Origin of the sequence: Paenarthrobacter sp. NCHU4564, from assembly GCF_052156435.1 — a bacterium.
Classification (GTDB): Bacteria; Actinomycetota; Actinomycetes; order Actinomycetales; family Micrococcaceae; genus Arthrobacter.
Window position 1 is genome coordinate 57,672 of the sequence record NZ_JBQLIS010000002.1, and the last position, 112,118, is coordinate 169,789.

Genomic DNA, 112,118 nt, shown 5'->3' on the forward strand with positions numbered 1-112,118 from the left:
ACCATGATCGAGAAGCAGATCGGCGGCGACCAGGTAGCCGCGATCATCATCGAACCCATCCAGGGTGAAGGTGGCTTCATTGTCCCGGCCGAAGGCTTCCTTCCGGCACTGTCCGCATGGGCCAAGGAAAAGGGCATCGTGTTCATCGCCGACGAGGTCCAGTCCGGCTTCTGCCGCACCGGTGAGTGGTTCGCCGTGGACCACGAAGGTGTTGTCCCGGACATCATCACCATGGCCAAGGGCATCGCCGGCGGTATGCCGCTCTCCGCGATCACCGGCCGCGCCGACCTGCTCGACGCCGTCCACCCGGGTGGCCTCGGCGGCACCTACGGTGGAAACCCGGTGGCCTGTGCAGCAGCGCTTGCCGCGATCGACACCATGGAGCAGCACGACCTCAACGGCCGCGCACGCCACATCGAGGAACTGGCCCTGGGCAAGCTCCGCGAACTGGCAGCTGAAGTTTCGGTTGTTGGCGACGTCCGTGGCCGTGGCGCCATGCTCGCCATCGAACTGGTCCAGGCCGGTTCCAAGGAGCCGAACGCAGAGCTCACCAAGGCCGTTGCTGCCGCTTGCCTCCAGGAAGGCGTCATCATCCTGACCTGCGGTACCTACGGCAACGTCATCCGCCTGCTCCCGCCGCTGGTGATCAGCGACGAACTGCTGCTGGATGGCCTCGAGGTTCTCGCGAAGGCCATCAAGGCGAACGCGTAAGCTTTCAGCGCACGAGGCGGGACGGGGGTTCAATTCCCCCGGCCCGCCTCTTTTGCGTTAGTCGCCGAGTTCGCGGGAACCCGGCCATTTCGTGGGAGCTTTGCCTGCGATCTCGCACCCCTCCCGCGAACTCGGCCTCGGGCGGGGGCTTCGGTTCCAGTGAACGCCCGACGCCGGCGCTTGCCTAGGTGCCCAGCGTCAGGTTCTTTTGGTGGCCGTGTCCGTCGAGCTGGACCTCAATCGTGCTGGGACCACTGAGGATTGTCCCCTCATCCGCGCTGACCAGTTTGCTCCAACTGCCGGGCACGGTGACCCGGACACTGGCCTGCGTACGGGACGGATCCGCGACGGAAACGGTCAGCGTTCCGTTTACACGGTGCGCCGCAAGCGTGCAGGGTCCCGAAACCGTGTAGCCCTCCGCGCTGCCCGCTGCGTAGAAGTTGGCCATGACCAGCCCTTCCTTGTCCAGCCCGATCATCTGGATGTCCGCCGAGTTGGCGAGGACCTTCACGTCCGGATGGGCGGATTGGTAGAACGTGGCCTCGTGGGACGCGGCAGGCAACGCCATGTAGGCATAGCCCGATCCGGCGGGATCCTTTCCGTGCCGGTGGGTGAACGTGACGTAGTCCCGCGTGACGGCATCCTTGCTTCCGCCGGTGTCCGCCCCGGAGTTGATGTCGTACCAGCTACCCGTCCTGCGGATGACGGCCAGTTCGGCAGTGCCGGTCACGCCCGGAGCGTCCAGGAGCACGTACCCGCCGTGTCCCTCAATGTGGAGCGAGCGGGTGATCCGGACGGCCGGATCACCCGGGAGGAGGGTGCGGTTCCGTGCATCGGTTCGCAGCACCGGAACGTTTCCGGCCTCGAAAGACCGGTTCTCCAGCGTCGTCCGGACCGACGCCCCGCCTGTTCCCGTAATTCCTGCACCGAGGCACACCAGGGCGTCGTCAAGGAAGAACCACGACTTCCGGCCGGACAGCGACTTGTTGTGGTTGAGATGGTCCATGCCCACCACGCCCCACCGGCCGTTGACTGTCAGCCCACCGGCGAAGGCCTGGTAGGCGCGCGGGATTCCGGTACCGGCACTTCCGGCGCCACTGGTGCGCTGCTGGTCGTTGACCGTGGTTCCGGGGAGTGCATAAGGATCCACTGTCGGCCAGAATCCGGCGCTGAACTGGGCAGGGTCCTGCCGGGTGTAGATGAAGGTCATGCCGTCGCCCTGGTACCAGCCCAGGTTGTTCTCGCTGTTGCCCCACTCATACCGGCCGATGCGGTTGGAAGACAGGTTGACCGTGCAGCCCCATTGCGGTCGATGATGCACCAACCGGTCCTGGTCGGCAAACATGCGGCTGTAGACCGGGGCAGGGGTTGCCGTGACGGCAGCATCGGACAGCACCGCGAGGGACAACAGGGACTTCGCCAGGCTTTGCGTCGGGTGGCCCACCAGTTTCTGGTCGGCGCACCGTTCCAGCCAACCCTTGGCCAGGGAAAGGAACCGGGACCTGTAGGGCTCTTCGCACCCTGGTGCCAGGAGAAGGACTGCGGAGATCAAACCGAAGCCGCTGACGTAGTCCGGTTCCCTTTGCCTCGAAACAGCCCGGCCGCGGATGGTGTCCATGATTCGTCCGTCCCAAACGAAGGGGGCGAAAGTGTTTTCCACGGCATCAAGGAGCACGGTTTGCTTGGGGTCGTTCACAGCCCAGGTGCTGCCGCCCAGCATGGCGATGATCTCCGCGATGCCGGCCAACGCCACCACCCCGTACGTTCCGGCATAGGGAAGGTAGCTGTGCTGGACGAAGGAGCCGTCCGTGTAAAAGCCGTCCCCCTTGCTGACGTACGTGAAGACGCTGTTCTTCCCTCCGCGCATCGTGTCACTCAGGGCATCCCGGCCCAGGGCGATTTCCTCGGGCTTGTTGTCCAGGATGCCCCGCATGCAGCAAGCCAGGGACTTGTCCACCCGGTTGGCTCCGGTCTCGGCCAGCGTTGTGGCGCGCCCCCGCCAATTGGGATCGGGGGCAAACCAGCGGACGGCGGCCAGCAGGGATGTCCTCAGGTTTTCAGGGACCTCTGCATGAAGGAGGGTCAGGATGTCCACCGTTTTGCGCGGCACTCCGATTTCCCAGAACCACCAGTTGCCTGCGGCCCGGATCGTGGAGTTGTACGCGGTGTCGCTGAGCAATTGCAGTCCGGTCACGATGTCTGCCGCCAGCTCGGAGTTGCCCGCGTAGGGGCTCCCCGGAACCGCGTATCCCAAAGCCATGTCATAGAGCCGGTTGAAGTGGAGGCCCAGATTGCCCGTAGCAGTGGCGGATTGGCCGATTCCGGTCAGGGGAATGTCATTCCAGAGGGACGTCCGGACTGGCGCCTTGTCCATGGAGCTCCACCATTTTTCAGCGGTTTGCCCCATGCCCGCCAGTTGTCCGGCCAGCTCCGGGACGCCCTCTGCGCTTCGGCTGCCCGTGAGGACCAAACGGCGGCGATCGACGAGTTCGGTGAGCCCGGCGGGCGCGGCCGGGGCGGGGCCTGCCTGGGAAAGCAAGGCTCCGGCGAGTGCTGCTGCGCCCACGGTACGGAAGAGGGTCCTGCGGCTCATGGGGTGTCCTGTTGAGTTCACAACTGCTCCGTTTCGAGAGGGTCGGCGTAACTGACTGGCAGAAGCGGTTGTTCCCGGCCCTGGGAACAACCACTACTGCGAGCTACGTGGGAAAAGTTTCCGCAACCCTATGCCCGCTCCACGTGCACCTCAACAGATGTGAACAAAAGTGCTCAGGACAACTTCCTCCGTAACGAGCAGGCAGCGCCGAAGGATCGTCCACGGGATCGCTGGAAAGTTGCGCCTACGTGGGGAAACTTCCCGCGAGGGCGCATGCCTCCAGCGAACTCGGCGAGCCAGCCGACTCAGGCCGCGGCCAGCCGGGCTTTCTTCTTCAAAACGGAGTTCTTGCGCGCGGTCCGGAGCATGTCAATGGTCAACAAAAGCAGGGCCAGCCACACCACGAAGAAGCCGATCCAGCGGGCCGTGGTCATGGTCTCGTTGAAGATGGTCAGCGCCACGACGAACTGGAGCACGGGTGCAAAGTACTGCAGCAGGCCGATGGTGGTCATGGGCAAACGCCTCGCGGAAGCACCGAAGAAGAGAAGTGGCACGGCGGTTATGACGCCGGAGGCCAGGATCATCCAGAAGTGCGCCGGGCCCTGGGTTGTCAGGGTGGCTGCGCCGGTAGTGCCCAGCACCACCATGGTCACGGCGGCGAACGGAGCCAGGACCACGGTCTCTACGGACAAGCTGGTGATGGCGTCCACCTTGGGCCCTACACGCTTCTTCACGAAGCCGTAGAGGCCAAAACTGAAAGCCAGCATCAAGGCGATCCACGGCAACTGCCCGTAGGAGTAGGTAAGGACACCCACGGCAACAAAACCGATGCCAACCGCCGTCCACTGGAGCGGCCGCAGCTTTTCCTTGAGGACGAAAACGCCCAGCAGCACGGAAACCAGAGGGTTGATGAAGTAGCCAAGGGATGTTTCCACGGCATGGCCCGTGGTGACGCCAAAAGTGTAGGTCAGCCAGTTAATGGCGATCAGGACTGCCGCCAGGGCGAGCGGACCCATGATGGTCCGGTCCCTCATGGCCCGCCCGAGGACCTTCCACGTCCGTGTGACGGTGATCAGCAATGCACAGAAGAGCAGCGACCACACCACACGGTTGGCAACGATCTCGACGGCCCCGGCAGGCTGCAGCACGAAGAAGTAGATGGGGAGCAGGCCCCACAATCCGTAGGCTCCGATGCCGAAAAGGATTCCGGTGGTTTCGCTGCGCACGGGCTTGCCGCCCGAGGTACTCCCGACGCCCGTTCCCTTGCCGCCGCCCCCGTCTGCCCCCGTCGTGGGTTGTGCTGCGGATGATGCGGGAAGGATCTGCTCAGGTGTCGACACAAAGGCGCCAACACCGCGACCCGGCGCAATATTCCGCAATGTTCGGCTTGTTTTTAGGATTCTTTGTGACTCGTGCCATATGGGCGGTGGGCCCGGGGGTGCGTGTCTAGAATTGGAATCTGCGCGCCCCGACCACGGGCGTGGCTCACTGCTTCGGAAGGGCTTTCGGTGTCCAACTCAGCCACCTCTCCCCAACGTCCGCTTCGCGTTGCCATTGTGGGCGCGGGTCCCGCAGGTGTGTACGCGGCGGACATCCTCACCAAGTCCAACGAAGTCAAGGGCGGCGACGTTGAGGTCAGCATCGACCTCTTCGAGGCCTACCCGGCACCCTACGGCCTGATCCGGTACGGCGTGGCCCCGGACCATCCGCGCATCAAGGGAATCGTCAACGCGCTCCACAAGGTCCTGGACCGTGGCGATATCCGGTTCCTGGGCAACGTCACGTATGGGCGCGACCTGACCCTCCACGACTTCCGTTCCTTCTACGACGCCGTGATTTTCTCCACCGGTGCCATCAAGGACGCTGACCTGAACATCCCCGGGATCGAGCTGCAGGGTTCGTTTGGCGGTGCCGATTTCGTGTCCTGGTACGACGGCCATCCGGACGTTCCGCGTGACTGGCCGTTGGAAGCCAGGGAGATCGCGGTCATTGGCAATGGAAACGTGGCGCTGGATGTTGCCCGCATGTTGGCCAAGCATCCCGAGGAACTGTTGGTTACCGAGATTCCGGACAACGTGTACCAGGGCCTGAAGAAGTCGCCCGTCACGGATGTCCACGTCTTTGGCCGCCGTGGCCCCGCCCAGGTTAAGTTCACGCCGCTGGAACTGCGGGAACTTTCGCACTGCAAGGACGTGGATATTGTCCTGTACCCCGAAGACTTCGAGTTCGACGACGCTTCGGATGAGGCCATCCGCACCAACAACCAGACCAAGACCATGGTCAACACCTTGACCAACTGGCTGGTGGAAGAACACGCCGAGTCGGAACAGCCGTCCTCGCGCCGCCTGCACCTCCACTTCCTGCACAGTCCGGTGGAGATCCTCGATTCCCCCGAAACTCCCGGCAAAGTGTCCGCGATCAAGTTCGAGCGGATGGAGCTCGATGGCACGGGCAACGCGAAAGGGACGGGGGAGTTCCTGGAGTACCCGGTGCAGGCCGTGTACCGCGCCATCGGGTATCACGGTTCGCCGCTGGATGAGCTGCCGTATGACGCCCGCCGCGGCGTCATTCCGAACGACGGCGGCCGCGTCCTGGACGCCGATGGCCAACCGGTCCCGGGCATCTACGCCACGGGCTGGATCAAGCGCGGCCCCGTCGGCTTGATCGGTCACACCAAGGGCGATGCACTGGAGACCATTGGCTGCCTGCTGGAGGATCGGCTCAACCTGCCACCGGCCACCAACCCGGATCCGCAGGCCATCATCGATCTCCTGGAGGAACGCGGCATCGAATACACCACGTGGGAGGGCTGGAACCGGCTGGACGCCCACGAACTCGCACTTGGTTCGGCCTGGTCAGACGCTCCTGAAGCCGACGGCGTGGTGCGCGAACGCATCAAGGTGGTTCCCCGCGAGGAGATGATCCGGATTTCCCGCGGCTGAAACACAGCTGGCGGACGGCCCACGCCCACCCGGTCCGGTAAGCCGGCAGCGGTACACAAAGTGTGCGGCCGGAATTAGACTGACCCGTACCGTCTGCCGTCAGCACACCCTTTTGCCGCCAGGGAGTTCGATGAAGAGCCCGATCCACCCGCCTGTTCCGGGCAATGATGCCCCGGAGCTGTTGCAGCGGCGTGCCCTGTCCGGCCATGAGCAGCTCGGAACCCTGTCCGCAGGTGAGGTCATTCCCGGCCTCCGCAGCCTGGTCCGTGAGTCCTGGCAGCGTTCTGCCGGTTTCAAGGCCAACCCGGATGTCGCAGAGGCTCCGCTGGCCATGGACCGTGACGAGCTGGAGGATTACCGCCGTCAGCACCCGCTGGCCACGATCATGCCCGTCATCCGGAAGTTGCTGGTCCAGCCCAGCCACGACAGTGGCCTGTTGGTGGCGGTCGGCGACGACGTCGGACGCTTGCTGTGGGTGGATGGGGATCCCGTCATGCAGCGCCGTGCGGAGAGCATGATGTTCGTCGCCGGCGCTGATTGGTCCGAGGCGTCCGTGGGGACCAGCGCCCCGGGCACGGCCTTGGCGGTGAACCGGAGCATCCAGATCGCCGGTGCGGAGCATTTCAAGCGTTCGGTCCATCCGTGGAGTTGCACGGCGGTTCCTTTCCATGACCCGGACAGCGGTGCAGTGCTGGGCGTCGTGGACATCACCGGAACGGAGACCGCCGTCGCCCCGCACACTGTTTCCCTGGTGGAGGCTACCGTTGCCGCGGCCCAGGCGCAGTTGCGGATCGAGCGGCTTCAGCTCGCCGCTTCGGCACGCGAGAAACCACGACGCCGGCACTCGCCGTCCGCGCGCGGGGGCGATGAGCGCCGGAACACGCTCTACCGCAACAGCCTGCAGTTGCTGGGGCGGGACCAGGCCCTGCTGAGCATCGGCGGACGTACTGTAGCGTTGTCGGCCCGCCACAGCGAGATCCTGGCGATTTTGGGCAGCCACCCTGCCGGGCTTAGCGCGGAGGAGTTGTGCGCCCGGTTGTACCCCGGCGACGGATCAGCCGTTACGCTCCGGGCCGAGATGGTGCGGCTCCGCAAAGTCATCCAAGAGCTCAGCCCCGAGGCTGTTCCTGAGTCGCGCCCGTACCGGCTGCCGGTGGAGTTGCTGCCGGACGCCGGACAGGTGCTGACCTGCCTGCAACGTGGCGCCCACCGTATCGCCTTGGAAATCTACAAAGGTGCGGTTTTGCCGCGTTCGGAGGCGCCCGGCGTCGTGCAGTTGCGTGAGCGCGTGTCGCACCTGCTGCGCGAAGCGCTGCTGAGCGATGGCAGTGTGGACTCGCTGCTGAAGTACGCGCAGTTGCCTGAGGCGAAGTACGACGCCGACCTCCGCCTTGCCGTCCTTAAGCTCCTTCCGCCGCGGTCGCCCAAGCGCGCCGCCGTGGTGGCCGACCTTGAACGGCTCGAAAGCGAAATGACTGCATAGTGATCTGATTCACACGGTTGCAACGTTGCTGCAACCTTCCCGCTCCTAGGCTCACATCAACGGCGACAGCCACCGTTATTTGCAGCAAAGGAGCCAGCAATGACTGTTTACGCACAGCCCGGTGCGGAGGGATCAAAGGTCACGTTCAAGGACCGGTACGAGAACTGGATCGGTGGGGAATGGGTTGCCCCGGTCAAGGGCGGCTACTTCGAGAACATCACGCCGGTGACGGGCAAGGCCTTCTGTGAGGTTGCCCGCGGAACGGCAGAGGACATTGAACTTGCGCTCGACGCAGCCCACAAAGCGGCACCTTCCTGGGGAAAGACCTCCGCGGCCGAGCGTGCGGCCATCCTGAACAAGATCGCGGACCGCATCGACGAGAACGTTGAACTTCTGGCCGTCGCAGAGACGTGGGACAACGGAAAGCCGGTCCGCGAGACCCTCAACGCCGACATCCCCCTGGCAGCCGACCACTTCCGCTACTTCGCCTCGGCCGTCCGCGCCCAGGAAGGCGGACTCTCCCAATTGGATGAGGACACCACGGCTTACCACTTCAAGGAGCCGCTGGGCGTTGTCGGCCAGATCATCCCCTGGAACTTCCCCATCCTCATGGCCGTCTGGAAGCTGGCGCCGGCACTCGCGGCCGGAAACGCGGTTGTCCTCAAACCTGCCGAGCAGACGCCGACCTCCATCCTGGTCCTCATGGAACTGATCAGTGATCTCCTGCCGGCCGGCGTCGTCAACGTGGTCAACGGCTTCGGCGTCGAGGCAGGCAAGCCGCTGGCTTCCAGCCCGCGCATCCGCAAGATCGCCTTCACCGGTGAGACCACCACTGGCCGGTTGATCAGCCAGTACGCCTCCAACAACCTCATCCCCGTCACCTTGGAGCTTGGCGGCAAGAGCCCGAACATCTTCTTCGACGACGTCGCCGCCCAGAACGACGCCTTCTACGACAAGGCACAGGAGGGCTTCACGCTCTTCGCGTTCAACCAAGGCGAAGTCTGCACGTGCCCGTCCCGCGCCCTGGTCCAGGAAGGCATCTACGACTCCTTCATGGCCGACGTCGTGGCCCGGACCAACAAGATCATCCAGGGCAACCCGCTGGATACGGACACGCAGATCGGCGCCCAGGCCTCCAACGACCAACTGGAGAAAATCCTTTCCTACATCGACATTGGAAAGCAGGAGGGTGCCAAGGTCCTGACCGGTGGTGCCCGGGCCGAGCTCTCCGGTGATCTGGCCGGCGGCTACTACGTCCAACCCACCATCTTCGAGGGACACAACAGGATGCGGATCTTCCAGGAGGAGATCTTCGGCCCGGTAGTGTCCGTCACCAGATTCAGCGACTACAACGACGCCATCGGCATCGCCAATGACACCCTCTACGGACTTGGTGCCGGCGTCTGGTCGCGCAACGGAAATGTCGCCTACCGCGCAGGCCGCGAAATCCAGGCCGGCCGGGTCTGGGTCAACAACTACCACGCGTATCCGGCAGGGGCTGCCTTCGGCGGATACAAGTCATCAGGCATCGGCCGTGAGAACCACGCCATGATGCTGGACCACTACCAGCAGACCAAGAACCTGCTGGTCAGCTACAACGAGAACAAACTCGGCTTCTTCTAAAAGCTTGTGCACGGCAGCCGCCCTCCGCTGGTCCCTGTGGGCGGCTGCCGTGCACAACTGTCCTGTTGTCCAAATGAAAAAGGGAGATCGTCAATGTCGACGACCATGCAAGCAGCAGTAGTTACCGAATTTGGAACCGACCTGAAGGTCATGGAGGTTGAACGTCCGACGCCGGGTCCCGGCCAGGCGCTGGTTCGCCTCCTGACGTCCGGGGTTTGTCATACCGACCTGCACGCCGCCGAGGGCGACTGGCCCATCAAACCGACACCTCCGTTCGTCCCGGGACACGAGGGCGTCGGCGAAGTGGTGGAGGTCGGTGATGGCGTCACGGACGTTGCTGTCGGTGACCTGGTGGGCAACGCGTGGCTGTGGTCCGCGTGCGGTGACTGCCAGTATTGCCGCACCGGATGGGAAACCTTGTGCGAGGCCCAGAAAAACGGAGGCTACAGCGTCAACGGATCTTTCGGTCAATACATGCTGGTGGACACACGCTTCGCTGCCCGCATCCCCGCCGGCTCCGATCCTGTGGAAGTTGCCCCCGTCCTGTGTGCGGGCGTCACTGTCTACAAGGGCCTGAAGATGACCGAGGCAAAGCCGGGTCAATGGGTGACGGTCTCCGGAATCGGCGGCCTGGGGCACATCGCAGTCCAGTACGCCGTGGCCATGGGGTTCCGCGTTGCGGCGGTGGACATCGCTGATGACAAGCTGGCGCTGGCGCGCCAACACGGTGCAGAGGTGACCGTCAATGCCTTGCATGAAGACCCGGCCGAGGTGATCCAGCGGGAAACCGGCGGCTCCCACGGCGTGCTGGTGACGGCGGTGCATCCCTCAGCTTTCGGCCAGGCGATCGGCATGGCCCGGCGGGGTGGAACGATCGTCTTCAACGGCTTGCCTCCCGGAGACTTCCCGGCACCGATCTTCGACATTGTCCTCAAAGGTCTCACGGTCCGCGGGTCGATCGTGGGTACCCGCCAGGATCTTGAGGAAGCTCTGGACTTCTATGCCCAGGGCAAGATCAAGCCAACCGTCTCCACCCGTGAACTTTCCGAGGTCAACGCGGTCCTGGACGAGATGAAGCATGCCAAGATCGACGGCCGCGTGGTGCTGACGTTCTGATGGACAGGATCCAGCCGCAGGAGGACATCAGTGCGCAGCCTGTTCTTGAAGCCTCGGTGACGCTGCCCGGCGAGGACTTTTCCCGGGTAGCCCTCACCGGTGACGCTGTGGACCTCCTGCGCAAGCTCTGGGACCAGCATGGACCCTTGATGTTCCACCAGTCCGGCGGTTGCTGTGATGGTTCGGCGCCGATGTGCTACCCGGCCGGTGATTTCCTGACCGGGGATTCGGATGTCCTGCTGGGCAGGTTCGACATCGGCACGGCAGGAGATGCCAAGCCACTGGGGTTCTGGATGGCCAGGGAGCAATTTGCGTACTGGTCGCACACCCACCTCACGGTGGACGTAGTGGCCGGCCGGGGGAGTGGATTCTCCGTGGAGTCTCCGGAAGGAAAGAGGTTCCTGATCCGTTCCACGCTGATGGACTGGGACGTTCCTGATGTCAGACAGGACTGATCGTCATTTCTGATAACGCGGCGGCGCGAAAGGGCCCCGGTTTGCCGATCTACCGGCAATCCGGGGCCTTTATGCGGGCTGGGACCAAACAATCTGGGAGTCACATCTGCACCACCAGCCACAGGAGAACGTGGTTCGTCTCACTATTCGGGACAAATATGGTCGTCCATCGGCTGGACACTATCCTTGATGAGTCCTATATCATCCCCATCCAGAATGTGGCATCTTTATGAACATTTTCAGGACCAAGTCGATCGAGCAGTCGATCGCTGACGCCGACGAACCCGGCCGTACCCTCAAGCGCAGCCTCAGCACCTGGGATCTCATGATCATGGGTGTCGCCGTTGCCGTGGGAGCCGGTATCTTCTCCGTGGGCGCCAAGGCTGCTGCGAATTTCGCCGGCCCTGCGGTGACCATCTCCTTTGCCATTGCTGCCGTCACCTGCGCCCTGGCCATCATGTGCTACGCGGAATTCGCCACCGCAATCCCCGTGGCGGGCTCGGCTTACGTCTTCACCTATGCCACCATGGGCGAGGTCCTGGCCTGGATCATCGGCTGGAACCTCATTCTTGAACTCTTCACTGCCGCGGCTGTGATCGCCAAGTACTGGGGCATCTACCTCAGTACGGTCTTTGGCCTGATGGGTGTAGACCTGCCGCCGTCCATCAGCCTGGGCGGTGTGGACCTCTACTGGGGCGCGTTCCTCATCGTGGCTATCTTCACCGTGCTGCTGGTGCTGGGGACGAAGCTGTCCGCCCGCGTCGGCAACATCTTCACGCTGATCAAGATCGGCGTGGTGCTCTTCGTGATCGTGGTCGGCTTCAGCTACGTGAAGTTCTCCAACTACAGCCCGTTCGTTCCGGACTCCGTGCCCACCGAAAGCACTGGCGTGGCGGACGTCATGAAGCAGTCCTTCTTCGGTTTCCTTACCGGCGCGGCACCGGCCCAGTACGGCACCCTCGGCATCTTCGCGGGTGCGGCCCTGGTGTTCTTCGCGTTCATTGGCTTCGATGTGGTGGCCACGTCCGCCGAAGAAGTGAAGAATCCGCAAAAGACCCTGCCCCGCGGTATCTTCGGCGGCCTGGCGTTGGTGACCCTGCTGTACATTCTTGTGTCTCTTGCCCTGACCGGCATGGTGTCCTACACCCAGCTGGCGGAAGTGAAGAACCCGACGCTGACCACGGCATTCGAGGCCGTTGGAAACACCGATGCCGCCAAGGTCATTGCCTTCGGGTCCCTCATCGGCCTGACCACCGTGATCATGGTCCTCCTGATGGGCCTGGCCCGTGTTGTCCTGGCCATGAGCCGCGACGGCCTGCTCCCGCGGGCACTGTCCCGGACCAGTGACAAGCACGCCACTCCTGCCCGCCTGCAGATCATCTGCGGTGCTGCGGTGGCCCTGGTGGCCGGCCTGACCAACGTGGATCTCCTGGAGGAAATGATCAACATCGGAACGCTCTCCGCGTTCGTGATGGTCAGCCTGGGCATCCTGGTGCTGCGCAAGAAGCGCCCGGACCTGAAGCCCGCCTTCCGGGTGCCTTTCGGCAAGGTTCTCCCCGTGGTCTCAGCACTCCTGTGCCTGTACCTGATGACCAACCTCGCGGTGGAAACCTGGATCTTCTTCTCAATCTGGCTGGTCATCGGCATGGCGATCTACTTCGCCTACGGACAGCGCCACTCCCGCCTCAACGAGAAGTTCGCTGCGGCCAAGGCGTCCGTGGATTCCAAGCCTGGTGACGAAGACACCTTTACCAAGGTCTGATCCACGCCGCACATAAAGCCGTAACGCCCGGGAACTGCTGTTCCCGGGCGTCTTCGCGTCGGCCCCCGGGGGACAAGCTTGGGGGTCTGCCTTTTGGATCAGAGGCCTTCGGGCTGGTTTGATCAGCGACTAGGGCGCCGCGTGCAGGCTGATCCAGTCAACCAAAGGCCTCAGGGTCTCCCAGCGGGAAGCAACCTCGGCTTGTGCTGCCGGGGTTGAAACCCAGGAGGGTTGCCCCACCTCCATGCCGGCGGACAGGTACCGGTGCTTGAGCAGCCGACCACGGGCGTGCTCCGGATCGAAGCCCCGGGGAACGGTCTTCAGTTGCTCACCCTCGATAAAGAACCCGGCCGCTGACAAGGAATCGACGATCTCCTGAAGTTGCCCTCCGGAGTCCGGGGCATCCACTGCACCCCGGTAGCGGGCCAGTTGGGCCGGGGTGTGGGAATGGTAGCCACCGCCGATCAGGAGGCCGTCGGCATTGACCTGCACGTAGAATCCCACGCCCTCCAGGCGCGAGGCGAAAGCGCCCTGGGCCGTCTTGTACGGTGACTTGTCCTGGGAGAACCTGATGTCCCGGTTGGGCCTGAAGATCTTGGCCGGCCCGAACTCCGGTTCGAGGTCCGCAAGGAGGGCGGACAGCGGCGCCCTGACATCGGCGTCGTACCTGTTTTTGTTCTCCAGCCACCACTCGCGGTTGTTGTTCTCTTCAAGCTCCGCGTAGAAGCGGAATGCTGCAGCGGGGATGCCTTCAAATGTGCTCATGCAAGGATCCTAGGTAGCGCCGCGCGGGCGCAGCCATAGCTGGATTCAGCTATGTGGAAAACGAAGAACACCCCGCTGCGGAATGGATCCGCAGCGGGGTGTTCCCGTAGCAAAAACGCTTAGAGCTTGTTGGCAGCTTCTGCGTCGGAGGAGCCTTCGCCGGCGCCGAGGTTGGCGCGCAGCTTGGCACCGAGTTCGGCGTCAACGTTGGTCCAGTACTGGATGGCGCGTTCCTTGATGTCGGCGCTCTTCACGCCGCCAACGGCACCGGTGATGGTCTCGAGGAAGCGTGCCTTGGCAGCCTCGTCGTAGACCTCGCGGTACAGGGTGCCGGCCTGGCCGAAGTCGTCGTCCTCGGCGTGCAGGGAGTGGGCGGAGAGGGTGAGCTCGCCGTCGTTCTCCCAGCCGCCTGCCGGGGAGGCAGGCTCAACAGCAGCCGGGCCACCAACGGTGTTCGGTGCGTAGACCGGGGTGCTCGGGGAGTTGAACAGGTAGCGTCCCTGTCCATCCTGGCTGTAGTTGTGGACCGGGCTCTTGGGCTGGTTCACGGGGATCTGGGCGTGGTTGGTGCCAACGCGGTACCGGTGTGCGTCAGCGTAGGAGAAGATGCGGGCCTGCAGCATCTTGTCCGGGGAAGCAGCAATGCCCGGCACGAAGTTCGACGGCGCGAAGGTGGCCTGCTCGATCTGCGCGAAGTAGTTCTCCGGGTTCTTGTTCAGCTCCATGGTGCCCACGTGGATCAGCGGGTAGTCAGCGTGCGGCCACACCTTGGTGAGGTCGAACGGGTTGAAGCGGTAGGTCTTGGCGTCCTCGTAAGGCATGACCTGGACGTGCAGTTCCCAGGAGGGGAAGTTGCCGGCTTCGATGTTCTCGTGGAGGTCGCGGATGTAGAAGTCCGCATCTGAACCGGCCAGCGCCTCGGCCTCTTCGCTGGTGATGGAGTTGACGCCCTGGTTGGACTTGAAGTGGTACTTGACCCAGAAGCGCTCGCCGGCGGCGTTGATCCACTGGTAGGTGTGCGAGCCGTAGCCCTGCATCTCGCGCCAGTTGGCCGGGAGGCCGCGGTCACCCATGAGCCAGGTGACCTGGTGGGCGGACTCGGGGGAGAGGGTCCAGAAGTCCCACTGCATGTCAGCGTCACGCAGGTGGGTGCCCGGGAGGCGCTTCTGCGAGTGGATGAAGTCCGGGAACTTGATGCCGTCGCGGATGAAGAACACCGGGGTGTTGTTGCCCACGAGGTCGTAGTTGCCCTCGGAGGTGTAGAACTTCACGGCGAAACCGCGGGGGTCGCGCCAGGTGTCCGGGGAGCCGTTCTCGCCTGCAACCGAGGAGAAACGGATGAGCATGTCGGTCTCGACGCCGGGCTGCAGGAATGCTGCCTTGGTGTACTTGGAAACGTCGGACGTGGTCTTGAACGTACCGAAAGCGCCGCCGCCCTTGGCGTGCACAACGCGCTCCGGGACCCGCTCGCGGTTGAACTGGGCGAGCTTTTCCACCAGGTAGTGGTCGGTCAGGATGATGGCTCCATCGGCGCCGACGGACTTGGAGTGCGCGTCAGACGTAACGGGGGCACCAGACTGAGTTGTGGAAATGGCAGTCATCGTTCTCCTATTTCTTGGTAACTGGTAGTACGGGAAGCTGTTGTTTGGCCTGGCAGTCCTGGCAGATGCCCTGGTAGAGGACGTCTGCAATCTGGATGGTCATTGGCTTGGAGTTTTCGTCCCAGTGCGGCGTAAGGCATGGTGCGTGCCCCACGGCGCAGTCAACGTCCTCCACCTTGCCGCAGCTGATGCAGACGGCGTGGTGGTGGTTGTCGCCCACCCTGGTCTCATAGAGTGCCGGGGAGTGCGGTGGTTCGAAGCGCCGCAGCATCTGCAAATCCGTGAGGTCGCTGAGCACCACATAAACAGACTGCGCCGTCAGTTCAGGTAGTTCCTCCCGGGCGGCAGCGAGAATGCCCTCTGCCGGGGAATGCGGATGATGCTGGACCGCGGCCAATACTGCCAGCCGCTGTTTGGTCACGCGCCGTCCGTGGGACCGCAGGGCAGCGGCCCATGCGTCCTGGTCGGCTGTGTGATCGATCATGCATCCATTGAAGCACTTATTTTGATAAGTTCACAATAAGGCGAGGCTAACTTCCGGCAAACGGAAGACATCAAGCATTGGGCTTGCCTCCTCGGCCGCGGAGCGGCCCACAGCATGCACCCGCAACGACCCGCCGGGATCCGGCGCTTCGACGGCCACGCAGCTGTACCCACTGCTCCGGGAAGACAGGGGAAGGGACCCCAGCGCCGCACCCAAGGCAACAAGCTCACCGGGAAGGACATCCGCGATGCCCGGCGCGCCGCTTGCAGGTTCAAATACCAAATGGTTGCGGCCCGCATCGACGGTCGCCACGAGCGGCGCGTGCTGCGCGTCAGGTACGACGCCGGCACCCGGCTCCGCGCCGCCGCCCGGTCCCGGCAGGGGAGCCTGAAGGCCGGAAGCCGCAGCGCGGACGGACTCCCGGAGCCGGTGGTCTACGAGGTCCAGGTCCTCCTCCGGCTCGGCCACCCGGCGGTAGGCCGGAAGCGCAAGCTGGCGGCCCGGCGTCGTGGTTTCTCCGTGCCAGCGCGCAAACAAATGGAACGTCGGAGTAGACGACTCGGCCACGGGTTCCCCCACCGCGTCCCCCAGCGGGTGCCACAGGTGGGCGAACATCACGGAGCAGCGCGAAGCGCCCAGGACTTCACGCAGGGCGGTGCGTGCCAGGCCATGGCAGTACAACCAGTCGGCGGCGGAAGATTCCGTGAACTCCACGGACGGGTCGGACAGCCGGAGCACAACGTGGCCGGCGGTCAGCGGATGACGCGGACGGGCAAGCTCCCAGAACGCGGAGCGGAACAGCAAGCGTCGTGACAAGACCATTGCACCTCCCTCCCCGGGGTGAGCCTACCAACCAAGCCGTGACAGCGGGAGAAGGGCGAGTCACGGGGCGTATCGCCGGCTCGCTAGGGTAGCAAGGTGGCAAAACTACTGGCTGACATCACCCCCCTGAAAGAGAGCCCGGCTTTTCGACGGCTGTGGATCGGCGGGTCGGTGGCAGCAATAGGCACCCAACTCACCCTCGTGGCTGTCAGTCTGGAGGTTTACCGCCTGACCCGGGAAAGCTTTTACGTGGGCCTCCTTGGCATCTTCGCGTTGGTTCCCTTGGTGGTGGCCGGGCTCTATGGCGGGTCCGTTTCCGACGCGTACGACCGGCGCAAAGTGGCGATCGTAGCCTCGATAGTGCTGTGGGCCACCACAGTGTGCCTTGCGCTGCAGGCGTGGCTGGAGGTGGGGAATGTGTGGCTGCTCTACGTGCTGGTGGCCATCCAGAGCGGGGCCCAGGGCATCAACGGGCCAGCGCGCAGTGCCATCATTCCGCTGCTGGTCCGCAAGGACCTCCTGCCCGCAGCGAACGCCCTGAACATGCTCACGTTCGGCCTTTCCATGACCGCCGGCCCGCTGCTGGCCGGCGTCCTCGTGGCTACCATCGGTTTTGGCTGGACCTACACGATCGACGTCGTTAGTTTCACCTTCGCCCTATGGGGACTGTTCACCCTGCCCCCGTTGCCTCCGTCCGACGATGCGGTCCGGCCGGGCCTGCGCTCCGTGGTGGAAGGCTTCAGGTTCCTGGGAACCCGGCCCAACGTCCGCATGACCTTCATCATCGACCTCATCGCCATGATCTGCGCCCAGCCCCGCGCCCTCATGCCGGCCATCGGGGCCGTCATGATCGGGGGCGGCGAAACCACCGTGGGTGTGCTGCTCGCCTCCACGGCCGTGGGCGCTTTCCTGGCGGGGCTGTTCTCCGGACCGCTGGGCCGTGTCCGGCGGCAAGGCAGTGCCGTGGTGTGGGCAGTGGTTGGCTGGGGTGCGTCCATCGGCGGCTTCGGCTTGGTGGTGCTGCTCGCCGGAGACGCCGGGCGCGGGGGAGTCACCCCATGGCTGATACCGGCCGCAGCGTGCTGCGCGCTCGCAGGCATTTCAGACTCCGTCAGCGCCGTCTTCCGCACCACGATCCTTCAGTCCGCCACGCCGGACCATCTGCGCGGCCGGCTGCAGGGCGTGTTCATCGTGGTGGTTGCCGGCGGTCCGCGGGTAGGGGACATGCTGGCCGGGGGAGTCACGCAGTTCCTCAGCGAAGGGGGAGTGCTGCTGCTGGGCGGCATCCTTTGCATCGTCCTGGCCTGGCTGGCCTCCCGGCTGCAACCCGGTTTTGTGGCGTACGATGCCAAGCACCCCACGCCCTGAGCCGAAGCCATTCACCGCCCCGGGGGCCGGGCCCGCGGAACATGCCGCCCGCCGTCGGCGTTAATCCGGACAAAACAACCGACGAAAGCGATTGGACCACCGTGCACAGACACAACAATGGACTCAAGACCGCAGCGCTCTTTGGCGTGCTGTGGGCGGTGCTGTTGGGTTTGGGCGCCCTCATCGGCGCCGGTACGCGAAGCTCTGCCCCTATCTGGATCATGGCGCTGATCGGCGTGGCAACCACGGCCTACGGGTACTGGAACAGCGACAAGATCGCCATCCGTTCCATGTCTGCCTACCCTGTCTCCGAGGCCCAGGCTCCCCAGCTGTACCAGATTGTCCGGGAGTTGTCCGTACGGGCCAACAAGCCGATGCCCCGGATCTACCTCTCGCCCACCATGACGCCCAACGCCTTCGCCACCGGCCGCAACCCCAAGAACGCCGCAGTGTGCTGCACCGAAGGGATCCTGCACCTGCTCGATGCCCGTGAACTCCGGGGGGTGCTGGGCCACGAACTGATGCACGTGTACAACCGGGACATCCTGACGTCGTCAGTGGCCGCCGCCGTGGCTGGCGTCATCACGTCCGTGGGGCAGATGTTGCTGTTCTTCGGCGGCGGGGACCGGCGGAATGCCAACCCGATCGCCATGATCGCCATGGCCCTGCTGGCGCCGTTCGCGGCCTCGCTAATACAGATGGCCATATCCCGCACGCGGGAATACGACGCCGACGAGGACGGTGCCCAACTTACCGGGGACCCGCTGGCGCTGGCTTCGGCGCTGCGGAAGATCGAGTCCGGAGTTTCCCAGCTTCCGCTGCCGCAGGACCAGCGACTGGTCAACGCCTCGCATCTGATGATCGCCAACCCGTTCCGGGGCGGTGGAATGCGCCGGTTGTTCTCCACGCACCCTCCCATGGGAGACCGCATTGCCCGGTTGGAGCGGATGGCAGGGCGGCCGTTGTCCTAGCCGCGCGGGGTTCGTTGAGGTCGCCGGGCGGCCACTGAGTCAAGTGCGAACCCCCGGAAAGGCAAAAAGCCGGGGTGCGGCACACCCCGGCTTTTCCTGGTGCAGAACCTAGCTGCGGAAGTTCACGAACTGCAGGTCGGCTTCCTCGAAGTTCTTGAGGATGGCCATGGTGGCCTGCAGGTCGTCGCGGGACTTGGACGTGACGCGGAGTTCGTCGCCTTGGATCTGGGACTTGACGGACTTGGGGGCTTCGTCGCGGATGATCTTGTTGATCTTCTTGGCGATGTCCTGGGCGATGCCTTCCTTGATGGTGCACTCCAGGCGGAATTCCTTGCCCGAGGGGTAAGGCTCGCCCTGGTCCAGGGACTTCAGCGAGATGCCGCGCTTGATGAGCTTGGACTGGAAGACGTCCAGGACAGCCATGACGCGGTCCTCGGAGTTGGCCTTCATGAGGATTTTCTCGCCGCTGAAGTCGATCTCGGCGCCGACTCCCTTGAAGTCGTACCGCTGAGCGATTTCCTTCTGTGACTGGTTGAGCGCGTTGGCGACCTCTTGCTTGTCCACCTTGCTGACGACGTCGAACGTTGATTCGCCTGCCATGACTCTCCTTGGGTTCGGGGCCCGGTAAGGGCGGTTTGTCTGGCATCAAGCCTAGTACGGAAGGGCAGCATTGGGTCCGTGGATCCCTTTCACAGTTCGCTCACAGCACACGCAGGGTTGGAACGAAGGCTGTGGACCGAGAGTTGTACCTGTTGGAAGAGCACACCGCCGGAGGTAAGCATGAGCAGCAAGGCCGTCCAGTATGTCAGCAAGTCCGCGTCCGTGGCGGCCGGAACCTTGGGCACGGCGGCGGTTGCCGCAGCCGGCGCGGTGGCAGCGGCAGCGGTGGCGGCCTCTATTGTCCTCAGCCCGGTACCCGATGCGGCTGCACGCATGGACGGTGTCCACGCAGACCTGCAGCGGGCCGTGGAGCTCAACCAGATCACCGCCGAACAGGCCGCGAAGTTCGAGGCGAAACTGGCCGGACGGATCCTCGGAGAGGCCTGATTCCCGGGCGATTCCGGGCCGTGCGCTCCCGATTAGATTCTTGGACGGAAGTTCTGTAAGGTTGTCTCTGCCTTCGGTTACCGGATCGAAAAGAAACGGTCTTCCGGAAGTGATCTTCTTTTGAAGTTCGGCAGATTACCCGAGCGGCCAAAGGGGGCTGACTGTAAATCAGCTGGCACTGCCTACGGGGGTTCGAATCCCTCATCTGCCACCAACGGGAAATCCCCGGAACCATCTGGTTCCGGGGATTTTTTTGTTCGTCCCGGTTGCATCCCGGGTTGCCTACCGGCCACATGGCAGCGGCCGGGCGGTCTTACGCTTCGCTGCGCCGGGCGGTGTGCTCCCGGAGTTCTGCAATCTCTTTGCGCAACGCGGCGATTTCGGCCACGAGTCCGGCCATCTCGGCACGGACAGGTGCCTCTGCCGCCGTCGTTTTCTCTTCCATGGCGGAGGCGACGTCCTCAGCGTTCTCCTCGATCCGCTGCACCAGCCAGGAGGCGATGGACGCGGTGACGATACCCAGCACGGCAATGCCGCTCATCATGAGCGCGGCGGCCACAAGCCTGCCGATGGGCGTGACGGGGTAAAGGTCGCCGTAGCCCACCGTGGTGATGGTGGTGATGGCCCACCAGGCAGCGTCGCCGAAGCTCACGATCTTGGCGTCGGGGGCATTCTGTTCCACATCGAGGACGGCCAGCGCCCCGACCAGGATCAGCATGGCTGCCGAACCGGCGACGTAGGTGGCGATCCGCCCCCGCAGGGTTTCGCCCACGGTCCGGTGCAGGACCGACAGCAGTGTGACGAGGCGAAGGAGGCGCAGTGGCCGGAAGAAAGGGAGTACCACGATGAGGAGCTCGTGGAGGTTCCAGAGAAACCATCGTCCGCGCTCTTCGGCCAGCCACAGGTTGATGAAATAGTCCAGGGCGAAGATGCCCCAGGTGATCCACAGGACGATTTCGAAGGGCAGGGCGGCAGGACCTTCCACGCGCCCGATGACCTGCCAGGCGTACGCGGTGAGGAAGATCAGGGCCGTGGCCATCAGGGGCCACTCCACAAGGTCCCGGTAGCGCGCTTGAGTCATACGGGAATACTAGCCACAGCCAACGCCCGAATCCGGCCGAAAGCAGCTAGGCGGCGGGAGTTTCCAACCAGTAGCCGTCCATGTGGTGGACCAGCTGCCGGCCCAGGCCGCCCTTGAGCTGGACCCAAAGCGTGCTGCGGTCATCCGTCATGCCGTCGATGGTGCCTTCGATGCGGTTGCCGCGGGCGTCCTGGAGGACGACTTCCTGGTGCCGGTCCAGGGTGGGCCATACGTCACCGGGGATTGGGGTGGTCAGCAGTTCGCTCACAGGGTTCTCCTTAAATCTTCACGACGTTTCGGGGTTCCAGATATTGTGCACGGGATTCATGAACCGGCGGTAAACGTTTGTGCAAACGTTGGACATAAGTTGGACATAAATCAGGGGCTGCACCAGGCAATTCCTTGGTGACGCAAAATGTTACCCGCGGGTAACATGGTGGAATGCACCTCCTACTGCGAACCCTGTTGCTGCTGTTCACCTCGTCCAGGCGTCCCCCTCTGAAAGCCTGGGACACGTCATCCTTGCCGCTGCGGGTCCTGCCCACCGACATCGACATCGCCCTGCACGTCAACAACGGCATGTACTTTTCCCTGATGGACCTGGGCCGGTTCGACCTCATGGTGCGCAGCGGGATCTGGCGGAAGATGCGCAAACGTGGTTGGAGCCCGGTCGCTTCCGGTGAGACCATCGCGTTCCGGAAATCGCTCCAGCTGTGGCAGCAATACACGATCGAAACCCGGATCATCGGGCTGGACACCAAGGCCATCTACTTTGAGCAGCGCATGGTGGTGGACGGCGAAATCTACGCCCGTGCACACATCGCCACGCGCCTTGTAGCCAAGGGCAGGCCGGTGACCCAGGAGGAGATCATCGCAGAGTTCGGCGCTCCGCCTGCGGACATGGAATTGCCCGGATGGATCCACGAGTGGCGGGAAAACAACGCCCTCCCCGGGGCGCGCCGTCCGGCTCCCCACATGTGGAGCTAAGAGCCGACGTCCCGCCGCTGCAGCCCCACCGCAGCGGCCACCACGAGAATCGCCGAGATACCCCACAGGGCGGCCGCGGCACCCGCATTGGCCCCGTTGGTGACCGGCGAATTGCCGTAGGCCCAGTGGTAGGGCGAGAAATCCAAGAGCCACTCGAGGTCGGGTGCCTGCCGCCCCACGGCATTGAAAACGTAGCCGAGCACCGCCACGCCCGCCCCGGCGGCCAGCCCATGGACCTTTCGCCCCGTCAGCGCCCCGGCGCACAGCGCCACGGTTCCGCTCAGCAGCGCCAGTCCGGCGAAGTGGACCATGGCTCCCGCAAGATGCCCGACGTCGATGCCCAGTTGAGCGGGCCCGTTGAGTCCCAGCACCAGCACGAAGACCAGAAGCGACAGGGCAGCTACGCGGACGAGGAGTGCCAGCGCGCGTTCCAGGACCACCTGCACACGGGTCACGCTGTGCGCCAGCGTCAACTCCAACAGCCCGGACTCTTCATCACCCCCGATTGCCGCAGCGCCCCATCCCACGGAAGCCAGTGACATCAGCAGGAAACCGATGAGGCCAAACAACGTGGCCTGGGTGTAGCCGGTGCCGGTGGCGATTTGGTCGTAGTTCAGCGCCTTGGTCATCTCCCGGGGGAGGGCATCGATCATTTGCTGCATCTGCGCGCTGCCCCCGATGGAGGGGTACAAAGGCAAATACAGCATGATGGCAGCAGTCAGTCCCAAACCCCACGCGACCGTGGAACGCCATGAGTCGGCCAGGCTCTTCCGTGCCAACGGCAGAACACCGGGCAGGAGGCCCCGTCCTGCGATGCGCGTGGTCTCAGCCACCCCGCACCTCCGGCATACGGTTCCTGCCAGGGTCCGGCTGCCCGGCGGAATAGAGCTTCAGCACCTGGTCCTCGAGATCCGGTTCCTCCAGGACCAGATCCAGCACATCCAACCGGGCCAGTTCCCGCACCAGGGGCTGCACGTGGCCGGACAGGGCCGCGGTTGCTTCTACGGCACCGGCTCCATCGCTGGACAGCCCGCGTACCTCCGCATCGGCGATGCCGGGCAGCCGGGCCAGCAGCGCACCGACGTCGTGCGCTGTGGTTCCGGTGACCGTGAACCTGAGCCGGCGCACGGCGGAAGCCCGCAAAGCTTCCACGGTTGAGATGGTGACGATTCCACCGTCGCGGAGGATGGCCACGGCATCGGCCGCCTGCTGTACCTCCGACAGGACATGGGAACTAAGGAACACGGTGGCGCCGTCCCGGACGGCTTCCCGGATCATCGCGTGGAATTCCTGCTGCACCAACGGGTCGAGTCCGCTGGTCGGTTCGTCGAGGACCAGCAGTTCGGGCCGGTGCATGAAGGCCTGCAGCAGGCCAAGTTTCTGCTTGTTGCCCTTGGATAACTGGCGGGTTTGGCGATCAAGGTCCAGCCCGAGCCGTGCCGCCAGCTCTTCCACGTACTGCTCCTGGACGGTTCCGCTGATGGCCGCGAAATGCTCCAGCATCCGCCGGCCCGTAGTCCGGTTCTCCAGGTGCAGTTCGCCGGGCAGGTAACCGATCCTGCGACGAAGCGAAGTTCCCGCCCGCCGGGGGTCTTCTCCCAGGACGGAGACCACGCCCGCGCTGGGGCGGATGATGTCCAGGAGGCACCGCATCGTGGTGGTCTTTCCCGCCCCGTTCGGACCAATGACGCCAAAGACCGAGCCGCGTTCCACCCCAAAGTCGAGCCCGTGCAGCACTTCCCGCTGCCCGAAGGTCTTCCGTAACCCCGCAACCCGCATTGCGGGGCCAGGCACAATTCCCGGCATGCCCATACGCTAGGCCCGTGCCCGCCTCCCCACAAGGTGCCCGCATCATAACGATGTGGCACCAAAGGCCGCGTCGGGAGGCAACCATATGCCGGAGTCGAACATACTTGCTTCACTGTTTCCGGTGCGGAAGCAGCGGCAGGGCTTCCGCCCGGGTTTTCATGGGGTAGCAGTATGAGGTTCGCAGCGTCAGCGACCACGCGGTCAGTCCGCAGGATCCACAGAACAGCCACGGCGCTTGTGCTGGCAGGGGTCGTGCTTGCATGCACGGCGGCGGCCGCGCCCACGGCCACCGCACAGCCTGCTGCTTCGGCGCCCGCCAGGGTGGTGACCGAGACGGCCACGCCGCCCGTGACGGGCGCCATCGGACACCTCTACACCACCAGCACGTGGGCGCGCAGCGTGCTGCTCAAACCGACTGCCGCAGAAGAGTGTTCGGCTTCGGGCTGCGTGCAGCGGTTCGTCGGAGGCGACATCGCCTGGTCCCCGCGCACCGGCGCCCGCGTGGTGGTCAACGGCCCGGTGCGCACTTCCTGGTGGGACGCAGACGGTCCGGCCGGCTTCCACGGCTATCCCGTGACTGATACCACCAGCGGCCTTCGCAACGGCGGAACAAAGCAGGTGTTCGAACGCGGCGCCATTACCCACTCGCCGGCCACGGGTGCGCAGCGGACCGGCGGTTCAATCCACCTCGCGTGGGGACGTTCGGGTTTCGAAAGCGGCTACCTCGGGTACCCGGCCAGCGGTGAGCGGACAGGACTGCGCGACGGCGGTGTGTACCAGGTCTTTGAACGGGGCTTTGTGGTGTGGTCGCCGGCGTCGGGGGCGCATCCCTCCATGGGGGCGATCCGTGAGCGGTGGCGGCTGTCCGGCATGGAGAACGGCGAGCTTGGCTACCCCACCACGGATGAGTACCGTGGCCTGCGCAGCGGTGGATCAGCGCAGCACTATCAGCGGGGCACCATTGTCTGGTCTCCCGGTACGGGAGCAAAGGCACTGGCCGGGGCCATCCGCGGCTACTGGAATGCAACGGGCGGGCAGAACGGTGCCCTGGGCTATCCGGTCAGTGAGGAGTACCGCCAGGCCTCTTTCGCCTACCAGCAGTTCCAAGGCGGCACGGTCTACTGGTCTGCCGCCACGGGCGCCCACTCCACCACCCACGGCGACATCCACAACCGCTACGTGTCCCTGGGCGGAGCCGCCGGGCAGTTGGGGCTGCCGCTGACGGACAAACTCCCCAGGGCCGGCGGGTTGGTCCAGCAGTTCGTCAACGGCTGGCTCGTCTGGGGACCCTCCACGGGAACACGGATCGTCGGCCACCCTACCTACAAGGTATGGTCCATCAACCCGGGGGAGTTCGGGTGGCCGCTGAAGGACTCCTGGACTGACGCACGCGGGGCCCATGTGGCCTTCCAGAAGCTGGAAACAATCTGGAACGAGACCACGCAGGAACTCTACTCAGCCGAACCGGTGGACGCTGCCACGGTGGTGTTCCTTGGGGACTCGCAACTCGACCTGGATTCCTGGGGCGAACAGGGCGCCCGGGCAGCGGGCTATCCGCGTCAGGTGGTCCGCAGCATCGGCGGACTCGGCTACGTGTCCGGCAGTCCCGCCGTCGGAGGTGGTTCGGCCACCGATGCCATGCTGGCGGACCGGATCCTGCTGCCCCAGGGCAACCCGGGGCTGGTAGTGGTGAACCTGGGCGGCAATGACGCAAGGATCGGTGCCACGGATGCTGCCATCCTGTCCCAGGCGAACCGGCTCTGGGACGAACTGCGCCGGAAATATCCGCGGAGCACCATCCTGGTCAATGGCGTGCTGTCACGCTACGACGCCGGGCATGCGCAGCGCCGCTGGGTGGACGGGCTCGTGACCCGGGAAGCGGCCGTGAGGGGCTGGCCACGGATTTCGATGGCGGGCACCGCCACGATCGCGGGGGCAAACGGCAACTATCTCGACGACGTCCACCTCACCCAAGCGGGCCACAACAAGGTCGCGCCGTTGTATGCCTCGGCACTGCGCTACGTCCTCGGTAAATAGCCACATCCGGCGCGCCGCCATTTATTCCCGGTGACGCGGGAAGCGAACAGCGGGGCCATCCACGGGACTTGACGGGCGGGGTCGCGTACCGTGGAAGCATGGCTACAGTTGACATCACTGGAGAACAGTTCGCATCGACCGTTGAGGACAACGACATCGTCCTGGTGGATTTCTGGGCTGCCTGGTGCGGCCCGTGCCGCCAGTTCGCGCCCACTTACGAGGCTGCCTCCGACAAGCACTCGGATGTCGTCTTTGCAAAGGTGGACACCGAGGCCGAGCAGCAGCTTGCAGCCGAAGCCGGAATCTCTTCCATTCCCACGCTGATGGCTTTCCGCGAGAAAGTCCTGGTCTTCTCGCAGCCGGGTGCGCTCAACGGCCCTCAGCTTGAGCAGGTCATCGAGGCCGTGAAGGGCCTGGACATGGACGAGGTGCACGCCCACGTTGCCAAGCAGCGTGCCGAAGCCCAGGAAAACTAGACCAACCCGCGTCCAGCGCGGAAAAAACACGAGGTCGCCGGAAACTTCCGGCGACCTCGTCCTGTTTCCGGCAGTTTCTGCCGGGACAGCTGGTCTTAGAGGCGTTCCAGCTTGACCGGTTCGGCAAGCAGGGCGCTCAACGACTCGTTCAGGTCCTGCACGGCAACTCCCTTGGAGTGCTTGTCCAGGAGTTCCTCGGATTCCCAGCGCTCAGTGAGCACCAGCTTTTCCTCGGTGGCTTCCGTCAGTTCGTAACGGATGCAGCCGGGCTCGTTGACCACCTCATCGATCGCAATTTCCAGGGCAAGCTTCACGCGGTAGAACTCGCCTTCGTTGGGGATGAACGTGGCCTTCAGGTCAATGGGTTCACTCATGGCCCCAACACTACCGGCAGGACAGGGCGGGTTTTGCTGTGGTTACGGCTCTGTTGCGCCAGGCAACGGTGTGGCAGAAGCCAGGCGGACACTACTTGGTGCTGCGGGCAATCGTGCGGATCCCCACCACCAGCCCGACGGCGGCAGTCACCACGGCGGCCACGAGTCCCCAAAGCGTGTGGTTGCCGACCGTTCCGGCGAAGAGCTCACGCTCTGCATTGACGAGGTACGTCAGCGGGTTGAACAAGCTGGCCACTTTCATCCAGTCCGGTCCCACCTCGATCGGCAGCATGATGCCGGACAAAATCATCAGCGGGAACAGCAGGGTTTGCTGCACGCCCCAGAAAATCCACTCCTTGTTCCGGGACACCAGCGCCAACGCGTAGGACAAAGCGCCCAGCCCGATGCCGAAGATACCCAGGATCACCAGGCCCAGCAGGACGTGCAGCGGATGGAACACGAAGCCGAACGGGATGCAGACCACGGAGATCAGCAGGCCCTGGACCACCAGCGGAGCCCACTCCTTCAGCGCCCTGCCGACCATCAAAGAGGAACGGGACAGGGGAGTGGCAAGAATCCTTTCGTAGGAGCCCGTCATGAGCTCGTACTGCAGGTTGGAGCCGGTCATGGACGTGCCGAAGAGGGCGATCATGACCACCACGCCCGGCAGGAACCACTGCAGCGTGGACTGTCCGCCAAAGACCGGAGCACCCACCGACGCACTGAGCAGTGGACCAAACAACCCCAAAAACACCAAGGGCTGGATCAGGGAGAAGATCAGCGAGAACGGGTCCCGCAGCGGCAGGAGCATCTCCCGCCAAAACACGAACCAGGTGTCGGACACAACGCGGGAAACCCCAGGCCTGTGCAGGCCGGTCCCCACCTTCACCGCGGCTTCTGCGGCCATCAAACCTCAGCTCCTTCCCGCAAACTGCGGCCCGTGAGTTCCAGGAAAACGTCGTCGAGCGTGGGTGGTTTCAGCTCCATTGACTGGGCGGGAGCACCGGCGTCGTGCATGTCCTTCAGGAGGCCGGGCGCAAGGTGCGCTCCCTCCGCCAGCCGCAACCGGAAGCGGACCACGCCGTCGTAGGCGGCCTCTTCAAGCTGGCCTTCTGCGGCGGCCCGGCCCAGCAGGCCCCGGACCTCGGGAGCGGCCCCCGCCGCAACCTCCACCGCCAGGAGATCGCCGGCGAGGTTCGCTTTCAACCTGGCGGCGGTGTCGTCGGCGATGATCGAGCCGTGGTCGATCACGATCACGCGCTCGGACATGGAGTCCGCCTCGTCCATGTAGTGCGTGGTGAGCACGATCGTAGTGCCGAGTTCAGCACGCATCCGCATGATGTGTTCCCACAGGTTGGCCCGGTTCTGCGGATCCATTCCGGTGGAGGGCTCGTCGAGGAACAGCAGTTGCGGGGAGTGCATGAGTCCCAGGGCTACGTCCATGCGGCGGCGCTGGCCGCCGGACAACTTGATGACGGTGCGCTTGGCGAGGTCGCCCAGGTCCAGGGATGCCATGAGCGTCTCGGCCCGCGCCTTGGCGTCCGCGGTGTTCATGCCGTAGAAGCGGCCCTGCATGATGAGTTCGTCAATGACGCGGTAGCTATGCCCGCCGCCGTTGCCCTGGCCGATGTAGCCGATGCGTGCCCGGACACCGGCCGGGTCCTCCCCGACATCCACCCCCGCCACCGTGGCGGTGCCGGAGGTAGGTTTCAGCAGCGTGGTGAGCATGCGCAGGGTGGTGGATTTGCCGGCACCGTTGGGCCCCAGGAAGGCCACCAACTCACCCGGTGCGACGTCGATGTCCACCCCCTTGACGGCCTCCACCGTTTCTTTTTTCGCAGTAAACGTTTTGGTGAGCTTGTTCGTGTGGATCACGGGCACTCCAGGGCGGGTAGCTGCAGGGCTGGGATTAGCTGACTCCAGGCGCCACGCTATACCCGGCAGCGGGCACGGTAAATACTTCCGCGGACACCTTCCGTCCGCATGGGGAGGGTCAGTGTGCGCGGTGGTCCTGGACCGTCATCCGCGGTCCGAAGGTGGGCTTGCGGAACCCGCTCAGGTACAGCATCCGCACCAGCCGCTGGCGTTGCCCCCGCCAGGGTTCGAGGAGTTCGATCATGCCGGGGTCGTCCGTCTTCCGGCCCGTCAGCGCATACCCGACGTACGACGCAAGGTGGTAGTCGCCCACGGAAATCGAGTCGGGGCAGCCGTGGGTCCGTTGCACCACCTCCGCCGCCGTCCACACGCCAATGCCGGGAATGGACTGCAGTTTTGCTCCGGCCTCGGCCGCGCTTACCGCGCCCAGGCGTTCAAGTGCGACGGCGGACTGCAGCGCGCGCATGACCGTGGCCGAACGCTGCGGCCCAACTCCTGCCTTGTGCCATTCCCACGACGGAACGGAAAGCCACTGCCGGGCAGTGGGTGGCACGAGCAGTCCTCGTGGAGCCGCCGGGCCGGGAGCTGCGGTTCCGTAGCGGTACATCAGGTACCGGTAACCACGCCGGGCCTCCAGTGTGGTGACCTTCTGCTCCAGGATGGTGGGCACCAGGGAGTCAACCACCCGGCCGGTGGAAGGCAGCCGCACAGCCAGGTTCCGGCGTCGTGCTTCCCGCACCAGCCGCGGGAGGGTGTGGTGGAAAGCGGGCTCGTCAAAGGCGGACCAATCGTCAGCCGCGCCCAAAAGCCGGGGCACCCCTGCCACGGCGTCCCCTGCGCCGGGACCCCAGGCCTGGGCATCCACGAAGGAAACGTTGCCGGCACCACCACCGGAGAGCCGCAAGGTGGCGGGCCCCGCGGGCGTGGTGAACGCCAGCCAAAAGCCGTTTGGGTGGGCAGCGAACGACGGATCGCCGTTGCCGCGCATCAAGGGAAAGAGGGTCTGGTCCAGCCGGAACGCTGCGCCGGGATGCCACCGCACAGAAGCATCTGCCGCGGCCGCAACAAGGGGCGGGGCTTCTGCGATGGTCATGTACTTAATGGTCCCACGCACCACCGACAATCCGAGCCACGCTAAGCCTTACGGAATAAATTGCGCGGGTCTAGACTCCCAGATGTGGCGCGGGTGGGCCGCGCCCCAAACCAAAACCAGGAGCGCGGAACCATGGCTGGAATTGTGCACTTTGAAATCCCCACCGAGGACACCGACCGGGCCAACAGCTTCTACAAGAGCGTCTTCGACTGGAACCTCAGCCCGATGCAGGGCATGGACTATACGATCGCCATCACCACCGATTCCGATGAACAAACAGGCGCACCCAAACAGCCAGGAGCCATCAACGGCGCGTTGTTCCCCCGCACGGACAACCTGAAAACGCCGATCCTCACGCTGGACGTGGAGGACGTCGACGCTGCCCTGGCCCAGGTTGAATCGGCCGGTGGATCGGTAGTGCAGGGCAAGGATGCCGTACCGGGCATGGGCTGGTACGCGTACTTCAAGGACACCGAAGGCAACATCCTGGGCGTGCGGCAGACAGACTCTTCCGCGGGAAGCTGAGGTTGACTCCCGGTGACCGCCGGTCCGGGGGAGCAGCAGGCAGGCGGTAACTTTGTACCTATGAAGTACGCCCAGTCCGTGTTGGACCTCATAGGCAATACGCCGCTCATCAAGCTCAACCACGTTACTGCAGGCATCAAGGCCACCGTCCTGGTCAAGCTCGAATACGTGAACCCCGGCGGCTCCATCAAGGACCGCATCGCCGTGAAAATGATCGAAGCGGCCGAGAAGGACGGGCGGCTCAAGCCCGGCGGAACCATCGTGGAACCTACCTCCGGCAACACGGGTGTTGGCCTGGCGCTCGTGGCGCAGCAGAAGGGCTACAAGTGCGTATTCGTGGTGCCGGACAAGGTGGGCGAAGACAAGCGCGCCGTCCTGGAAGCCTACGGAGCGGAAGTCGTGGTGACCCCCACCGCCGTGGCACCGGACAGCCCGCACAGCTACTACGGCGTGTCCGACCGCCTGGTCAAGGAGATTCCGGGCGCCTTCAAACCGGACCAGTTCTCCAACCCGGCCGCACCGGGCAGCCACTTTGAGTCAACCGGGCCGGAGATCTGGCGCGACACGGACGGTAAGGTAACCCATGTGGTGATCGGCGCCGGAACCGGCGGCACCATCACCGGCACGGGCCGCTTCCTGAAGCAGGTCTCGGCGGAGCGTCCCGAGTCCGACGGCGGACGGGTCAAGGTCATTGGCGCCGACCCGGAAGGTTCGGTCTACTCCGGCGGCACCGGGCGGCCCTACTTTGTGGAGGGCGTCGGCGAGGACATGTGGCCCGCCAACTACGATCCCACGGTGGCAGACCACGTCATTGCCGTTTCGGACGCCGACTCCTTCGCCATGACACGCCGCCTTGCCCGCGAGGAAGGCCTCCTGGTGGGTGGTTCGTCCGGCATGGCAGTGGTCGCTGCGCTGAAGGCCGCGCAGGAGCTGGATGAGTCAGCCGTCGTGGTGGTGATCCTGCCCGATTCCGGCCGGGGCTACCTGGCCAAGATCTTCAACGACCAATGGATGCGCTCCTACGGCTTCCTCTCAGGAGGGGAAGAAGTGTCCGTGGGCGAGGTCCTCAAGTCCAAGACCGGTGAGCTTCCAGACCTGGTCCACATCCACCCGAACGAGTCCGTGCGCGATGTCATCAACATCATGAACGAGTTCGGCGTCTCCCACATCCCCGTCCTGTCCCAGGAACCGCCGGTGGTGATGGGTGAGGTCCTTGGTGCAGTGGACGAGCGCAGCCTGACCAGCAAGCTGTTCCGGGGCGAAGCCAAGCTCACGGACAAGATCGCCGAGCACATGGGGGACAAGCTCCCCGTGATCGGATCGCTGGAGACCATATCGGCTGCCCGCGAGCTGTTGTCCGACGTCGATACCGTCATGGTCACGTTCGTTGGTGCCCCCGTGGGCATCCTGACGCGGCATGACCTTCTTGCCTACCTGAGCAACTGACAAAGGAGCTTCCATGTCTGCACCCAACAACGCCGGTTTCAACACCCGGGCCGTCCATGCCGGCCAGGCCTTCGAGCCACGGACCGGCGCGGTCGTTCCGCCCCTGCACTTCAGCACCACCTACGCCCAGGACGGCATCGGCGGCCTCCGCTCCGGCTACGAGTACGGCCGCGGCGGCAACCCCACCCGCGATTCGCTGCAGGAACAGCTTGCCGCGCTGGAAGGTGGCACCGCCGCGTTCTCCTTTGGCTCCGGCCTCGCCGCCGAGGACTCCCTGATCCGTGCGGTGGCCCGCCCGGGAGACCACATCGTCCTCGGCAACGATGCCTACGGCGGAACATACCGCCTGATCAACCGTGTCCTGGGTGACTGGGGCGTAGGAAACACGCCGGTGGACATGGCCGACCTTGACGCCGTGGCACGTGCTGTCGCCGCCAACAACACGCGCATCGTGTGGGTAGAGACGCCCTCCAACCCGCTGATGAAGATCACCGACATCGCGGCGCTCGCCCAGGTAGCCCACGACGCCGGTGCCCTCCTGGTGGTCGACAACACCTTTGCGTCCCCCTACCTGCAGACCCCGCTCACCCTGGGTGCCGATGTGGTGGTCCACTCGACCACCAAGTACATCGGTGGACACTCCGACGTGGTGGGGGGAGCGATCGTGGTCAAGGATGCTGAACTGGCCGAAAAGATCGGCTTTATCCAGTTCGCCGTTGGCGCTGTGTCCGGGCCCATGGACGCCTTCCTGACCACCCGTGGCCTCAAGACCCTGGGCGTACGCATGGACCGTCACAGCGAGAACGGCCAGGCGGTTGCCGAGTGGCTGCTGCAGCGCCCGGAAGTGGAAGCTGTCCTGTACCCGGGACTTCCCGACCACCCGGGCCATGACCTGGCTGCCCGGCAGATGAAGAAGTTCGGCGGCATGGTGTCTGTACAGTTCAAGGGCGGTGAGGCAGCGGCACGCACGGTTGCCGAGTCGACCTCCGTCTTTACGCTGGCAGAGTCCCTGGGCGGGATCGAATCCCTCATGAACTACCCGTCCGAGATGACCCATGCCTCCGTGAAGGGCACGGAGCTGGCGGTTCCGGAGAACCTGCTGCGGCTGTCCTGCGGCATCGAGGATGCCGAGGACCTGATTGCCGACCTCGAACAGGCCTTCGCCAAGATCAGCAACGGCTGACACCGTGTCTTCTCCTGTACAAACGGCAGCGTCCACCGCCAAGCGCGGCTGGACGCTGACCCTTGCTGCCCTGTTCACCCTCGCCGTCGCGGTCTGGTTCCTCTACACGGATTACCAGCCGGCCCTGTATGACTACGAGGTCTACCACTACGGTGGGACCAAAATCCTGGAAGGCGGCGACCTTTACGCGGTCCGCGACGGCTTGCCGTTCACGTATCCGCCGTTCGCAGCCCTGCTTTTCTCAGGCCTCGCCGCGATGGGCTTCTTCGCGGGCAGCCTGGTCTTCATCATCGCTGCCCTGGTGGGAGCTGCCGTGGTCGCTGCCTGGCTGGCCAGGCACTACTTCGGCCATGTGGAATGGCGGGCGGCGTTTGCCGACTACCGTTTCAGGACCACTGCGTTACTGGGCACCGGTGCCATCCTGTTGCTGGGCCCATGGCGTGACACCTTCGTCTTTGGACAGATCAACATCATCCTGATGGGCGTGATCCTGGCCGACTTCGCGCTCTACGGCAAAGTGCGGGCAGGACAGATCCGCTGGCCCGCCGGACTCCTGATCGGCCTGGCTGCAGGCATCAAGCTCACGCCCCTGGCCTTCGGGCTCTATTTCCTGGTGCGCAAGGACTTCAAAGCGCTCGCATGGATGGCAGCAGGGTTCTTCGGCTCCATTGCCGCGGCCTGGGCAGCGCTGCCCCAAACGTCGCTCATGTTCTGGACCCGGATCCTTCCGGACACTGGACGGATCGGTGGGCCGGCCTACGTTGACAACCTCTCGCTGAAGGGTTTGCTGCTGCACTTCGGAATGCCCGATTCGACGATCACCAACCTCGTCTGGCTCGCAGGCTCAGTGGGACTGGCCGTCCTGACCGCCCTGATCATCAAGTGGGCGGTCGATGCCGAGGAGAACTTCGTTGCCGTGTCCGCAACGGCGATCCTCATGCTGCTGATCAGCCCGGTTTCGTGGTCGCACCACTGGGTGTGGGTGGCTGTTGCCCTGCCGAGCATGGCCTTCGCCATGCACCGCGTTCCCACCCGCAGCGGACGCATGCGTCTGGCTGGCTGGATCATTGTGGTGGCCTCCACCATTGCGTTCTACATGACCCCCAAGAACCTGGCCGTCTGGGCGGGAGCTGCCGAATGGGGCAAGGATCCGCAGACCCAGTGGCAGCTGATGGTGTCCAGCCTTGGCGTGGTGTGCGCGTTGGCCATGCTGGCTTACTGGGCGCTTGCCTATCGGCCGTCACGGGCCGTGCTGAGGCAGGGTGCGGCGGCCCGGTCCAGCGACCCCGGGGAGGGCCGGACCAGCCCCGGAGCCGCACCTGGCGCAGACGCCGCACCCCGCACTACGGCCTAGCCTGAAATACCCTCCCGGCCATCTTCTTCACGGCCGGTCAGGCGCCGCCGGAAGGATGCGTCGTCAGGGCTCGTGACCTCCACGTCGTACCAGCCCTGGATGGTCTCCCAGCCGATCTTCCTGACTTGGCCCGGCTTGAGCCGCACGGATTCGGAACGGTCCCCGTACTGCAGCGCTTCCAGACGCACGGTGACGGTTGCCGTGCCGGTGTTGCGGACTTCCAGCTCCACGGCCTTGCCGCCGCGGAAGCCGTTAAGGCGAACGTCGACGCCGGACGCGGCACCCGCCGTCGAGCCCTTCAGCTCGTACTGGTAGCGGTTGGGGCCTGTGACCACCACGTCAAAGCCGCCGCCGGGAGCGGGCAGGTCCACGCTGTGGGTGCCGAGGACATCCACGTGGCGGGGTTCGGTGACTTCGCCCGCGTAGCCGTAGACAGTGAAGTGCGCGGAGCGCCGGCCGTCATTGGCCAACGCCAACGTGATCCCCGCAGGCCGGACCGCGGCGGACACCCTGGGACGGTAGGGAAGAGGCCGCGCCGGCCGGCTCCCCGCCTCCTGGATCGGAGCCACCTGGACGGCTGGTGGATTGGGTCGCCAGCGGCTGATCTTCGCCGGTACCGGGCCGGGCTGGTCAAGCACGGGAGGAGTGCCGGGGGACTGGAAGTTGAAGACCCCCGTCAAATCCCCGCAGACCTCGCGGCGCCACGGCGAGATGTTGGGTTCCTCCACTCCGGTCCAGCGCTCCAAAAAGCGCAGCACGGACGTGTGGTCGAACACCTCGGAGCTCACGTAGCCACCGATCGTCCACGGTGAAACCACGGTCATGGGCACTCGGGGCCCCAGGCCGATGGGCTGGCCCGTGGTCCACTCGGTGTCCTCACCGGAGGCGGGCCGCGGCTGGACAGGTGGGGGAACGTGGTCGAAGTAGCCGTCGTTCTCATCGAAGTTCAGGAAGATCGCGGTGCTGTCCCACGTCTCCTGGTTGCTCGCCACGGTGTCCAGCAGCCGGTAGACGAAGTTGGCGCTGCCCACTGGTGTGGAGGCGCCGGGGTGTTCCGAGTCGGCCGCGGAGGGAACCAGCCAGCTGACGCGGGGAAGAGTGCCGCCGGCGATGTCGGCACTGAGGCGTTCCAACAAGGTGTCAGGGCGCCCGCGCCACATCGCTTTGTCGAAGAGTGCCTTCTCTGCTTCGCTCAGCGTCGCCCGGCCTTCTTGCAGTTGGGCCAGCAGGCGGTCCTGCTCTGCGGCGGTCCTGCCGGCGAGCTTGTCGTAGAACTCTTCGGTGGTCCGCAGGTTTCCTTCCACGGACGCCAGGATCTTGCGGCCGATCGCCTTGAATGTCTGGAAGTATTCCACGGCGTTGTCCGTGAAGTTGTCCCAGTCCTGGTAGATCCTCCAGGGAATGCCGGCTTGTTCAAGGCGTTCGGGGTAGGTGGTCCAGTCATAGCCGCCGTGGGTGTAACCGTAGGCCGCGTTGGTGACGGCACGTTTGGTGCTGCCCGGTTCGGTTCCGGTGGTGCCGCTCCAGAGGTAATTCCGGTTGGGGTTGGTGGAACCGTTGACCGAGCAGTGGTACGCGTCGCAGATGGTGAAGGTGTCGGCGAGTTCGTACTGCAGGGGGATGTCGGCCCGCTCGTAGAACGTCATGGTGGACGCGCTCTTGGTCGGAATCCACCGGTCGCACCATCCGTTGTTCCAGGCTGCCGTTGTTCCGGAGAACGAATGGTCGAGGTCACCCAGGTATTGAATGTCCGAGCCGGGACGGCCGGCCAGTTCGGCTGCCTTCCGCAGCGAGAAAGGCAGCACCGTGCCGCCCGTGGCCCGGGGCTGCTCGAACATGGAGGTCCCACCCGGCAGCCGGGTTACAGCTTTGTCCCCGTAGCCCCGGACGCCGCGCAGGGAGCCGAAATAGTGGTCGAAGGACCGGTTTTCCTGCATGAGGATGATCACGTGCTTGATGGACTGGAGGTCTCCCGGCGGTACCGGCTTGGCCATCGCTGCCTGGACCGAAGGAGGCAGCAGGGAGCCGGTGGCCGCCAGGGCGGTGGCCGCGGCGGCGGTGCCGAGGAAGCCGCGCCGGGAAAGCGAGCCGTCGGTTGAACGATTAACCAGATCAGGGAACTTCAAGGACATTAACTAACGCCTTTCGTGGTCAGAGTTGACCAAGCCAGCGTAGGAGAGCCTGGTGAACCACGAGTGAAACCGGGGCAAACCAAGGGGGTGTGTCGCGCCCGCGGGGGCGCTCTGGCTTTCTTCAAAGAAGTCAGGTACGTTCACATCATGCCTTTGCGTTCGGACTGGTCTGCCAGGACCTGCAGCCTTGCCCGTGGACTTGATGTCCTTGGTGATCCCTGGGGCAGCCTGGTCCTCCGGGAAATCTTCTTCGGGAATGGCCGCTATGACACCATCAAGAAGCGGCTCGATGTGGCCGACAACGTCTTAAGCAAGCGGCTCGGCTGGCTCGTGGAGGCTGGGCTGCTGGCCAAGCGTCCCTACCAGGATGGCGGCAGGACCCGGCACGAATACGTACTGACCCGCAAGGGTGAAGACGCGCTCCCCGTGCTCAATGCCATCATCATCTGGGCCGAGAAGCACCTGGATGCACCCAACGACGTTTCCCATATGCGCGTCATCCACACCGACTGCGGACAGCCAACGTCATCCGCCGATACCTGCACGCACTGCGGGACACCCCTTACGGCAGCCAATACCAGCTGGCACAGCCTCAGGAGCGGGCACCCCATCCAACTGGCGGTCGCACCACCAGGCGGACCGGCCACCACATCACAGCAAACGGAGATGCCCGCATGACCGCGTCAAAGACAACCCGCACCTCCGACGCCGGGGCCACTCCGGACGGGAAGAAGCCCGCACGCCGCCTCCACCCCGCATGGATCGTAGCCGCCGTCGCATTCCTGGCCCTGGTGGGAGCAGCGGGATTCCGTGCCGCTCCGGGGGTGCTTATGGTCCCGCTGCGCGAGGAATTCGGATGGTCAACCACCGTCCTGTCACTGGCGGTCAGCATCAACCTGGTGCTCTTCGGCCTGACGGCTCCCTTCGCGGCGGCCCTCATGGAGCGGTTCGGGATCCGGAAGGTCACGGCACTGGCGCTGTGCCTGATCGGGCTGGGCTCCGCACTCACCGTCTTCGTGAACCAGTCCTGGCAGATCCTGTTCACCTGGGGTCTGCTCATTGGACTGGGAACGGGATCCATGGCCCTGGTGTTCGCCGCTACCATCGCCAACACCTGGTTCGCCAAGAGCCGCGGCCTGGTGATCGGCATCCTCACCGCCGGAAGCGCAGCAGGGCAGCTCGTCTTCCTGCCCTTCATCGCGGCGCTCGCCGAAAACCCCGGTTGGCGGGGTGCATCACTCCTCATCGCCGCCGGCGCGCTTGCCGTTGTTCCGCTGGTGCTGCGCTGGCTGCGCAACTCACCTGCCGACGTCGGGGTCCTTCCATACGGTGCCGAAGCGCCAACGGAGGTGGCCGCCCCGGAGGAAAGCACGACGCCGGGCGGCAAGCCAGTCAACGCTGCGGTGCGGGCACTCCAGGTCCTGAAAAGGGCCAGCAGGGTACGGACGTTCTGGGGGCTCGCCGCCGGTTTCGCAATCTGCGGTGCCACCACCAACGGACTGATCGGAACGCACTTCATACCGTCGGCGCACGATCATGGCATGCCGGAAACTACTGCTGCCGGGCTGCTGGCCGTGGTGGGGATCTTCGATATCGTGGGCACCATCGCCTCCGGTTGGCTGACGGACCGGTTCAACCCGAAGGTGCTGCTGGCCATCTACTACCAATTCCGTGGCATCGGGCTGCTGGTGCTGCCCTTGCTGCTGGGCTCCACGGTGGAGCCAAGCATGATCATCTTCGTGGTGGTCTATGGCCTGGACTGGGTTGCCACCGTCCCGCCCACGGCGGCCATCTGCCGCTCCGTCTTCGGTGCAGATGGTTCCGTGGTGTTTGGTTGGGTGTTCGCGGCCCACCAGCTCGGAGCAGCCGTGGCGGCTCTCCTGGCCGGATTCATCCGCGACGCCACGGGGCACTACAACTACGCCTGGCTTGGTGCGGCAGCCATGTGCACCGTGGCCGCCGTCATCAGTGCCACCATCCGCAAGGACGCCGCACGCAAGGAGCCGGTGGCTGTTCCCTGACCGTGTTGTGGGGCCCGTTCCGCGCGCTATTCCGGCCTGGAAACGCGTAGAGCGGGCCCCACAACGGGTGTACTAGCCCACGTCCGTGATCTTGAACGTCAGATTCCTGGCCTCGGGCCGCAACGCAAAGTCAGGCCAGACATCCGGCCCGCAGGCCCTCGAACCCAGTCCATGCTGAGCGGCGTCGAGGTACAGGTAGCTGCCTTGGCTTGGCGGCAGTTCGTGGGGGTGATCCGCGCCGGCCATTTCCTGGGCTGTGTGCCCTGCCAGGGTAAATCCCGGCAGGCGGCCGCGGGAATCAGGGACAGCGTCGAACCGCAACCAAGGATGGCCGGAATTTTGCAGGTCCAGTGACCGTACATCGCTCCGGTGTCCGGTTTCCTGGGGTTTGGAGTAAGGAACGGACAACTCCTCAATTCCTGCCGAGTACCGGCCTACCAGGGCGGAACGGCGGCTGTCCGGGTAGGACTCGCGCGGTCCCGTACCAAACCACGAGACCCCGTCAACCGAACCGGGCAAGTCCAAACGGATGCCCACCCTGGGCCAGACCATGTCCCAGCGGGATCCGGGGATGACGTCAACGCGCAGCCAGAGCTCGCCGCCGGATACTTGCCACTCTTCGGTCACGGAGACCCAGTGTGAGCTGTTCGCGGCGGCATAGCGCGTACGGACACGCAGGCCGTCACCGCTGGAAACGACGTCCTCTACACGCGCAGTCAAGCGGTCGAGTCCAGCTTGGCGCCATTGCTCTGCCAGGGCCGGGGCAGGCACCCCGTTCCCGTTGTTCAGCCATGGATCGGCGGTGTCGTAGCTGCCCCTCCCTGCACCGGCGTCGTTGTCGGTCGGTGCCCGCCACAGTTCGAGGCGCGGCCCGGTCACCGGCAAGCCGGCCAGCGAGACCAGACGGCCGTCCTGGAAAGCAGCGGGTCCCAAGGTCAACGTCGTCGGCGCCCCGCCATCAGGCCGCGAAGGCAGAACAAGAGGGCGGGGTATTGCCTGGCGCGGACCTGTCTCGGTCAGTTCCAATTGCGCGGCGCTGATAACGTGCCCGGCTTCTGCCCACGCTGTGTCCTTTCGAAGGACGGCCTCCACCGTCAGCCAGTATTCGGCAGAGGCCACGGGCGCGAACGCCGGCATCGCGATCCGCGCCGCATCGCCGGCAGCCAGCGGCGTTCCCGCTTCCGTGAGCACGTCCAGTTCGCCGGAAGCGTTTACCACCCCGTCCACCTCGGTACGCCAGCGCAGCACAATATCCGATGCATCCGCCGTGTGCCGCAGGTTGGCGACGGACACGAACCGGCCTGTGCCGCCGTCGGGCGTTTCCGGTCCAAAACCCAAACGGAACGGCGAGACAACCTGCTTGTACTCAAAGAGTCCAGGGCTTGGTGTGGAGTCGGACAGGACCATGCCGTCCATCACGAAGTTCCCGTCGTGCACCACCTCGCCAAAGTCGCCGCCATAGGCGAAGAACTCCGTGCCATCCAAGGTGGTGGTACGGATGCCGTGATCCCGCCACTCCCAAACGAACCCACCGTGCAGGCGGGGGTAGCGGTCCACGAGGTCCTCGTACTGGTCGATGGCGCCCGGACCGTTGCCCATGGCGTGGATGTATTCGCACAGGATGAACGGCTTGGTCCGCTGGCGGGCCGACTCCGCGGCGGAGCAACCCAGCAGGAGTGAGCCGGAGTCGTCGCGGCCAATCGATTCGGTCTCCGGGACGGAGGAGTACATGCGCGAATACACATCGGTATAGGCGCCCGTGTAGTCGCCTTCGTAATGGACCGGTCGCCCGGAGTCGCGGGCATGCGTCCAGGCGGACATGGCAGCAAGGTTTGATCCTGTTCCGGACTCGTTGCCCAGGGACCACATGACGATCGACGGGTGGTTCTTGTCCCGTTCCACCGTCCGTTCCATCCGATCCAGCAGGGCCTCACGCCAAGCGGGATCGTCGCTGGGATTGCCAACCCAGCCGTGCGCCTCGAAACCATGGGTTTCGAGGTCGCATTCCAGAATCACCCAGAAGCCCAGCTCATCGGCGATGTCCAGCAAGCGTGGGTGGGGCGGGTAGTGGCTGGTTCGGATGGCGTTGACGTTGAACTGCTTCATCAAGGCCAGATCCTCGCGTGCAAAGTCTTCGTTGAACACGCGGCCCCGGTCCGGGTGTGTCTCATGCCGGTTAACTCCGTGGAACACTACGCGCCGGCCGTTCACCAGGAACTGGTCTCCCCGGATCTCCACGCTGCGGAAACCGAGGCGCAGCGATATGGTCTCGCTTTCGCTGGCCACAGTGGCGTTGTACAGGCGCGGAACTTCTGCGGACCAAGGTTCGACGGCGGTGATCGCCACAGGGGCGACGTCGGCAGGCGAGTTCCAGACGACGTCGACGTCCAGTTCCGGCACGCTGAGCCTGATGGGGAAGGCGGCGGGGGAGGCCACGATCTCAGGATCGATGGTTCCTGCTCCTGCATTGGTGAATGCGGTGCGGAGCCAGACGTCGTCAATTCCGCCGAGGGGCCTGGCCAGAAGGGTGACGTCCCGGAAAATGCCCGGCATCCACCACTGGTCCTGATCCTCCACATAGCTGGATGCGGACCATTGGTGGACCCTGACGGCAATCAGGTTCCTGCCGGGCCGTACGGCTTCGGTGACATCGAATTCCTGGGCGAGGCGGCTTCCCGTGCCTACGCCGATCAGGCTCCCGTTGAGCCACACCTTGTACCGGGATTCCACGCCGTCAAAGCGCAGAAGGATTTTCCCGACTTCACTCCACTCCGCCGGTACCTCGAAAGTCCGGCGGTAGTCGCCGGTCGGATTGTGGTCCGGGACGTGCGGCGCATAAAGAGGGAAAGGGAACTGGACATTGGTGTAGATCGGGCGTCCATAACGGCCACTGCCCTCCAGGACCCAGTGGGCGGGAACCGGCATCTGGTCCCATCCTGAGTCATCCAGGGCTTCCTCCGAGACTCCTTCGGTTGCTTCTCCCGCGGGAAGGACTCCACGTCCGCCCGCCGTGCCGGGATCAGCCGGCAGAAGCCTGAAACGCCACTCACCATTAAGGGAGAGTGCCGGGGCATCACTGTGCAGCCACGAGCGCGCGGGCATCCTGTTTCCGGATCCGGGGCCGGGATCCGTGAGGTAGGAAACGTGCTGGTGTTCTGGGGACAATGGCATTACTTAACGGCTCCTTCTGTCAGTCCGCCGCGCCAGAAGCGTTGCAGGACGACCATTGCGATACTGAGCGGAATGATGGACAGCAACACTCCGCCGGTGGTGAGTTCATAGAATTCGGGCAAGCGGTCAACCTGGCTAAGCCAGTTGTTGAGACCGAGTGTGATGGGGTAGAGCTCGGAGTCGGACAACATGACCAGCGGCAGGAAGTAGTTGTTCCAGATGCCTACAAGTTGGAAGAGAAAGACCGTGACGAGGGCAGGCGTGAGTACCTTAAGCCCGATGGTGTGGAAGATCCTGAGTTCCCCTGCGCCGTCGATCCGTGCCGCCTCGATCAGGGCTGTATCCACGGTGGCTTCCGCGTAGATCCTGCAGAGGAACAGGCCGAAAGGCGAGACAAGGGATGGAAGCAGGACGCTCCAGTAGGTGTTGGCGAGTCCCATCTGGCTGAACAGGAGGAACAGGGGCAGCGCCGTGGCCGTGCCGGGAACCAGGACTCCGCCGAGGATGGTGCCGAACACCAGGTTCCGTCCGCGGAACCGGTACTTGGCCAGCGCGTACCCGCCGGCCGCGGCGAAGTATGTGGCGAGCAGTGCGCCAACGCCCGCGTAGATGGCCGAGTTCAGGAACCAGCGGCCAAAGATCCCATTGTCGTAGCTGACCACCTTGGCGATGTTCTCGCCCAAGGAAAACGTGGATGCGAACCAGAAACCGTTGGTAGAGAAGAGATCCGCGGTGGACTTTGTTGAGGCGACGAAGACCCAGTACACGGGGATCAGGAAGTACAGTGCCACGATCACCAGGATCGCGGTGACGATGATGGTGGATGAGCGGCGCCGCCCTGCCGCGCGGTCCGCTCCCATGGCGGGCTTGCCGTCTGGTGACGGGATGTTCGACGTCGGTTTGGTGGCTGTTGTGGTCATGAGGACTTCCTGTTCGTGAATGCGAGGAAGGCGAAGGACAAAACAAATGCCGCGACGGCGATGATGACCGACTGGGCAGCGGCGACGTTGTAATCGTTGTAGGCAAAGGCCGTGGTGTAGGCGCTGAGGTTCGGGGTGTACTGGCTGTCGATGGCAGGAGCTACCGTTTTCAACACCTGGGCTTCGGCGAACAGTTGGAGCGTGCCGATGATCGAGAAAACCGTGGTGAGGACCAACGCGGGACGGATCAGGGGAAGCTGGATGCTCCGGGCAACCCGCCACGTCGAGGCGCCGTCCACTTTCGCGGCCTCGTAGAGTTCCCCCGGAATGGCCTTCAACTGGGCGACGATAATCAGCATGTTGTAGCCGGTGTAGCTCCACGTCACGATGTTGGCCACTGACCAGAGCACGCTGTTGGCACCCAGGAAGTCAGGAGTCAGGCCCACGATCTTGGCTACATCAAACAAGGGGCTGAGTCCGGGCACATAGAGGAAGGACCAGAGGATGGTGGCGATCACACCTGGCACCCCGTAGGGAAGGAAATAGGCGGCGCGGAAGAACCCCGGCCATCGTGCCGAAGCTGATTCCAGGAGCAAGGCCAGGACGGTGCAGAAAATGATCATCACAGGAACCTGAACGACGCCAAAGAGCAGCATGCGTCCTATGGAGGCCACAAAACCTCCGTCGCCCAGTGCCAATGCGTAGTTGCCGAATCCCGCGAATTCGCTGGTAACGCCGGCTTCGCCGAAGAGGCCTTGGCGGGTGACCTTGGTGAAGCTGGAACCAACGGCGGCGATGATGGGCAGGATAAACGTAAGGGCGAACAATGCCAGGAACGGCGCAAGCAGAAGCCAGGGTGCCCGGGTGGTGGCTCCGGTTCGCTTACTGCGGGATGGTGCTGGTCCGGAGCGTTGGCTGACTGGAACGGTGCGGACGGTGGTCATGACGTTTCCTTCCGGATGCTCAGGCCTTTGTTCTTGAAGACCTCCATGATCTGCTGCTCGGACTTCACCACTGAGTCCACCAAGCTGGTCCCGAATGCCTTCTTCCGGAAACCGTCACTGAGGATGTTGAACGACTGCTGGGTGACCGGCCACCAGGACCAGTCCGTGTTTTGTTGGCCCGTGGCTGGAACAAACACTTCCTCGTTGTAGCGTTGGCCACTGAAGAAGGTGGACGGTTGCTTCCGCTCAGTGCCGATGAAACCGGGGTTGGGCGACCAGCCGATGCCGCTGTGCTTGATCTCGGCATCGATCCCTTCCGTGGAGGTGGTGAGCCAGACGGCGAACTCGAGTGCCTCTTTGGGGTGCTTGCTGTTGGCCAGCACTGCGGCGGTGGAACCTCCCAGATAGCTGGACCCGAACCCGCTGCCGTCCCACGTGGGCATGGGAGCAACGCGCCATTTACCTTCGGAGCCGCTGACACCCTGGACCAGGGCGTCACCCCAACTGCCCGTGATGGTGGAGGCAATGCCACCCTTGGCTGCGGCGGCAAACCATGCGGGGGAAAAGGCTCCGTAGGCAGTATTGACGATGTCCTGGTCGATGGCTTGATCGAAAAACCGGGCCGTGTTGAGCGTGGCGTCGTCGGTCATGTTAATGACCCAGCCGTCGGATTCCGGGCGTAGCCACACCGCGCCGGCCTGGGATGCATAGGAAGCAAACGGTGAGGCATCGCTGATGGGGAAGCAGTCCAGGTAGACATCCCTGGAACGGAGTTCCTTGCCCAGGCCGGCCCACTCGTCCCACGTGGCGGGGGTCGTCCCGCCCACTGATTCGAGGACCGCGGGTTGGTAGAACATCCCCATCGGGCCTGAATCCTGCGGAATGCCGTAGACGCCTCCGGCGTAGCTGACCTGCTTCCACAGTGTCTCGTCATAGAGATGGGCGTGGTCATTGGCCCCGTAGCGGGACAGGTCCACCAGTCCGTTGACGAGGAGGAACTCGGGGATGGAACGCATTTCCACTTGCGCGAGGTCGGGGCCGCCCCCGGCAGCCAGGGCCGAGTAGAGCTTCTGGTATCCGCCGGAGTTGCCGCCTGGAATCCACACTACGTCGACCTGGATATCAGGGTGCTGTGCATTCCAAAGGTCGGCGACATTCTGGAAGTCCTTGAGCCAGGCCCAGTAGGTAAGCCTCACGGGGCCCTGTGCAGGAGCAAGAGTGGGGGCCGCGTTGACTGACTGGGTGCCCGGCGTGGCGCACCCTGAAAGGACGCCCATTGCGGCGGTACCCAATCCAGCACCAAGGAGTTGTCTTCGCGTGAGAGCGGTCATGTGCCTTCACCTCGTTGTGTCGGTTGCAGAGGCCACTGACGAACGTCCGCCGGCGGCCGAATGTGATCACGGTAACATAAAATTCGAGTGACTACTCGAATTTTATGTGATGCCGCGAACTCCGCCTGTACACTGGCTAGCCATGACCACAAAGGACAGTGCGCGCTCCGGGAAGCGTGGTCCCTACGCCAAGTCCGAGGAGCGGCGACGCACCATTTTGGATGCTGCCCACGCGGTTTTTGCTGCCCGGGGCTACCGTGGAGGTTCACTTCAGGACGTCGCCGACCACGCCGGCATGAGCCAAACCAGCCTCCTGCACTATTTCCCCTCCAAGAGCGAGCTCCTGATGGCAGTGCTTGCCCGGCGTGACGAAATTACCGAGGCCGCCAACCCGGCCGATATGGCGGAGGGCTTTGCCGAGGTGGTCTTTGGAACCGCCGAGTACAACGAGAACATCCCCGGGGTGATTGAGCTGTACACGGTGCTGTGCGCTGAGTCCCTGACCGAAGGGCACCCTGGCAGGGAGTACTTCACCGACCGTTTCGCCCGGCTTCGGCGGAGCTACACGAGGCGGTTCAAGGAGCTCCAGGCCGAGGGAAGGCTCCGCCCCGGAGTGGATCCGGCACAGGCTGCCACCTCCTTGGTGGGTCTGTGGGATGGTGTCCAGACACAATGGCTCCTGGCCCCGGACGACGTGAACGTTGCGCAAAGCCTGCGCGCTTTCTTCGACTTGGTGGTGGTCCCGCGCTAGCTGACTGCGTTGTCAGGCCCGCTTTGCGCGGACACGCCATCGAATAGCCCGCACAGTGGACCCCGCAACGGGAAACTTAGCCGCGGAAGGCCGGGATGCCCGTAATGTGGTGCCCCAGGATCAGGGTGTGCACTTCATCGGTGCCTTCGTACGTCCGCACGGATTCCAGGTTGTTGGCGTGCCGCAGGGGTGAATGTTCCAGGGTTACCCCATTGCCACCCAGGATGGTCCGGGCTTCGCGGGCGATCTTGATGGCCTCGCGCACGTTGTTCAGCTTGGCCAGGGAAATCTGTTCGGGCCGCAGCTTGCCGGCGTCCTTCAATCTGCCCAGGTGGAGGGCCAGCATGGTGCCCTTTTGCAGTTCCACCAGCATGTTCACCAACTTTTCCTGCGTCAGTTGGTACCCGGCCAGCGGGCGGTCGAACTGTATGCGGCCACCGGCGTAGTCCAAGGCAGCCTCGTAGGAGTCGCGGGCTGCTCCCATGGCACCCCAGGCAATGCCGTAGCGGGCCTCGTTAAGGCACGTGAACGGCCCGCGGAGTCCGTTGGCACCCGGGAGGACGGACTCCGGACCCAGCCGAACGGCGTCGAACGTTACCTCGCATTGGATGGAAGCGCGCATGGAGAGCTTCGGTTCGATGGGGGTGGCAGTGACCCCGGCTGTCCCGGCCGGGACCAGGAAGCCGCGGATGCCCTCGGCTGTTTTCGCCCACACCACCATGACGTCTGCCATCGACGCCAACCCGATCCACCGCTTGGCACCGTCCAGAACCCAGCCCCCGTCCGACTCGCGGGCGAACGTGGTCATGGACGAAGGATCGGACCCCGCAGCGGGCTCTGTCAGGGCGAAGCAGCCGATCAGCTCACCCGCGGCCATCCGGGGCAGCCAGCGCTCCTTCTGTTCCTCCGAGCCCCAGGAATGGATCGCGGTCATGGCCAGGGAACCCTGCACCGACACAAAGGTGCGGATGCCGGAGTCGCCGGCTTCCAGTTCCATGGCGGCCAGGCCATATTCGACGGCGGTCCGGCCCGGGCAGCCATAACCCTCCAGTTGCATGCCGAGGACACCCAGCTCACCCAGTTCCTGTGCGATCTCCCGGGGGAAGACGGCGTCCTCGTACCAGCGGGCAATGTTGGGCCTGATCCGTTGGGTGGTGAAATCGCGGATCCGCTCCCTGGTGTCCAGTTCTTCGGCGCTCAAAAGGGAGTCGAGGGCAAGGACATCGGAAGGATCGCTCATGCCAGCATCCTAGGCGCAGGAGCGACCCTAGCCCCGGACCACCCCGGCCTCTGCGCGCTTGCCGGTGAAGTAGTCCCTGGTTGAGGGGGCGAAGCGGCACACCACGGCCAGCACCACGCCCAGGGCCAGCAGCAGGACACCACTGACAAAGGCCCCGCCGATGCCGAAGATCTGCGTGTCGCCGTAAGCCGGGTCCCACATTTCCACGGCGGAGATGAAGAACGCGACCGTAAGGCTCAGCGCACCAAGGAAAGGAAGGATGCCGCGGAACCAGAGGTTGCGGGCGGATTCGCGGAGCGTGGCACGGAAGTACCAGACGCAGGAGAAGCCGGTCAGTGCGTAGTAGAAGGCGATGAACAAGCTGATGGCACTGATGGAGTCGGCCAGCAGGTTTTCGCTGAGGAAGCTCATGGCCACGTAGTACACCACTGCAACGGCGCCCATCACCTGCGTGGAGAACCCGGGAGTCATGTAACGCTCGTGGACCTTGCCGAACCGGGGCGGAAGGGCTCCATGCACTCCCATGGACAGCGTGCCCCTGGCCGTCGGGAGGATGGTGGTCTGCGTTGAGGACAGGACGGAAGCCAGCACGGCCACCACGATCAGCCAGCCCCAAGGCCCCAGCACGACGTCCTTCATGGCCAGGAAGACATCGTCCTGGTTGGCCTCATTGCCGAGGCCGATGCCGTCGGTGCCGATCGTTGCGTACATCATCACCAGGAGGGCAACAGACACGTAGATCGCTACCAGGACGAACGCCGAGATCACGGCCCCGCGGCCCGGGGTCTTGGCCGGGTTCTCAGTCTCTTCATTCAGGGCCAGGCAGGTGTCCCAACCCCAGTAGATGAACAGCGCCAGCAGCACGCCGTGGACCACGGCACTGGGGTCCGCGAAAGCGCCCACCGGGTTGAACCACTCAAAGTCGAAGGCCTGTCCCTCCGGAGCACCGCCCGCGATGCGGATGATGATCGCCAGTGCGAAGATTCCCAGCGAGATGTACTGGATGTAGGTCAGGGTCCGCTGTACATGCTCGCCCAGCCTGATCCCGCGATGATTCACATAGGTCATGAAGGCGATGAACAGTACACCGGTGGCAGTGACCAGCCAGGTGTTCTCCGCCAGGGAGCCGTCGCCGACCAGCAGCCAAAGGTATTTGCCGGCGATCTGTGCCAGGTTGGCGAGCACCACGATCCCTGCCAGGGCGACGCCCCAGCCGCCGAGCCAGCCGGCCCAGGGACCGAAGGCCTTCCTGGCCCACATGAACGTGGTGCCGCAGTCCGGCAAGGCGCTGTTGAGTTCCCGGAAGGCGTACGCAATAAAGAGGACCGGGATGAAGCCCAGGATGAGGATCAGGGGAGTGTAGTTGCCGTTGACGGCAACAATGAGGCCCAGCGTGGCAGCCAAGGAATAGACAGGCGCCGTTGACGCCAGGCCCAGCATGACGGAGTCGCCAAGGTCCAGGATTCCGGCGTGGAGGCCTTTGGAAGGAACGACGGCGGTTCCGTCGCCGCCCGGGGAACCACCCGGCGTCGAAATTTCAGTGCTCATAGTACGGCTCCAAAAGGTGAGGTCGAAGTGGGTTGTGCCGGCGCCGGAGCGTCGATCGTGTTGGGCACGAAGCGGCAGAAGTAGTCCGTGATGGGCCCGTCTGATTCGCGGATGCCGCAGCCGACGGACTCGCCGTCCACCACCCACAGCCCCAGGACGGGATGGTTGCCGTCGTAGTCCGGCAGGGAGTGGTACTGCTGGTAGCACCAGCCCTCCCGGCCATAGCCGCCAGGTTGCGAGATGTCGATTCCCGGGGCGTGGATGCGGATATTGTCGCCCTCGCGGCCATGGAGCGGCTTGGCCACCCATTCCTTCAGCGGACCGGGGTCGCCCAGATAGGCGGGCAGAAGGTTTTCATGGCCGGGGTAAAGGTGCCACAGGGCGGCCAGGAGGGCCTTGTTGGAGAGCAGCATCTTCCAGGCCGGTTCCACCCAGCGCGGATTGTGCGCGCGGGTCAGGAGCCGGTGCCCGAAGGGCTCCTTCATCATCAGTTCCCACGGGTAGAGCTTGAACATGGTGCTGATCATGAAATTGTCCAGGTCCACGAACCTGTTCAGGTTGGGGTCCCAGCCGATATCGGACATGTTGATGCCAATGGTGGTCCATCCGCCCTGGCTGGCGACGTCGCGCATGTAGGCGGCGGTCATCCAGTCCTCGCCGGATTCTTCCGCCTCGGAGTGGGCGACGTGCAGCGTGCTCATGCCCGTGCGGAACTGGAGCTTCTGCCACTGGCGGATCAGGGCTTCGTGGATCCCGTTCCACTGGTCCTTATCAGGGAACACGTCCTGCAGCCAGAACCATTGTGCGACCGAGGCTTCGATCAGGCCGGTAGGGGTGTCGGCGTTGTACTCCAGCATCTTGGCCGGCCCGCCCTTGCCGTCGTAGATGAAGTCGAAGCGGCCGTAGACATCCATGTCGCCGGCCTGCAGCGACTCCGCAGCGAGCTCCAGGGCCTGCCGTCCGATGCCAATGTCGCCCATGGCGCCGGTGGCCAGGTACTTGGCGGCCTCCAGGCACATGAGATGCATGTCCTCGGCAGTCTTCTCGAGGGTCTCCACCTCGTCCATGGTGAATTCGTAGTAGGCCGATTCGTTCCAGTATTCGATTTTGCGGCCGTCGGGCATGGTGGTGGTGGAGAAAACCAGGCCCTGTTCTTCGATCTTCTGTTTCCAGTCCGGCCTGGGCGCGGAGGTCAATCGACGCACGCCTACCCTCCCGAGCTTCCGCCGCTTTTCGAACTGCTGCCGAATCCGCCGCGGCTTACCGTGCCGCCCTTGCTGCTGTAGCCCGTGGACGTCTTGGCACCCTGCGGGACCGTCTTGGTGTAGCTGGGGTAGGAGCTTCGGTTCTGGCCCACAGCAGGCACACTGGCGCCGCGGGAGTAGAAGTACCACGCGTACACGCCGGAACTGCGGCCGGCAGAACTGCTGTTGTTGCACTGGGAATCGTCAACGCGTTCCCCGGTTTCCTCGTTGAAACACACCTGGGCGTAATCGGCTTCAGCTTCGTTGCTGGCCACCACTGCGGTGATGGTGCCGGCCAACAGTGCCGTGACACCCAGGCCTACGACGACGGTGCGGCGCCGCGAGCGCTTCTTTCGGGCCTCTGCGTGGGCTGCCTCGCGTTCCCGTTCCTTGGCGAACGGGTCCACCACCGGAAGCGGTTTCCCTGGTTCGGGCTGGTGTGGGGCGGCGTTGGCCGTGGCTCCGCGCTTGCCTTTGCCTTTGCCTTCCGGAGCCTGTGGCACGGGGCCAGAGCCGGCCATATCGGGCCGCAGCTCCGGCTTGGGGACCTGCCACGGCGGTGGCTTGGGCGTGTTGCTGCCGGTGCTGCCGGCGTCCCAGCCGCTGTTGTCCCGGCCGTTGTTGTCCGGGCCGCCGGCAGGGTTGCCAGCGCCGTCTTTCGGGTCCATTCGTTTCCCCCTGGATAGACCGTTGGAGTGTCCGGCGCCCTGGCCGGATGAGGATGCTGAAAGCAAGCCTAGTCCTTGCGCGCCGCACAGGCACCGGTGTCGCGCCGGAGTGGGGAGAACTGCCCACACGGGCCACGTGCAAGGATAAAGCCATGCCAGCACCGGAAGCCCTTCCCGACGACGCCCACGGACTCCTGCTGCGGCTCCCCACGGTGCGTGGCATCGGGCGTGGCCGGATCATGGCGGGCCTCGTGCTGGCGCTGGTGCTGCCGGCCGCCGTCGAAATCCTGGTCACCGTCACCGGGTTCCGGAACTTCGCCGTGACCATGCTTTTCCAGCTGGCAGCCGCCGTGGCAGTTGCCGCGATAGGTGGCCTGTGGCCTGCGGTGGTGGCCGCCGTGCTGGGCAGCTTCCTGCTGAACTACTTTTCGGCCGAACCCGTGGGCTCCCTGTCCATCGCCGATCCGACCACCCTGTTCACCCTGGTGGTCTTCCTGGCAGTGGCGTGTGGCGTGGCGCTCGCAGTGGGGCTTGCGACGCGCCGGGCCCAGGAAGCGGCGCAGTCCGGTGCTGAGGCCACCGCGCTGAGCGGACTTGCACTGCGCATCCTGAGTTCCGATGACACCTTGGAATCATTCCTCGAAAAGGTCCGGGTCACGTTGGGGGTGGAGGCCGTGACGCTTCTGGGGGCTACCGGCGAGCGCCTTCCGGGTGCACAGCGCGGTTGGCAGGTCCTGGCCGGGGCCGGGGTCCAACCGCCGGTGACACATGCCGCCGCCGACCATGCCGCCGTCGTTGATCCCCACTACACGCTGCTGCTGCGCGGTGGTCCGCTGACGCCGCAACAGCAGCGGCTGCTGGCCGCGTTCGGCGCTTTGGTGGTGGCCGTGCGGGAACGGCAGCAGCTGGCCAGGAGTCGCAGGGACAACCAACGCCTGGCCGAAGGGAACAAGATGCGCACCTCCATCCTGCGCGCTGTGTCGCACGACCTCCGCACTCCGCTGGCCGGCATCAAGCTGGCGGTCGGCAGCCTGCGGCAGGAGGACGTCACGTTCCCTCCCGCAGTCCAGCGTGAACTCCTGGAAACCATCGAAAACTATGCCGACCGCTTGGACCACCTGGTAGGCAACCTGCTGGACATGTCCCGGATCACCGCAGATGCGGTCAACCCCTTGCTGACCGGTGTCGGGTGGGCGCAGGTGTTGCCGGAGGCACTGCGGGGCGTCCCCGTCGGCAGGCTCAGGAATGAACTTCCGCCCAACCTTCCGCCGGTACAGGCCGACGCCGGGATGCTGGAACGGGTGGTCGCCAATATCGCGGAGAACGCCGTGAAGTACGCTCCGGATTCGGACGTCATCATCACCGCGCGCACGGGTGCCGGCATCAGGGTGGGGGACCGGCCGGCCGGCGAGCTGCGGGTCATCGACCACGGGTCTGGAGTAGGGCACGCCGAAGTGCTGGAGATGTTTCGGCCTTTTCAGCGGCTTGGCGACTCACCCTCGCCGGGCGGCGGGGGCGGGATCGGACTGGGCCTTGCCGTCGCGAAGGGTTTCACCGAGGCCATGGGCGGAACCCTGGTTGCCGAAGCCACCCCGGGCGGCGGGCTGACCATGGTGGTTACCTTGCCTTTGTGGACCGGGCACGGCGGGAACGCGGCATGACCCGGGTCTTGATCGTGGAGGACGAGGCGCAGATCGCCCGGGCCATGCAGATCACGCTCCAAGCCAACGGTTACCAGGCCATCACCGTGGGAACCGGTGCCGACGCCCTGACCGCGGTCAGCCGCAACGGCGTTGACTTGGTGGTCCTGGACCTCGGTTTGCCGGATATGGATGGTGTGGAGGTGATCCGCCGCATCCGTGGGTGGAGCGCCATGCCGATCGTGGTGTTGTCGGCCCGGCACGCGTCGGAAGACAAAGTTGAAGCGCTCGACGCCGGTGCGGACGACTATGTCACCAAGCCCTTCGGTTTGGATGAGCTGCTTGCGCGCCTGCGGGTCGCCTCCCGCCGGCTGGTCACCGAGCCGGAGCAGCCGATGTTGGCGACGCCCGACTTCCTGGTGGACCTGGCCGGCAAGAAGATCACCAAGGACGGTGCGGAAATCCGGTTGACGCCCACCGAGTGGAACATCCTGGAGTTGTTGGTCCGCAACAAGGGCAAGCTGGTCAGCCAGCAGCAGATCCTCACCCAGGTGTGGGGCCAGGCCTATTCAAAGGAGACGCAGTACCTTCGGGTGTATATCGCCCAACTGCGCCGGAAGCTTGAGCGTGATCCGGCGGCCCCCAGGCACCTTCATACAGAGGCGGGGATGGGATACCGGTTCGATCCGTAGGTGGCCGTGAATCGGTCTGGCGGTGCGTGGGATGGCGTGCCTCCCTTCGTGTCAGCCCGGCATTCGAATTCGTGGTGAAAGAGGTCATGCCCCGCGACTGACGTGGCACCCGGTTGCCCCGCCGACGCACCCAGCCAGCCCGCCGTCGTCGTTGATTCCCCGGTCTTGTACCCCCACCACCCACTTTGAGAGCACAGGGTGGCAGGAAGTGCTGTGGACCGGCGAGTCGCGGAGCATTCTCCTTCAAAGTGGGTGGCGGCGGCACGCCGGCAGGGCGCAACTCCAATCACTTCGGAGGTGAAGGGGCGGTTTAGTGAGAGAGCGTTGGCCGGAAGGGGGTGTTTAGTGAGAGAGCATCCGTGGGGCGCTTCCGTAGACTATGCGCATGAACACCGCATCCGTCCTTGCCGTCTGCCGGGTCCATCAATTGCTGCCGGACCCGGAGGGAAGCGTGGGCGTAACGGCCATCGACAAACGGCCGGTTGAAGGTCCCGTCAAGGTCCACAAGCTGGGCCTGCACGGTGATGTGCAGGCCAGCCGCAAGGATCACGGGGGAGAGGACCAGGCGCTGTACGCCTACTCCCAGGATGACGCCGACTTCTGGTCTTCCGAACTCCAGCGGGAGCTGCCGCCGGGGATCTTTGGTGAGAACCTTCGGGTTGCCGGCATCGACGCCACCGGGGCCGTGATCGGCGAACGGTGGAAGATCGGCCTGGACCTGGAAGTGGAGGTGACATCGCCGCGGGTTCCCTGTGCCACGTTCCAACGGGTGCTGGGGGAACCGCAGTGGGTCAAGCGGTTTACGGCCGAGGGCCGCGTGGGAACCTACCTGCGCGTCATCAAGACCGGGAGCATCTCTGCCGGCGACCACATCCACCGCCTGTTCGTACCCAAGCACGGCATTACGGTGGGGCAATGGTTCAGCGGAGCCACCCCGGACATGGTGCAGACACTGCTGGACGCGGAAGCGGACGGCGAGATCCGGTTGCAGGACGACTACCACCCGATGTTCGAAAAAGTCATGCGGCGCCACGGGCTGTAGCCCCTGATCGGCCCGGATCACGTGCCTCGCTGCCGGGCAAGGCGCGGGCTCCGCCTGCAGTGTGTGCGCAAGCTCTCACCGCCGTTGGTACACCGTGGGTCGCGGCCTGACGGCACCGTACCTTACACTGGATATATCCCCCACTCCGGAATTCCCTTTATCCTGCCCAATTTTTGAGGCAGGACTGGTAAGTGTTGGGGCCCGCAAACTGTGTGCGGGCATTTTCATAGGGAGCGCCGGCTAAAGAAAACGCTGTACAGACTGCTGGGATAGCAGCCAAGAGATGCAGCGCGAAGTCCTGCCATGGGATTGCGACAGCGCCGGACTTCTGCGAGAGCAAGGCACCCTTGCCGGGCTTTCGCGTGTAATGCGGCCAAGCCCAACCGGGCCGCGCCGACGCCCCATGGAAGAGGAATTTCCCCCTGATGTCAGAAACTCTCAACGAGAACCTCGACGCCACCACTGCCGACGCAGCCGAAGGTGAAGGTGCCGCAGCCCCGGCAACCGCACCGGCCGCCGTCGAGACCTCCGCTCCCGCGACTGCAGGCGACGCGGAAGACGAAGGCGTACGCTTCACCGACCTCGGACTGGATGGCCGAGTCCTGGCCGCCCTGCAGGATGTCGGCTACGAAAAGCCGTCCCCCATCCAGGCAGCCACCATTCCCCTGCTGCTCGAAGGCCGCGACGTCGTTGGCCTGGCCCAGACGGGTACCGGCAAGACCGCCGCTTTCGCTGTTCCGGCGCTTTCCCGCCTGGCCGAACTGCATGACCTGAACGGGCCCTCCCGCAAGACCCAGGCCCTGGTCCTGGCACCGACCCGTGAGCTCGCGCTGCAGGTTGCCGAGGCATTCACGTCCTACGCCAAGCACATGGAGGACTTCACTGTCCTTCCGGTCTACGGTGGCTCGGCCTACGGCCCGCAGCTGGCCGGGCTCCGCCGTGGCGCCCAGGTGGTAGTGGGTACGCCCGGCCGCGTGATCGACCACATCGCCAAGGGTTCCCTGGACCTCTCCGAACTCCAGTACCTGGTGCTGGATGAGGCCGACGAGATGCTCCGCATGGGCTTTGCCGACGACGTTGAGCAGATCTTCCAGGAGACCCCGGAAACCCGCCAGGTGGCACTGTTCTCCGCCACCATGCCGGGCCAGATCCGCCGCATGTCCAAGCAGTACCTGAACGACCCTGCGGAAATCTCGGTGAAGTCCAAGACCTCCACCGGTTCCAACATCCGCCAGCGTTACGTCCAGGTCATGGGCCCCCACAAGCTGGACGCCATGACCCGCATCCTCGAGGTGGAAGAGTTCGACGGCGTAATCGCCTTCGTCCGCACCAAGATGGCTACGGAGGATCTCGCCGAGAAGCTGAAGGCCCGGGGTTTCCAGGCAGCAGCCATCAACGGTGACATCCCGCAGCAACAGCGTGAGCGCACGGTCGACGCCCTGCGCGAGGGACGCATCGACATCCTGGTGGCAACGGATGTTGCCGCACGTGGCCTCGACGTGGAGCGCATCAGCCACGTGGTCAACTACGACATCCCGCACGACACTGAGTCCTACGTGCACCGGATTGGCCGTACCGGCCGTGCGGGCCGCAGCGGCGATGCGATCCTCTTCATGACACCCCGCGAGAAGTACTTGCTGCGTGCCATTGAGAAGGCCACCCGCCAGTCCGTGGAACAGATGCACCTGCCCACCGCTGAGACGGTCAACTCCCTGCGCCTGGGCAAGTTCGCCGAGCGCATTACCGAAACCCTCGAGTCCGAGGACGTCTCGCTGTTCCGCGACCTGATCGCCTCCTACGAGGAAGAGCATAAGGTTCCGGCAGCCGAGATCGCCGCAGCCTTGGCAGTCATGGCCCAGGGCGGCCAGCCGCTGTTGGTGAAGGACCTGCCTGCAGCTCCCGAGTTCCAGAAGCGCGAGCGTTCCAAGGACGGCTTCGGTTCCCGTGGCCCGTCCCGCCCCCTCACCGAGGGCAACGCCACCTACCGCATTGCGGTCGGTCGTCGCCAGCGCGTCATGCCCGGCTCGATTGTCGGCGCCATTGCCAACGAGGGTGGCATTTCGTCCGCCCAGATCGGCGGGATCGACATCCGCTCGGACCACTCCCTGGTGGAGCTTCCCGCGGACCTCAGCCCCGAGCAGTTGCGTGCCCTGTCCCGGACCCGCATTGGCGGCGAGCTGATCCACCTTGAGCTGGACACGGGCCGCAAGCCCGGCCGCGACGGCGATCGCGGCGGCTACCAGGGTGGCCGTGGCGGCAACTTCAAGGGAAACGGCGGCTTCAAGAAGGACTTCCGCCGCAACGATGGCGAGCGTTCCTCGTCTGACCGCGGCGGACGTTCCTACAGCGAGCGGACTTCCGGCAGCTACGGCGACCGCGACCGCGGCCAGGCCAGTGGTTCCCGCTTTGGCGGACACGGCGACGGTGCCCGCAAGCCCCGTGGCGGCGGCGAGCGTGACTTCAACCGCAAGGGCAAGTGGTAAACACTGCGAAATCCCCTGACAGGGGCCGGCTTTCGAGCCGGCCCCTGTTTGTTTAACCATCGTCACACCGCAGTCCCGGGGTTCCCCGCCGCGTAGGCTCCACGTACCATCGGACCCATGGGACAGGACGACGAGGCCACAGAAGACCAGAGCGCGGCGCGCCAGGCAGCTGAGGACGCAGCCGCCGTCGGGGTTTCTTCCACCGATACTGCCGCGGCCGAGTCCGCAGCAGCCCAAGCCACTGAACAGCAGCACGCTGCAAACGCAGCAGCCGCCCAGGAGGCCGCCCGGGTGGGCCTGAACCCGGACGACCCCGAGGTTCGCGGGGCAAGCCGGGAGGCTGCCTCTGAGGCCGCCGCAGCTGCCGGGCAGCGTGGACCGGTGGCGCCGCCGGTGCAGGAGGTAGTCGTGGAGGCCGGGGACACCATGGGCGGCATCGCCAGGCAGTTCGGTGTGGACCTCGCGGCGTTGATCGCGGCCAACACGGATACCGTCCCCAATCCTGACCGGATCTTCCCCGGGCAGGTGCTCCGGCTTCCCTGAAAATCGAGGTTCCGAGATCAACTTTTGAGCGCCTTCGCAAATTGTGTCGGCGCCACTCCGGGCTGTCTTTTCGCCGATTTGGAGCTTCGGAAAACCTCCGGTAGAGTATTTACTCGTTGCCCCCCTAGCTCAGTGGTAGAGCGCGTTCTTGGTAAGAACGAGGTCACCGGATCGATTCCGGTGGGGGGCTCTGGATGAGGGCCTGCGTCAAGGCGGTTTGACCGGCTTGACGCAGGTTTTTCTCATTCGTGGCGGTGTAGCTCAGTTGGTTAGAGCGCACGACTCATAATCGTGAGGTCGGGAGATCGAGCCTCCCCACCGCTACAGAGCAAGACCCCGCAGGATTTGTCTGCGGGGTCTTTTTGTTGCTCCAACATGTTTGGCACATCTGGGACAGAATGGGTCCATGAGCCGAATCGCAATCATTGGCGGCCACGGCAAGGTGGCCCGGCATTTGTCCCGCATTCTTAGTGGGGAAGGTCACGATGTCACATCCATCGTCCGCAACCCCGACCATGTGGCGGAAGTCATGGAAACCGGCGCTGCTGCCGAAGTGCTGGACGTGGAACATTCGACGACGGCGGAAATCGCCCAGGCGCTGAGCGGACATGACGCTGTGGTCTGGTCTGCCGGCGCCGGGGGAGGCAACCCGGCCCGGACCTATGCCGTGGACCGCGACGCGGCCATCCGCTCCATGGATGCTGCCTCGGCGGCGGGTGTGCGGCGGTACGTGATGGTTTCCTACCTGGGTGCGGCGACGAACCATACGGTCCCCGAAGACCACCCCTTCTTCCCCTACGCGGAGTCCAAGGCAGCCGCCGACGACTACCTGCGGAACACCGGCTTGGACTGGACCGTCCTGGGCCCCGGTTCCTTGACCGAGGATGCGGCTACGGGACTGATCGAGGTGGATCCAGCCGATCCCGGCAACGGTACGCAGACCTCCCGGGCCAACGTGGCCTTGGTGGCGGCCGCGGTCCTTGAGCTCCCGCAGACGGTCGGCCGGACCATTCCGTTTACGGACGGGACCGTGGACGTGGTGGACGCCCTGACCGCGGAATGAGCACGCGGTAAAGAACTGCCCCTGCCAGAGCACCGGCGATGGGCGCGATGATGAATACCCAGAGCTGGCTGAGCGCCCATGGGTCGGCGTAAAGGGCCGTGGCGATCGAACGTGCGGGGTTTACCGAGGTGTTGGTGACCGGGATGCTGACCAGGTGGATCAACGTGAGGCTGAACCCAATGGCAAGCGGCCCGAATCCGGGAGTTGCACGCCGGTCGGTGACGCCAAGGATGACCACAAGGAAGACCATGGTCAGGGCACCTTCGATCACCAGCGCCGACAGGAGCCCGAACCCGCCAGGGGAGTGCTCACCAAAGCCGTTGGATGCGAACCCGCCGTTCCGCGCGGCAGCAAAGAACCCGCTGGGACCACCCGCTGCGATCGCGGCCAGCACGCTCGAGGCTGCCGCGCCACCCACGACCTGGGCCACCACGTAGGCTGCAACGTCCTTGGCCGGGAAACGCCCGGCAACGGCCAGTCCGATCGTCACAGCCGGGTTGAAGTGGCCACCTGATATGTGGCCCACAGCGTAGGCACCCGCGACGACCGTCAACCCGAAGGCCAGCGATACGCCGAGGAGTCCCACGCCCAGGGTGTTGGCGGCATTGGGGAAGCTCGCTGCGAACAAGGCAGTGCCCACACCACCGAACACCAGAACAAAGGTGCCGAGGGCTTCGGCGCCGAGTTTGGAAGCCAGGGCCGGGCCGGCATCAGGATCCGCTGCATGCGCGGAGGTTTGGGTATCTCGGGTGACCATGCTGGGCCTTTCAAAGACGGGTAGAGGTTTGCCGGGGATGTGCGAGGTGTCGGAAAGCTACGGCTGGGGACCCTCCTCCGCCGTCTGGGCCTGACCGGATTCACCGTCGATGTTCGCCACGTAGTCCGAGGCCGCATCCTGGACGAGGTCGACCTGCCCGGCGAACTGGCCGCCGGTCTTTTCGTCGATGAGGTCCCCGACCTTTTCGATGGCGTCCTGAACAGCTTCTTCGTTGCCCTGGATGAGGTCCTGTGCTTTGCCCTGCAGATTCTCGAAAAGTCCCATCGATGCCACTTCCTGTGTTGGTTTTTTGTGGAGCTGTTGTCCTGGAGCCGGTTGGCTCTACAAGGTTCGTCTGCCGGCAGCCGCGATCGTGACGCGGATCCACACCCTTTTTGGGCATGGTCAGGAAGAGCCGCTGTGCCCCTCCGATATGTTTGACGGGGAGCTTTTGCGGCAGTGCCGTTGAAAGCGGGCATAGGCAACTGGGGAAGCGGGAACATGGATCAACTGGCGCTCATTATCGGATTGCTGCTTGCGACGGTGGTGGCGGTGGGCCTGGGGGACCGGCTGCGCCTTCCCTATCCCGTCCTGATGCTCCTGCTCGCAGTCGCCCTGACGTTCATTCCAGGCTTTCCGGAATTCGAGATCGAGCCTGAACTGATCCTTCCGATTTTCCTGCCGCCCCTGCTGTTTGCCACGGCACAAAAGAGCTCGTGGGCGGTCTTCCGGGTCCGCTGGCGGACGCTGCTGCTCATGGCAGTTGCCCTCGTAGTGGTATCCACCGCCGTCGTGGCAGGTGCGGCCTGGCTCATGATCCCGGGCATCGGGATACCGGCCGCGATTGCCCTGGGTGCCATGGTGGCACCTCCCGATCCCGTGGCGGTGGAATCGGTGGCCGGCCGGGTCCACATGCCGCGCCGGCTCATCACTGTCCTCCAGAGCGAAGGCCTCTTCAACGACGCTGCAGCAATCGTCATTTTCCAGGCAGCAGTCGCCGCTACCTTGTCCGGCAGCGAGGTGGGCCCTGACGTGGTGGTGCAGTTCGTTATCGGCGCTGCCCTGGCCGTGGTGATCGGCATCGCCATGGGATGGCTGACCAAGGTGATCACCAAGCTGGTGGCTTCCATGGTGGCGCGCAGTGCCGTGACCCTCGTGGTGCCGTTCGCGGCCTACATCCTGGCGGAGGAGCTGCACGCCTCAGGTGTGGTGGCCGTCGTCGTGACCGCCTTGGAACTGCAGCGGCACGCCAGGCCGCAGGACGCCGCCGAGCGGGTCACCCGCACGGCTTTCTGGGACGTGGTTGAACTCCTGGCCACCGGGCTGGCCTTCGGGCTGGTGGGGCTTGAGATCCGCCAAGTGATCCGCGATGAGGGCTCGGCCATTTTCGGGATGATCGGTATGGCCGTGGTGGTCTGCGTCCTGGTGTTCCTGGTCCGGTTCCTGTGGCTCGGGCTGCTGGCCGCGTCAGCGCGACGGCGCCGCAATATCCTTCAGCCCACGTCGCCCAAGGAGGTCCTCATCCTGACCTGGTGCGGTATGCGGGGCCTGGCCATCTTGGCGCTCGCGCTGGCTCTGCCCTTGACCCTGCCGGACGGCAGCGACTTCCCCGCGCGCCACGAAATCCTGGTGATCGCCTGTGCTGTCCTGCTGGCCACCCTGGTGCTTCCGGGATTGACGTTGCCCTGGCTCATGCGGGTCCTCAACGCCACCGAGGACGGCTCGCATGAACAGCAGGCTGCGCGGGAGCTGGCCAAGCGCGCCCAAGCGGCGGCCATGGCCGCCCTGAAGGAACACGAGCTCATGAAGGAACTTCCAGCTGACAAAGTGTCGCTGGTGAAGGAAAAAATGCATCGCCTCCACGCTGAGCTGCTGGACGGCTCCCTGCGGAACGAGTCAGCCGAAGAGAAGAGGAAGCGCGGGCGCGAACTCGCCATCGCCGTCCAGACCATAGCGTTGGACGCTGCCCGACAGGAAGTGGTTGAGGCCCGAAAGGAACCGGGTACGGACCCCGAGGTGGCCGACCGCGTGCTGCGGCAGTTGGACCTCCGGACCATGTCGATGCCCGAGTAGGGCAGGTGCTAGGAAGCTCCCGCCCCTTTTCGCAGGGTAGCGGGGGAGAGGTCCAACGCATGCTCCTCGACGTAATCCAGGGCGTGCCGGATCGCACCGAGGGACACGACGCCATCGCCCAGCGCTGACGTTGCCAGCCTCGGGGGAGTGAAAGTGAAGTCCGGCAACTGCCGGGTGATTTCCGGGATGAGGAGCTCCGCGGAGGCTGCCACGGCTCCGGCGATGACCACCAGTTCGGGGTTGACCAGGGTGCTGATCGAGCCGATGGCACGGGCCATGCGATGGGCCAGCCGGTTGAGGGCCTCCCCGGCAGCGGTGTCACCGTCTGCGGCAGCCTTGAACACCATTTCCGCGGTGAGGGCCGCTGGATCGCCCCCGCACAGGACCCGCAGCTTGGTGTCCGGGTGGGACTCCATGATTTCCCGCCCCCACAATGCGGCGTAGTGCGCAATGCCGTAGGTGTCACCGACGCCGTCCACGTTGTTCAAGTAGCCCAGTTCCCCGAACCCGCCCAGCTGGCCGTGGAGCAGGCGGCCGGACTCGAGGACGCCCGAGCCCAAACGGTCGCCGGCGAGCATGACCACGAGGTTGTCGACTCCCTGCGCAGCGCCCTGCCAGCGTTCGGCCAAGGCTGCGAGGTTGGCGTCGTTTTCCAGGAGTACCCGCCAGCCATGGCGCTCGGACACGATCCGGGAGACGTCGAACGACTTCCAGAATTCCTGGACGGTCAGGACTTCCCCGTTCCTGCCCACAGGGGCAGCGACTCCAACAGACACGGCGAGCACGGACGCGGCCGGGACTCCCGCCCTATCCAGCGCATCCGCGGCGATGCGGTCCAGGACGTCGGCACGCTCTCCCGCCGAAACGTTGTAGGTGCGGAACGGCATGGTGACCCGGGACAGGGGTTTGCCCGCCATGTCGGCAACGATCGTGGTGATCTTGTTGGCGCCGATGTCGATTCCCAGGACGCTGGCGGCACCGTCATCGAAGACGAAGCGGCGTGCCGGCCTGCCCTTCACGTAGTCGCCGGCGCCGCGCTGGTTTTCCAGCTCCTGGAGCCAGCCGAGGTGGACCAGCTCATCGCAGATCGAAATGACGGTGGCCCGGGAGAGCCCGGTGGCAGCCATGAGTTCGGTACCGGTAACGATGCCGGCACCCCGCATGGCCTTCAGCATCGCGCTGGCGTTGACGCGGCGGACCAGCTGCGTGGACGGTGCAGTGCCTGTCAGCATGCAGTGCTCCCAACTTTCTCGGCCGCCTGCGGAATGAGAGGACGGTCTCTCTAAATTTAGTACATAAATTTAGATCCCGTCACATTTGCCGGAACGGCTTGACGGTGTGGTGCTGCTCACATGATACTGGCGATAGGTAATAAATTTATCTCCTATATCAACTCCTGCGTGGGGTCGCATGCTGCCACCCCACGATCGCAACGCGGCGCTGGGGTCCGCAAGACGAAAGGACTACGGTGTCTTTCCAACTGACGCGCATTAAACGCATGGCTGCCATGGGTGCAGGGCTGGCCCTGCTGGCCGGCCTCCTGTCGGGGTGTTCCGGCGAGGGGGATAAGGAAACGATCCGCTTCACCTTCAGCAAGCGGGAAGCCATCGGCTTCATGACCAAGCTCGTGGCCGACTACAACGCTTCCCAGGATGACACCGAAGTGGTGCTCGATACGTCCGGCGTTGACGTCGTTTCCGCCAGCTTCGTCCGCGGAAACCCGCCGGACATCGCGTTGGCCAACTACAACATGGAGACCTCGAGGTTCGTGCAGCGGGGTGCCTTGAGTGATGTCTCCGGCACCAAAGCTGCCACCCGCATCCGTGAGGACCTGCAGCCGCTGATGGACCAGTATGGCTCCTATCCGGGCAGGACCAGTGCCCTCCCGTACTCGATCATGGCGTCGTCGGTGATCTACAACAAGGAAATCTTCGCCGCGAACAACATTGAAGTACCCACCACGTGGAGCGAACTGGTGGCGGTCTGCGAGAAGTTGAAAGCCGCGGGCGTTACGCCTTTCTATGCCACCTTCAAGGACGACTGGACCATTGCCCAGGGTTGGTTCGACTATTCGGTGGGTGGCCAGCTCGACACCCTTGATTTCTTCGGAAAACTCGATGCCGAAGGGACGGAGGTGGGACCCGGATCGTCCGTGTCCTTCCAGAAGGACTTTGACCAGCCCGTGGCCAAAATGATGGAGCTCGCCACCAAATATGTGAACAAGGACGCTGCCAGCCGGGCGTACGGAGACGGAAACCTCGCCTTTTCACAGGGCAAGGCGGCCATGTACCTTCAAGGGCCGTGGGCTTTCAGCGAGATTGCCAAGACCGCTCCGGACCTGGCGCTGGGAACTTTCCCGCTGCCCATGACCGAGAATCCCGAGGACCTCCGCGTCCGCGTGAACGTTGACCTTGCCGCATGGATCCCGGAGGCGTCCAAGCACAAGGATGCCGCGCGCGAATTCCTTGAGTACCTGTACCGGCCCGAAGTAATTGAGGCCTACAACAAGTCGCAGCTGGGCTTTACCCCCACCAAGGATGCTGCCGCCACTCCGGATCCCCGGATCGAAGGGATGGTGCAGTACTACGACGACGCGAAGGTCTACCAGGGCCCATCGGTGCTGGTGCCCAAAACCATTCCAATCATGAACTACACGCAGGCGCTGATCTTTGGCGAAGATCCTGCATCCACCCTCAGCACACTCGACGCAGATTGGGCGCGCCTGGCTTTCCGCCAGTAGCGAAGAACCAGGGAGTCAGCCATGTCCATCATCACCACCCCACCGACACCCGGGAAGAGCCGCCCGGCTCCGCGCAGCAAGCGGAAGGTCGAGCCGATCTTCTACCTTTTCCTGCTGCCCAGCCTGGTCCTGTTCACCCTGGCCATCACGGTTCCGGGAATCGTCGGCATCTTCTTCAGTTTCACTGACTCGATCGGAATCGGTGACTGGGAGTTTGTCGGACTGACCAACTACATCGCCATTTTCAGCGATCCCGCGATCCTCAAGAGCTACCTGTTCACCTTCGGGTTCTCGATCGTCACGGTCATCGCCGTCAACATCGTGGCGTTCCTCCTGGCCGTGGGACTCACCTCACGGATCCGCATGAAGACGGCGCTGAGGACCATCTTCGTCATCCCCATGGTCGTCTCGGGCATCATCATCGCGTATGTGTTCAACTTCCTGTTCTCCAACTCGCTGCCCGCGGCGGGCACGGCGCTGGGGATTCCCTGGCTGGAGAGCAGCCTGCTGGCCAATCCGGACCTTGCGTGGATCGCGATCGTCCTGGTCACTGCATGGCAGGCTGTCCCCGGATCGCTCCTGATCTACATCGCCGGCCTGGTGGCCGTGCCAGGTGACGTCTACGAGGCTGCGGAGATCGACGGCGCAAGCAAGCTCCAGCAACTGCTGAAGATCACGGTTCCCCTGGTTGCAGGGTACGTCGTGATCAACGTCATCCTGGGCTTCAAGGGCTTCCTGAATGCCTACGACATCATCGTCGGCCTGACCAACGGTGGCCCTGGAACCTCAACCCGAAGCATTGCGATGACTGTCATAGCCGGCTTCAACGGCGGCGACTATGCCTACCAGATGGCCAACGCGACGATCTTCTTCGTGGTCGCCATCCTCATCTCTCTCGTACAGCTTTCGCTGACCCGCGGACGGAATGCACTCTGATGAACAAACAAGCCACCCTCGACCTTGACGCCGCCCGCCCTGCATCAGCTGCGCCCGGAACCGGCAGCCGCCCGGCCAGGGCGAAAGCCGAGCGCGTCAACTGGTCCGGAACCACTATCCTCATCCTCTGCGCAGTGACCGTGCTGCTGCCCCTGTACGTCACGATTTCCATGGCGTTCAAGACCCAGGGGCAAGCCGTGGACGGCAACGCCTTCTCCTTTCCCGCGCCGTTCAGCATGGAAGGGTTCGTCCAAGCGTGGACGCTGACCAATTTCCCTGTGGGAGCTGCCATGTCACTGCTGGTTACCGCAGGCACGGTGGTGGCCACGATCATCCTCGCCGCATTCGCCTCCTACGCGATCGTGCGCAATTGGGAACGGAGGTTGTTCCGCTACTCCTTCTTCTACCTGCTCGCGGCCATGTTCATTCCTTTCCCGGTGGTTGCCCTGCCCCAGATCCAGCTCACGGGCCGGTTGGGGCTGGATAATCCGTTCGGTGTCATCCTCCTGGCCACCATGTTCCAGCTCAGCTTCAGCGTCCTGCTGTTCACTGCGTTCCTGCGTTCCATCCCCATGGAACTGGAAGAGAGTGCGAGGATGGACGGCGCCTCCACGTGGCAAACCTTCTGGAAGTTGATCTTCCCGCTCCTGGCGCCGATGAGTGCCACGGTGGGCATCTTTGCCTTCCTGTATGCGTGGAACGACTTCATGATGCCCTCGCTGATTATTTCCGATCCCGCGCTGCAGACCCTTCCCGTGCGCCAGAACCTGTTCCAGACCCAGTTCAGCAACAACTACCACGTGTCCTTCGCGTCCTACCTGATGGCGATGGCGCCGGCAATCGTCGCCTACTTGTTCACCCAGCGGTGGGTCATGGCGGGTGTGACCCAGGGTGCCGTCAAGGGCTGACCGATCTTCTCCCGACCTGCACAACTGCGTTGTTGACCAACGGCGCCAACCGTCACATACTGGTTCGGGATACTAAATTTAGAAGCTAAATCAAAGGAGTTTCGTGAGCACCTCCGCCACAACGGCAAACCTCTCCCAGTCAGACCGCATGGCCGACCCCAATTGGTGGCGCCAAGCGGCTGTCTACCAGATCTATCCGCGCAGCTTCGCCGACTCCAACGGCGACGGCATCGGCGACCTCAAGGGCATTACGTCCAAGGTTCCCTACCTGAAGGAACTGGGCGTTGACGCGGTGTGGTTGAGCCCCTTCTACCCGTCGGCGCTCGCAGATGGCGGCTACGACGTGGATGACTACCGCAACGTGGACCCCAAGCTGGGGACACTGGAGGACTTCGACGAGATGGCCGCCGCTCTCCACAACGCCGGGATCAAGATCGTGGTGGACATCGTCCCCAACCACTCCTCCGACCGCCACGAATGGTTCAAGGAAGCCCTTGCTTCGCCCAAGGGTTCGGCCGCCCGCAACCGCTACATTTTCCGTGACGGACGTGGTGAGAACGGCGAGTTGCCGCCGTCGGACTGGGACTCGGTCTTCGGTGGTCCCATCTGGGACCGCATTACGGAACCGGACGGAACGCCGGGTCAGTGGTACATGCACATCTTTGCCAAGGAACAGCCTGACTTTAACTGGGAGAACCCGGAGATCCGCGAGGACTTCCTCAAGACCCTGCGCTTCTGGTCGGACCGCGGCGTGGACGGCTTCCGGATCGACGTGGCGCACGGCATGGCCAAGGACCTTTCCGAGCCCATGCCCATGAAGGCGGACCTGCTGGCCCGGGCCCACGGCACGGACGGTTTTACTGACGGTACCCACCCTTTCTGGGACCGGGACGAGGTCCACGAGGTCTACGCCGAGTGGCGCAAGCTGTTCAACGAATACAACCCTCCCCGCACTGCCGTAGCTGAAGCCTGGGTGCATGAGTCACGTCGCGCCCGGTACGCCAGCCCCGAAGGACTCGGACAGGCGTTCAACTTCGACCTCCTGCAGTCCGACTTCGATGCAGCGTCCTTCCGGCAGATCATCACGGACAACCTGGTGGCTGCCAAGGAGTCCGGTGCCTCGTCCACCTGGGTTTTCTCCAACCACGACGTCGTCCGGCACGCCACCCGGTACGGGCTGCCCAAGGGCGGTTCCGCAGCGCAAGGCACCAATGCCGCACAAGACGTCACCGGCGCCAAGCCCAAGGGCCAGGACGGCAAGGGCTGGCTGCTGGCCGGCGCTCCGGCGGAGGAACTGGATATCGAGCTCGGCCTTCGCCGCGCACGCGCAGCCTCCCTCCTGCTGCTGGCCCTTCCTGGCTCGGCCTACCTCTACCAGGGCGAAGAGCTCGGCCTGCGTGAGGTGACCGAAATCGCCGATGGAGAACGCCAGGACCCGTCGTTCTTCCGTAACCCCGGCATTGAGATCGGACGCGATGGTTGCCGTGTGCCACTGCCCTGGACTCCCGAAGGGCCGTCCTTCGGCTTCGGTGGAGGCAAGGCCCACCTGCCCCAGCCTGCATGGTTTGCGGACTATGCCGTTTCCACCCAGGACGGTGTAGATGGATCCACGTTGGAGCTCTACCGCACGGCACTGCGCCTCCGCCGGGAACTTCAGGCTGCCGAGGACCTCGAATGGCTTGAAACCGGCAACGCCGATGTCCTGCACTTCAGCCGCCCCGGAGGGTGGGAAACGGTGACCAACTTCGGTACCGGGCCGGTGGAACTCCCGGCCGGTACGGTGGTGGTCAGCAGTGGTCCGCTGGAAGGCGGCAAGCTTCCTTCCGACACCACCGCGTGGATCGTCCGCACCGCCTAGGCGCCGGACGCCTGAAACAGTATGACCAACGCTAACGGGCGGGGACGCCTCATCTACGGCTGCATGGGACTCGGCGGTCCCTGGGAAGGCACCTCCTACGGTGCCGGCGAGATTGACCAGGCAGCCGCCGTCATTGATGCGGCAAGGCAGATCGGGATCGACCTCTTCGATCATGCCGACATCTATCGCAACGGCAAGTCCGAGGCGGTCTTCGGGGAAGTCCTCGCCCGTTCGCAGGGTCTGCGTGGGCAGATCCAGCTGCAGACCAAATGCGGCATCCGGCTGCAGGAACAAGGGCTGAACAACCACTATGACCTGAGCCGTGAGGCCATCCTCGACCGTGTCAACGGAAGCCTGAAAAGGCTGCAAACCGACTACGTGGACATCCTCCTGCTGCACCGCCCCGATCCCTTGATGGACGTACGCGAGGCGGCTGCCGCCGTCGGGCAGTTGCTGGACGAAGGCAAGGTGCGGCAGTTGGGTGTGTCCAACATGTCCGGCGCCCAGATCGCGTACCTCCAGGACCGACTGGAAACGCCTGTGGTCGCCAACCAACTGGAGATGAGCCTGCTCCGCCGGGATTGGCTGGAAAGCACCGTCCTGGTCAATCATCCGGAAGCCGCCACCTGCAGCTTTCCCCACGGCACGATCGAGTACTGCATGGAGAAGGGTGTGGAGTTGCAGGCGTACGGGTCGCTGGCCCAAGGCCGGTACACCGGCGCCCGAAGCAGTGACCTCTCTCCCGCCGAATCGGCGACGGCTGCCATGCTGCAGGAACTGGCGGAACAGAAAGACGCCGCACCGGAGTCCGTGCTCCTGGGGTGGCTGATGAAGCACCCCGCGAAGATTTCCCCGGTGGTTGGCACCACGAACCCGGGCAGGATCGGCGCCTGCGCGGATGCAGCAGCGGCAGCGGAAACCATGACCCGCGCTGAATGGTACGGACTCTGGGTGGCGGCCCGGGGGACCAACCTCCCTTAAACCCAACTGAGTCGCAGTAGTGCGCGTTATGAGAGCTCTAAACGCGCTTAACTGCGACTCAGTTGGGTTAAAAACCTAGGAAATCGGTGCCACGACGGAGTACGTGCTGGAATCACCCTGCAGGGCCTGGCTCGGCTTGCCTTCGATGCCCACGGGAATGTCGCCGGCAATCGTCACCCGGTTGAGCTTGCGCGGCTGGCCATCGTAGTTGTCCGGAGCGTAGTGCTGCGTGATCCGGTTATCGAACAACACCACCTGGTTGGGCTCCCAGTTCACGCGCACAACGTTCTCCGGACGGGTCACGTAGGCCTGCAGCAAGCGGATGATGTCCTTGGACTCGGTATTGGACAGACCCACAATCCGCAGGCGTTGCGCGAAGCCGCCGATGAACAGTCCGCGCTCGCCGGTCAAGGGATGGACCCGGACCACCGGGTGGGCGGTCTCGAACTTCAGCCGGGTGAACTCCTTGCGCCTTTCCTCGGCGTTGACGTGCTCCAGGTTCTTCGGCACGGAGTAGTCGTAGTCGTTGGTGTGGATGGCCCAGAGGGTGTCCGCGAAGTTCCGCAACTCCTCCGGAAGGTCCTGGTAGGCGCCGGCCGACGAAGCAATCAAGGTCTCGCCACCGTAAGCAGGCAGGTCGATGCTGCGCAGAGTGGAAGCCTGGGGCGGGTTCACCACGAACGTGACGTCCGTGTGCCAGTTGTTGGCCGAGCCGTTTTCGCTGTCCACGGGAAGGACGTTCTCCTCACCCTCCACGGATGCAACAGTGGGGTGTGCCTTGGTCAGGGGTCCGAAGTGCGAGGCGAACTTCACCTGGGCTTCGTCCGTGAGGATGTTCGCCTCACGGAACACCAGCGCCTTGTGCTCGTTCAGTGCTGAGCGGATCTGCGCCACTGTTTCGGCACTGAGGTCCCCGCTGATGTCCAGGCCACGGATCTCGGCGCCGATACGGGCACCCAGCTTCTTGAACTCGAGCTTGGTTTCGGTAATGACGGTCATGGGTCTGTCCTATCTGGTTGATTGGTTTGGTTCAGGAGGTGGTTCAGGAAGCGTCGGCCCCGACGGCGGTCCGCCAGCGGGAGAAGTGGCGCTCAAGGGCCACGAGCAGGAAGTTCACGCCCAGCCCCAACAGCGAGACGGTGAGGATGCCCGCGTACATGTCCGGGATAAGGAAGCTGCTCTGGGCATTCACGATCAGGTAGCCCAGCCCAGCCTTGGCACCGACCATCTCCGCTGCGATCAGCACCAGGATGGAGGCCGTCCCGGCCATGCGGATGCCCGTGAAGATGGTCGGCACCGCTGAGGGGAGGATGACCTTCTGGAAAAGCCGGAAACTGTTGAGTCCCAGCGACCTGGCAGCGCGGATCAGCAGGGGGTCCACGGTCTTGACGCCGGCGATGGTGTTGAGCAGCACAGGGAAGAAAGCAGCGTACGCAACGATGCTGATCTTGGACTCCTCGCCAATGCCCAGCAGCAGCGTGAAGACCGGCAGCAGCGCCAATGCGGCGGTGTTGCGGAAAAGCTCCAGGAGCGGGTTCAGGACTGAATTGAGCTTTCCGTACCAGGCGATCAGCAGGCCCAAGGAAACACCGGCGGCCAGCGCCGCGCCGAAGCCGGCAACCGACCGGGTCAGGCTGGCTGCGATATGGCTTTGGATGGTCCCGGCCTCGAACAGCTTGCCCCAGGCCAGGAGGACCTCATGCAGCGGCGGCAGGAACACCCGCGTGGAAGGGCTCGCCAGGTAGATCGGTCCCAGTTCCCAGAGGGCCAGGAAAGCCAGGATCGCTGCGGACTTCCACACGGCGGAACCGGCAAACGAGGCGACCCGGCGGCCTGCGGCGAGGACCGGCGTCGTGCGTTGTGCCTTCTGGGGAACGGAACGTACGACGGCGTCGCGCGGCCCGGTGCCGGTGGCACCTTGGGCTGTACTTGGTTCTGCGGCGGCCTGGGTGAGGGTGGTGGTCATCAGGCGGCGTTCCTTTCGGGGGTGGTGGCTGGTTCATCCGGGGCCGTGCCGTCGGGCAGGATCTTGCGGTGCCCGGCGTCCTGGGCACGCCGTACCTCGTCGTGGAGCAGGGTCCACACCTGGTGGCGGTGTTCCACGAAAGCCGGGTTTGAACGGATATCGTCGTCGCCGTCACGGTCCGGGATGTCGATGTCCACGATTTCCTTGAGCCGGCCGGGCCGGGCGCTCAGCACGGCGACGCGCTGCCCCAGGTACACGGCCTCGTCGATGCCGTGGGTGATGAAGACGATCGTTTTTCCGGTGGCTTTCCAGATCCGCAGCAACTCGTCCTGCAGTTGCTCGCGGGTCTGGGCGTCAAGGGCCGCGAAGGGTTCGTCCATGAGCAATACATCGGGCTCGTAGGCCAGGCTGCGGGCAATGGCTACCCTCTGCTTCATGCCGCCGGACAACTCGTGCGGGTAGCGGTCCTCGAAGCCGGCAAGGCCCACCAGTGCCAGGTAGTCCCTGGCCTTGGCTGCCCGTTCGCGGCGGTTCAACTTCTTCCCGTCCGGGCCCACGCCTTCGAGTCCGATGGACACGTTGGCCGATGCGGTGCGCCACGGGAAGAGCGCGTACTGCTGGAAGACCACGGCCCGGTCCTTGCCCGGACCGGTCACGGGCTTTCCATCCACCAGGACTTCGCCGGAGGTGGGGGTGGACAGCCCCGCCAGCAGGTCCAGGAGGGTTGTCTTTCCGGAGCCGCTGGGACCCACGAGGGTCAGGAATTCGCCGTCGCGTACCTCGAGGTTGAGGGCATCGATGGCGGTCAGGCGGGTCGGGGCAGTGGATTTGGCGCCCCGTGCCGGGCGGACGGTGAATTCCTTGGTGACGTTGCGGAGGCTGATCTTGGCTGTCATGGTCATCCCTTCTTCCCGGTGGCGGAAGCGGCGAGCTCGTTGAACTCGTTGGTGTAGTACTTGGACGGGGTGAGCTGGCCCTTGACGATGCCTGCCGAGTTCAACCAGGCCTCCCAGCGGGTGAAGTCCTCGTCCTTGATCACACCGTTGTCCGGAACCCCGGTGCTCTTCCAGTACTTGAGGTTGGCCGTGCTTTCATTCCGGCCGCGGCTTTCGATGATCTTGGTGTAGCGGGCAATGACTTCCTCGCGGGGAGTCTCCGTGGCCCACTTGATGGCCTTGGCGATCGCGGTGGTAAAGGCGCGGGCGGTGGTGGGGTTCTTCTCGATGAAGTCGTTCCGGAGCACGATCTGGCCGCCGGCGAAGGTTCCGAACAGCTCATAGTCGTTGAAGAGGGAGCGGAGCCCGCCTGCCTCGATGGCCCGGTCCTGCAGCACGCCGCCCAGCGTGCCCGCATCAACCTGGCCACGGCGGATGGCTTCCTCGGTGTCGTTCGGTGCCAGCGGAACAAGCTGGACCTGCTTGATCTCATCCGGGCTGAGGCCGTTCTTGGTGAGGTAGGTGTTGATGACCGCCTCGTGGTGGGCGCCCAGGGTGTTGACGGCAATCTTCTTGCCGATCAGGTCGCGTGGTCCCTTGATGGGGCTGTCCGCTTTCACGTAGTAGCCGCTGAACGTTTTCTGGTCGGCGCCGTAGTAATTGATGACGCCCTTGACCGGTGCGCCGGCCTCGATCAGCTTGGTGACCGCGCCGGTGAACGCGCCGCCGAAGTCGGTTTGGTTGGTGGCAGCGGACTGGATGTCCTGCGGTCCGCTGGTGGTGTTCCCTACCCACTTCAGCTCGATGTCGCCCAGGTACCCCAGGTCGTCGGCGAGTTCGGGGAAGGTGACCTGGTTGGACCAGCCCTGGTAGCGGAGCTCCTTGACTTCGGTTCCGGCCTGGTTGGCTTGTCCGACCGTGGCTGCACCGCCGCAGCCGCTCACCGTCAGCGCTAGTACGACGGCGGCCGCGACGCTCAGGAGGGGACGATGCAGTTTCATGGGGGGCTCTTTCCGATGGAGGATTTGTGTGATGGGGAAAACCGGCAGGTGCGCTGGCTTGGGAACGATGTAAGCCCACGGCGACGGTGCCTGGGAAGTCTTCCGGTAACGCCCGGAAACGCTGTGAAACAGCGTGAAATGCGACGAAACGGAGGGCCACGGAAGGCAACCCGCGGACACAAGTCGTGGTGTTGAGCCCGGTGACGAAGAGCGTCCGGTGAGCGGCCTTTGACTGGCCGGTAACGCCGTCGGGAAGTCATACTCCGCGCGGAGCGGGGTCATATGGGCTTTAGTTCGTATTGATCCTCACAACCGGCGGGATTTCTTCGCCTCGTGGGGCACAGGGCGGATACGGTAGATACATGACCTCTAGCATCGCCGCCGAGTCCGTTCGGCCTACCCGCAACATTCCCGCTGATATCGCCCGTTCCTGGCTCCTTGTCAACGCCATGAAGACGGAGCTTTTCGACGAGTCGGCGGGTTCGCGGGCAGATGCCATCATCCTTGACATCGAGGACGCGGTTGACCCGTCCCAGAAGGACGCCGCACGTGAAAACGTGGTGAACTGGCTCGCCGCCGGCGGCCAGGCCTGGGTCCGCATCAACGACGCCACCAGCAAGTTCTGGGCGGACGACCTCGCAGGCCTCCGCGGCACCCCCGGCCTTCTGGGTGTCATGCTCGCCAAGACCGAATCCGCGGACCAGGTCACCGAGTCCTACCACCGCATGGACGGCAAGACCCCCGTGATCCCGCTGGTCGAGTCTGCGCTCGGCATTGAGGAAGCCAACCACATCGCCCGTGCGCAGGGCGCATTCCGCCTTGCCTTCGGTTCCGGCGACTTCCGCCGCGACACCGGCATGGCCGCCACCCCGGAGGCCATGGCCTACCCGCGGGCCAAGCTCGTCGTGGCCAGCCGCGTTGGCAACCTGCCGGGCCCGATCGACGGCCCCACCGTAGGCACCAACCACCCGATCCTCCGCGAACAGACCGGTATCACCGTGACCATGGGCATGACCGGCAAGCTCTGCCTGGCCATTGACCAGACCACCGTCATCAACGAGGTCATCAGCCCCACGCCGTCGGATGTCGCTTGGGCCACCGACTTCATGAACGACTTCGAAGCCAACGGACGCGTGATCCGCGACGGCTCCGACCTCCCGCGCCTCGGCCGTGCGGAGAAGATCATGAAGCTCGCCGTAGCTTTCGGTGTCCAGCCTTCGCTGTAATGCTCGTCCACGGCGTCGCGTGGGACTCTCCGGCGTCGCCCGTGCTGCGGCTGCGCGCGCCGGGGGAGTCCACTGACATCGCGTTGGCCCAGGGTTCCACCCTGGGCCTTCGTGTCCTGCCGGGGCTCTGGTGCCTTGGGCACACCAAAGTGCATGGACCCCGCGACCGGACGCACGTTGACTGCGGCAACGGATCACCGGCGGAACGGGGAACCCAGTGCGGGGCCTGCTTTGCGCGCGATGATTCCCGGCTCATGCATGACTTTCATCGGGGCGGATCCGTGCCCGCCGGCCTTCGTGCTTACCTGATGCAGCCGCACTGGCTCTATGTAGCCACCTTCGCCAACGGAACCACCAAAGTGGGCACGGCTTCCGCGCCCAGGAAATGGAACCGGCTGGCCGAACAGGGCGCCGTGCACGCCTCCTACGTGGCACAGGCTGACGACGGCCGGACCGTCCGCGTGCTGGAAGATCTCGTCACCAGCGAACTCGGCCTGGTCCAGCAGGTGCGCTCCGCGGCCAAGGTGGCCTCGCTGGTGCAGCCGCGTGCCGCCGTCGAACTTGCAGCCATCAACCGGAGCCACGCCGCCAAGGTGCGCAGGCTGCTGGGTGGCTTGGCGATGACAGGCTTTGGGGTGGTGGACGAAGAGTGGGACCGGCCGGGGCTGGCCAATGACCTCTGTTCCGTGGGGTCGTCGCCCGACGTCCGGCACGCCTATCCAGTAGAGTTCGACGGCGGCGGGCACGGGCTGCGGGTCCGCTCACTGTCCGGGGCCATCGCCTTGGCGACGCTTCCCGATGCTGCCGGTGGCGAGGTGGACGGAAGCTTCATCGTGGACCTTGGGTCCTTGAAGGGACGGCGGGTTGAGCCCGGCCACCACGTCACCGAGCTCCCCGCCCTGCAGGATGCCCTGTTCTGACACCGGTTCCGCCGGCGCGGCCGGTAGACTTGGACGGTGCTGAACGAATTCTGGGCCACCGCTTCCACCGCCTACAAGGTGCTGGTTTTCAGCGCCATGGGGCTCATCGCGGTGGGCCTGATCCTGTCCATCGCAGGCAACTCCTCCGGCAACCCGGGCCTCGCCATGGCGTCACTGCCGGTCATCGGAGTGGGCCTGCTGCTGCACGTGGGTGGCATCGTGGTCCGCGGCCAGCAGATCCGCAAGGGCTACAAGAAGCAGCAGTAGCCGTCGGGACAGCGCCCGGCCGGTCCGGGCCGATAGGGTTGGACCATGAGTATCAATCCGGACTTGCAGGGCCGCAGCTACCCTGCCGCAGAGGTATATGACGTCGGCCGCGAGAAAATCCGCGAGTTTGCCAAGGCAGTAAAGGCCGGCAACCAGGCGCACTTCGATGTCGAGACAGCACGGGCCCTTGGCCACAAGGATCTGGTTGCGCCGCCGACGTTCGCCATCATCGTGGCCCAGCGCGCCGATGCGCAGCTCGTCGAAGACCCGGACGCGGGCATTGATTTTTCCCGTGTGGTCCACGCAGACCAGCGCTTCACCCACCACCGGCCCATCGTGGCCGGCGACCGCCTGGTAGCAGAACTCCACGTTGATGGCGTCAGGGCCATGGGCGGCGGTGCCATGATCACCACCCGCTCCGAAATCTATGCCCTCACCGGGGAAGACGGCCGCGAGAAAGTGGCCACCACGACTTCGTCCATTCTGGTCCGCGGAGAGGGACAGTAATGCCAAAGCTTGAAGAACTGACGGTGGGCCAGGAAATCGGTACCCGCAGCATCCAGGTCACCCGCCAGGACCTGGTGAAATACGCCGGCGCATCCGGCGACTTCAACCCGATCCACTGGAACGAAGCCTTTGCCACGGCTGTTGAGCTCCCCGGCGTCATCGCCCACGGCATGTTCACCATGGGGGCGGCCGTGCAGTTGGTGAGCGACTGGGCAGGCGACCCCGCCGCCGTCGTCGATTACCAGACCCGCTTCAGCAAGCCCGTGCTGGTGGCCGACACCACCGGAACGGAGGAAGCCGGCGCCGTCATCGATGTCACCGGGATCGTAGGTGCACTGGACCCGGAAGCCGGAACGGCCCGGATTGACCTCACGGTGGTAGCTGCCGGCCAGAAGGTCCTCATGAAGGCACAAGCGGTCGTCAAGGTTCCGTAGCCTTCCGCTGGAGTCGCGGCGCACCCCCTCGTCCCAGGGACCACCGGGTGCGCCGCTGCCTTTGCGCCGCTGCCTTCCGGAGTGCGGATGAGGGTATTCCCGATCCCGGCTAGGCTTGATGGGTGACCCAGACGCTGCTTTCCGAACTGACCACGTCCGCCGTCGGCGGCCCGGCCCGCGCCTACGTCGAGGCCCGCACCGAAGCGGAAATCATCGACGCCGTCCGCTCAGCCGACGCCGCAGGGGAGAAGCTGCTCATCATCGGCGGTGGTTCCAACCTTCTGATCTCGGACGAGGGTTATCCCGGGACGGTCCTCAAGATCTCCTCCGAGGGTTTCACGGCCAATGCGGAGGACAGCTGCGGCGGCGTGTCCGTGGTGGTCCAGGCCGGACACAATTGGGACGCCCTGGTGGAACATGCCGTGCTGCACGCCTGGTCCGGGGTGGAAGCGTTGTCCGGCATTCCCGGAGCCACTGGTGCCACGCCGGTCCAGAACGTCGGGGCCTACGGGGCCGATGTCTCCCAGACCATCGCCGCTGTGCGGACCTGGGACCGCCAGCGCAATGCTGTGCAGACCTTTACCAATTCCGAGCTCGCCTTCGGTTACCGGGATTCGATCCTCAAGCAGACCACGGTGGAAGGCTCCCCGCGCTACGTCGTGCTGACTGTGGAGTTCCAGTTGGCGCTGGGCCGGATGAGTGCTCCCATCCGCTACGCCGAGCTCGCCCGGGTCCTGGGCGTCGAGGTCGGGAAGCGTGCGTACTCCACCGATGTCCGGCGGGAGGTGCTGCGGCTCAGGGCGTCCAAGGGCATGGTCCTGGATGCTGCGGACAGGGACACTTACTCCACGGGTTCGTTCTTCACCAACCCCATCGTCCCTGCCGGGCAGGCAGCGGAGTTGCCGGAGGACGCCCCCAGGTACCCCGCCGGAGGAGACGGCCTGGTCAAGCTGTCCGCTGCCTGGCTGATCGACCACGCCGGCTTTGGCAAGGGCTTCGGGCTGGACGCGTCCAGCGTTTCAGGCGGCAGGGCATCCCTGTCCACCAAGCACACCCTGGCGGTAACCAACCGCGGCTCGGCCTCGGCGGAGGACATGGCGGCCGTCGCGCGTGAGGTGCGTGCCGGCGTCGTGAGCCGCTTTGGGATCGAACTTCACCCGGAACCGCTGCTGATCGGCGTCTCGCTGTAGCAGGACGGCTGTCAGCGCGTACGGCGTTCGGCCAGGGGAAGAACCTTGTTGAGCAGGAGGAAGGTCAGCCCGCAGCTGACCGAACCCAGCAGGAAAATCTGGCTGAAGGCGACGCTCTGGGGTGACGGGCCGCTGGGCATGAAGAGGCCGGCCGCGGCAAAGCCCACCAGGCCCAGGAGCATCACAAGGGCTCCCACCAGGAAGCTGCGGACCTGGGCGGCAGCGGCCGGGTAGAACCAGGGTTCGGGAGCGTCGTCGTCCCGGTCGCCCGCGGGTTGGACAATGGCAGCGGCACCGATCAGCGAGGCTGCCGCAGCGGTGGCGATGAGCCCCGCCCGCTGGATCCCCTCCATGGAAGGGGACAAGCTCACTCCCGTACCAACAGCCACGATCAGCCCGGCGCCCAGCCCAAGACCGGTGCACCACCAGCCGGCAGCTGCCAGCCACCGGCTCAACGGCCGCACCAGCGGAGCGAGATCACCAAAAAGCATGCATCCATCCTAGGAAATCCTGCTGGAAGACGGCTGGGAGCCGGTGCAACGTTCCCTGTGCCGCCCGTTCCTTCCCGGCCGCCAAGGCTTCTAGGATGAAGCATGCTTGCTCCTAGAACCATCGGTCGGTTACGGCTGGCGAGCCAAGGGCTCCTTACCGGTTTCGGATCAGTTCCCGAGGCTGTGCGGTGGATGACTGCCATGCAGGCGCAGGACCTGGGCTCAGCGCTGTGGGCGGTCGGTCAGCGCGTGCCGGGATCAACGGCCGCTGACGTGCGCCAGGCCTTGGACGCCGGGACGATCGTCCGGTCGTGGCCCATGCGGGGAACCCTGCACCTCCTGGCACCCGAGGACCTCCGCTGGATCCTCGGCATCACCAGTCCCCGTTTGATGAGGGCCGTGGAGGGCAGGCACCGTGAACTGGGTATCACCCCCGATGACATCAGCCACTGCCGCGATCTTGCCCTCAAGACCCTCCATGACCTGGGCGGCCAGGGTGCCAGCCGGGAGCAACTGTTCACCGCTTTTGAGGATGCCGGGCAGCCCGCCAGGGCCCAGCGGGGAATCCACATTCTGGGCAGCCTGTGCCAGGAAGCCACGTTGGTGCAGGGGCCCGTGGTGGTCTCCAACGGCAAGGCCGGTTTGCAGCAGCTGTTTGTTCCGTTCGACCAGTGGATCACCGGTTCAAGGGAACGTGACCGGGAGGAAGGAATCGCCGAGCTCCTGGTCCGGTATGTGGGCAGCCATGGCCCGGCGACGATCAGGGACTTTGCTTGGTGGACGCAGATCCCTTTGACGGAGGTGCGGAGGGCACTGGAAGCCGTACAGGACCAGCTGGTGGAACTGGCTTTTGACGGGATCAGCTACTGGGTTTCGAAGGACAGTGCGGAACTGCTCGACGGCGGTGTCCCCGGCTCCCGCTCACTGCTGGCACTTCCCGGGTTCGACGAGTTCCTGCTCGGGTACCAGGACCGGAGCATGGTGCTGGCGCCTGAGGCCGCCGGGTTGGTGGTTCCGGGCGGGAACGGTGTGTTCAAACGCATCATCGTGGCCGGGGGAGAAGTGGTGGGAACGTGGGCCAGGACCGGCGCGGGGAAGAGCCTGGGCGTGGTCGCTGAGCCGTTTGAAGGAGGGCTTGGGCCGGCTGCGCAGAGATCGTTCCAGGTGCAGGGCAGGGCCTATCTGAAGTTCATGGCCAGCTGGTAGCTGCGCACGCCCGGGACGGCAAAACCCGCTGTTTCATTGCCGGGCGGCAACGAAACAGCGGGTTTCGGCAGTGCAGGACGTAGCTTAGAGCTTGCCCGTCGCAATGTTCAGCATGCGGCGCAGCGGCTCGGCTGCACCCCACAGGAGCTGGTCTCCCACGGTGAAGGCGCTGATGTACTCCGGGCCCATTTCGAGCTTGCGGATACGGCCAACCGGGATGTCCAGGGTGCCGGAAGCCGCCACGGGGGTCAGGTCCGCCATGGAGGCTTCCTTGGTGTTGGGCACCACCTTGGCCCACTCGTTGTCCTTGGCCAGAAGGTTCTCGATTTCCGTGACGGACAGGTCCTCGCGAAGCTTCAGGGTCAGTGCCTGCGAGTGCGAACGCATGGCGCCGATGCGGACACACAGTCCGTCCATTGCGATGTGTTCCTTGCCCGCAGCGCCCTTGGACGTGCCGAGGATCTTGTTGGTCTCGACTCCGGCCTTCCACTCTTCCTTGGACTGGCCGTTGCCGAGGTCGGCATCGATCCACGGAATCAGGGAGCCGGCCAGCGGAACGCCGAACTGGGTGGCGTCAACGCCGGTGCGCTGGGTGGCGAGGACCTTGCGGTCGATCTCCAGGATGGCCGACGCGGGATCCTCGAGTTCACTGCTGACCTCGTTGTTGAGCGTGCCGAACTGGTTCAGCAGTTCGCGCATGTGGCGCGCCCCGCCGCCGGAAGCAGCCTGGTACGTCATGGACGTACCCCACTCCACGAGGTTGTTCTTGAACAGGCCGCCGAGGCCCATCAGCATGCAGGAAACCGTACAGTTTCCGCCGATGAAGTCCTTCACGCCGCCGGAGAGCCCGGCATCGATGACGTCGCGGTTGATGGGGTCCAGCACGATGATCGAATCGTCGTTCATGCGCAGGGTGGAAGCAGCGTCGATCCAAAGGCCGTCCCAGCCACGGCTGCGGAGTTCGCCGTGGACCTGCTTGGTGTAGTCGCCGCCCTGGGCGGTGACAATAATCGGCAGCTTGGCAAGCGTCTCAATATCGAACGCGTCCTCGAGCTTGCCTGGATCACCCGCGGTAGAGCTCAGGAAGGACGGGGCGGCACCTCCTGCGTTCGAGGTGGAGAAAAATACCGGGTTGATGTTGGCGAAGTCGTTTTCCTCCTGCATGCGGTGCATCAGGACGGAGCCGACCATGCCACGCCAACCGACCAGTCCAACGGACGGATTAGCTGCTGTAGTCATTCACCCAGTCTAAACTTTCGGACCTTGGTACCGCTGTTGGTTACGTCACCCGCACAACGTACGACGACGGCCCGCACCGCAGCGTCCGGCGAGTCGGAAGCGGGACTACTGTCCGGCGTCGTGCTCCTGTACCAGGGCGGCCTTCCGGGCCCGCAGTGCGAAGAAGGCACCAAAGGCGAAAACCTGCGTGATCACCACGAGCACGATGATGCCCAGGATTTTGTTGCCGCCCAGGATCATGGTGAGCCCCACGATCGCGGAGAGCAGCGCGAACAGCGGCAGCAGCATGTAGCCCAGCACGAAGAGGGTTTCGGGTTTCTTGAGCATTGCCTGTACGTCCTTGGTTCCTAGCTTTCGGTCCGGCGCCATGAGGTGAACCGGTAATTCGTGCCGTTGGCGGCAGTGAGCCAGCCGTCGGCCGGTGCCATGGTGTCGAAGGTCCAATCGTCGCCGAGTTCCGGGGCGAAGGTATCGCCGTCTGTCTCGAGGTCGATGATGGTGATAACGGCGAGGTTGGCTATGCCCATGGATTGTTCAAAGATCTCTCCGCCACCGACGATCCACACCTTCTGGCCGCCGGGCGAGAACTGGGACTCGAGCAGGGCAGCATCCAGGGAATCCACTACTACTGCGCCTTCAGCATCGGCCGTGGATGCCCATTCCCGGTTGCGGGTGATGACGATATTGGTGCGTCCAGGCAGCGGACGGTACTTCTCGGGGAAGGATTCCCAGGTCTTGCGGCCCATGATCACCGGATGGCCTGTGGTGAGCCGGCTGAAATGCTTCAGGTCCTCCGGCAGGTGCCACGGCATGCCACCGTCCTTGCCAATGACGCCGTTCTTGGTCTGCGCCCAGATCATCCCGATGCCCGTCATCTTCGCAGCGGTTTCCTGCGTGAAGATGACGCCGGGAAGCTGCACGTTCGTCTCTTCTGATGGCGTGCTCATACGGCGATCGGTGCCTTGATAGTGGGGTGGTGGCGGTAGCCGACCACCTCGAAGTCGTCCAGCGTGTAGTCGAAGATCGAGTCCGGCTTCCGCAGGATGTTCAGCGTCGGGTACTCATAGGGATCCCGGCTGAGCTGTTCTGTTACCTGCTCCACGTGGTTGTCGTAGATGTGGACGTCGCCACCCGTCCAGACGAATTCACCTGGTTCAAGTCCCAGTTGCTGGGCCACCATGAGCGTGAGCAGCGCGTAGGAGGCAATGTTGAAGGGCACGCCCAGGAAGGTGTCCGCGGAGCGCTGGTACAGCTGGCAGGACAGCTTGCCGTCAGCTACGTAGAACTGGAAGAACGCGTGGCACGGCGGCAGTGCCATGTCCTTGAGCTCGGAGACGTTCCATGCCGACACGATGTGCCGCCGCGAGTCCGGGTTGGCTTCCAGGCCCTTCATGAGTTCGGAGATCTGGTCGATGTGACCGCCGTCGGGGGTTGGCCAGCTGCGCCACTGGACGCCGTACACCGGGCCCAGTTCGCCATCGGCATCCGCCCATTCATCCCAGATGGAGACGCCTTGGTCCTGCATCCACTTCACGTTGGAGTCGCCGCGCAGGAACCACAGGAGCTCGACTGCCACGGACTTGAAATGCACGCGCTTGGTGGTGATGAGCGGAAAGCTCTTGGCAAGATCGAACCTCAGCTGACGGCCAAAAACGCTGCGCGTTCCAGTCCCGGTGCGGTCCGACTTGTGCGTGCCATTCGCCATGACGTCACGCAGCAGGTCTTCGTAAGGGGTGGGGATGCTCACGAGTCCAGCTTACTGGCCAGCCGCCCGCGAAGCAGATCAATGAGCGATTCGTCACTGACGCCCGCGTCGCGCGCCGCGCGGATCAATCCGTCGACGGCGGCCAAGACCGCGGTATTTCGGTCCACCTGGGCGTGGGGGGCCTCCGGCGGCCCGACGACGACAGTTCCGTTCCGCCGTCGTGTTTCAATCAGTCCGGACTGCTCAAGTTCCTTGTAAGCGCGCGCGACCGTCCCGGCTGCGATGCCGAGGTCGGCCGCGAGGCTTCGGACGGTGGGCAGGCGGTCTCCGGGTTGGAGGGCCCCTGCGCTGACCAGCGTGCTCAGTTGCCGGCGGATCTGCTCATACGGCGGCACGGGGTCGGTGAGGTCGATCGTGATGCCGGCCGTCATGGCGATGGTTGGTTCTGCTTGGTGGCGCGGTCCCGGGGGATAGCGCGGAACAGGCTGCGGACAGGTGTGACGGCGGCGACTACGGACAGCGCGAGAAGGACGGCGCCGATCATGGTTGACGGGCTCGGGGCGATGCTTTGGAACGGCGGGAAGAGTGCTCCCCAGGCTTCCACGTTGACCAGCAACAACAATCCGGCGTTTGCCAGGAGGTAGGCGGCCAGCGTCCGGACGATCCGGAACACAGTGATGGCTCGGAGCGCGGCGTCCAGGCCGCGTTCGGCGTGACCCTCCGGAACAGCACGACGACGACGGGCGGCCAGGATTGCGGTGGCACCTATCAGCCCCACACCGCAGGTCATCAGCAGGCAAGCAGGCCACGACGGCGTACCCACCAGCAGCGCCTGCCCGGCTCCGGTCAGGGCCATGGTCACTGCGAACACCGTTGCCGAGGCGATGGCGAAGGCGAGGAGTCCCCTGGACACTGCCCGCCGCGGCCAGTGCAAGGGTTCTTCCGGGTCACCATGGTTGTGGGCGATCAGGAGTTCTCCAGCGATGATCACCAGCAGGATCAGGGTGGCCATGACTGTCACCACAACAAGGGGCGCCAGGGACCCTTGCCCCTCGACAGGGATGAAACTGAACCACAACACCAGCGTCAGGAGCGGCAACGCCCCCACGAGGCCCAGTGCCGCGCCCAGGGAGATGCTGAGCTTCGCCGCGGCGTGCGTCCGCGGATCGGCCCTCAGGGCGTTGCTGCTCATCGGCTGCCGTAACTCCTGGAGCGAAGGAAGCTTCGGCACCTTCCACCACCACATGACCAGCAGGACCGCCATGTTGACCAGGCCAGGAATGTTGAACCATGACGATTGCCAGGTCGCGCCGGGTGCCGGGAGGGATGCGAAGTTGCCTGCGATGGTGGCAAGGCCGGCCGCGATCGTGGAGACCGTTCGAAGGAGCCGGTTGGTGGCAATGGTTCGAAGGACCCTGTTGTCGTCACTGCCCAGGTTTTCCAACTGGCGTCGGCGGGCAATGAGCACCAGAACCAGCCACGTCGCTGCTGCCAGGACCGCCAGGGCACCACCGAGCCACCAAGCCAGCTCCGATCCTGCGATCCTGCCGTCCTGCCCCTGGCCCGGGTAGATGGTGGTCCCTTCCGCCGACGGGGGAGCGGGGCTGGGAAGTACGGCAGCGTAGGCCGGCTGCGTGGCGATCGTGGCTATGGCGATGGCCGCGTAGGCAAAGATCGCGGCCGTTGTCCACGCGAGTTTCCGCGGCAGGAAGTCGCGGATCCTGCGCACGCTTATTTCGGCATACCTGCGGGGTGCTTTCGGGGCGGGGTAGCTCAGCTGCCCCAGGATATGGACCGCCAGAGTCGCGGCGATTGGCCATGCCAGCGCCGTAACGATGTCCTCCGCGGTGTGGGGCGCATTCGACGCCGTGGAGTGTGCCCGGATGACGCCTGTGCTCATGGCTCCCTGGAGGGAACTGGCCATCCAGCCGATGATTCCCACCCAGAGGCCGTGCGATTCCACGGATTTGGCATCGGCCGTGGACCATACCTGCACCCTGAGGAAGAGGTAAACGAGGATTGCTCCGAGCGCAGGCCCCAGCAACAGCAGAGGCGGCAGATCAATGGACACGGTCAAGACCCCCCAAGTCTTCGAATGTTTGTATCAAGTATTTGATACAAACGCCTCGGGGGTCAAGCCGCAGCTAATCGTCGAACGGCTTGACCTGTTCGACGGACACAACCTTCCTGTCTCCTCCCCTGGCCACCTGGCATACGACCACTTCGCCCGGCGACAGGTAGGGGTCGGACTGCGGCAACCGGCTGCGCAAGGCTGAGGTCATGTGCTGGCCCAACTGCTTGAGCACCGTAGGCAGGGCCGGACGGTGGGTGCATACCGCCACGGCAACCTGCTTGTCGAAGAGCGCTTCAACGGCGGCGGCGGTCTTCTTGGGCGAACGCCCGTGGTTGTGCTCCGTCAACGCTTCCACCAGTTTTACCTTGGCTCCGCTGGACTTGGCATAAGGCGCAATGGTGGCGACGCATCGTGTCCAGGGGCTGGTCACGATCCGCTGAGGCTTCCACGCATCCAGCAGCCTTTGAACGGCTATGGCTTGGCGCTGCCCCGTAGCTGCCAGGGGGCGGTCGCCTTCGGCCTTGGTCCAGGAGGACCGCGGTTTGGCCTTGGCGTGCCGGATCAATACCAGTGGCCACGTGTCCAGTTCACCCCGGGTGTGGGCCTTTTCAAGGTACTCGAGCGGCTCCACGTCCGACGGGTTGCTGAGGAAGGAGGCGGCCCTGTCGGGGCTGCACCACATGACACTGTCCACTTCCTTGCCGTCCGGCCGGAGTTGGCTTCCGTTCACCCGCATGGCCCAGTAGTGGACCACCTTCAGTCCAGCGCTGACGTGGTAGTGGATGGGCGGCAGCGGAATGCCAAGTGTTCCGTCCAGTCCAATTTCTTCCCGGACTTCGCGGACGGCGCACTCGGGAACGGTTTCTCCGTCGTCAAGCTTGCCTTTTGGCCACGACCAATCGTCGTAGCGGGGGCGGTGGATCAGGAGTACCTCCAGGGCGCCGCGCTGGATCCGCCACGGGATCGCGCCGGCCGCCAGCACGGCCACCGCCTCTCCGGGGTGGTCCGTCTGATCCGCCACGGGGGAATCGCTTTTCAATACTTTCCTTTACCTTCGGGCGGCTGCACGCTGGCGGGAGCGGGATGCCAAAAGCCAGGACTGCATATCCAGGAGCGGTTTGCCGTCTCCATCGAGGTGATGGCGGGTCCAGTGGCCTTGGTTGTCCAAGTGCCAGCTGGACGTCTCATCGTCAACGTAGCGGCGCATCAGGTCCAGGACCGTGGCGATGTCGTCCTTGCCCGCGAGCTGGACCAGTGCCTCCACACGGCGGTCGAGGTTGCGGTGCATCATGTCTGCGGAGCCGATGTACACCACAGGCTCGCCTCCGTTGGCGAAGGCAAAGACCCGCGAGTGCTCCAGGAAGCGGCCCAGGACGGAGCGGACAGTAATGTTCTCGCTGAGCCCGGGGACCCCGGGCCGCAGGGAGCAGATCCCGCGGACCACGACGTCCACCTTCACCCCGGCCTGGGAAGCACGGTAGAGGGCGTCGATGATCGCTTCATCCACCATGGAGTTGACCTTGATCTGCACCCGCCCGGGGATGCCTGCGGCGGCGTTGCGGATTTCCCCTTCGATCCTGTCGATCAGGCCTGAGCGCACGGACCGGGGGGCAACGAGCAGCCGCTTGAAGGTTGACTTCGGGGCGTATCCGGACAACTGGTTGAAGAGCTTGGAGAGGTCTTCGCCCACCTGGTCGTTCGAGGTCAGCAGGCCCAGGTCCTCGTAATAGCGGGCAGTGCGCGGGTGATAGTTTCCCGTGCCGATGTGGCAATACCGGCGGAGGCCGTCCACTTCCTGCCGCACAACGAGCGAGAGTTTGCAGTGGGTCTTCAGTCCGACAATGCCATAAACAACATGGACGCCTGCCTGCTCCAGTTTCCGGGCCCAGGAGATGTTGGCCTGCTCGTCGAACCGGGCCTTGATTTCCACCAGCGCCAGGACCTGCTTGCCGGCCTCGGCAGCGTCGATCAGGGCATCAACGATCGGGGAATCGCCGGATGTCCGGTAGAGGGTCTGTTTGATGGCCTGGACCTTGGGGTCCGCGGCCGCCTGCTCCAGGAACGCCTGGACGGAGGTGGAGAAGGAATCGTACGGGTGGTGCAGCAGGATGTCCCGCCGGCGCATGGCCGCAAACACGTTGGCCGCCTTGGACGTCTCGGATTCATTGAGGTACCGGGACGTGTGGGGGACATGCTTGGGGTAGTGGAGGTCTGCGCGGTCGATTCCGGCGATGACCGACAAGCCCCGGAGGTCCAGGGGTGCAGGCACCGAATAGACCTCTGACTCTTCCACCCCCAGTTCGCGCACCAGCAGGGCACGGATGTTGGGGTTGATGTCCGTGGTGACTTCCAGCCGGACCGGAGGGCCGAAGCGCCGGCGCAGGAGTTCCTTCTCCAGGGCTTGCAGGAGGTTCTCGGCGTCGTCCTCTTCCACCTCCACGTCCTCATTACGGGTGACGCGGAAGGTGTGGTGCTCCAGGACCTCCATGCCCGGGAACAGCTTGTCCAGGTGGACGGCGATGACTTCTTCCAGCGCGATGAAGCGGGCCACGCGACCAGGCACGGCTCCTGCGCGTGGACCATCCACGGAGATGAGGCGCGGGAGTTGGTCCGGCACCTTGACGCGGGCGAAAAGCTCCTTGTCGCTGACGGGGTTGCTCACGATCACGGCAAGGTTCAGGGACAGGCCGGAAATGTAGGGGAACGGGTGCGCCGGGTCCACCGCCAGCGGGGTGAGGATGGGGAAGACCTTCTCCTGGAACATGGTGGTCAGCCGGTGGCGGGCTTCCTCGTCCAGTTCATTCCAGTGCATGATGTGGATGTGCTCGTAGGCGAGCTCGGGACGGATCTGCTCGGCGAACACCCGGGCGTGGCGCTCCTGCAGCTTATGGGCTTCCTCGCTGATCTGTTCGAGGACCTCGATGGGGCTCAGTCCGGCAGGGGAAGGAACGGCCAGTCCCGTGGCGATGCGGCGCTTCAGCCCGGCCACCCGGACCATGAAGAACTCGTCCAGGTTGGAGGCGAAGATGGAGAGGAAGTTGACGCGCTCCAACAGGAAAAGGTCCGGATCCTCGGCAAGTTCAAGGACGCGCGAGTTAAAAGCCAGCCAGCTGAGCTCCCGGTCCAGGAAACGGTCGGGGGAGATGTCGCCCGCGGGTTCGAGGCTGGGTGCGAACTCAGGGATGTCGATGCGGTCCTGGGTGGCCCGTGACGCCGGAACTTCGGATGACCCGAAGCGTGCGGGAAGCGTGGCGCCCTTTGAGGTGGATCCGGCGGTGCCGACGGGGTCCGGCTGCATGGGGTTCTCCTAAGCTGGGGACGGGGTTTGTCTCCCACATTACAAGCATTTGCCCCGCCCTCAGCCAAGATGTCCGCGGCTTTCGGATCCGGGCGCCGCGGAGGCTACTTTTCGCTCAACGGGCCGTACATGACGTCCGTGTCCCAGCGCACGAAACCCAGCTTTTGGTACAGCGTCACAGCGGCCTGGTTGTCCGCGTCCACATACAGCATCACCGCGTGCAGGTCCTTCTCCTGCAGGTGCCGGATCCCGGCCACCGTCAGGGCCTTGCCCAGCCCCAGTCCTTGCGCAGCCGGGGTCACCCCGACGACGTACACCTCGCCGATCGGCGGGTGCGATCCCTGTCGCGGGTGCACCTTGGTCCAGTGGAACCCCAGCAACTGGTCGCCGGCGTCCACGGCCAGCAGGAAACCGGCCGGGTCGAACCACTCCTCAGCCATGCGGGCGTCCAGGTCTGCGCGGGTCAGCGAACCTTGTTCCGGGTGGTGGGCGAAGGCGGCCCTGTTGGCAGCCAGCCACTTCGCCTCATCACGGCCCGGCTCGAAGGGGCGGATGGAGACCCCGTCCGGGAGAGCGGCGTCGGGCAGTGCGGCAGTGGAGGACATCAGCCGCATCTTCCACAGCTCCCGGACCGGACCGTAGCCGAACCGCGCGGCGAGTTCCGCAGCGGCCTCGTGGTTGCCGTGGGACCACGCACCCAGGCCGGCAAAGCCGCGCTGCTCCTGAAGGGCAGCCAGCAGCCGACCGGCTACTCCGCGGTTGCGGTAGCTCGGGTGGACCGCCAGCTCCAGCACACCTTCGGGTTCGGCCTGGCCCAGCGGTTCAACGACGACGGCGATACCCGCCAGGTCCTCGCCGGTGGCCGGATCGGAGTCCTCGTCCGGGGCGTAGAGGGCAAGTGCCATCACGGTGTGGTCCCCGGCATCGGCCCCGCGGAGCATCACCAGGGTCTGCTCGGACAGGGGAGGGTTCCCGTCGGATTCCTCCGCTGCTGCAGCCAGGGTCCGGAAGTCCTTCAGGAGTTCGGGGTCCAGGGCGCCGGTGACGTGCAGGACGGGCCAGTTTTCCGGGTGCGCGTGACTCATGATGCAAGGCTATACGCCCGGGTGCGGCTGCGTAATTTGATGTGTGGGCATAACGGCGGTAATCTCGTTATCTCGTTCGGCTTTGAACCTGGGTTCAGGTCATCAGCCGGGCATTGGGGGGATCCACCAGTGGGGTGGCCTCGATACGTTCGACCCGTATGTCCTCCACCACAACAAAGAGGCCAGGATTCACCGGAATCCTGGCCTCTTTGTCTTGCTGCCTACGCTTCGGAGAGTTCGTCGTCCGGCAGCCGGACGAGCGTCAACCGGTAGCCCACGTTGCGGACCGTGCTGATGAGGTTCTCGTGGTCAACGCCCAGCTTGGCGCGCAGGCGCCGGATGTGGACGTCCACCGTCCGGGTGCCGCCGTAGTAGTCGTAACCCCACACTTCGGTCAGCAATTGCTGGCGGGTGAAAACCCTGCCGGGATGCTGGGCCAGGTACTTGAGGAGCTCGAATTCCTTGAAGGTCAGGTTGAGCGGCTGGCCGCCCACGCGTGCCGTGTAGCTGGCTTCGTCAATCACGACGCCGGCGGCCCGGATCTCCGTTTGGGTTTCCTCTTCGCCCGGTACAGCCCGGGCCATGGCCAGCCGGATGCGGGCTTCCACCTCTGCCGGGCCTGCCGAGTCGAGCACGATGTCGTCAACCGACCAGGCCGAGGAAACGGCAGCCATGCCACCCTCGGTCAGGATCAGCATGAGTGGTGCACTGAGTCCGGTGGCTTTGAGCAGCTGCGTGAGGGAACGGGCACCCACCAGATCCTTGCGGGCGTCAAGGAACACGATGTCCGTGGGGTCGGTCTCGAGCAAGGCGGTTGGCTCTGCCGGAAGGATGTGCACGCGATGGTTGAGCAATTCCAGGGCAGGCAGGATGTCCACCGAAGAGCCGGTGCTGTTCGTCAGGAGCAGGATGTGCGACATAGTTCCTCCAATGGGCGGTACGCGCATCATCGGGCGTCGAAACCGGAGTCTCACCGGCCGGTCACGGCTGCGTGCCGGCTCCCTGCCCGTTGTAACGGGATGAGGGCGTAAAACAGCGCGCCGTTGAAGTTTGAGTATACCCACCCGACCCCGCGCCGTCAGGGATTCGTGACGGTCAGGACCGGCAATTGCGACATATTTGTGCGCCATGAGGCAGGATTGACGAGAGGTCGTAAGGCGCATCGAATTGAGGTCGGCACGCAGTGAAGTCTTGGAGCATCGGGGTATTCGGACTCGTGGCACTCGCAGCCATCGTGGCCAGCACCTTCGTTTCCCGGGAAGCCATGGTTGGCGTCGGCATTGCCGCCTCGGCCGTCGTGGGCATCGGCTGGCCCCATTTCCTCGCCATTCCCGCCAAGAAGACCCTGGCTTCCGTCATTGCCCTGGCCGGTGCCGGATCAGCGGTCTCTGCCGCTTACATGACGGCGCCTGGATTCCTTGACGGGACACCTGCCTGTCTTGCCCTGGGCGTCATGGCCGTCTTCGTGATCCAGTTGGTCCGTGGCACGGGCCAGGCCCAACGCCTTGAATCGACGCTCGGCTGCTGCGCCGGCGTCCTGTTGAACTGCCTTGGTGCCGGATGGATTGCCGGAGCCCGGTTCAACGGCGTGAAGGAAATGGTGCTGGTGGCAGGACTGAGTGCCGCCGCCGCATTGCTGGTGGGCATCATCCGGTGGCCGGACCGGATCGTTGCACCCATCGGCGTGGTCGCGGCCGGGCTCATGGCTCCTTTGGCCGGACTGGTTTTTTCCGACATCGCCGTGGTGCCGGCAGCCCTGGTGGGTGTCGTGGTGGGCTCCGTCCTGGTCTGCTTCCGCCGCATGGCGACGCTGAGGCGGGGCCGCCTGAACGCGTTGGCCTCCGCCGGAATGGGTGTTGCTCCCGTCTGGGCGGTGGGGGCCATCGCGTACTTCATAGACAAACTACTCATCTACTAACGGTTAGGATGGCTCTATGTCTGTTCTCGCATTTGAAATCTTCTTCCTTGTCCTCCTTGGCCTGGCGAGCATCGCCATGGCCTGGTTCGCAGGTTTCGTCGTCTACCGTCTGTTCAAGGGCCAGAAGTAAGCTTCTGACCCGGCAGTCCACCAGAGGTTGTTGTTGTGCCTATTGAGATCCCCACGGACCTGACTCCCGAGCTCGTCCCGCTTTCCTGGCTCATTGGTGAGTGGGAAGGCCGCGGCCGCCTTGGTACCGGTGACGAGGGTTCCGAGCATTTTGTCCAGCACGTCTCCTTCACCCACAACGGACTGCCCTACCTGCAGTACCGTGCCGAAACCTGGCTCAGCGACGACGCCGGCGCAAAGTTGCGTCCGCTCAGCGTCGAGTTGGGTTTCTGGGCGCTGGAGCGCAAGCAGCAGGAGGGCGACGGCGGCCCCGGCCTCGTGCCCGCGGACATCGTTCCGGTGCTCAAGACGGCAGATGAGGTTGAGGAACGCCGCAACAAGGACGGCGGCTTCGATCTGTCGGTGTCCATCGCACACCCCGGCGGTATCACCGAGCTCTATTACGGCCAGATCAAGGGCCCGCAGATCCACTTGAGCACGGATATGGTGATGCGCGGCAGCCACTCCAAGGAATACACCGCAGCCACCCGGATCTTCGGGCTGGTTGACGGCAACCTCCTGTGGCGGTGGGATGTCGCCGCCAGCGGCAAGGCACTGGAAGCCCACGCTTCGGCATTCCTGCACAAGGTGTCCTGACCCGTTCACGGCCCTGCTGGCACGGGGGGCTCACTGAAGTTCCACCTGAAAACAGCAAGGGAGCAGCACGTGAACCAGAGTCTCAAACCCGGTGGATACGAAGGCCTCAAAGCCGTGTTCTTCAACGGCACCCTGAAGCCCTCGCCGCAGCTGAGCAACACGGACGGCCTGATCCGGATCAGCCGGGACATCATGGAAAAGCAAGGGGTCAGCACCACCCTGATCCGTACGGTGGACCATGACATCGCCAGCGGCGTCTATCCGGACATGCGGGAGCACGGGTGGCAGAAGGACGAGTGGCCCGCGATCTACCCCACGGTTGCCGAGGCCGACATCGTAGTGGTGGCGGGGCCCATCTGGCTGGGTGACAACTCCTCGCAGACCAAGAAGCTCATCGAGCGCCTGTATGCCCATTCCGGTGAATTGAACAGCAAGGGCCAGTGGGCGTTTTATCCGAAGGTGGGCGGCTGCTTGATCACCGGCAATGAGGACGGCATCAAGCACTGTTCCATGAATGTGCTGTACAGCCTCCAGCACATCGGGTTCACCATCCCGCCCCAAGCCGACGCCGGCTGGATCGGCCCCGTGGGTCCCGGACCCAGCTATCTGGATGAAGGATCGGGCGGGCCGGAGAGCGACTTCACCAACAGGAACACCACGTTCATGACGTGGAACCTGCTCCACATGGCCCGGCTCCTGAAGGAAGCCGATGGCATTCCGGCTTATGGCAACCTGCCGGAGGAATGGAAAGCCGGCACCCGCTTCGACTTTGAAAACCCCGAATACCGCTGAACCCTGCCCATCCGCAGGGAATACCCCGCAGCCTCAAGGACTTCTACTACATATGACCCACAAGAGCCCTCTGTTGTCGCGCCCTGGCGCAGTTGAGGACACCGGCCTGGATGCCGGCGTCGCAGCCCACTACGGGGAGCCGTTGCGTGAGCAGCGCGCCCTGGCGGGCGGGACCGCCGTCGTGGATTTGTCCCACCGCGGCGTGGTGACGGTCAGCGGCCCGGACAGGCTCAGCTGGCTCAACACCCTGTCCTCCCAACAGGTCACCAACCTGCAGCCCAACGTGGCCAGCGAACTGCTGCTGCTCAGTGTCCAGGGCCGGATCGAGTTCGATGCCCGTGTGATCGACGACGGCGCCACCACCTGGTTGATCGTGGAAGCAGCCGAGGCGGCACCCTTGGCCGAATGGCTGAACAAGATGAAGTTCATGCTCCGCGTGGAGATCGAGGATGCATCGGGCCAATGGGCGGTCGTGGGCGCAACCAAGCCCGTGGAACAGTTCGCCGGTCGCCTGGTGTGGGAGGATCCCTGGCCGCACGTGGGTCCGGGAGGCTATTCCTACAGTTCGGTCCCCGAGGAGGACCACCCCGGCCGGGAGCGCCCTTGGTTCGAGTACCTCCTTCCGGCCGCGGAGTTGGAAAGCTCCGTTGAAGGTCTGCCCCTGGCCGGAGCCATGGCTGCCGACGCCCTGCGCATCGCCGCCTGGCGTCCGCGGCTCGGAGCCGAAACGGATGACAAGACCATTCCCCACGAGCTCGACCTCATCCGCACGTCCGTGCACCTGAACAAGGGATGCTACAAGGGCCAGGAAACCATTGCCCGCGTCCACAACCTCGGTCATCCGCCCCGGCGGCTGGTGTTCCTCCAGTTGGACGGTTCGCAGCACACGCTCCCGGCGGTCGGAAGTGTCGTATTTGCCGGTGAACGCAAGGTAGGTACCCTGACATCTGTGGCGCAGCACTTCGAGATGGGGCCGGTGGCCCTCGCGGTCATCAAGCGTTCCGTTCCGGCGGGGGAGACCCTCACGGTGATGGACGGCGAAGAACCTTATGTCGCGGCCCAGGAAGTGATTGTTGCCCCCGACGCCGGCCAGGTGGTCGGACGCCAGACCGGATTCCTGAAGGGACCACATCGATGAACCACTCCACAGGCCCCGCCGCAGGCAATGAAGCCGACGACGAGACCCTGGCCCTTGCCCACGCTCTCTTCGATGCCGCCCGGGAGGGAAATACGGAGCTGTTGCGGAGCTACCTTAACGCCGGCGCCCCGGCCACGTTGACCAACGCGTCCGGGGATTCCCTCCTGATGTTGGCTGCCTACCACGGGCACGAGGAGACGGTGCAGCTGATGGTGCACCACTGTGCCGACGTCAACGCGGCCAACGACCGCGGGCAGACGCCCCTTGCCGGGGCGGTCTTCAAGGGATACACGTCAGTTGCGCGGGTGCTGCTGGACGCCGGAGCGGACCCCGACGCCGGTACGCCCACCGCGCGCGATGCTGCGGCCATGTTTGCCCGTTCCGAGATCCTGGCCCTGCTGGGATAGGCGGACCGCTGAAGCCCGGTTGTTGTGGAGATGGTCACAACAGCCGGGCTTTTCTTGTCCCCTGATATTCCACGTGGAATAGTTGTTGTGGAATATTCGTATCCGAGGACGTTCGTGACATGCCCCCATCAACTGACCTCACACCCCTGGGTGTGGCGTCATTGGCCCTCCTTGCAGAAGGGCCAATGCACCCCTATGAGATGTACCAACTGCTGATGGCCCGGCATGAGGACCGCTTGGTCAAGGTCCGGCCCGGCACGCTCTACCACGCGGTGGGGCGGCTGGAGGAGCAGGCACTGGTGGAAGCAGTGGGCACCGGACGTGAAGGCAACCGACCGGAACGGACCACGTACCGGATCACGGCCGCCGGCCATGAGGCCCTCGACGCCCGGCTGAAGGCGATGCTGTCCACGCCCGCCAACGAGTACCCGGTGTTTCCCCATGCCATCGCCGAAGCCCACCACCTGCCGGCAGGGATGGTGGCCGGATTGCTCGAAGAGCGACTGGCCGCACTGCAGGCGGACCTGGATTTCCTGGTGCACGCGGAATCCGAGGCCACAGCCAAAGGCGTGGAGCGCAAATACTGGCTGGACCTGGGCTATCAACAAGCACTACGCCGGACCGAGATCGCGTGGATCCGCGGCCTCCTGGCGGACTTGCGCAGCGGAGAGCTGCCCTGGGGCGATCCGCTGCCTCCCAAACCATCACTTGAGCCAAAGGAACCCGTTGGAAAAAGTAGCTAAGCCGTGGCCCGCACTGTGGTCGCTTGTCATCGGGTTCTTCATGATCCTGATCGACACCACCATCGTGTCGGTGGCAAATCCCCGGATCATGGAGGGACTGGACACGGACATCAACGCCGTCATCTGGGTGACCAGCGCCTACCTGCTGGCCTACGCCGTGCCGCTGCTCATCACCGGCAGGCTGGGTGACCGTTTCGGCCCCAAGAACCTTTACCTGATCGGCCTGGTGGTCTTCACGCTGGCGTCCCTGTGGTGCGGACTCTCCGGTGACGTGGGCATGCTGATCGCGGCCAGGGCTGTGCAGGGCCTGGGAGCAGCCATGATGACCCCGCAGACCATGGCCGTCATCACCCGGATCTTCCCGCCGGACCGCCGCGGAGCCGCCATGGGGCTTTGGGGTGCCACGGCGGGCATGGCAGTCCTCGTGGGCCCGATCCTGGGCGGAGTGCTGGTGGACGGCCTGGGCTGGGAATGGATCTTCTTCGTCAACGTTCCCATCGGAATCGTCGCCTTCATCATGGTGAGCAGGTTCGTTCCCAGGCTCGAAACCCACAACCACAGGTTCGACGTGCCGGGCGTGGTGCTTTCCGCCGTCGGGATGTTCCTCCTGGTGTTCGGCATCCAGGAGGGCCAGACCTATCAGTGGGGGACGGTCACCGGGCCCGTTACGGTGTGGGGCCTGATCATCGCCGGACTGGTGGTCCTGATGGGCTTCGTCGCCTGGCAATGGCTGCTGGAGCGCCGCGGCGGGGAACCACTGCTCCCGCTGGGACTCTTCAAGGACCGCAATTTCTCCCTGGGCAACACCACCATCATGACCGTGGGTCTCACCGTCACGGCCTTCCCTTTTCCCACGATCTTCTACTATCAGGTGGTGCGTGGGCTGACACCCACCCAGTCAGCCCTGCTGATGATCCCCATGGCCGTCATCTCCGGCGGGCTGGCTCCGTTCGTGGGGAAGCTGATCGACCGGGCCAATCCACGATGGTTCGCCTCCTTCGGCCTGGTCTGCCTTGCCGCGGCCCTCCTCTGGACCGCAACGTTGCTCCAGCCCGACACCCCGATCTGGATGTTCCTCCTGCCCAGCGCCCTGCAAGGCGTTGCCAATGCCTTCATCTGGGGGCCCGTGTCCAACGCGACCACGCGCAACCTGGCTCCGCGCCAGGCAGGGGCCGGTTCCGGGGTGTTCAATACCACCCGCCAGATTGGAGCGGTGCTGGGATCGGCAGCCATCGCCGCCCTGATCCAGGCCCGTCTCGCAGCTGAGCTGCCGGCAGCAGCCGGCAGCGGGCCCGTGGGGGAAGCGTCCATGACCGGTTCCTTGCCGGAGGCGCTGCACGCAGGGTTCTCGACGGCGATGGCCCAGTCAATCTTCCTGCCCGCTTGCACGATCCTGCTCGGTGCAGCCGTGGCGTTGTTCTTTGCCAAGCCGAAGTCCGTGGACGGTTGGGGCTCGAAGCCGGCGCCGGAGGAGGCCGAAGTCAGCAGCTAGGGATTCAACCCAGCAGTACGCTTGCGTGCAGCCCGCCCGTGGCAAAGCCAAGGCTGCGGGCCATCGCGAGCGCGCTGCTGTTGCTGACATCCGCTTTCCACTGCAGGGTCAAACCTGTGGCCAGGGCTTCATGGGCGGCGATGGATGCAGCGAGGGTGCCAAGGCCACGCCGGCGCCAGGGTGGTGCCACCAGGACCCCCATGGTGGCCAGCAGGTTTTCCCACTCGGCGTAGGCGCCGCACGCGACGGGCGTGGCCTGCTGTTCCTCCGGATGCATGATGGTGAACCGGTGGTCCAGGTGCTGCAATCCCACTTCATTGACGTCGTCCGGCGGGCAGAGGGATTCGAGCCCGATGACCTCGGGGTTGCCGCGCGAGACCGTGAGGTCTTCGGCGGGCTGTTTCAGCGGCAGGTCATCGGCGAAGAACAGTGCTGAGGACCCCAGCCCGTGCCCGCCGTGGGAGCGGGTGAGGGTCAGCAGGGTGACATGCTGGGCCAGTTCCGTGTCCGGAAGTCCGGCCGCAGCATCCAGGGCCCACTGCGGGCCAACCAACACAGAGACTCCAAAGAGCCGGAGGAAGACCACGGCCCGCGCCGATTCGTCGGCGTGGGTGATCCTGTGGACGGGGTCGCCCGGATCCGCCGCGGAGGCGGCGATCCGCGCAGCAGCGGTGGCGAAAGCGTCGTCGTCGAGCCCTAGATGACGAGCCCACGCCAGCTGGACGATGGCAGCGGACGTGGGCTCGAGAGTCATGGATTCAGCCTAGCCGACTAGCCGAACAACACCGCCGCTTCGTCGTACCGGTGCTGCGGCACTGTCTTGAGCTTGCCCAGGGCCTCCTCGAATCCGACGTGGGAGATGTCGGTACCCTTCAGGGCCACCATGGTGCCCCAGCGGCCGTCCACCACGGAGTCGATGGCAGCCATGCCGAGCCGCGTGGCCAGGACGCGGTCGTAGGCGGTAGGCACGCCGCCGCGTTGGATGTGTCCGAGGATGGTGGCACGGGTTTCGATACCCGTTCGGGCTTCGATTTCAGGAGCGAGCTGGTCTGCGATGCCGCCCAGGCGCGGACGTCCGAACGTATCCAGCCCGCGTTCGGAATGGGGCGACTCCATGTGCTCCGGCACGAAGCCTTCGGCCACTACCACCAAGGGAGCACGGCCACGGTCATGGGCTTCCTGGACCCATTCGGCGATCTGCTCGATGCTGACCTTCTGTTCCGGAATCAGGATGGCGTGGGCGCCCGAGGCCATGCCGGAGTGGAGGGCGATCCAGCCGACGTGGCGGCCCATGACCTCGGCAATCATGCAGCGGTGGTGTGATTCGCCGGTGGTCCGGAGCCGGTCGATGGCTTCGGTGGCAATTTCCACCGCGGTATCGAAGCCGAAGGTGTAGTCCGTCGCATCAAGGTCGTTGTCCACGGTCTTGGGAACTCCGACGATCTTCAGGCCGGCGTCGGTGAGGCGCTTGGCAGCGGCCAGGGTGCCTTCGCCGCCGATCGCGATGATGGCATCAATGCCCAGCCGGTCCATGTGGGCCTTGATGGCCTCCGGTCCGCCGCCGTTTTCAAAGGGGTTGGTCCGGGAGGTGCCCAGGATGGTGCCGCCCTGCTTCGCGATGCCTCGAACCATGGTGCGGGGGATGTCGATCACATCACCTTCAACCACACCCCGCCAGCCGTCGCGGAAGCCCACGAAATTCTGGCCGTGGATGGCGATGCCTTTGAGGACTGCTCCGCGGATGACAGCGTTGAGGCCGGGGCAGTCGCCGCCGCTGGTAAGAATGCCAATTTTCATGTTTGCTCACTCATGGCTTGGAGGAATACGTGCAGAGCGCCACGCTGAGCTCCCAACGATTGTAGACGTGGATGTGGGGTGGGACACAAATAGTTACCGTTGGTCCACGGGTGCGGTAGTGGAAACGTCGCCGAAAAACAAAGGACAACGCTCCGCAGTGCTGCGGAGCGTTGTCCTCGACCTTGCCAGGGGCAGGTTCTGTGCGTTGCGTCCTAGCGGGAGCGCTGCCGGATGAACGATTCCAAGGGGATCCTGTTGCCTTGGTCCGGCAGGATCAGCCAGGCCAGGATGTAGAACACGACGGCGGGTCCCGGCAGGAGGCAGAAGAGCAGGAAAGCTACCCGGACATAGGCGACATCAACCTTGAGCTTCGCGGCAATGCCGCCGCATACGCCGCCCAGCCAACGTTGCGGTCCACGCTTCAGGCCGAGGCCCCTGACGATGTTGAAGAACTTGTCCATGGCTACAGACTTCCTTGTTGAGGTTGCTTTGTCACTTGGTGCGCGGGGTTTTCCTGGAACTTCGGCCGGCGGCCAGCAGGCCGCCCACCACCAGGGCGGCCCCGGCGCCGATCATGAGGCCGATCAGGACATACGTTCCGTCCAGGACCACCCAGCCGAGCGTCGAGATGACCAAAAGTGCCGCAAGGGCGACCACGATCAAGCCCCACACCACCGTGCCGATCCGGGCCTGCCGGGGTTCGTCGTCCGGGTCGGCCTGGCTGGGTGCTGCTTCCGCTACGCTGCGCTCCAGGTGGGGCGTCAGGGGAATCTGCTGGAGCCGGGGCTGGGACAACGGTTCGGTCGGGTTGGCGCCCGCCGGGATGGACTCCGTGGGGTTGGTTTCCTTGGGGTCGGTGGTGCTCATGTCAGTTTCCTTCCTGAATGGTCACGTTGCTGAACGTTCCATCGATATCCACCACGAGGTTGGCACCTGGCCTGTCCGCGTTGTACATGGTCCGTTCATCACGGAGGCGGCCGCCGCGGTCCGAGCCGCGTTCATTGAGGTTGCCGAACGTCATGTCCGCACGGACCTCCACCGGCACGTTGTCAGGAATGACCACCGTGACGTTGCTGGCGGTGGCGTCCACGGGAATGACTACTTCCGTGGTCAGCGGCGGAGTGATGTTGAGGTCGGTGAGGTCCACGCGACCCTGCGCACCTGTTACGTCGATACCCTGGCGGGCCTGTTCGATGCTCACCGGCGTCCAGTTCACGTCGTCGAAAGTGAAGCGGTCACCGTTGCGGGGCACCACGTTGAAGATGCCGCCGATGACCAGGGCCACGATGGCCAGGAAACCGAGGAACCCCGAGGTCCGTCCACGCAGGCCGGCGATCAGGATGCCCAGGCCGAGGACTGCAGCGCCTGTCGCCCAGACCACTGCATTGGTCGAGTTGCCGAGGTCGATCACGCTTCCTGCATCAAGCAGCTTCACGGTTCCGCCGGCCAGCAGGGCCGCACCGGCGGTCACTGCCACCGTTGCCGGACCGGGGCCCTTGCGCTTTGCCCCGGGAGCTTTGGCCTGGCCATACGGGGGTGTCGGACCCATGGGTGGGGTGGGACCCTGCGGTGGGCGGGGTCCGGAAGGGCCGTAGGGACCTGGCCCGGACGCGCCGGGACCGTACGAGCCGGGACCGTAGGAACCGGATGCGCCGTAGGAACCGGATGCGCCTGTTGCGCCGCGACCGGAGGTGTCGCCGTACACCGGGACGCCCGCGTTGGTGCCGGAAGCGGTGGTGTTCGCTGCCATGGGGTCGCCGTAGACGGCAGGGCCTCCCGCGGGAGCCGCATAGTGCTGTTGGTTCATGGGTGGGACACCCTTTCGGGTTTTGTTGCGCTGAACAAGGTAGTAGATGAGGTAGCTGATGCCACCGACCCAGAAGAGGGTCCAGAACAGACCGGGCAGGCCGTCCCAGCCCCAGCCCCAGAAACCGCGGCCCAGGCTCGGAAGCCCGATGATCGAGGTGATCAGTGCTCCCGTCATGCCGCCCGACCACCGGCCTGCGGCGGCTTCCTGCACGTGGATACGGCCATCGGGTTCCGGGAGCAAGGCCCAGGCGATGCCGTAGAGGAGGACGCCGACGCCTGCAAACAGGGCCAGGACAATGAAGATGCCCCGGACTATCAGCGGATCAATGCCGAAGCGATGTGCCACGCCACTGGCGACACCGCCTATCCACCGGTCCGGTCCCCGGCGGACTCCTTGGCTGCGGATCCAGTCGTAGAAGTTCTGCTGGGTGGCCGGACCGGCCTGCTGCCACGAGCTGCTGCCGGTTTCGCCGGTGGCACCGGCGGAAGAAGTGCCGGACGTTCCGGCCGAGGGGCCCGTGGAAGCACTGCCGGCGGAGGGGCCGGTGGAAGCACTGCCGGCGGAGGCGCTGCTGGCTGAGGGACCGGCCTGACCGGCCGCCCCGGAGTCCTCGGGATTCATGCTGTTCGCGTTCATACCTCGATCCTGCCGCTGGTGCGCACCTGCGCTCTACTGGGGGATACCCTGAACGACCCCTGAGCGAACCCCCAAGAAGACCCGAACCCGCTCCGGGCACCCCTGATCCGTGCTTGGATTGGTACATGACTACCGCTCTGCTGCGCCCGCCGCTGGTCCGCAGCAGCGACCGCATGATTGCCGGCGTCTGCAGCGGACTGGCGGCCCACCTGAACCTGCCCGTCAAAAACGTGCGGGTGGCCATGGTCCTTGCGTGCCTTGCCGGTGGCGCAGGTGTGGCCTTCTACGCATGGCTGTGGACCATGGTTCCCACCGCGGATGAAGACGCGCGGCGCAAAGCCCGGCGTCCGGCGTCGCCCATTGCTCCCGCAGTGAGCTTCCCGGCTGCGGCGGGAACAACAGCTCCCGACGCCGGACCCTCACCTGCGGGTACCAGCGCACCGGCGGTTGATGCCGGCGTGGGGCCGGGGCCCTTCCAGTCCGGCGGCGCTCCGGGAGCTGCAGGGGTAACCGGCATGAACGGCTCCGACCAGCCTTCAACCGGCGGGACGGGACCGGGTGCTGCATGGTTCAGCTTCCGGAAGATCCAGTACGGCAAGGAAATCCTGCTCGGCGCGGGGTTGTTGCTCGTCGCCGCCATTTTGATCGCCCGCCAACTGGGGGCCGATGTTCCGCTGGGCACCCTGATTCCCGCGGCGGCGATCCTGGGTGGCGCAGCCATTGCGTGGATGCAGCTGGACGAGACCCGCAGGGCGGGCCTCGTGGACAAAACCAAAGCGGACCAGGCCGGGGGTTGGGTACGGCTGGCAGCCGGCCTGGCACTCGTCGTGGCGGGAGTGCTGGTCATGGTGTCCGGATCGGGTTCCTGGGAACAGACGTGGCTGGCGCTGCTGGCTTCCGTGGCCGTGCTCGGCGGTGTCGCACTGGTCCTGCTGCCGTGGGGCCTGAAGTTCTGGAAAGACCTCGAAACGGAACGCGCAGGCAGGATCAGGGAAACGGAACGGGCGGAGATCGCTGCGCATCTTCACGACTCCGTGCTGCAGACGTTGGCGTTGATCCAGCGCCGTGCCGGGTCGGAGCAGGACGTTGTCCGCCTGGCCAGGGCACAGGAACGCGAGCTGCGGTCCTGGCTCTTCAGCGACAACGCCAAGGAATCTGGCCTGTTGGGGGACCGTATCAAGGCGGTGGCCGCTGAGGTGGAGGACGACCACGGGCATGCCGTGGAGGTGGTGTCAGTCGGGGAGGCCGCCATGACGGAACGGCACGAAGCCCTGGTGCAGGCGGCCAGGGAAGCCATGCTGAACGCGGCCCGGCATGCCGGCGGAACCGTCTCCGTATATGTGGAAAGCACAGCGGCGGGAACGGACGTCTTCATCAAGGACCGTGGGCCGGGATTCGATCCGGAGGCTGTCCCCGATGACCGCTTGGGGGTCAAGGAATCCATCATCGGCCGCATGAAACGCCACGGCGGCACCGCGGTGATCAACAGCAGCAGCGACGGCACGGAAGTCCGGCTGGCACTGCCGGCAAGCGATGCCGAACCCGCCGAAGTCCGGAACGGAGAAACCAGGTAATGAACAACACCACCGCCCCCACCACGTCACGACGCGTCCGGGTGGTGATCGTGGATGACCACACGATCTTCCGCTCCGGGCTCAAAGCCGACCTCGACGCGAGGATGGACGTAGTGGGGGAGGCCGGGACAGTGGAACAGGCCATTGCGGTCATCGCCCAAACCCGACCGGAAGTTGTCCTCCTGGATGTCCACCTGCCCGGGGGCCTCGGTGGAGGAGGCCGCGAAGTCATCGGAGGTTCCGCCGCGCTGCTGGGTACCACCAGCTTCCTGGCCCTGAGCGTCTCGGATGCCGCCGAGGACGTAGTGGCCGTGATCCGTGCCGGAGCCCGGGGGTATGTGACCAAGACCATTTCCGGCGCCGAAATCTCCGACGCCGTCATCCGTGTTGCCGACGGCGACGCCGTGTTCTCGCCACGGCTCGCGGGATTCGTGCTGGACGCCTTCGGGACGGCGCCGGCCGACATCGCGGACGACGAGCTGGACAAGCTCTCCGCCCGGGAACTCGAAGTCATGCGGCTCATCGCCCGCGGCTACAGCTACAAGGAAGTGGCCAAGGAACTCTTTATTTCCATCAAGACCGTGGAAACCCATGTGTCCGCGGTCCTCCGCAAGCTCCAGCTCTCCAGCCGCCACGAACTCACCAAGTGGGCCGCCGAACGCCGCCTCCTCTAACCCCTTCCGACGCTCTCTCACCGATAGCCCCCTTTCCGGCGTCCCTCTCTCACCGATAGCCCTTAAAACAGAAACGCTCTCTCACCAAGCGGTGAAAGAGCGTTTCTCTGGCGACGGGCTACTTGGCCTTGCCGAGGAACTCCTGGATGCGGCGGACGCCTTCGGCGAGGTCGTCATCGCCCAACGCGTAGGAAAGGCGGACGTAGCCGGAGGGGCCGAACGCCTCGCCGGGAACAACGGCCACCTCAACCTCGTCGAGGATGAGGGCGGCCAGTTCCGCCGACGTCGACGGTCGAACCGGGCCGTTGGCGGTCTCGAATTCCTTCCCCAGCAGTCCGCGGACGTCCGCGTACACGTAGAAGGCGCCGGTCGGCGTCGGGCATTCCACGCCCTCAATGGCGTTAAGTCCGGCGACAATCGCCTTCCTGCGGCGGTCGAAAGCCACCTTCATCTCGTCGACGGCGGTCAGCGGGCCCGTGAGGGCGGCGGCAGCGGCCACCTGCATGATGTTGGAGACGTTGGAGGTGGCGTGCGACTGGAGGTTGGTGGCGGCCTTGATGACGTCGGCCGGGCCGATCATCCAGCCCACGCGCCAGCCGGTCATGGCGTAGGTCTTGGCGACACCGTTGAGGATGACCACCTTGTCGCCGAGTTCCGGCGCGGCCGTGGCGATCGAGGTGAACTCGACACCGTCGTAGGTGAGGTGCTCGTAGATCTCGTCCGTGACCACCCACAGGCCCTTGGACGCGGCCCACTTGCCGATCTCGGCAACCTGTTCCGGGCTGTAGACGGCGCCCGTTGGGTTGGACGGCGAGACGAACAGCAGGATCTTGGTCTTGTCCGTCACTGCAGCCTCAAGCTGCTCCACGGTCACCAGGTAGCCCTGCTCCGGCCCGGCGAAGACCTCTACGGGAACGCCGCCGGCCAAGCGGATGGCCTCAGGGTAGGTGGTCCAGAACGGCGTGGGGATGATGACCTCATCGCCTGGATCGACCAGCGTGGCAAAGGTGTTGTAGACGGCCTGCTTGCCGCCGTTGGTCACCAGTACCTGCGACGGATCGACCTTGTAGCCGGAGTCCCGCAGGGTCTTTTCCGCGATGGCTTTCTTCAGCTCAGGGAGGCCGCCGGCGGGGGAGTAGCGGTGATACTTGGGCTGGCCGGCTGCCTCGATGGCCGCCTTGACAATGTAGTCGGGGGTCGGGAAGTCGGGCTCGCCGGCACCGAAACCAATCACGGGGCGCCCCGCGGCCTTCAGTGCCTTGGCCTTGGCGTCAACGGCAAGGGTGGCGGATTCGGCAATTGCGGAAATTCGTTGTGAAATGCGGGCGGCAGGTGTTCCGGCAGACATCTAAATACCGTTCTTCGCAGGCAGCTCGTGGGCTGGATGATGGGATTCGACGTAAACTACCTTATGCTGTTCTGCGGAGCTCCCGGGCGCCCGCTGGATATTGTGACTGATGTTGCTGCTCACATGTTTCCGGGAGCGGCCGGAAGGTCCGGAATCGGGCCGGTTCGACTATCGCAGGATTCTTGCGTAGACTGGTTCACCGGTGTTGAAAAGCACCGCAGGCTGAGTGCGGCCTGAAACATGGATTCGATCCATAGGGTAGTGGCGCAATTGGTAGCGCAGCGGTCTCCAAAACCGCAGGTTGCAGGTTCGAGTCCTGTCTGCCCTGCGCAAGCTGTTCCGGTGGAAACACCGGGACCAGCGCAGCAACCATGGCTCTGATCAGGGCCGGGCACACGACTTTGCAAGGTGAGTGAGGACCAGGTGACGGAAACAGCTGCCAGCAGCTCCAAGGGCCGTCGTCCCGCCAGGAAAGCCGATGCCGGCTTCTTTGCCCGTATCGCCCTTTTTGTCCGCCAGGTCATCGGCGAACTGAAGAAGGTCGTCGCTCCCACGCGCAAGGAACTGATCAACTACACGCTGGTGGTCCTGGTGTTCGTAGCCATCATGATGCTCATCGTCACGTTGCTGGACCTCGCTTTCGGCTCGGCGGTCAACGCGATCTTCGGTGGTACGGGCGTTACGGACAACTAAGCGGAGCTGTCCGCAGACTGCGCGGAAATCCTTGGAATCTGAGGGATTTTGCGGGGTTTGCGGAATTGAGCCATTTAAATAGGCATGTTAGGCAATGAGGAAGCAGGAGACCAAGTGTCTGAGCAGGAGCTCGAGGTAAACGAGGCTGAGCTGGAAGAAGCCAAGGACTCTGCAGCTGAGGCTGCGGAGGAGTCCGGGTTCGATTCTGCTGCGCCCGAATCTGCCGACGTCGACGCCGAGGATGACTTCGAGTCCGACGTAGACGCCGAGTCTGATGATGAGTCCGGCTCTGATGACGCGTCAGGCGACGACGAAACCGACGCCTTGGCTGCTGCCGCCGCCGCGGCTCCGGTTGACCCTGCCGAGGAATTCAAGGCAAAGCTGCGCCGCCAGGAAGGTGACTGGTACGTCATCCACTCCTACGCCGGCTACGAAAACCGTGTCAAGGCAAACCTCGAGACCCGCATCCAGACCCTGGACATGGAAGATTACATCTTCGAAATCCAGGTGCCCATGGAAGAGGTCGTCGAGATCAAGAACGCGCAGCGCAAGGTCATCAACCGCGTGCGCATCCCCGGTTACGTGCTGGTCCGCATGGACCTGACCGACGCTTCCTGGGGCGCGGTCCGCCACACCCCGGGTGTCACCGGCTTCGTGGGCAACGCCCACAATCCCGTGCCGCTGCGCCTGGATGAAGTCTTCTCCATGCTCGCCCCGGTCTTCGAAGAAGAGCAGACGGAGAAGGGCAAGCCCGTCAACAAGCAGGCCCAGGCTCCCGTGGCCGTGGACTTCGAAGTCGGCGAGTCCGTCATCGTCAAGGAAGGCCCGTTCGAGACCCTTCCTGCCACCATCTCCGAGATCAAGCCGGAGTCCCAGACCCTGGTTGTCCTGGTCTCGATCTTCGAGCGCGAAACTCCGGTTACGCTCGCTTTCAACCAGGTCACCAAGATCTAGTTGATTCCAAGATTTCGCTCCCGGCCGCCTGCTTAGCGGTCCGGAAGCGGCCGGCCGCCTTGCCATGGCGGCCACCAACCTGGGACGCGCTCCGGTGTTCCAGGAAGCTATTGAGAGAAGGACCCTACATTGGCTCCCAAGAAGAAGGTCACCGGCCTCATCAAGCTGCAGATCCAGGCAGGTGCCGCCAACCCGGCCCCGCCGATCGGTCCTGCGCTTGGCCAGCACGGTGTCAACATCATGGAATTCTGCAAGGCGTACAACGCTGCAACGGAATCCCAGCGCGGAAACGTTATCCCGGTGGAAATCACGGTCTACGAAGACCGCTCCTTCACCTTCATCACCAAGACCCCGCCGGCTGCAGAGCTCATCAAGAAGGCCGCAGGCGTTGCCAAGGGTTCGGCTACCCCGCACACCGTCAAGGTTGCCAAGCTGACCCAGGCACAGGTTGAGGAAATCGCCACCACCAAGATGGAAGACCTCAACGCCAACGATGTCGCGGCAGCTGCCAAGATCATCGCCGGCACCGCCCGTTCCATGGGCATCACCGTAGAGGGCTAATACAGCTTTCACCCGCCGGGCAACCGGCAACTGAAACATTGAAATGTCGCAGGATCCTTGCCGGATCCACGACTGTGGCAGGGCCCAGCGCGGTCCGCAGACCACAACTGCACAAGGAGAAACAAGCAGCATGGCAAAGCGCAGCAAAGCATATGAGGCAGCCGTAGCCAAGATCGAGGCAGACAAGGTCTACGCCCCGTTCGAGGCCATCAGCCTGGCAAAGGAAATCAACCCGTCCAAGTTCGACGCAACGGTTGAGGTCGCTTTCCGCCTCGGCGTTGACCCCCGCAAGGCTGACCAGATGGTCCGCGGCACGGTCAACCTCCCCCACGGCACGGGCAAGACCGCCCGCGTCCTGGTTTTCGCAACCGGTGACAAGGCTGAAGCAGCAATCGCAGCCGGCGCCGACTTCGTTGGTTCCGACGACCTGATCGAAAAGATCGCCGGCGGCTGGACCGACTTCGACGCCGCCGTTGCCACCCCTGACCTCATGGGCAAGGTTGGCCGCCTCGGTAAGGTCCTCGGCCCGCGTAACCTCATGCCGAACCCGAAGACCGGTACGGTTACCCCGGATGTCACCAAGGCTGTCAACGACATCAAGGGCGGCAAGATCGACTTCCGCGTCGACAAGCACTCGAACCTGCACTTCATCATCGGCAAGGTTTCCTTCGACGCCGTCAAGCTGGCTGAGAACTACGCAGCAGCTCTGGAAGAGGTTCTTCGCCTCAAGCCGTCCGCTTCCAAGGGCCGCTACATCCAGAAGGCCACCGTTGCCACCACGTTCGGCCCGGGCATCACCGTTGACCCGAACGTCACCAAGGTTCTCACCGAGGCGTAAGCTTCGCGGGCATTGGCTCTGAAAGGACCGTCCGGCCATGCCGGGCGGTCCTTTTTGCTGCCCTGGACGGGTTCCTTGTCCCGCCGCAAGGGTGCGCCTTAGGCTGTGAGGCGTGGAACCGGCGTCGAACTTTTCCGTATCCAAGGGGCTGACCGTGGAACGGATCGCTGTCCCCCAAAGTCCGCAGGAGTCGCAGCACTCCGACTTCCGTGCTTTCCATGACCTGGACGTTGCGAACCAGTTAGCGCTCTGGGGAGATACCGAGCGTTGTGCAACGTTCCCGGAGGCCGTGGTGTTTTGGCAGGGCAACGAGTACGAGGAACGGCAGGTATTCCTGGCCAGGCTCGGCCGCACAGTGGTGGGCAGCGGTTCGCTGACCCTACCGCTCAGCGAGAATACGACGACGGCGGGCCTGGACGTGCAGGTCGACGCCGCCTACCGGCGCCGTGGGATTGGGACGGCCATCCTGGAGACGCTGGAGCGGACGGCGCGGGACCGCAACCGGGTCTCGTTCGACGGTTTTTGCGGAGAGCCCATAGGTCCCGTATTGGCGGGCGCGCCGCTGTTGGACGCGAAATCGGGCACCGGCGGCGTCCCGCGCTACGCTGCGTCCACCCAGTTCGCAGTCCATCACGGCTATTCGCTGGAACAGGTGGAGACCAGCAGTTCCTTGCACATGCCCGTGCCTGCGGACGTCCTTGACGGGCTCGAGGCCGCTGCCGTGGCTAAGTCGGCGGGCTACAGCGTGGTGGGATGGGAGCAAAGCTGTCCCGCGGAGTTCGTGGATGGTTTCGCGCGGCTCAAAAGCCTGATGAGCACGGAGGTTCCGATCGCCGGCCTGGGCTGGGAGGGCGAGGTTTGGGACGCCGCCCGGGTGAGGCAGGAGGAAGCCACCTGGGAAGCGGGCGGGATCAAGCAGATTGTGGCCGCTGCCCGGCATGAGGCCAGTGGCAGGCTGGCCGGGTATACGGTCCTGACACACCGGGACAGGCTGCCCGGCGTGATCAACCAGGAGGACACCTTGGTGGATCCGGCGCACCGCGGGCACAGCCTCGGCATGCTCCTGAAGGTGGCCAACCTCCGCCGGGCGGGGTTGCTGTGGCCTGAGGCCATGTCCGTCATGACATGGAACGCGAGCGAGAACCAGCATATGCTGGCCATAAATATCGCCCTTGGATTCAAGCCTTCCGGTTTTGAAGGCGAATGGCAGAAACGGCTGGGATGACAGTAGACGAGGGGAAGACTGTTCACATCGAACAGCTGTGGGTACCTGACAACCTGGAGAGTCCGAAGGCCCGCGATTTTTTGGACGCCGTGGAAGTCGGGCGCCGGGTCAGGATGGAGACGTGGGGGAGTGACGACCTCGCGTACACGCCCTTGGAAAAGCTGCTGGAATTCTCCGATCCGTACGAGCGGCAGATCATCCTGGTGGCCAAGATCGACGGTGCGATCGTGGGCACCGTGGATATTGCCTTGCCTTTGGCGGACAACTTGGATCTGGCTGAATTCACGCTGGACATCCTGCCGGAGTACCAGCGCCAGGGCGTGGGCAGGCAACTCCTTGACGCCGCCGAGCAACTGGCCCGCGCCGAGGGGCGCACCATGGTCCTGGTGGACACCAACCATCCCGCCACGTCCCTGACAGAGATTCCCGAGGACCAGTTGATTCCCGGCAGTGGCCCAGGGTTCCTGCCGGTCAGCAGCAGGGAAGTGGACTTCGCCCAGCGGGCCGGCTACACCCTGCAGCATATTGAGCAGTTCAGTTCGTGCATCCTGCCCCTGGACACCAAGCTCGTCGCCGACCTCCAGGCCGAAGCCGGGGAAGCGAACGGGGGCCGCTACGCCCTGCACCATTGGACGGACCGCTGCCCTGAACCATGGCTGGAGGCCGTAGCGGAACTGGAGAATGCCGCAGGTGAGGTGGTCCACGGTCAGGACGACGACGAGGAACCGGCCGGCGTTGAACCCGCTGACATGGTCTTCGACGCCGTGGTTCTGCGCGAGACTGAAGACGCCGCTTTGGCGCAGGGACGGCGGACGGTGGTGACCGCCGTCGAGCACGTAGCCAGCGGGCGACTGGTGGGCCTGACCACCATCAGCGTGCTGGCCCATCGCCAGGACGTCGTGTTCCAGGACGACACCCTGGTCCTGCAGGAACACCGCGGCAACAAACTGGGCCTGCTCATCAAGGTTGCCAACATGGAACGCCTGAGCGAGCAGTTCCCGGATGCCAGGGTCATCTACACCTGGAATGCCCCCGAAAACCGGTACCTTTTGACCGTCAACAAGCAGCTGGGATTTACGACGGCGGGCGTCACCGGGCTCTGGCAGAAGGAACTTCCGCAGCGGTCGGCCGGGGCGACATCGTCGGATTAGGGGTGCTGCAACGGCGCCGATTTGGTGATGTCCAGGACTCTCCCGTAACCTTGAAGTACCAAAGACCGTCGGTTGATGGGAATCCACCCTTTCGAGCGCAGCTCAACTCTGCAGCCACGCCCGTGAGAACCAGGTGAATTCCTTGACGAAGGACCCTGACATAGGGCGGCCAACGCAGGTGAACGAGTTGAGTCTCCACAGCCAAGCTGTGTTGAGCCAAGCCCCGTGCATCTGCGCGGGGCGTTTTTAGTTTTAGCTCTCATGAGCGGGGACCCGGAAGACCGGCTTTATTCCCCGGAAGGAGGGTTATGACAACGCCTAGCAAGGTCTCCGCAGTTGCTGAGATCACCAACGATTTCAAGGAATCGACCGCGGCTGTCCTGACCGAATACCGTGGGCTCTCTGTTGCGCAGCTCAAGGAACTCCGTGTTGCTCTCGGCCAGGACACCAAGTTCTCGGTCGTCAAGAACACCCTGAGCGCCATCGCAGCCAAGGAAGCTGGTGTCGATGCATTCGACGGTCAGCTCTCCGGCCCCACTGCGATCGCCTTCATCAAGGGCGACGCCGTTGCTGCTGCCAAGAGCCTGACGGACTTTGCCAAGGCCAACAAGCAGCTGGTCATCAAGACCGGTCTGTTCGAAGGCAAGGCACTTGACTCCGAGGGTGTGGCCGCACTGGCTGCCCTCGAGTCCCGCGAGTTCCAGCTTGCACGTGTTGCCGGTGTCCTCAAGGCTCCTGCATCCGCTGCTGCACGCATCATTGATGCCCTGCGCCTCAAGCTTGAAGAAGAGGGCGGCGCACCTGCACCGGCCGCTGAAGAAGCACCGGCAGAAGAGGCTGCAACCGAGGAAGCTCCAGCTGCTGAAGAAGCACCGGCCGCTGCCGACGCTGCAACCGAAGAGAACTAAGTTCTCCCCCCAATCAAAACTCCGGTGCGAGGAACGGTCCGTCCGGATCCGCACCACCTAATGGAAGGACGCCACCATGGCGAAGCTCAGCAACGAAGAGCTCATTGAAGCTTTCAAGGAACTGACCATCATCGAGCTCTCCGAGTTCGTCAAGCTCTTCGAAGAGACCTTCGAAGTTACGGCTGCTGCTGTTGCAGTTGCCGGTCCGGCCGCCGGTGGCGCCGGTGCTGAAGCTGCTGAAGAGAAGACCGAATTCGACGTCATCCTCGAAGCCGCTGGCGACAAGAAGATCGCAGTGATCAAGGAAGTCCGCGCCATCACCTCCCTCGGCCTCAAGGAAGCCAAGGACCTGGTTGACGGTGCACCGAAGGCTGTTCTCGAAGGCGCCAACAAGGAAGCCGCAGAGAAGGCAAAGGCTCAGCTCGAAGAAGCTGGCGCAACGGTTACCATCAAGTAACTCGTTTTGCTGGGGAAGCCCCGTCCGGTTCGCCGGGCGGGGCTTCCTGCTGTTTAAGCACCCAACTGGGTCGCATTTGTGCACGTTTTGACCGCTGAAAGCGCGCACAAATGCGACCTAGTTGGGTTCACTGATGTCTGCCACGGTGGCGTTCAGGGCGGATGTGAGGGCGTCGGCGTCCACGAAGGCGCTGCGGCCGTGCGCACCTGCTCCCATGGAGATGCGCCGTCCGGTGATGCTGGCGTCTGCGTACACAGGCCAGGCGGTGGTGCTGCCCAGGGGCGTGATGGTGCCGCGCTCATAGCCGGTCGCTGCAAGGGCGACGTCGGCGTGGGGGAGGGACAGTTTGTTGACGCCCACCAGTGCCCGCAGCTTGGGCCAGGAGATCTGCCGGTCCCCGGGAATGAGGGCGAAGAGGAAGCTCCCGTCCCGGTGCTTGACCACCAGCGACTTCACGATGTCCCCGGGCTCGATGCCCAGGATGCCGGCCGCCTCTTCAAGGCTGCGCGCAGCGGGACGTTCGACGACGTCCACGTCCAGTCCGCGGGCGGCGGCATCCTCAAGGAACCGCTGGGCGCCGTTCATTTCGCTGTTGTCCATGTCAGTGAATCCTGTCAGTCGCGGTAGAGCAGGAGGGCTTCACCCTGGCCGCCTCCGCCGCACAGGGAAACAGCAGCCTTGCCTGTTCCCCGGCGCTTGAGTTCATGGGCGGCGTGCAGTGCGAGGCGGGCCCCGGAAGCACCGATGGGATGGCCCAAGGCAATGGCGCCGCCGTGGATGTTGCACTTTTCCAGCGGATAACCGAGGTCCTTGAGGGACTGGACGGCTACCGATCCGAATGCCTCGTTGATCTCGATGAAGTCCAGCTCCTCGGCGGTCCATCCGGCCTTCTTCAAGGCCTGGGTGATTGCATTGGAGGGCTGTGAATGCAGGGAGTTGTCAGGTCCGGCCACCTGGCCGGGCTTTCCCACCACTGCCAGGTATTCCAGACCGTTGTCGCGGGCGAACCGGCGGCTCGTCAGGACGAGTGCGGAGGCGCCGTCGGACAGGGGAGAAGAGTTGCCGGCCGTAATGGTGCCGTCCGTGGCAAACGCCGCCTTGAGCGGGGCCAGGGTTTCGATCGTGGTGTTCGGGCGGACACCCTCGTCCGTCGTGACCACCACGGGATCACCCTTGCGCTGCTTGACGCTCAGGGGAGCGATTTCGGCGTCGAACGTTCCATTCCCCATGGCGGCAGCGGCGCGTTGGTGGGATGCCGCTGCCACTTCGTCCTGGGCCCTGCGGTCGATGCCGAGCGTTACGTTCTTGCTTTCGGTGGACAAGCCCATGGACTGGCCATCAAAAGCGTCGGTCAAGCCGTCGTGGGCGGCCACGTCCAAGGCCTGGATGGCGCCATACGTCCAGCCTTGCCGGGAACCGGGCAGCAGGTGTGGAGCACGCGTCATGGATTCCTGGCCGCCGGCCACCACTACCGTGGCGTCGCCGCTGCGGATCATGCGTGCGGCGTCGATGACCGCAGTGAGTCCAGACAGGCAGACTTTGTTGATGGTCACGGCCGGGATGTTCCATCCGACGCCGGCCGCGATAGCGCTCTGCCGGGCCGGGTTCTGCCCTGCGCCCGCCTGCAGGACCTGGCCCATGATCACCGCATCGACCTGCTCGGCTTTGACGCCGCTGGCCGCCAGTGCGGCGCTGATGGCATGGGCGCCAAGCTCGACGGCGGTGAAGGCCGCCAGTTGCCCGTTGAGGCGTCCCTGCGGGGTGCGGGATGCAGCAAGGATGACAACGTCATTGTCGTCAACAGAGTAGGTCATGGTCCCTCTTCCGGTCCGGTGGTGGTGTAGCCAAGGCTATCGCGGGGTGCGCTCCACCCTGTCCTTTCCAACCAAAGTCGGGGGCGCTGCATTCCTTCGCTTGGATGCCTGCGGCAACGGTGCTTGCATTCACAGACGATCTGGGGTAGACAGGAAGGCTGCTTTGCCGTATCGTAGATATTTGCGTCTTCCCTGTTAACCTTCAGCCTTCATATAGCGGTGGGCTTTAAATCTCAGCTGCGCCATTGACGTGCCGTGGATAACGTGCAGTCGTCATGGACTGGCTGGGTCCGGGTCATATAGCGGAACCGGATAAGTATCCCGCGGATAACTCCGCGGGATGCAAACGGGGGAGATCTGAAAACGCCTGAAGGTCTGTGGAAGGATCCCTCTTGGTCGCCTCGAGCACCTCTAATAACGAAACCGCTAATACGGCAAGCACCGATGGTGCCACCCGCCGCCTCTCATTCGCAAAGATTCACGAACCCCTGGATGTTCCGAATCTTCTCGCCCTGCAGACGGACAGCTTTGACTGGCTGGTCGGAAACGAACGCTGGCAGGCACGCGTAGCGAAGGCCGTGGAGGAGGGTGACCTCAGCGTCGCCACCACCTCCGGACTTGCCGACATCTTCGAAGAGATCTCCCCGATCGAGGACTTCCAGGGCACCATGTCCCTGAGCTTCTCCGAGCCGGAGTTCGCTGATCCGAAGTACACCATGGCCGAATGCAAAGACCGTGACGCCACCTACTCGGCTCCCTTGTACGTCAAGGCCGAGTTCATGAACAACAACACGGGCGAAATCAAGCAGCAGACCGTGTTCATGGGCGACTTCCCCCTCATGACTGAAAAGGGAACGTTCGTCGTTAACGGCACCGAGCGTGTCGTCGTCTCCCAGCTGGTCCGTTCGCCGGGCGCCTACTTCGAGCGCGCTGCGGACAAGACCAGTGACAAGGACATCTTCACCGCGAAGATCATCCCGTCCCGTGGCGCCTGGTTCGAGCTCGAGATCGACAAGCGCGACCAGGTCGGCGTTCGCCTCGACCGCAAGCGCAAGCAGTCCGTCACCGTGCTGCTGAAGGCACTCGGCTGGACCGAAGGCCAGATCCTGGAAGAGTTCGGCCAGTACGACTCCATGCGCGCAACGCTGGAGAAGGACGCCACCGAAACCCGCGAAGACGCGCTTCTGGACATCTACCGCAAGCTGCGTCC

General features: G+C 64.5%; 107 protein-coding genes and 4 tRNA genes (2 of these 111 cut by a window edge). 61 read left to right on the plus strand and 50 right to left on the minus strand.

From position 1 onward, the window contains the following. Positions 1 to 711 carry the 3' portion of a 4-aminobutyrate--2-oxoglutarate transaminase gene (gene gabT, locus ACSVIE_RS02720; RefSeq protein ID WP_442422942.1) on the plus strand. Its footprint begins 645 nt before the window's first position, so 711 of the gene's 1,356 nt are visible here — the last part of the coding sequence; the start codon falls outside the window, past its left edge; its stop codon occupies positions 709 to 711. 184 nt (positions 712 to 895) lie between these two features. On the opposite strand, the gene ACSVIE_RS02725 is transcribed toward gabT, so the two are convergent. Both ACSVIE_RS02725 and rarD read right to left on the minus strand, forming a co-directional pair. Next, complete coding sequence (locus ACSVIE_RS02725) at positions 896 to 3,304, minus strand: polysaccharide lyase 8 family protein (RefSeq protein ID WP_442422943.1); 2,409 nt, start codon at positions 3,302 to 3,304, stop codon at positions 896 to 898. A 305-nt stretch (positions 3,305 to 3,609) separates the two neighbouring features. Then, a complete protein-coding gene (rarD, locus tag ACSVIE_RS02730; RefSeq protein ID WP_442422944.1) occupies positions 3,610 to 4,683 on the minus strand; it encodes an EamA family transporter RarD in 1,074 nt (357 codons plus the stop codon). A gap of 129 nt (positions 4,684 to 4,812) precedes the next feature. Between rarD and ACSVIE_RS02735 the strand changes: the two genes are divergently transcribed. The 6 genes from ACSVIE_RS02735 (at position 4,813) to ACSVIE_RS02760 (ending at position 12,685) form a co-directional block, all read left to right on the plus strand. Next, entirely contained in the window at positions 4,813 to 6,246 is a 1,434-nt protein-coding gene (locus tag ACSVIE_RS02735; RefSeq protein WP_442422945.1) for an FAD-dependent oxidoreductase, read from the plus strand. A 130-nt stretch (positions 6,247 to 6,376) separates the two neighbouring features. After that, a complete protein-coding gene (locus ACSVIE_RS02740) occupies positions 6,377 to 7,729 on the plus strand; it encodes a GAF domain-containing protein (RefSeq protein ID WP_442422946.1) in 1,353 nt (450 codons plus the stop codon). 99 nt (positions 7,730 to 7,828) lie between these two features. Further along, positions 7,829 to 9,352, plus strand: coding sequence for an acetaldehyde dehydrogenase ExaC (exaC, locus tag ACSVIE_RS02745; protein ID WP_442422947.1), 1,524 nt, complete (start codon positions 7,829 to 7,831; stop codon positions 9,350 to 9,352). Between the two features lie 93 nt (positions 9,353 to 9,445). Further along, positions 9,446 to 10,468, plus strand: a complete 1,023-nt coding sequence (gene adhP, locus ACSVIE_RS02750; protein ID WP_426003754.1) for an alcohol dehydrogenase AdhP — start codon at positions 9,446 to 9,448, stop codon at positions 10,466 to 10,468. Next, positions 10,468 to 10,923 (plus strand): DUF779 domain-containing protein, encoded by a 456-nt coding sequence (locus tag ACSVIE_RS02755; RefSeq protein ID WP_442422948.1) that lies wholly within the window; start codon positions 10,468 to 10,470, stop codon positions 10,921 to 10,923. The genes adhP and ACSVIE_RS02755 overlap by 1 nt, the downstream gene beginning before the upstream one ends. Before the next feature lie 229 nt (positions 10,924 to 11,152). After that, the gene (locus ACSVIE_RS02760; RefSeq protein WP_442422949.1) at positions 11,153 to 12,685 is read left to right on the plus strand and encodes an amino acid permease; all 1,533 of its coding nucleotides are present in this window, start codon (positions 11,153 to 11,155) and stop codon (positions 12,683 to 12,685) included. Between the two features lie 129 nt (positions 12,686 to 12,814). Here ACSVIE_RS02760 and ACSVIE_RS02765 read toward each other — a convergent pair whose 3' ends face one another. The 4 genes from ACSVIE_RS02765 to ACSVIE_RS02780 all read right to left on the minus strand — a co-directional run bounded on the left by ACSVIE_RS02765 (position 12,815) and on the right by ACSVIE_RS02780 (position 16,357). After that, complete coding sequence (locus tag ACSVIE_RS02765; RefSeq protein WP_442422950.1) at positions 12,815 to 13,450, minus strand: DUF2461 domain-containing protein; 636 nt, start codon at positions 13,448 to 13,450, stop codon at positions 12,815 to 12,817. Positions 13,451 to 13,569: 119 nt separating this feature from the next. Further along, entirely contained in the window at positions 13,570 to 15,051 is a 1,482-nt protein-coding gene (locus ACSVIE_RS02770; protein WP_442422951.1) for a catalase, read from the minus strand. Positions 15,052 to 15,058: 7 nt separating this feature from the next. Continuing rightward, on the minus strand, positions 15,059 to 15,535 hold the full coding sequence (locus ACSVIE_RS02775; RefSeq protein WP_426003749.1) for a Fur family transcriptional regulator: 477 nt from the start codon (positions 15,533 to 15,535) through the stop codon (positions 15,059 to 15,061). A 30-nt stretch (positions 15,536 to 15,565) separates the two neighbouring features. Further along, positions 15,566 to 16,357 (minus strand): hypothetical protein, encoded by a 792-nt coding sequence (locus ACSVIE_RS02780; RefSeq protein ID WP_426003748.1) that lies wholly within the window; start codon positions 16,355 to 16,357, stop codon positions 15,566 to 15,568. A gap of 96 nt (positions 16,358 to 16,453) precedes the next feature. Between ACSVIE_RS02780 and ACSVIE_RS02785 the strand changes: the two genes are divergently transcribed. Together ACSVIE_RS02785 and htpX are read left to right on the plus strand one after the other, a co-directional pair. Beyond that, entirely contained in the window at positions 16,454 to 17,725 is a 1,272-nt protein-coding gene (locus ACSVIE_RS02785; RefSeq protein WP_426003747.1) for an MFS transporter, read from the plus strand. 101 nt (positions 17,726 to 17,826) lie between these two features. Continuing rightward, positions 17,827 to 18,696: a zinc metalloprotease HtpX gene (gene htpX / locus ACSVIE_RS02790; protein WP_426003746.1), complete on the plus strand. Its 870-nt coding sequence runs from the start codon at positions 17,827 to 17,829 to the stop codon at positions 18,694 to 18,696. A gap of 108 nt (positions 18,697 to 18,804) precedes the next feature. Here htpX and ACSVIE_RS02795 read toward each other — a convergent pair whose 3' ends face one another. Next, positions 18,805 to 19,296, minus strand: coding sequence for a YajQ family cyclic di-GMP-binding protein (locus tag ACSVIE_RS02795; protein WP_426003745.1), 492 nt, complete (start codon positions 19,294 to 19,296; stop codon positions 18,805 to 18,807). A gap of 180 nt (positions 19,297 to 19,476) precedes the next feature. Between ACSVIE_RS02795 and ACSVIE_RS02800 the strand changes: the two genes are divergently transcribed. Next, positions 19,477 to 19,743, plus strand: coding sequence for a hypothetical protein (locus ACSVIE_RS02800; protein ID WP_426003744.1), 267 nt, complete (start codon positions 19,477 to 19,479; stop codon positions 19,741 to 19,743). A 129-nt stretch (positions 19,744 to 19,872) separates the two neighbouring features. After that, positions 19,873 to 19,957: transfer RNA gene (locus tag ACSVIE_RS02805), tRNA-Tyr, on the plus strand. Positions 19,958 to 20,056: 99 nt separating this feature from the next. Here ACSVIE_RS02805 and ACSVIE_RS02810 read toward each other — a convergent pair. After that, positions 20,057 to 20,824, minus strand: coding sequence for a potassium channel family protein (locus tag ACSVIE_RS02810; protein WP_426003743.1), 768 nt, complete (start codon positions 20,822 to 20,824; stop codon positions 20,057 to 20,059). A 46-nt stretch (positions 20,825 to 20,870) separates the two neighbouring features. Then, entirely contained in the window at positions 20,871 to 21,092 is a 222-nt protein-coding gene (locus ACSVIE_RS02815) for a hypothetical protein (RefSeq protein WP_426003742.1), read from the minus strand. A 173-nt stretch (positions 21,093 to 21,265) separates the two neighbouring features. Between ACSVIE_RS02815 and ACSVIE_RS02820 the strand changes: the two genes are divergently transcribed. Continuing rightward, complete coding sequence (locus ACSVIE_RS02820; protein ID WP_442422952.1) at positions 21,266 to 21,811, plus strand: acyl-CoA thioesterase; 546 nt, start codon at positions 21,266 to 21,268, stop codon at positions 21,809 to 21,811. On the opposite strand, the gene ACSVIE_RS02825 is transcribed toward ACSVIE_RS02820, so the two are convergent. Together ACSVIE_RS02825 and ACSVIE_RS02830 are read right to left on the minus strand one after the other, a co-directional pair. Further along, positions 21,808 to 22,608, minus strand: coding sequence for an ABC transporter permease subunit (locus tag ACSVIE_RS02825; RefSeq protein WP_442423069.1), 801 nt, complete (start codon positions 22,606 to 22,608; stop codon positions 21,808 to 21,810). The two genes, ACSVIE_RS02820 and ACSVIE_RS02825, sit on opposite strands and share 4 nt — an antisense overlap. Before the next feature lie 28 nt (positions 22,609 to 22,636). After that, positions 22,637 to 23,617 carry an ABC transporter ATP-binding protein gene (locus tag ACSVIE_RS02830; protein WP_442422953.1) on the minus strand — a complete coding sequence of 327 codons (981 nt, stop codon included), beginning with the start codon at positions 23,615 to 23,617 and terminating at the stop codon, positions 22,637 to 22,639. Positions 23,618 to 23,791: 174 nt separating this feature from the next. Between ACSVIE_RS02830 and ACSVIE_RS02835 the strand changes: the two genes are divergently transcribed. Continuing rightward, positions 23,792 to 25,657, plus strand: coding sequence for a GDSL-type esterase/lipase family protein (locus ACSVIE_RS02835; protein WP_442422954.1), 1,866 nt, complete (start codon positions 23,792 to 23,794; stop codon positions 25,655 to 25,657). 98 nt (positions 25,658 to 25,755) lie between these two features. Beyond that, positions 25,756 to 26,133 carry a thioredoxin gene (gene trxA, locus ACSVIE_RS02840; RefSeq protein ID WP_426003738.1) on the plus strand — a complete coding sequence of 126 codons (378 nt, stop codon included), beginning with the start codon at positions 25,756 to 25,758 and terminating at the stop codon, positions 26,131 to 26,133. 95 nt (positions 26,134 to 26,228) lie between these two features. Here the strand turns inward: trxA and ACSVIE_RS02845 are convergent, their stop codons facing one another. The 4 genes from ACSVIE_RS02845 to ACSVIE_RS02860 form a co-directional block, all read right to left on the minus strand. Then, the gene (locus ACSVIE_RS02845; protein ID WP_426003737.1) at positions 26,229 to 26,507 is read right to left on the minus strand and encodes a putative quinol monooxygenase; all 279 of its coding nucleotides are present in this window, start codon (positions 26,505 to 26,507) and stop codon (positions 26,229 to 26,231) included. A 91-nt stretch (positions 26,508 to 26,598) separates the two neighbouring features. Continuing rightward, positions 26,599 to 27,414 carry an ABC transporter permease gene (locus ACSVIE_RS02850; RefSeq protein WP_442422955.1) on the minus strand — a complete coding sequence of 272 codons (816 nt, stop codon included), beginning with the start codon at positions 27,412 to 27,414 and terminating at the stop codon, positions 26,599 to 26,601. Continuing rightward, positions 27,414 to 28,382 carry an ATP-binding cassette domain-containing protein gene (locus tag ACSVIE_RS02855; RefSeq protein ID WP_442422956.1) on the minus strand — a complete coding sequence of 323 codons (969 nt, stop codon included), beginning with the start codon at positions 28,380 to 28,382 and terminating at the stop codon, positions 27,414 to 27,416. The genes ACSVIE_RS02850 and ACSVIE_RS02855 overlap by 1 nt, the downstream gene beginning before the upstream one ends. A gap of 118 nt (positions 28,383 to 28,500) precedes the next feature. Then, the gene (locus tag ACSVIE_RS02860; protein ID WP_442422957.1) at positions 28,501 to 29,475 is read right to left on the minus strand and encodes a DNA-3-methyladenine glycosylase family protein; all 975 of its coding nucleotides are present in this window, start codon (positions 29,473 to 29,475) and stop codon (positions 28,501 to 28,503) included. A 132-nt stretch (positions 29,476 to 29,607) separates the two neighbouring features. Here ACSVIE_RS02860 and ACSVIE_RS02865 point away from each other — a divergent pair, with 132 nt between their 5' ends. Genes ACSVIE_RS02865 through ACSVIE_RS02880 form a run of 4 tightly spaced genes read left to right on the plus strand, consistent with a single transcriptional unit; the run spans position 29,608 to position 33,983 of the window. Then, complete coding sequence (locus tag ACSVIE_RS02865; RefSeq protein WP_442422958.1) at positions 29,608 to 30,000, plus strand: VOC family protein; 393 nt, start codon at positions 29,608 to 29,610, stop codon at positions 29,998 to 30,000. Between the two features lie 60 nt (positions 30,001 to 30,060). Further along, entirely contained in the window at positions 30,061 to 31,446 is a 1,386-nt protein-coding gene (locus ACSVIE_RS02870) for a cystathionine beta-synthase (protein ID WP_426003732.1), read from the plus strand. A 13-nt stretch (positions 31,447 to 31,459) separates the two neighbouring features. Beyond that, positions 31,460 to 32,629, plus strand: a complete 1,170-nt coding sequence (locus ACSVIE_RS02875; RefSeq protein WP_442422959.1) for a cystathionine gamma-synthase — start codon at positions 31,460 to 31,462, stop codon at positions 32,627 to 32,629. A gap of 4 nt (positions 32,630 to 32,633) precedes the next feature. Further along, positions 32,634 to 33,983, plus strand: coding sequence for a glycosyltransferase 87 family protein (locus tag ACSVIE_RS02880; protein ID WP_442422960.1), 1,350 nt, complete (start codon positions 32,634 to 32,636; stop codon positions 33,981 to 33,983). Here ACSVIE_RS02880 and ACSVIE_RS02885 read toward each other — a convergent pair. Beyond that, positions 33,980 to 36,115, minus strand: coding sequence for a phosphocholine-specific phospholipase C (locus ACSVIE_RS02885; protein WP_442422961.1), 2,136 nt, complete (start codon positions 36,113 to 36,115; stop codon positions 33,980 to 33,982). The two genes, ACSVIE_RS02880 and ACSVIE_RS02885, sit on opposite strands and share 4 nt — an antisense overlap. A 147-nt stretch (positions 36,116 to 36,262) precedes the next feature. Here ACSVIE_RS02885 and ACSVIE_RS02890 point away from each other — a divergent pair, with 147 nt between their 5' ends. After that, entirely contained in the window at positions 36,263 to 36,793 is a 531-nt protein-coding gene (locus ACSVIE_RS02890) for a winged helix-turn-helix transcriptional regulator (RefSeq protein ID WP_426003728.1), read from the plus strand. Next, entirely contained in the window at positions 36,790 to 38,136 is a 1,347-nt protein-coding gene (locus ACSVIE_RS02895; protein WP_426003727.1) for an MFS transporter, read from the plus strand. The genes ACSVIE_RS02890 and ACSVIE_RS02895 overlap by 4 nt, the downstream gene beginning before the upstream one ends. A gap of 72 nt (positions 38,137 to 38,208) precedes the next feature. Here the strand turns inward: ACSVIE_RS02895 and ACSVIE_RS02900 are convergent, their stop codons facing one another. The 4 genes from ACSVIE_RS02900 to ACSVIE_RS02915 are packed head-to-tail and all read right to left on the minus strand — an operon-like array spanning position 38,209 to position 44,502. Further along, the gene (locus tag ACSVIE_RS02900; RefSeq protein ID WP_442422962.1) at positions 38,209 to 41,307 is read right to left on the minus strand and encodes a glycoside hydrolase family 2 TIM barrel-domain containing protein; all 3,099 of its coding nucleotides are present in this window, start codon (positions 41,305 to 41,307) and stop codon (positions 38,209 to 38,211) included. Further along, positions 41,307 to 42,227, minus strand: a complete 921-nt coding sequence (locus ACSVIE_RS02905; RefSeq protein ID WP_442422963.1) for a carbohydrate ABC transporter permease — start codon at positions 42,225 to 42,227, stop codon at positions 41,307 to 41,309. Before ACSVIE_RS02905 ends, ACSVIE_RS02900 begins: the two co-directional genes overlap by 1 nt. Further along, positions 42,224 to 43,171 (minus strand): carbohydrate ABC transporter permease, encoded by a 948-nt coding sequence (locus ACSVIE_RS02910; RefSeq protein WP_442422964.1) that lies wholly within the window; start codon positions 43,169 to 43,171, stop codon positions 42,224 to 42,226. The genes ACSVIE_RS02905 and ACSVIE_RS02910 overlap by 4 nt, the downstream gene beginning before the upstream one ends. Further along, complete coding sequence (locus tag ACSVIE_RS02915) at positions 43,168 to 44,502, minus strand: ABC transporter substrate-binding protein (protein ID WP_442422965.1); 1,335 nt, start codon at positions 44,500 to 44,502, stop codon at positions 43,168 to 43,170. Before ACSVIE_RS02915 ends, ACSVIE_RS02910 begins: the two co-directional genes overlap by 4 nt. A 142-nt stretch (positions 44,503 to 44,644) precedes the next feature. Here ACSVIE_RS02915 and ACSVIE_RS02920 point away from each other — a divergent pair, with 142 nt between their 5' ends. Beyond that, positions 44,645 to 45,253 (plus strand): TetR/AcrR family transcriptional regulator, encoded by a 609-nt coding sequence (locus tag ACSVIE_RS02920; RefSeq protein WP_426003722.1) that lies wholly within the window; start codon positions 44,645 to 44,647, stop codon positions 45,251 to 45,253. Between the two features lie 76 nt (positions 45,254 to 45,329). Here ACSVIE_RS02920 and ACSVIE_RS02925 read toward each other — a convergent pair whose 3' ends face one another. From ACSVIE_RS02925 to ACSVIE_RS02940, 4 genes are read right to left on the minus strand one after another with little or no spacing between them, the layout of a single operon-like run. Then, positions 45,330 to 46,493 (minus strand): acyl-CoA dehydrogenase family protein, encoded by a 1,164-nt coding sequence (locus ACSVIE_RS02925; RefSeq protein WP_442422966.1) that lies wholly within the window; start codon positions 46,491 to 46,493, stop codon positions 45,330 to 45,332. 27 nt (positions 46,494 to 46,520) lie between these two features. Beyond that, positions 46,521 to 48,041 (minus strand): APC family permease, encoded by a 1,521-nt coding sequence (locus ACSVIE_RS02930; protein ID WP_442422967.1) that lies wholly within the window; start codon positions 48,039 to 48,041, stop codon positions 46,521 to 46,523. After that, on the minus strand, positions 48,038 to 49,246 hold the full coding sequence (locus tag ACSVIE_RS02935) for a glutathionylspermidine synthase family protein (protein ID WP_426003719.1): 1,209 nt from the start codon (positions 49,244 to 49,246) through the stop codon (positions 48,038 to 48,040). Before ACSVIE_RS02935 ends, ACSVIE_RS02930 begins: the two co-directional genes overlap by 4 nt. Positions 49,247 to 49,248: 2 nt before the next feature. Beyond that, positions 49,249 to 49,953: a Tat pathway signal protein gene (locus ACSVIE_RS02940; RefSeq protein WP_426003718.1), complete on the minus strand. Its 705-nt coding sequence runs from the start codon at positions 49,951 to 49,953 to the stop codon at positions 49,249 to 49,251. A gap of 152 nt (positions 49,954 to 50,105) precedes the next feature. Here ACSVIE_RS02940 and ACSVIE_RS02945 point away from each other — a divergent pair, with 152 nt between their 5' ends. The 8 genes from ACSVIE_RS02945 to ACSVIE_RS02980 all read left to right on the plus strand — a co-directional run bounded on the left by ACSVIE_RS02945 (position 50,106) and on the right by ACSVIE_RS02980 (position 57,416). Continuing rightward, positions 50,106 to 51,614 carry a sensor histidine kinase gene (locus tag ACSVIE_RS02945; protein ID WP_442422968.1) on the plus strand — a complete coding sequence of 503 codons (1,509 nt, stop codon included), beginning with the start codon at positions 50,106 to 50,108 and terminating at the stop codon, positions 51,612 to 51,614. Beyond that, positions 51,611 to 52,285 (plus strand): response regulator, encoded by a 675-nt coding sequence (locus tag ACSVIE_RS02950; protein WP_426003716.1) that lies wholly within the window; start codon positions 51,611 to 51,613, stop codon positions 52,283 to 52,285. The genes ACSVIE_RS02945 and ACSVIE_RS02950 overlap by 4 nt, the downstream gene beginning before the upstream one ends. A 385-nt stretch (positions 52,286 to 52,670) precedes the next feature. After that, a complete protein-coding gene (locus tag ACSVIE_RS02955; RefSeq protein WP_442422969.1) occupies positions 52,671 to 53,327 on the plus strand; it encodes an MOSC domain-containing protein in 657 nt (218 codons plus the stop codon). Positions 53,328 to 53,752: 425 nt separating this feature from the next. Next, the gene (locus ACSVIE_RS02960) at positions 53,753 to 55,810 is read left to right on the plus strand and encodes a DEAD/DEAH box helicase (RefSeq protein WP_442422970.1); all 2,058 of its coding nucleotides are present in this window, start codon (positions 53,753 to 53,755) and stop codon (positions 55,808 to 55,810) included. A 117-nt stretch (positions 55,811 to 55,927) separates the two neighbouring features. Then, on the plus strand, positions 55,928 to 56,353 hold the full coding sequence (locus tag ACSVIE_RS02965) for a LysM peptidoglycan-binding domain-containing protein (RefSeq protein ID WP_442422971.1): 426 nt from the start codon (positions 55,928 to 55,930) through the stop codon (positions 56,351 to 56,353). Positions 56,354 to 56,471: 118 nt separating this feature from the next. Beyond that, positions 56,472 to 56,543, plus strand: a tRNA-Thr gene (locus tag ACSVIE_RS02970). Between the two features lie 60 nt (positions 56,544 to 56,603). Continuing rightward, positions 56,604 to 56,677 (plus strand) — tRNA-Met (locus tag ACSVIE_RS02975). 82 nt (positions 56,678 to 56,759) lie between these two features. Then, on the plus strand, positions 56,760 to 57,416 hold the full coding sequence (locus tag ACSVIE_RS02980) for an NAD(P)-binding oxidoreductase (protein ID WP_426003712.1): 657 nt from the start codon (positions 56,760 to 56,762) through the stop codon (positions 57,414 to 57,416). Here the strand turns inward: ACSVIE_RS02980 and aqpZ are convergent. Next, positions 57,370 to 58,173 carry an aquaporin Z gene (gene aqpZ, locus ACSVIE_RS02985; RefSeq protein WP_442422972.1) on the minus strand — a complete coding sequence of 268 codons (804 nt, stop codon included), beginning with the start codon at positions 58,171 to 58,173 and terminating at the stop codon, positions 57,370 to 57,372. The genes ACSVIE_RS02980 and aqpZ overlap by 47 nt on opposite strands. 57 nt (positions 58,174 to 58,230) lie before the next feature. Then, positions 58,231 to 58,458, minus strand: coding sequence for an antitoxin (locus tag ACSVIE_RS02990; protein WP_442422973.1), 228 nt, complete (start codon positions 58,456 to 58,458; stop codon positions 58,231 to 58,233). A 216-nt stretch (positions 58,459 to 58,674) separates the two neighbouring features. Here ACSVIE_RS02990 and ACSVIE_RS02995 point away from each other — a divergent pair, with 216 nt between their 5' ends. Further along, positions 58,675 to 60,246 (plus strand): Na+/H+ antiporter, encoded by a 1,572-nt coding sequence (locus ACSVIE_RS02995; RefSeq protein WP_442422974.1) that lies wholly within the window; start codon positions 58,675 to 58,677, stop codon positions 60,244 to 60,246. A gap of 8 nt (positions 60,247 to 60,254) precedes the next feature. On the opposite strand, the gene ACSVIE_RS03000 is transcribed toward ACSVIE_RS02995, so the two are convergent. Further along, positions 60,255 to 61,478: an ROK family protein gene (locus tag ACSVIE_RS03000; RefSeq protein WP_442422975.1), complete on the minus strand. Its 1,224-nt coding sequence runs from the start codon at positions 61,476 to 61,478 to the stop codon at positions 60,255 to 60,257. 236 nt (positions 61,479 to 61,714) lie between these two features. Between ACSVIE_RS03000 and ACSVIE_RS03005 the strand changes: the two genes are divergently transcribed. The 5 genes from ACSVIE_RS03005 (at position 61,715) to ACSVIE_RS03025 (ending at position 67,669) form a co-directional block, all read left to right on the plus strand. Next, a complete protein-coding gene (locus ACSVIE_RS03005) occupies positions 61,715 to 62,986 on the plus strand; it encodes an ABC transporter substrate-binding protein (protein ID WP_442422976.1) in 1,272 nt (423 codons plus the stop codon). Between the two features lie 21 nt (positions 62,987 to 63,007). Next, complete coding sequence (locus ACSVIE_RS03010) at positions 63,008 to 63,922, plus strand: carbohydrate ABC transporter permease (protein ID WP_442422977.1); 915 nt, start codon at positions 63,008 to 63,010, stop codon at positions 63,920 to 63,922. Further along, positions 63,922 to 64,830, plus strand: coding sequence for a carbohydrate ABC transporter permease (locus ACSVIE_RS03015; protein WP_426003705.1), 909 nt, complete (start codon positions 63,922 to 63,924; stop codon positions 64,828 to 64,830). The genes ACSVIE_RS03010 and ACSVIE_RS03015 overlap by 1 nt, the downstream gene beginning before the upstream one ends. A gap of 103 nt (positions 64,831 to 64,933) precedes the next feature. Continuing rightward, the gene (locus tag ACSVIE_RS03020; protein ID WP_442422978.1) at positions 64,934 to 66,688 is read left to right on the plus strand and encodes a glycoside hydrolase family 13 protein; all 1,755 of its coding nucleotides are present in this window, start codon (positions 64,934 to 64,936) and stop codon (positions 66,686 to 66,688) included. 21 nt (positions 66,689 to 66,709) lie between these two features. Beyond that, entirely contained in the window at positions 66,710 to 67,669 is a 960-nt protein-coding gene (locus ACSVIE_RS03025; protein ID WP_442422979.1) for an aldo/keto reductase, read from the plus strand. A gap of 75 nt (positions 67,670 to 67,744) precedes the next feature. Here ACSVIE_RS03025 and ACSVIE_RS03030 read toward each other — a convergent pair whose 3' ends face one another. From ACSVIE_RS03030 to ACSVIE_RS03045, 4 genes are read right to left on the minus strand one after another with little or no spacing between them, the layout of a single operon-like run. Next, complete coding sequence (locus ACSVIE_RS03030; protein ID WP_442422980.1) at positions 67,745 to 68,668, minus strand: TauD/TfdA dioxygenase family protein; 924 nt, start codon at positions 68,666 to 68,668, stop codon at positions 67,745 to 67,747. A 43-nt stretch (positions 68,669 to 68,711) separates the two neighbouring features. Beyond that, positions 68,712 to 69,635, minus strand: coding sequence for an ABC transporter permease (locus ACSVIE_RS03035; RefSeq protein WP_442422981.1), 924 nt, complete (start codon positions 69,633 to 69,635; stop codon positions 68,712 to 68,714). Next, positions 69,635 to 70,531, minus strand: coding sequence for an ABC transporter ATP-binding protein (locus tag ACSVIE_RS03040; protein ID WP_442422982.1), 897 nt, complete (start codon positions 70,529 to 70,531; stop codon positions 69,635 to 69,637). Before ACSVIE_RS03040 ends, ACSVIE_RS03035 begins: the two co-directional genes overlap by 1 nt. A 2-nt stretch (positions 70,532 to 70,533) precedes the next feature. After that, positions 70,534 to 71,571, minus strand: coding sequence for an ABC transporter substrate-binding protein (locus ACSVIE_RS03045; protein WP_442422983.1), 1,038 nt, complete (start codon positions 71,569 to 71,571; stop codon positions 70,534 to 70,536). A gap of 362 nt (positions 71,572 to 71,933) precedes the next feature. On the opposite strand from ACSVIE_RS03045, the gene ACSVIE_RS03050 reads away from it, so the two are divergent. From ACSVIE_RS03050 to ACSVIE_RS03075, 6 genes are all read left to right on the plus strand, one after another. After that, complete coding sequence (locus ACSVIE_RS03050) at positions 71,934 to 72,797, plus strand: HpcH/HpaI aldolase/citrate lyase family protein (protein WP_426003698.1); 864 nt, start codon at positions 71,934 to 71,936, stop codon at positions 72,795 to 72,797. Beyond that, entirely contained in the window at positions 72,797 to 73,717 is a 921-nt protein-coding gene (locus ACSVIE_RS03055) for a DUF2797 domain-containing protein (RefSeq protein WP_442422984.1), read from the plus strand. Before ACSVIE_RS03050 ends, ACSVIE_RS03055 begins: the two co-directional genes overlap by 1 nt. A gap of 36 nt (positions 73,718 to 73,753) precedes the next feature. After that, positions 73,754 to 73,984, plus strand: coding sequence for a DUF3188 domain-containing protein (locus tag ACSVIE_RS03060; protein WP_442422985.1), 231 nt, complete (start codon positions 73,754 to 73,756; stop codon positions 73,982 to 73,984). Positions 73,985 to 74,029: 45 nt separating this feature from the next. Beyond that, positions 74,030 to 74,491: an FAS1-like dehydratase domain-containing protein gene (locus ACSVIE_RS03065; RefSeq protein ID WP_426003695.1), complete on the plus strand. Its 462-nt coding sequence runs from the start codon at positions 74,030 to 74,032 to the stop codon at positions 74,489 to 74,491. Beyond that, on the plus strand, positions 74,491 to 74,925 hold the full coding sequence (locus ACSVIE_RS03070) for a MaoC family dehydratase (RefSeq protein WP_426003694.1): 435 nt from the start codon (positions 74,491 to 74,493) through the stop codon (positions 74,923 to 74,925). The genes ACSVIE_RS03065 and ACSVIE_RS03070 overlap by 1 nt, the downstream gene beginning before the upstream one ends. Before the next feature lie 122 nt (positions 74,926 to 75,047). Continuing rightward, on the plus strand, positions 75,048 to 76,115 hold the full coding sequence (locus tag ACSVIE_RS03075; protein ID WP_442422986.1) for a UDP-N-acetylmuramate dehydrogenase: 1,068 nt from the start codon (positions 75,048 to 75,050) through the stop codon (positions 76,113 to 76,115). A gap of 11 nt (positions 76,116 to 76,126) precedes the next feature. Here ACSVIE_RS03075 and ACSVIE_RS03080 read toward each other — a convergent pair whose 3' ends face one another. Continuing rightward, complete coding sequence (locus ACSVIE_RS03080; RefSeq protein WP_442422987.1) at positions 76,127 to 76,606, minus strand: hypothetical protein; 480 nt, start codon at positions 76,604 to 76,606, stop codon at positions 76,127 to 76,129. A 102-nt stretch (positions 76,607 to 76,708) separates the two neighbouring features. Here ACSVIE_RS03080 and ACSVIE_RS03085 point away from each other — a divergent pair, with 102 nt between their 5' ends. Next, complete coding sequence (locus ACSVIE_RS03085; RefSeq protein ID WP_442422988.1) at positions 76,709 to 77,812, plus strand: winged helix DNA-binding domain-containing protein; 1,104 nt, start codon at positions 76,709 to 76,711, stop codon at positions 77,810 to 77,812. A gap of 84 nt (positions 77,813 to 77,896) precedes the next feature. Here the strand turns inward: ACSVIE_RS03085 and asd are convergent, their stop codons facing one another. The 10 genes from asd to ACSVIE_RS03135 all read right to left on the minus strand — a co-directional run bounded on the left by asd (position 77,897) and on the right by ACSVIE_RS03135 (position 88,133). Beyond that, a complete protein-coding gene (gene asd, locus ACSVIE_RS03090; protein WP_426003690.1) occupies positions 77,897 to 79,051 on the minus strand; it encodes an aspartate-semialdehyde dehydrogenase in 1,155 nt (384 codons plus the stop codon). A 105-nt stretch (positions 79,052 to 79,156) separates the two neighbouring features. Then, positions 79,157 to 79,378 (minus strand): NF038396 family protein, encoded by a 222-nt coding sequence (locus tag ACSVIE_RS03095; protein WP_426003689.1) that lies wholly within the window; start codon positions 79,376 to 79,378, stop codon positions 79,157 to 79,159. A 20-nt stretch (positions 79,379 to 79,398) separates the two neighbouring features. Beyond that, a complete protein-coding gene (locus tag ACSVIE_RS03100) occupies positions 79,399 to 79,998 on the minus strand; it encodes a dihydrofolate reductase (protein ID WP_426003688.1) in 600 nt (199 codons plus the stop codon). Next, positions 79,995 to 80,798 carry a thymidylate synthase gene (locus tag ACSVIE_RS03105; protein ID WP_442422989.1) on the minus strand — a complete coding sequence of 268 codons (804 nt, stop codon included), beginning with the start codon at positions 80,796 to 80,798 and terminating at the stop codon, positions 79,995 to 79,997. Before ACSVIE_RS03105 ends, ACSVIE_RS03100 begins: the two co-directional genes overlap by 4 nt. Continuing rightward, complete coding sequence (locus ACSVIE_RS03110) at positions 80,795 to 81,187, minus strand: GntR family transcriptional regulator (RefSeq protein ID WP_426003686.1); 393 nt, start codon at positions 81,185 to 81,187, stop codon at positions 80,795 to 80,797. The genes ACSVIE_RS03105 and ACSVIE_RS03110 overlap by 4 nt, the downstream gene beginning before the upstream one ends. After that, positions 81,184 to 82,827, minus strand: a complete 1,644-nt coding sequence (locus ACSVIE_RS03115) for a hypothetical protein (RefSeq protein ID WP_426003685.1) — start codon at positions 82,825 to 82,827, stop codon at positions 81,184 to 81,186. The genes ACSVIE_RS03110 and ACSVIE_RS03115 overlap by 4 nt, the downstream gene beginning before the upstream one ends. A gap of 73 nt (positions 82,828 to 82,900) precedes the next feature. Further along, positions 82,901 to 83,869 carry an NUDIX hydrolase gene (locus ACSVIE_RS03120; RefSeq protein WP_426003684.1) on the minus strand — a complete coding sequence of 323 codons (969 nt, stop codon included), beginning with the start codon at positions 83,867 to 83,869 and terminating at the stop codon, positions 82,901 to 82,903. Positions 83,870 to 83,878: 9 nt separating this feature from the next. Then, positions 83,879 to 86,128 (minus strand): RNA degradosome polyphosphate kinase, encoded by a 2,250-nt coding sequence (locus tag ACSVIE_RS03125; protein ID WP_426003683.1) that lies wholly within the window; start codon positions 86,126 to 86,128, stop codon positions 83,879 to 83,881. A 104-nt stretch (positions 86,129 to 86,232) separates the two neighbouring features. Further along, positions 86,233 to 87,213: a mycothiol synthase gene (mshD, locus tag ACSVIE_RS03130; RefSeq protein ID WP_442422990.1), complete on the minus strand. Its 981-nt coding sequence runs from the start codon at positions 87,211 to 87,213 to the stop codon at positions 86,233 to 86,235. Between the two features lie 221 nt (positions 87,214 to 87,434). Then, positions 87,435 to 88,133 carry a winged helix-turn-helix transcriptional regulator gene (locus tag ACSVIE_RS03135; protein WP_021472377.1) on the minus strand — a complete coding sequence of 233 codons (699 nt, stop codon included), beginning with the start codon at positions 88,131 to 88,133 and terminating at the stop codon, positions 87,435 to 87,437. Between the two features lie 263 nt (positions 88,134 to 88,396). Between ACSVIE_RS03135 and ACSVIE_RS03140 the strand changes: the two genes are divergently transcribed. The 7 genes from ACSVIE_RS03140 (at position 88,397) to ACSVIE_RS03170 (ending at position 94,468) form a co-directional block, all read left to right on the plus strand. After that, the gene (locus tag ACSVIE_RS03140; RefSeq protein WP_442422991.1) at positions 88,397 to 89,131 is read left to right on the plus strand and encodes a permease; all 735 of its coding nucleotides are present in this window, start codon (positions 88,397 to 88,399) and stop codon (positions 89,129 to 89,131) included. A 165-nt stretch (positions 89,132 to 89,296) separates the two neighbouring features. Further along, positions 89,297 to 89,896 carry an FABP family protein gene (locus tag ACSVIE_RS03145; protein WP_442422992.1) on the plus strand — a complete coding sequence of 200 codons (600 nt, stop codon included), beginning with the start codon at positions 89,297 to 89,299 and terminating at the stop codon, positions 89,894 to 89,896. Between the two features lie 69 nt (positions 89,897 to 89,965). Beyond that, positions 89,966 to 90,688 carry a flavodoxin family protein gene (locus ACSVIE_RS03150; RefSeq protein WP_426003679.1) on the plus strand — a complete coding sequence of 241 codons (723 nt, stop codon included), beginning with the start codon at positions 89,966 to 89,968 and terminating at the stop codon, positions 90,686 to 90,688. Between the two features lie 52 nt (positions 90,689 to 90,740). Further along, positions 90,741 to 91,826, plus strand: coding sequence for a CAF17-like 4Fe-4S cluster assembly/insertion protein YgfZ (ygfZ, locus tag ACSVIE_RS03155; protein ID WP_426003678.1), 1,086 nt, complete (start codon positions 90,741 to 90,743; stop codon positions 91,824 to 91,826). Then, positions 91,823 to 92,233 (plus strand): ankyrin repeat domain-containing protein, encoded by a 411-nt coding sequence (locus ACSVIE_RS03160; RefSeq protein WP_442422993.1) that lies wholly within the window; start codon positions 91,823 to 91,825, stop codon positions 92,231 to 92,233. Before ygfZ ends, ACSVIE_RS03160 begins: the two co-directional genes overlap by 4 nt. Positions 92,234 to 92,352: 119 nt before the next feature. After that, positions 92,353 to 92,976 carry a PadR family transcriptional regulator gene (locus tag ACSVIE_RS03165; RefSeq protein WP_442422994.1) on the plus strand — a complete coding sequence of 208 codons (624 nt, stop codon included), beginning with the start codon at positions 92,353 to 92,355 and terminating at the stop codon, positions 92,974 to 92,976. Next, entirely contained in the window at positions 92,960 to 94,468 is a 1,509-nt protein-coding gene (locus ACSVIE_RS03170) for a DHA2 family efflux MFS transporter permease subunit (protein WP_442422995.1), read from the plus strand. Before ACSVIE_RS03165 ends, ACSVIE_RS03170 begins: the two co-directional genes overlap by 17 nt. Positions 94,469 to 94,472: 4 nt before the next feature. Here the strand turns inward: ACSVIE_RS03170 and ACSVIE_RS03175 are convergent, their stop codons facing one another. The 5 genes from ACSVIE_RS03175 to ACSVIE_RS03195 form a co-directional block, all read right to left on the minus strand. Continuing rightward, positions 94,473 to 95,222 carry a GNAT family N-acetyltransferase gene (locus ACSVIE_RS03175; protein WP_426003672.1) on the minus strand — a complete coding sequence of 250 codons (750 nt, stop codon included), beginning with the start codon at positions 95,220 to 95,222 and terminating at the stop codon, positions 94,473 to 94,475. A 17-nt stretch (positions 95,223 to 95,239) separates the two neighbouring features. Further along, complete coding sequence (locus ACSVIE_RS03180) at positions 95,240 to 96,265, minus strand: 6-phosphofructokinase (RefSeq protein ID WP_426003671.1); 1,026 nt, start codon at positions 96,263 to 96,265, stop codon at positions 95,240 to 95,242. A gap of 212 nt (positions 96,266 to 96,477) precedes the next feature. Then, positions 96,478 to 96,726: a PspC domain-containing protein gene (locus ACSVIE_RS03185; protein WP_426003670.1), complete on the minus strand. Its 249-nt coding sequence runs from the start codon at positions 96,724 to 96,726 to the stop codon at positions 96,478 to 96,480. Between the two features lie 31 nt (positions 96,727 to 96,757). Continuing rightward, positions 96,758 to 97,132: a hypothetical protein gene (locus ACSVIE_RS03190; protein ID WP_442422996.1), complete on the minus strand. Its 375-nt coding sequence runs from the start codon at positions 97,130 to 97,132 to the stop codon at positions 96,758 to 96,760. Between the two features lies 1 nt (position 97,133). Beyond that, on the minus strand, positions 97,134 to 98,711 hold the full coding sequence (locus ACSVIE_RS03195) for a PspC domain-containing protein (RefSeq protein ID WP_442422997.1): 1,578 nt from the start codon (positions 98,709 to 98,711) through the stop codon (positions 97,134 to 97,136). A 125-nt stretch (positions 98,712 to 98,836) separates the two neighbouring features. On the opposite strand from ACSVIE_RS03195, the gene ACSVIE_RS03200 reads away from it, so the two are divergent. Together ACSVIE_RS03200 and ACSVIE_RS03205 are read left to right on the plus strand one after the other, a co-directional pair. Then, positions 98,837 to 100,285 (plus strand): PspC domain-containing protein, encoded by a 1,449-nt coding sequence (locus tag ACSVIE_RS03200; RefSeq protein WP_442422998.1) that lies wholly within the window; start codon positions 98,837 to 98,839, stop codon positions 100,283 to 100,285. Further along, entirely contained in the window at positions 100,285 to 100,959 is a 675-nt protein-coding gene (locus tag ACSVIE_RS03205) for a LuxR C-terminal-related transcriptional regulator (RefSeq protein ID WP_426003663.1), read from the plus strand. Before ACSVIE_RS03200 ends, ACSVIE_RS03205 begins: the two co-directional genes overlap by 1 nt. A gap of 118 nt (positions 100,960 to 101,077) precedes the next feature. Here ACSVIE_RS03205 and ACSVIE_RS03210 read toward each other — a convergent pair whose 3' ends face one another. Continuing rightward, positions 101,078 to 102,307, minus strand: coding sequence for a pyridoxal phosphate-dependent aminotransferase (locus tag ACSVIE_RS03210; protein ID WP_426003662.1), 1,230 nt, complete (start codon positions 102,305 to 102,307; stop codon positions 101,078 to 101,080). A 255-nt stretch (positions 102,308 to 102,562) separates the two neighbouring features. Between ACSVIE_RS03210 and ACSVIE_RS03215 the strand changes: the two genes are divergently transcribed. The 9 genes from ACSVIE_RS03215 (at position 102,563) to rplL (ending at position 109,094) form a co-directional block, all read left to right on the plus strand. Further along, positions 102,563 to 102,635 (plus strand) — tRNA-Trp (locus tag ACSVIE_RS03215). Positions 102,636 to 102,715: 80 nt separating this feature from the next. Then, positions 102,716 to 103,000 carry a preprotein translocase subunit SecE gene (gene secE, locus ACSVIE_RS03220; protein WP_426003661.1) on the plus strand — a complete coding sequence of 95 codons (285 nt, stop codon included), beginning with the start codon at positions 102,716 to 102,718 and terminating at the stop codon, positions 102,998 to 103,000. A 114-nt stretch (positions 103,001 to 103,114) separates the two neighbouring features. Beyond that, on the plus strand, positions 103,115 to 103,954 hold the full coding sequence (gene nusG, locus ACSVIE_RS03225) for a transcription termination/antitermination protein NusG (protein WP_442422999.1): 840 nt from the start codon (positions 103,115 to 103,117) through the stop codon (positions 103,952 to 103,954). A 129-nt stretch (positions 103,955 to 104,083) separates the two neighbouring features. Then, positions 104,084 to 104,515 (plus strand): 50S ribosomal protein L11, encoded by a 432-nt coding sequence (gene rplK, locus ACSVIE_RS03230; RefSeq protein WP_144659403.1) that lies wholly within the window; start codon positions 104,084 to 104,086, stop codon positions 104,513 to 104,515. Positions 104,516 to 104,645: 130 nt separating this feature from the next. Further along, positions 104,646 to 105,353 (plus strand): 50S ribosomal protein L1, encoded by a 708-nt coding sequence (gene rplA, locus ACSVIE_RS03235; RefSeq protein ID WP_347108088.1) that lies wholly within the window; start codon positions 104,646 to 104,648, stop codon positions 105,351 to 105,353. Positions 105,354 to 105,465: 112 nt separating this feature from the next. After that, positions 105,466 to 106,578: a GNAT family N-acetyltransferase gene (locus tag ACSVIE_RS03240; RefSeq protein WP_442423000.1), complete on the plus strand. Its 1,113-nt coding sequence runs from the start codon at positions 105,466 to 105,468 to the stop codon at positions 106,576 to 106,578. Beyond that, on the plus strand, positions 106,557 to 107,729 hold the full coding sequence (locus tag ACSVIE_RS03245) for a GNAT family N-acetyltransferase (protein WP_442423001.1): 1,173 nt from the start codon (positions 106,557 to 106,559) through the stop codon (positions 107,727 to 107,729). Before ACSVIE_RS03240 ends, ACSVIE_RS03245 begins: the two co-directional genes overlap by 22 nt. A gap of 308 nt (positions 107,730 to 108,037) precedes the next feature. Further along, positions 108,038 to 108,637, plus strand: a complete 600-nt coding sequence (rplJ, locus tag ACSVIE_RS03250) for a 50S ribosomal protein L10 (RefSeq protein ID WP_426003656.1) — start codon at positions 108,038 to 108,040, stop codon at positions 108,635 to 108,637. A 76-nt stretch (positions 108,638 to 108,713) separates the two neighbouring features. After that, positions 108,714 to 109,094: a 50S ribosomal protein L7/L12 gene (gene rplL, locus ACSVIE_RS03255; RefSeq protein WP_426003655.1), complete on the plus strand. Its 381-nt coding sequence runs from the start codon at positions 108,714 to 108,716 to the stop codon at positions 109,092 to 109,094. A 117-nt stretch (positions 109,095 to 109,211) separates the two neighbouring features. Here rplL and ACSVIE_RS03260 read toward each other — a convergent pair whose 3' ends face one another. Continuing rightward, positions 109,212 to 109,694, minus strand: coding sequence for an aminoacyl-tRNA deacylase (locus tag ACSVIE_RS03260; RefSeq protein WP_426003654.1), 483 nt, complete (start codon positions 109,692 to 109,694; stop codon positions 109,212 to 109,214). Positions 109,695 to 109,708: 14 nt separating this feature from the next. Further along, entirely contained in the window at positions 109,709 to 110,908 is a 1,200-nt protein-coding gene (locus tag ACSVIE_RS03265; RefSeq protein ID WP_442423002.1) for an acetyl-CoA C-acetyltransferase, read from the minus strand. 392 nt (positions 110,909 to 111,300) lie between these two features. On the opposite strand from ACSVIE_RS03265, the gene rpoB reads away from it, so the two are divergent. Further along, positions 111,301 to 112,118: the start of a DNA-directed RNA polymerase subunit beta gene (gene rpoB, locus ACSVIE_RS03270; RefSeq protein WP_442423003.1), read on the plus strand. Its footprint extends 2,689 nt past the window's final position; 818 of the gene's 3,507 nt are visible here — the first part of the coding sequence; the start codon lies at positions 111,301 to 111,303; its stop codon lies off the right edge, out of view.

Excerpts from the sequence above, each read along its gene's own strand:
- ACSVIE_RS02725 (WP_442422943.1), bottom strand. The coding sequence starts at position 3,304 with ATGAGCCGCAGGACCCTCTTCCGTACCGTGGGCGCAGCAGCACTCGCC.
- ACSVIE_RS02740 (WP_442422946.1), top strand. The coding sequence starts at position 6,377 with ATGAAGAGCCCGATCCACCCGCCTGTTCCGGGCAATGATGCCCCGGAG.
- exaC (WP_442422947.1), top strand. The coding sequence starts at position 7,829 with ATGACTGTTTACGCACAGCCCGGTGCGGAGGGATCAAAGGTCACGTTC.
- adhP (WP_426003754.1), top strand. The coding sequence starts at position 9,446 with ATGTCGACGACCATGCAAGCAGCAGTAGTTACCGAATTTGGAACCGAC.
- ACSVIE_RS02755 (WP_442422948.1), top strand. The coding sequence starts at position 10,468 with ATGGACAGGATCCAGCCGCAGGAGGACATCAGTGCGCAGCCTGTTCTT.
- ACSVIE_RS02760 (WP_442422949.1), top strand. The coding sequence starts at position 11,153 with ATGAACATTTTCAGGACCAAGTCGATCGAGCAGTCGATCGCTGACGCC.
- ACSVIE_RS02765 (WP_442422950.1), bottom strand. The coding sequence starts at position 13,450 with ATGAGCACATTTGAAGGCATCCCCGCTGCAGCATTCCGCTTCTACGCG.
- ACSVIE_RS02770 (WP_442422951.1), bottom strand. The coding sequence starts at position 15,051 with ATGACTGCCATTTCCACAACTCAGTCTGGTGCCCCCGTTACGTCTGAC.
- ACSVIE_RS02775 (WP_426003749.1), bottom strand. The coding sequence starts at position 15,535 with ATGATCGATCACACAGCCGACCAGGACGCATGGGCCGCTGCCCTGCGG.
- ACSVIE_RS02780 (WP_426003748.1), bottom strand. The coding sequence starts at position 16,357 with ATGGTCTTGTCACGACGCTTGCTGTTCCGCTCCGCGTTCTGGGAGCTT.
- ACSVIE_RS02795 (WP_426003745.1), bottom strand. The coding sequence starts at position 19,296 with ATGGCAGGCGAATCAACGTTCGACGTCGTCAGCAAGGTGGACAAGCAA.
- ACSVIE_RS02800 (WP_426003744.1), top strand. The coding sequence starts at position 19,477 with ATGAGCAGCAAGGCCGTCCAGTATGTCAGCAAGTCCGCGTCCGTGGCG.
- ACSVIE_RS02810 (WP_426003743.1), bottom strand. The coding sequence starts at position 20,824 with ATGACTCAAGCGCGCTACCGGGACCTTGTGGAGTGGCCCCTGATGGCC.
- ACSVIE_RS02820 (WP_442422952.1), top strand. The coding sequence starts at position 21,266 with ATGCACCTCCTACTGCGAACCCTGTTGCTGCTGTTCACCTCGTCCAGG.
- ACSVIE_RS02830 (WP_442422953.1), bottom strand. The coding sequence starts at position 23,617 with ATGCCGGGAATTGTGCCTGGCCCCGCAATGCGGGTTGCGGGGTTACGG.
- ACSVIE_RS02835 (WP_442422954.1), top strand. The coding sequence starts at position 23,792 with ATGAGGTTCGCAGCGTCAGCGACCACGCGGTCAGTCCGCAGGATCCAC.
- trxA (WP_426003738.1), top strand. The coding sequence starts at position 25,756 with ATGGCTACAGTTGACATCACTGGAGAACAGTTCGCATCGACCGTTGAG.
- ACSVIE_RS02845 (WP_426003737.1), bottom strand. The coding sequence starts at position 26,507 with ATGAGTGAACCCATTGACCTGAAGGCCACGTTCATCCCCAACGAAGGC.
- ACSVIE_RS02850 (WP_442422955.1), bottom strand. The coding sequence starts at position 27,414 with ATGGCCGCAGAAGCCGCGGTGAAGGTGGGGACCGGCCTGCACAGGCCT.
- ACSVIE_RS02860 (WP_442422957.1), bottom strand. The coding sequence starts at position 29,475 with ATGACCATCGCAGAAGCCCCGCCCCTTGTTGCGGCCGCGGCAGATGCT.
- ACSVIE_RS02865 (WP_442422958.1), top strand. The coding sequence starts at position 29,608 with ATGGCTGGAATTGTGCACTTTGAAATCCCCACCGAGGACACCGACCGG.
- ACSVIE_RS02870 (WP_426003732.1), top strand. The coding sequence starts at position 30,061 with ATGAAGTACGCCCAGTCCGTGTTGGACCTCATAGGCAATACGCCGCTC.
- ACSVIE_RS02875 (WP_442422959.1), top strand. The coding sequence starts at position 31,460 with ATGTCTGCACCCAACAACGCCGGTTTCAACACCCGGGCCGTCCATGCC.
- ACSVIE_RS02885 (WP_442422961.1), bottom strand. The coding sequence starts at position 36,115 with ATGTCCTTGAAGTTCCCTGATCTGGTTAATCGTTCAACCGACGGCTCG.
- ACSVIE_RS02890 (WP_426003728.1), top strand. The coding sequence starts at position 36,263 with ATGCCTTTGCGTTCGGACTGGTCTGCCAGGACCTGCAGCCTTGCCCGT.
- ACSVIE_RS02895 (WP_426003727.1), top strand. The coding sequence starts at position 36,790 with ATGACCGCGTCAAAGACAACCCGCACCTCCGACGCCGGGGCCACTCCG.
- ACSVIE_RS02900 (WP_442422962.1), bottom strand. The coding sequence starts at position 41,307 with ATGCCATTGTCCCCAGAACACCAGCACGTTTCCTACCTCACGGATCCC.
- ACSVIE_RS02905 (WP_442422963.1), bottom strand. The coding sequence starts at position 42,227 with ATGACCACAACAGCCACCAAACCGACGTCGAACATCCCGTCACCAGAC.
- ACSVIE_RS02910 (WP_442422964.1), bottom strand. The coding sequence starts at position 43,171 with ATGACCACCGTCCGCACCGTTCCAGTCAGCCAACGCTCCGGACCAGCA.
- ACSVIE_RS02915 (WP_442422965.1), bottom strand. The coding sequence starts at position 44,502 with ATGACCGCTCTCACGCGAAGACAACTCCTTGGTGCTGGATTGGGTACC.
- ACSVIE_RS02920 (WP_426003722.1), top strand. The coding sequence starts at position 44,645 with ATGACCACAAAGGACAGTGCGCGCTCCGGGAAGCGTGGTCCCTACGCC.
- ACSVIE_RS02925 (WP_442422966.1), bottom strand. The coding sequence starts at position 46,493 with ATGAGCGATCCTTCCGATGTCCTTGCCCTCGACTCCCTTTTGAGCGCC.
- ACSVIE_RS02930 (WP_442422967.1), bottom strand. The coding sequence starts at position 48,041 with ATGAGCACTGAAATTTCGACGCCGGGTGGTTCCCCGGGCGGCGACGGA.
- ACSVIE_RS02940 (WP_426003718.1), bottom strand. The coding sequence starts at position 49,953 with ATGGACCCGAAAGACGGCGCTGGCAACCCTGCCGGCGGCCCGGACAAC.
- ACSVIE_RS02945 (WP_442422968.1), top strand. The coding sequence starts at position 50,106 with ATGCCAGCACCGGAAGCCCTTCCCGACGACGCCCACGGACTCCTGCTG.
- ACSVIE_RS02950 (WP_426003716.1), top strand. The coding sequence starts at position 51,611 with ATGACCCGGGTCTTGATCGTGGAGGACGAGGCGCAGATCGCCCGGGCC.
- ACSVIE_RS02955 (WP_442422969.1), top strand. The coding sequence starts at position 52,671 with ATGAACACCGCATCCGTCCTTGCCGTCTGCCGGGTCCATCAATTGCTG.
- ACSVIE_RS02960 (WP_442422970.1), top strand. The coding sequence starts at position 53,753 with ATGTCAGAAACTCTCAACGAGAACCTCGACGCCACCACTGCCGACGCA.
- ACSVIE_RS02965 (WP_442422971.1), top strand. The coding sequence starts at position 55,928 with ATGGGACAGGACGACGAGGCCACAGAAGACCAGAGCGCGGCGCGCCAG.
- ACSVIE_RS02980 (WP_426003712.1), top strand. The coding sequence starts at position 56,760 with ATGAGCCGAATCGCAATCATTGGCGGCCACGGCAAGGTGGCCCGGCAT.
- aqpZ (WP_442422972.1), bottom strand. The coding sequence starts at position 58,173 with ATGGTCACCCGAGATACCCAAACCTCCGCGCATGCAGCGGATCCTGAT.
- ACSVIE_RS02990 (WP_442422973.1), bottom strand. The coding sequence starts at position 58,458 with ATGGGACTTTTCGAGAATCTGCAGGGCAAAGCACAGGACCTCATCCAG.
- ACSVIE_RS02995 (WP_442422974.1), top strand. The coding sequence starts at position 58,675 with ATGGATCAACTGGCGCTCATTATCGGATTGCTGCTTGCGACGGTGGTG.
- ACSVIE_RS03000 (WP_442422975.1), bottom strand. The coding sequence starts at position 61,478 with ATGCTGACAGGCACTGCACCGTCCACGCAGCTGGTCCGCCGCGTCAAC.
- ACSVIE_RS03010 (WP_442422977.1), top strand. The coding sequence starts at position 63,008 with ATGTCCATCATCACCACCCCACCGACACCCGGGAAGAGCCGCCCGGCT.
- ACSVIE_RS03015 (WP_426003705.1), top strand. The coding sequence starts at position 63,922 with ATGAACAAACAAGCCACCCTCGACCTTGACGCCGCCCGCCCTGCATCA.
- ACSVIE_RS03025 (WP_442422979.1), top strand. The coding sequence starts at position 66,710 with ATGACCAACGCTAACGGGCGGGGACGCCTCATCTACGGCTGCATGGGA.
- ACSVIE_RS03030 (WP_442422980.1), bottom strand. The coding sequence starts at position 68,668 with ATGACCGTCATTACCGAAACCAAGCTCGAGTTCAAGAAGCTGGGTGCC.
- ACSVIE_RS03035 (WP_442422981.1), bottom strand. The coding sequence starts at position 69,635 with ATGACCACCACCCTCACCCAGGCCGCCGCAGAACCAAGTACAGCCCAA.
- ACSVIE_RS03040 (WP_442422982.1), bottom strand. The coding sequence starts at position 70,531 with ATGACAGCCAAGATCAGCCTCCGCAACGTCACCAAGGAATTCACCGTC.
- ACSVIE_RS03045 (WP_442422983.1), bottom strand. The coding sequence starts at position 71,571 with ATGAAACTGCATCGTCCCCTCCTGAGCGTCGCGGCCGCCGTCGTACTA.
- ACSVIE_RS03050 (WP_426003698.1), top strand. The coding sequence starts at position 71,934 with ATGACCTCTAGCATCGCCGCCGAGTCCGTTCGGCCTACCCGCAACATT.
- ACSVIE_RS03055 (WP_442422984.1), top strand. The coding sequence starts at position 72,797 with ATGCTCGTCCACGGCGTCGCGTGGGACTCTCCGGCGTCGCCCGTGCTG.
- ACSVIE_RS03065 (WP_426003695.1), top strand. The coding sequence starts at position 74,030 with ATGAGTATCAATCCGGACTTGCAGGGCCGCAGCTACCCTGCCGCAGAG.
- ACSVIE_RS03070 (WP_426003694.1), top strand. The coding sequence starts at position 74,491 with ATGCCAAAGCTTGAAGAACTGACGGTGGGCCAGGAAATCGGTACCCGC.
- ACSVIE_RS03080 (WP_442422987.1), bottom strand. The coding sequence starts at position 76,606 with ATGCTTTTTGGTGATCTCGCTCCGCTGGTGCGGCCGTTGAGCCGGTGG.
- ACSVIE_RS03085 (WP_442422988.1), top strand. The coding sequence starts at position 76,709 with ATGCTTGCTCCTAGAACCATCGGTCGGTTACGGCTGGCGAGCCAAGGG.
- asd (WP_426003690.1), bottom strand. The coding sequence starts at position 79,051 with ATGACTACAGCAGCTAATCCGTCCGTTGGACTGGTCGGTTGGCGTGGC.
- ACSVIE_RS03095 (WP_426003689.1), bottom strand. The coding sequence starts at position 79,378 with ATGCTCAAGAAACCCGAAACCCTCTTCGTGCTGGGCTACATGCTGCTG.
- ACSVIE_RS03100 (WP_426003688.1), bottom strand. The coding sequence starts at position 79,998 with ATGAGCACGCCATCAGAAGAGACGAACGTGCAGCTTCCCGGCGTCATC.
- ACSVIE_RS03110 (WP_426003686.1), bottom strand. The coding sequence starts at position 81,187 with ATGACGGCCGGCATCACGATCGACCTCACCGACCCCGTGCCGCCGTAT.
- ACSVIE_RS03125 (WP_426003683.1), bottom strand. The coding sequence starts at position 86,128 with ATGCAGCCGGACCCCGTCGGCACCGCCGGATCCACCTCAAAGGGCGCC.
- mshD (WP_442422990.1), bottom strand. The coding sequence starts at position 87,213 with ATGAGTCACGCGCACCCGGAAAACTGGCCCGTCCTGCACGTCACCGGC.
- ACSVIE_RS03135 (WP_021472377.1), bottom strand. The coding sequence starts at position 88,133 with ATGTCGCACATCCTGCTCCTGACGAACAGCACCGGCTCTTCGGTGGAC.
- ygfZ (WP_426003678.1), top strand. The coding sequence starts at position 90,741 with ATGACCCACAAGAGCCCTCTGTTGTCGCGCCCTGGCGCAGTTGAGGAC.
- ACSVIE_RS03160 (WP_442422993.1), top strand. The coding sequence starts at position 91,823 with ATGAACCACTCCACAGGCCCCGCCGCAGGCAATGAAGCCGACGACGAG.
- ACSVIE_RS03165 (WP_442422994.1), top strand. The coding sequence starts at position 92,353 with ATGCCCCCATCAACTGACCTCACACCCCTGGGTGTGGCGTCATTGGCC.
- ACSVIE_RS03175 (WP_426003672.1), bottom strand. The coding sequence starts at position 95,222 with ATGACTCTCGAGCCCACGTCCGCTGCCATCGTCCAGCTGGCGTGGGCT.
- ACSVIE_RS03180 (WP_426003671.1), bottom strand. The coding sequence starts at position 96,265 with ATGAAAATTGGCATTCTTACCAGCGGCGGCGACTGCCCCGGCCTCAAC.
- ACSVIE_RS03185 (WP_426003670.1), bottom strand. The coding sequence starts at position 96,726 with ATGGACAAGTTCTTCAACATCGTCAGGGGCCTCGGCCTGAAGCGTGGA.
- ACSVIE_RS03190 (WP_442422996.1), bottom strand. The coding sequence starts at position 97,132 with ATGAGCACCACCGACCCCAAGGAAACCAACCCCACGGAGTCCATCCCG.
- ACSVIE_RS03195 (WP_442422997.1), bottom strand. The coding sequence starts at position 98,711 with ATGAACGCGAACAGCATGAATCCCGAGGACTCCGGGGCGGCCGGTCAG.
- ACSVIE_RS03200 (WP_442422998.1), top strand. The coding sequence starts at position 98,837 with ATGACTACCGCTCTGCTGCGCCCGCCGCTGGTCCGCAGCAGCGACCGC.
- ACSVIE_RS03205 (WP_426003663.1), top strand. The coding sequence starts at position 100,285 with ATGAACAACACCACCGCCCCCACCACGTCACGACGCGTCCGGGTGGTG.
- ACSVIE_RS03210 (WP_426003662.1), bottom strand. The coding sequence starts at position 102,307 with ATGTCTGCCGGAACACCTGCCGCCCGCATTTCACAACGAATTTCCGCA.
- rplA (WP_347108088.1), top strand. The coding sequence starts at position 104,646 with ATGGCAAAGCGCAGCAAAGCATATGAGGCAGCCGTAGCCAAGATCGAG.
- ACSVIE_RS03245 (WP_442423001.1), top strand. The coding sequence starts at position 106,557 with ATGGCAGAAACGGCTGGGATGACAGTAGACGAGGGGAAGACTGTTCAC.
- rplJ (WP_426003656.1), top strand. The coding sequence starts at position 108,038 with ATGACAACGCCTAGCAAGGTCTCCGCAGTTGCTGAGATCACCAACGAT.
- rplL (WP_426003655.1), top strand. The coding sequence starts at position 108,714 with ATGGCGAAGCTCAGCAACGAAGAGCTCATTGAAGCTTTCAAGGAACTG.
- ACSVIE_RS03260 (WP_426003654.1), bottom strand. The coding sequence starts at position 109,694 with ATGGACAACAGCGAAATGAACGGCGCCCAGCGGTTCCTTGAGGATGCC.
- ACSVIE_RS03265 (WP_442423002.1), bottom strand. The coding sequence starts at position 110,908 with ATGACCTACTCTGTTGACGACAATGACGTTGTCATCCTTGCTGCATCC.